The organism is Paucibacter sp. M5-1 (assembly GCF_027498415.2).
GTDB lineage: Bacteria > Pseudomonadota > Gammaproteobacteria > Burkholderiales > Burkholderiaceae_C > Roseateles_E.
Window position 1 is genome coordinate 2,417,871 of the sequence record NZ_JAPZLM020000001.1, and the last position, 110,826, is coordinate 2,528,696.

Consider the following 110,826-nt stretch of genomic DNA (forward strand, 5'->3'; position numbering starts at 1 on the left):
CAGCTCCAGGCCCGAGGCCTTGGACAGCGTGCGCGAACCCACGGGCTGGCCGTCCGCGATATAGCGTTCGACCAGGGTTTTCAGCAGTGATTTGGAGCGCTCGTCGAGCATGGTTTTCATTGTACGGACTACCGCGCCCGAGTCAGCGGGTGTTCACATCGCTGTGGTGTAATTCTGCGCATGGCCAAGCGTTTTCAACATGTCGCGATCGTGGGCAAGCATCAGGCCCGGGGTATACGCCCGGTACTCGAGGAAATTGCCGACTTCGTGACCGGCCTGGGGCTGGATGTCTCGCTGGAGCGCGACACCGCGCTGAACACCGGCATTACCGACTTCGAAGCCCTGTCCAACGAGGAGATGGGCGCGCGCTGCGACCTGGCCATCGTGGTCGGCGGTGACGGCACGATGCTGGGCTTTGCCCGCGAGATGGCCCGCTATGGCACGCCGCTGGTGGGCATCAACCAGGGCCGGCTGGGCTTCATCACCGACATCTCGGTGGAAAAATTCCGCGAGGCGCTGGCGCCAATACTGGCCGGCGACTTCGAGATGGAGCAGCGCGCGATGCTGGAAGGCGCGGTCTGGCGCGATGGCGAGGTGATCTTCTCGGGCCTGGCGCTCAACGATGTGGTGGTCAGCCGGGGCGCGACGGCCAGCATGGTGGAGATCAAGGTCGACGTGGGCGACGAGTTCGTTGCCAATATGCGGGCCGACGGCGTGATCGTCGCCTCGCCCACCGGCTCGACCGCCTACTCGCTCTCATCGGGCGGGCCCATCCTGCACCCCAGCATCGCCGGCTGGGTCTTGGTGCCGATTGCCTCGCATGCCTTGTCCAACCGTCCCATCGTGCTGCCCGATACCGGCGAGGTCAGGCTGGAGATCGTGGCCGGCCGCGATGCCAGCGTCAATTTCGATATGCAAAGCCTGGCCAGCCTGCTGCACGGCGACCGCATCACGGTGCGGCGCTCGGCCCACAAGGTCTGCTTTCTGCATCCGCAGGGCTGGAGTTATTACGCGACCTTGCGCCGCAAGCTGCGCTGGTACGAGGGAGTGTCCTGATGCTGCGCCGACTGAGCCTGCGCGATTTCGTCATCGTGCCGGAGCTGGAGCTCGACTTCGCCGGCGGCTTCGCCGTGCTGACCGGCGAAACCGGGGCCGGCAAGTCCATCCTGGTCGATGCCTTGCAGCTGGCGCTGGGCAGCCGTGGTGACGCCGGCGTCGTGCGCGAAGGCGCGGCGCGGGCCGAGATCAGTGCCGAATTCGACTGCCCGGCACGGCTGAACAACTGGCTGGACGAGGCCGGCTTCGACAAGGGCGACAGCCTGCTGCTGCGCCGCGTCATCGACGCCCAGGGCAAGAGCCGCGCCTGGATCAATGGCAGCGCCGCCACCGTGGCCCAGCTGCGCGAGACGGCCGACAGCCTGCTCGACATCCATGGCCAGCATGCCTGGCAAGGCCTGACCCGCCCGGCCTCGGTGCGCGCGCTGCTGGACGCTTTCGCCGGCCTCGACAGCGCGCCGCTGGGCCAGGCCTATGCGCAATGGAAGCAGCTCAGCGAACGACTGGAGGCCGCGCAGACCCGCTCGGGCGAGCTGGGCCGCGAGCGCGAACGCCTGGCCTGGCAGATCGACGAGCTGGCCAAGCTCTCGCCCGGCGCCGACGAGTGGGACGAGCTCAATAGCGAGCACCAGCGTCTCTCGCATGCCGCCGCGCTGATGGAGGGCGCGCGAGCCGCGCTGGAGGCCATCGAAGGCGGCTCCGGCGAGGCCGAACAGAGTGCCGAGAGCCTGACCGAGCAGGCGCTGGACAAGCTGCAGCAGGTGCTGGACTACGACAGCACGCGCCTGGCACCGGCGGTCGAGGCGCTGCAGGGCGCGCAGGCCCAGCTGCGCGATGCGGCACACACCCTGTCCACCTATCTGCACGGCGCCGATCTGGAGCCCGAGCGGCTGCAGGAGCTGGACGAGCGCCTGTCGGCCTGGATGAGCCTGGCGCGGCGCTACCGCCGCCCACCGGCCGAGCTGCCGGCCCTGCTCTCGCAATGGCGGGCCGAGCTGGCGGCGCTGGACGAGGCCAGCGATCTGGCCGCGCTGGAGAAAAGCCTGGCTGCGGCCCGCAGTGCCTTCGAGCGCGAGGCCAGGCGCGTCAGCCAGGAACGCGGCAAGGCCGCGCCCCAGCTGGCCGCAGCCGTCACGCAGGCGATGCAGCAGCTGGGCATGGCCGGCGGCGCCTTCGAGGTGGCCTTGCTGGCGCAGGACCAGCCGCAGAGCTTCGGCCTTGAATCGGTGGAATTCATGGTGGCCGGCCATGCCGGCAGCACGCCGCGGCCGCTGGCCAAGGTGGCCTCGGGCGGCGAGCTCTCACGCATCGCGCTGGCGATCGCGGTGACGACCAGCCAGCTTGAGCAGGACGGCGCGGGCACGCTGATCTTCGACGAGATCGACGCCGGCGTCGGCGGCGCGGTGGCCGAGACCGTGGGCCGGCTGATGAAGCAGCTGGGCCGCGAGCGGCAGGTGCTGGCCGTCACCCACCTGCCCCAGGTGGCCGCCTGCGCCGACCATCACTACCTGGTCTCCAAGGCCTTGCGCGCCGGCACCACCGCCAGCGAGGTGCAGGCCATTGCCGGCGAGACCCGGGTGCAGGAGATCGCCCGCATGCTGGGCGGCGAACGCCTGTCCTCGGCCAGCCTGGCCCATGCGCAGGAGATGCTGGCGCTGTCGGCGACGGGCGCACCGCGCGGCCAGCAAGATATCAAGAACAGGACGACGAAATCATGAGTGGCGCAGTTCCGCAAAGCGATGTGGTGCTGGTCACCGGCATGGCCGGTGGCGGCAAGTCGGTGGCCATGCATGCGCTGGAGGACGCGGGCTTCTTCTGCGTCGACAACCTGCCGCCCGAGCTGCTGACCCCTTTCCTGGCGGTCGAGAAGCAGCGCGGTGAGCGCCGGGTCGCGATCGCCGTCGATGTGCGCAGCGAGGGCTCGCTGCCGCATCTGCTGCCGCTGATCAAGCAGCTGCGCGGCGAAGGCGTCGCGGTGCGCTCGATCTTTCTGGACGCCAATGACGAGACCCTGGTGCGGCGCTTCTCCGAGACCCGCCGCCCTCACCCGCTGCGCAGCGGGCAGCGCGACGCGGGCAGCGATGGCGGGGATGCGCACCGCGCCCTGCTCGACGCGATCTCGCTGGAGCGCGAGCTGCTGGCCGCGCTGCGGGTCGAGTCCACCGTGATCGACACCAGCCTCTTGCGCGCGGCCCAGCTGCGCGCCTGGGTGCGCGATCTGGTCTCGGTCAAGGGCGAGTCACTGACCCTGGTGTTCGAGTCCTTCGCCTTCAAGCATGGCGTGCCCAGCGATGCAGACTTCGTCTTCGACGTGCGGGTGCTGCCCAACCCCTATTACGACCGCGAGCTGCGTCCGCTGACCGGCCGCGATGCGCCGGTCGCCGACTATCTGCAGGCCCAGCCCGAGGTCAATCTGATGCTGGGCCAGATCAGCGGCTTTCTGCGCCAGTGGCTGCCCAATTTCGCCGCCGACCAGCGCAGCTATCTGACCGTTGCGATCGGCTGCACCGGTGGCCAGCACCGCTCGGTCTATCTGGTCGAGACCCTGGCCCGGCAGTTCGCCAGCCACGGCCATGTGCTGAAGCGCCACCGCGAGCTGGACGCCAAGTAGTCGCTCAGACGGCCCGGGATTCCTCGTCGCGGGCCGACATCAGCACCAGGGCGACGACGGTGACGACCGGGAACAGCAGCACCATGCCCACCATCCAGCCCAGCAGCGGCCGGCCGTCGCGCTTGAGCGCCAGCGCCATATAGGTCCAGTGCGCGATCAGGCTGGCCGCCAAGCCCAGGGCCAGCAAGGTCATCTTGGCGCCGTTGACATCGTCTTCGGAGGCGCCGGCCGAGATCAGGAACCAGAGGCAGCAAGCCGCCACCAGCAGGGCGATCAGGGCGGATTCGACAGCGCTTTTGACCAGGGGCTTCATGCTTCGATGGATAATGGAATGCGGTGGCGCAGCATACGCCTAGACGATCAGCTTTTTCAACGGTGCCGGCAGCGCATAGTCAGCCAGCTTCTCACGCGCCACCCAGCGTCCCGAGCCGACGACGGCCGCGCTGTCGAGCACGGCGCGGCGCGGATGCAGCACCCAGTCGAAATGCGTCAGCGCATGCTCGACCCTGGGCATCACCTCCAGCTCGGCACCGACCAGCCGGGCCTGGCTCAGCATCGCCTGCTCGTCGTCGAACATCGGCAGCGTCCACAGGCCGGCCCACACGCCGGTGTCAGGGCGCTGCTGCAGCAAGACCTGACCCTCATGCTCCAGCCACAGCCACCAATTCTCGCGCCGGCCGCGCTTGAGCTTTCTGGTCTTGACCGGATAGCGCGTCGGTTCGCCCTCGGCGCGGCCACGGCACAGCTCGCTGACCGGGCATAGCAGGCACTGCGGCGCGCGCGCGGCGCACAGACTGGCGCCCAGATCCATCAGGCCCTGGGTATAGGCGCCGATATCGGCAGCTGCGGTCGGCAGCAGATCCGTCGCATGCCGCCACAGCAGCTTCTCCTGCGCGCTGCTGGCCATATCACCGTCGAAGGCCAGCAGCCGGCTCAGCACCCGCTTGACATTGCCGTCCAGGATCGCGACCCGCTCGCCGAAGCAGAAGGCCGCGATCGCCGCAGCGGTCGAGCGGCCGATGCCGGGCAGCTCCTGCAGCTGCGCCGCACTGGGCGGGAACAGGCCGCCATGCTGCTGAGCCACAGCCACCGCGCAGCGATGCAGATTGCGTGCGCGGCTGTAATAGCCCAGGCCGGCCCACATCGCCAGCACCTCGTCCAGACTGGCCCCCGCCAGATCGACGACGCTGGGAAAGCGTTCGAGAAAGCGCTGGTAATAGCCCAGCACCGTGCTCACCTGGGTCTGCTGCAGCATGATCTCCGACAGCCAGACTCGGTAGGGGTCGCGGGTGTTCTGCCAGGGCAGGGCATGGCGGCCGTGCTGGCGCTGCCAGGCCACCAGCACAGCGGCGAAGTCGGCGGGCAGGACTATTTCTTTTGGCATGAGGGACAGAAAAAGGTCGAACGCTGGCCCTGGACGATGCGGCGTATCGGCGTGCGGCAGACCCGGCAGGGCTCGCCCTCGCGGCCATAGACCTGGGCCTGCATCTGGAAGCTGCCGGCCACGCCGTGGGCGTCCTTGAAGTCGCGCAGGGTTGTTCCCCCCGCCTCCAGTGCGGCACCCAACACCTGGCGCACGGCGGCCGCGAGGCGTGCGCAGCGCGGGCCGCTGAGGCGGCCGGCCTGGGCGCGCGGGTCGATGCCGGCCAGGAACAAGGCCTCGCAGGCGTAGATATTGCCGGCGCCGACGACGATGTCGCCGGCCAGCAGGGCCTGCTTGACCGCGACACGGCGGCCCGACAGGCCCACTTTCAGATGCGGGCCGTCGAAGCGCGGGTCGAAGGGCTCCAGCCCGAGGCCGGCCAGCAGCTTGGCCGCCGGCCCCTGCTCCAGCGATTCGGACCAGACCACGGCGCCAAAGCGCCGCGGGTCATTCAGCCGCAGCAGGCCCTGGCTGGTGCGCAGATCGAAATGGTCGTGCGGCCCCGGTTCGGCCGGCCGGGTCTGGAAGGCCAGCGAGCCCGACATGCCCAGGTGCAGCAGCAGGCCGCCTCCCTGAGAGCCTGCGCCTTCGCCGCCGCCATGCAAGGGCAGCCACAGGTATTTGCCGCGCCGTGTCACCGCGCCGACCTCGCGGCCCAGCAGCGCCTGCTCGGCCACGCCCAGCGGCCAGCGCAGCGGCTTGCCCAGGCGCACCCCTTGCACGCGCGCGCCAGCGATCGCATCGGCAAAGCTACGGCGGGTGACTTCGACTTCGGGCAGTTCGGGCATGGCGCGGATGATAAGTGGCCGCCGGCATGGCCCTGGTCCGAGGGCGCACTTCTAGAATCAACAACAATCCAGCAATGTGGCGCTTGCATAGTGGGCGCAACACGAACGCTGTTCTCAGGAGCTGTCATGCCCAAGTTCTTCCCTCGCCCGAGCGGCCCGGCCCGGCTGCTGGCGGCCTCCGGCCTTGTTGTGCTGGCCTTGCTGAGCCCGCTGGCCCAGGCCAGCACGGCGGCCAGTGCGCCCACGCCCAGCAACTCCGATCTGGACGCGCCGCTGTTCTACCAGCTGCTGGTCGGCGAGATGGAGCTGCGCTCGGGCCAGCCCGGCGTGGCCTTCCAGGTGCTGCTCGATGCGGCGCGCCGCACCAGCGACGGCGAGCTCTACCGCCGCGTCGTCAATATCGCGCTGCAGGCCCGCGCCGGCGACCAGGCCCTGATCGCGGCCCGCGCCTGGCGCGAAGCCATCCCCGACTCGGTCGAGGCGCACCAGATGGTGATACAGCTGCTGGTGGCGCTGAACAAGCCGGAGGAAGTGGTGGCGCCGCTGCGCAGCATGCTGGCGATCACGCCCGAGCCGCAGCGCAATGTGGTGCTGGCCTCGATCCCGCGCCTGTTCCAGCGCGCACCCGAGCCCAAGCGGGTCTACACCGCGCTGGCCCCGGTGCTGGAGGCGGCGTCCGCACAGCCGGCCACCCGCATGATGGCCTTGCTGGTGCAGGGCCGGCTGGCGCTGAGCGCCGAGCAGGCGGACAAGGCCCTGAGCCTGACCCAGACTGCCGCCAAGGACTTCCCCGAGGCCGATGAGCCGCTGCTGCTGGCGCTGGATCTGCTGCCCAGCAGGTCCGAGGCCGAGAGCCTGATCGCCGCCCGCCTGCAGGCCAAGCCCGATCACTACGATCTGCGCCTGGCCTACGGCCGCGCGCTGGCACGCGCCCAGCGCGCCGCCGACGCGGCCCGCGAGTTCCGCATCGTCACCCAGGCCAGGCCGGACGACAGCCAGCCCTGGTATGTGCTGGGTGCGCTGGAGCTGGACCTGCGCCATCCCGAGGCGGCCGAGAAGGCCTTGCAGGCCTTTCTGGAGCGGCTTGACGACAAGGACGGCAACAAGGACTCCCGCCAGCAGGCCTGGCTGCTGCTGGCCCAGGCGGCCGAGATGCGCGGCGACCTGAAGGCGGCCGAAGCCTGGCTGGCGCGCATCGACAACCCGCAGCGCGCGCTGGAGGTCACTTATCGCCGCGCCTCGCTGCTGGCGCGCCAGGGCCAGTTGGCCAAGGGCCGTGCGCTGCTGCAGGCCCTGCCGACCGAGCGCGACGAGGATGCACGCGCCACGCTGATGGCCGAGTCCCAGCTGCTGCGCGATGCGCGCCAATGGGAGGCCGCTCACCAGGTGCTGGCCCAGGCCAATACCCGCTTCCCGGCCGATGCCGACCTGATCTACGAGCAGGCCATGATGTCCGAGAAGCTCGGACGCATGGACGAGATGGAGCAGTTGCTGCGCCGTGTGATGGAGATCAAGCCCGAGCACTACCACGCCTACAACGCGCTGGGCTACTCGCTGGCCGAGCGCAACGAGCGCCTGCCCGAGGCCAAGACCCTGATCGCCAAGGCGCTGGAGTACGCGCCCAGCGAGCCCTTCATCGTCGACAGCCTGGGCTGGGTCGAATACCGCATGGGCAATCACGCGGAGGCGCTGCGCCTGCTGCGCCAGGCCTATCAGTCGCGGCCCGATGCCGAGATCGCTGCCCATCTGGGCGAGGTGCTGTGGGTCAGCGGCCAGCAGGAAGAGGCCCGCAAGGTCTGGGGCGAAGGCGCCAAGCGCGACCCCAAGAACGAGGCCCTGCGAGAGACGCGCCAGCGCCTGAAGGCCGGCCGATGAGCCGACGCTGGGCTGGCCTGGCACTGGCGGTCTTGCTCAGTGCCTGCGCCGGGCTGCAGCCGCCGCCGGTTCACATCCCCACCGAAGGCGATCTGAGCCTCAGCGGCCGGCTCTCGGTGCTGGTCGAGGGTGGCCAGGGCGGCAATGCCGCCTTCGAGCTGAGGGGCTCGCCGAGCGCCGGGCAGCTGGAGCTCAGCACGCCGCTGGGCAGCCTGCTGGCGCGCGCGTTGTGGTCACGCAGCGAGGTGTGGCTGCAGACGCCCAAGGAAGAACGCCGCTTCGATGATCTGGACTCGCTGAGCCGCGAACTGCTGGGCGAGGCGATCCCGGTGGCCGCACTGTTCGATTGGCTGCGCGGCCGGCCCTGGCCCGGCGCAGCCAGCGAAACCCTGGCCGGCGGCGGCTTCTCGCAGCTCGGCTGGCAGGTCGATCTGTCCCGGTTCGATACCGGCCTGGTGCTGGCCAAGCGCCAGGCCGCGCCTGCCGTCACCCTGCGCGCCCGCCTGGAGCGCTGATTTCTTTTTGTACCTATGCCTCTCGCTCTCTACGATGTGCCGGCCCCGGCCAAGCTGAATCTGTTCCTGCATGTGGTCGGCAAGCGGCCCGACGGCTACCACCTGCTGCAGTCGATCTTTGCGCTGATCGACTGGGCCGACACCCTACACTTCGAACGCCGCAGCGACGGCCGGCTGGCCCGCCATGATGGCGACCATGCAGCGGCCACCCTGCCCGCCGACGATCTCTGCCTGCGCGCCGCGCGCCTGCTGCAGACCGAGAGCGGCTGCGGCCTCGGGGCCGACATCCATCTGGCGAAACGCCTGCCGGCCGGCGCCGGCATGGGCGGCGGCTCCTCGGATGCCGCCTCCACCCTGCTGGCGCTGAACCGGCTCTGGGGCCTGAACTGGCCGCGCTCGCGTCTGCTGGCGCTGGGCCTGAAGCTGGGCGCCGATGTGCCCTTCTTCATCGGCGGGCGCAATGCCTTTGTCGAGGGCATCGGCGAGATCCTGCACCCGATCACCCTGCCGCCGCTGGGCTTTGCCGTGCTCAAACCGCCCACCGGCATCTCGACACAGCAAATATTTTCGAGCCCCCTCTTGGCAAGATCGAAATCCGTGGCTATAGTAGCGGGCTTTCCTGCACACAACAGCAGCGAAGACAAAAACGAAACATCGAGTGCAACAGCAAGTAGTTCGCAAAATGTTTTGTCAGCGTCGCAAGCGGCTGATGTGGTGAGATTGGATGCGCAAGGTGTGGCGCTGCTGGCGAATGGTTTTGGTCGAAACGACCTGCAAAAACCGGCCGAGGCAAGCTGCCCCGAAGTGGTCCAGGCTCTGCAACTGCTAGAAGAACGATTCGGCAATAGCCGGATGACGGGCTCGGGCAGCGCGGTATTCGCGAGAGTGGATACGGCAGCGGGCGGGAAAGATGGCATGTCTGATCTGCCCACCGGATGGGTTGCTAAGATATGCCGCAGTTTGGACGTTCACCCGCTGTGCGGATGGGCCGAAGACTGAGCAAGGTTATAGGGTGCTGCAGCTCTGCAGTGTCCTGTGTAGGGGCGTCGCCAAGTTGGTTAAGGCATCGGATTTTGATTCCGACATGCGCAGGTTCGAATCCTTCCGCCCCTGCCAAATTTCTTTAGTTGTTCACCTCCGGGACCCGCTGGGCTGGCCACGGGGCCATTGATTCAAAGGATGGCCCGCTCGTGCTGCTCAATACCGTCCTCTTCACCGGTAACGCCAATCCGGTTCTCTCCCAGGAAATCGCCACCCATTTGGGCCTAGAGCTCGGACGCGCCGTGGTCGGTCGCTTTTCCGATGGCGAAGTCACCGTCGAGATCCAGCAGAACGTGCGTGCTCGCGACGTGTTCGTGATCCAGCCGACCTGCGCGCCGACCAACGAGAACCTGATGGAACTGCTGATCATGGTCGATGCCCTGAAGCGCGCCAGCGCTCGCCGCATCACGGCCGTGATCCCCTACTACGGTTACGCCCGCCAGGACCGCCGCCCTCGCAGCACCCGTGTGCCGATCTCGGCCAAGGTGGTGGCCGATCTGCTGGAGACCGTCGGCGTCGAGCGTCTGCTGACGATGGACCTGCACGCCGACCAGATCCAGGGCTTCTTCGACATCCCGGTCGACAATATCTACGCCAGCCCGGTGCTGCTGTCGGACCTGAAGGCCCGCAACTACTCGAACCTGGTCGTGGTCAGCCCCGATGTCGGCGGCGTGGTGCGCGCCCGCGCGCTGGCCAAGCAGCTGGGCTGCGATTTGGCCATCATCGACAAACGTCGTCCGGCCGCCAATGTCTCCGAAGTGATGCATGTGATCGGCGAGATCGACGGCCGCAACTGCGTGATCATGGACGACATGATCGACACCGCCGGCACCCTGGTGAAAGCCGCCGAGGTGCTGAAGGACCGCGGCGCCAAGAGCGTCTTCGCCTATTGCACCCACCCCATCCTGTCGGGCCCGGCGATCGAGCGCATCTCGGGCTCGCAGCTCGACGAAGTCGTGATCAGCAACACCATTCCGCTGTCCGACGCCGCCAAGGCCTGCGGCAAGATCCGCCAGCTGTCGGTGGCATTCCTGTTCGCCGAGACGATTCGCCGCATCTCGGACGGCGAGTCGGTCACCTCGCTGTTCAGCGAGCAGAACAACAATTTCTGATCGCCTGCCCTCGGGCAAGCGTCAAAGCCGCAGCCGCTACAGGCTGCATCACCGAGCAGCCTGGTCGCGGGCGCTCATCCATATTGGAGTACGTTATGAAATTCGTCGCTTTTGAGCGCACATTGCAGGGGACCGGAGCGAGCCGCCGCCTGCGCATTGCAGGCAAGGTGCCTGGCATCGTCTTCGGTGCCGGCGAGCCCGCAATGATCGAGCTGGACCACAACGCGCTGTTCCACGCCATGAAGAAGGAAGCCTTCCACAGCACCATCCTCGAGATGGAACTGAATGGCGCCGTCTCGCAAGTGCTGCTGCGTGACTACCAGATGCACCCGTACAAGCCGCAAGTGCTGCACGCTGACTTCCAGCGCGTGGACGGCAGCACCAAGATCACCAAGAAGATCCCGCTGCACTTCATCGGCGAAGAGAACTCGGTGGCCGTGAAGACCGACAAGTGCACGGTCAACCACATCATCACCGAGCTGGCCATCACCTGCCTGGCCCAGCAACTGCCCGAGTTCATCGAGGTGGACCTGAGCGGCCTGACCCTGGGCCACTCGCTGCACGTCAATGACCTGAAGCTGCCCGCCGGCGTCAAGGTCGTGACCCACGGCAAGCCGAACCCCGCCGTGGCCACCGCCGTGGCACCGGTCGCCGAAGAGGTGATCGTGGCTGCTGCTGCCCCGGCCGACGACGGCAAGGGCAAGAAGAAGGGCAAGAAGTAAGCCCTGCGCTGCTTTTTTGTTCACCAAGGGCCCTGCGGGGCCCTTTTTCTTTTTCCGGGCCAGAACGCACAGGACGGCTGGACTACTGCCATGCTGATGTCAGTAGGCATGACCTTAGGGAGTGGGCGGATTAGGGGCTAGCCCCTACAGTCGCGCCTGGTCCGCCGACGGTCCGCCCTCAGGCGGACGGGCGCGTCGCAGGAGGGTATCCATGACTGATAGCGTGAACAAAAAGAAGGGCCGGAATCCGGCCACGGCCATCCCAGCAACAATAAGCCTGCTCGGCGCGATGATCGCGGCCCTGGTCAGCGGCTGCGGCCAGAGCACGGCGGAGCAGCAGCAGCATGCCGGCGGCCCGCCGGCGGTGTCGGTGGCGCCGGCCGTGCAGCGCGAGGTGCAGGAATTCGACGAATTCACCGCGCGGCTGGAAGCGCCCGACACCGTGGAGATCCGCTCCCGCGTGGCCGGTACGCTGGACAAGGTGCATTTCCGCGAAGGCCAGCTGGTCAAGAAAGGCGAGCCCTTGTTCAGCATAGACCCGCGGCCTTTCGCAGCCGAGGTCGCTCGCGCCGAGGCCCAGCTCGCGGCCATCCGCACCCAGACCGAACTCAGCGCCAGCGAACTGGCCCGTGCGCAAAAGCTGGTCGCGATCCAGGGCGTCAGCCAGCAGGAGATCGATCAGCTGCGCGCCGCCACCCGCAATGCCGAGGCGAACACCAAGGCCGCCGAGGCCGCCCTGGTGCAGGCCAGGCTGAATCTCGAGTTCACCCGCATCACCGCGCCGGTCGCCGGCCGCAGCTCGCGCGCCAACGTGACGCCGGGCAATCTGGTCGGCGTCGGCGACCCGGTGCTGACCACCGTGGTCTCCAGCGACAAGATCCACGCCTATTTCGACGCCAGCGAGGCCACCTACCTGAAGTACGTGCGCGCGGCCCGCAACGGCAGCATGCCTTCGCAGCGCAGCAGCGAAGGCAACAAGGTGCTGATGGGCCTGTCCAACGAGACCGGCTTCCCGCACGAGGGGCGGATGGACTTCGTCGACAACCGCCTGAACCCCGCCACCGCGTCCATCCGTGGCCGTGCGGTGTTCGACAACAAGGCTGGCCTGTTCACGCCGGGCCTGCTGGCCCGCATCAAGCTGGTCGGCTCGGGCAGCTACCAGGCCACCCTGGTGGCCGAGCGCGCGATCAGCACCGACCAGACCCGCAAGGTCGTGCTGGTGGTCGGCGCCAACAACATCGTCCAGCCGCGCGAGGTCAAACCCGGCGTGCTGATCGACGGCATGCGGGTGGTCGAGGGCGTCAAGCCCGGCGAGCTGGTCATCGTCGACGGCCTGCTGCGCGCCTTCCCCGGCGCGCCGGTGACGCCGCAGCAGCTGAAGGTGGACGACAAGGGCATGCCGATTCCCGCAGCCGCGCCGGCACCTGCCGCTGCTGCCTCCAAGTAAGACCGAGCGCGAGGCTAGCCCCATGGACATCTCACGCTTTTTCATCGACCGGCCGCGTTTCGCGACCGTGCTGTCGATCTTCATCTTCCTGGTCGGTCTGCTGGCGATCTTCCAGCTGCCGATCTCCGAGTACCCCGAGGTCGCGCCGCCGCAAATCGTCGTGCGCGCCCAGTTCCCCGGCGCCAATCCGCGCGTGATCTCCGAGACCGTGGCGACGCCGCTGGAGGAGCAGATCAACGGCCTGGAGAACCTGCTGTACTTCGACAGCCAGGCCACCGGCGACGGCGGCATGACGCTGACCGTCACCTTCAAGATCGGCACCAACCCGGAGGCCGCCGAGACCGCGGTGCAGAACCGGGTCAACCGCGCGCTGCCGCGCCTGCCCGAGATCGTGCGCCAGATCGGCGTGACGACCGAGAAGCAGTCGCCCAATCTGACCATGGTGGTGCACATGGTCAGCACCGACAACAGCCGCGACGCCCTCTATCTGCGCAACTACGCGCAGCTCAATGTGCGCGACGAGCTCTTGCGCGTGCCCGGCATGGGCTCGGTGCTGATGTTCGGCTCCGGCGACTATGCGATGCGGGTCTGGCTGGACCCGCAGAAGCTGGCCGGCCGCGGCATGACGGCCGGCGATGTGGTGGCCGCGATCCGCGAGCAGAACGCCCAGGTGGCGGCCGGCGTCGTCGGCGCCTCGCCAGCGCCCAAGGGCACCGAGTTCCAGCTCTCGGTCAACACCCAGGGCCGCCTGGCCAGCGAGGAGGAGTTCGCCAACATCATCGTGCGCGCCGAGCCCGCCACCGGCGCGCTGGTGCGCGTCAAGGATGTCGGCCGCGTCGAGATGAGCGCCAGCACCTACTCGATAGGCAGTCTGCTGAACAACAAGGAAGCCGCCGCGATCGGCATCTTCCAGGCCCCCGGCTCCAACGCGCTGGCCATCTCCAGCGATGTGCGCGCCACGATGGAGCGGCTCAAGCCCAGCTTCCCGGCCGGCGTCAGCTACTCCATCGTCTACGACCCGACGCGCTTCGTCGAGACCTCGATCAGCAAGGTCGTGCAGACCCTGATCGAGGCCGTGCTGCTGGTGGTGCTGGTGGTCATCATCTTCTTGCAGACCTGGCGCGCCTCCATCATCCCGCTGCTGGCGGTGCCGGTGTCCATCGTCGGCACCTTCGCGGTGCTGCTGGCCCTGGGCTTCTCGATCAACACGCTGACCCTGTTCGGCCTGGTGCTGGCGATCGGCATCGTCGTCGACGATGCCATCGTCGTGGTCGAGAACGTCGAGCGCAATCTGGAGGACGGGCTGACGCCGCACGAGGCCACGGTCAAGGCCATGCGCGAGGTCAGCGGCCCCATCATCGCGATCGCCCTGGTGCTGTGCGCGGTCTTCGTGCCGCTGACCTTTGTGCCGGGCCTGTCGGGTCAGTTCTACAAGCAGTTCGCCGCGACCATCGCGATCTCGACGGTGATTTCGGCCTTCAACTCGCTGACCCTGTCGCCGGCGCTGGCGGCCCTGCTGCTGCGTCCGCATGATGCGCCCAAGGACGGCGTGATGAAGCTGATGGACAAGCTGTTCGGACGCTTCTTCCACTGGTTCAACTGCTTCTTCCAGCGCCGCAGCGAGTCCTATGGTCGCGGCGTCAGCGGCATCCTGAAGCGCAAGTCGGCCGCGCTGCTGGTCTATGCGCTGCTGCTCGGTGCCACGGCCCTGCTGTTCAGCCGCATCCCCAGCGGCTTCGTGCCGGCGCCCGACAAGCAGTACCTGATCGGCGTGGCCCAGCTGCCGGCCGGCGCCTCGCTGGAGCGCACCGAGGAGGTGATACGCCGCATGAGCGATATCGCGCTGAAGGTGCCCGGCATCGTCGACTCGGTGGCCTTCCCCGGCCTGTCCTTTGCCGGCTTCTCGGCCGCGCCGAACGAGGGCATCGTGTTCTTCGGTCTGGCCGATTTCGACAAGCGCAAGAGCCCCGATCTGTCCAAGGACGCGATCCTCGGCCAGGTCAATGGCGCGATCCAGCAGATCCAGGGCGCGCGCATGTTCGTCGTGCCGCCGCCGGCGGTCGAGGGCCTGGGCAATGCCGGTGGCTTCAAGGTCCAGGTGCAGGACCGCGGCGGCCAGGGCGAGCAGGCCCTGTTCGGTGCGGTCTGGGGTGTGCTGGGCCAGGCCTATGGCAATCCCAAGTCCAGCATCAGCACGCCGTTCTCGATGTATGACATCAACGTGCCCCAGCTGTTTGCCGATGTCGACCGCAGCAAGGCCAAGCAGATGGGCGTGGGCCTGCAGGACATCTACGACACCTTGCAGATCAACCTCGGCTCGCTCTATGTCAACGACTTCAGCCGCTTCGGCAAGACCTATCAGGTGATCGTGCAGGCCGACGCGCCCTTCCGCGCCCAGGCCGACGATATCGTCGCGCTGAAGACCCGCAACGCCCGCGGCGAGATGGTGCCGCTGGGCGCGCTGATGGAGGTCTCCCCGACCTTCGGCCCCACACGGGTGACGCGCTACAACGGCTTTCCCAGCGCCGACATCAACGGCTCGCCCAACCCCGGCTTCTCCAGCGGCCAGGCCGAGGCCGAGATCGAGCAGCTGCTGAAGACCCTGCCGCGCGGCATGAGCTATGAGTGGACCGAGCTGAGCCATCAGGACCGGCTGACCCGCGATGTCACCCTGCCGGGGCTGGGCATCAAGCTGCCGACCCTGGCGGCCGTGCTGCTGCTGTCGGTAATCCTGGTGGTGCTGGTGCTGGCCGCGCAGTACGAGAGCTGGAGCCTGCCGCTGGCCATCATCCTGATCGTGCCCATGGGCATCTTCTCGGCGCTGTTCGGCATCTGGCTGTCGCACTTCCCGCCCTTCGGGCAGGCCGGCGATCTGAACCTGTTCACCCAGGTGGCCCTGGTCGTGCTGGTGGGCCTGGCCTGCAAGAACGCCATCCTGATCGTCGAGTTCGCCAAGGAGCTGGAAGAGCAGGGCAAGACCATGCTGCAGGCCGTCACCGAGGCCTGCCGGCTGCGCCTGCGGCCCATCCTGATGACCTCGATCGCCTTCTGCGCCGGCGTGATCCCGCTGATCCTGGGCTCCGGCGCCGGCAGCGAGATGCGCCGCGCGATGGGCATCGCGGTGTTCTCCGGCATGGTGGGCGTCACGCTGTTCGGCATCTTCCTGACCCCGGTGTTCTACGCCCTGCTGCGCAAGAGCACCGAGAAGAAGCGCGCCCACGCGGCCGAGCTGCGTCGTGAGATCGACGCCGCCGCCCACCCCTTCCATCCCGGCATCGACGATGCCGAGACCACGCCCCGCAAGGAGGGTGCATGATGCGCCTCGCTCTGAGTCTTCTGTGCCTGGCGGCGCTGTCCGCCTGCTCCAGCGCCCCCGAGCTGAAGCGCTATGAGCCCGCGCTGGCGGCCGAGTTCGCGAACGAGCCCGCCGAGGCTTCGACCGGCGAGCCGGTGACCCAGTTCTGGCGCGGCTTCAATGATGCCCAGCTGGACCGGCTGATCGCCCAGTCCCTGCAGGCCAACACCGATCTGCGCATCGCTGCGGCCAATCTTCAGGAGGCCCGTGCGCTGGGCCGCTTTGCCGATGCCCAGCAACTGCCGACCGTGGGCCTGGCCGCCGGTGCGGCGCGGGTGCGCGCGCAGAACGATCAGGGCCAGCCGCAGACCCGGCGCGCCTACTCGGCCGGCTTCGATGTGGCCTGGGAGGCCGATCTGTTCGGCCGCCTCAGCGGCGAGCAGCGCGCGGCCGCGGCCGGCGTGCTGGCCGGCGAGGCCGGGCTGCGTGCGGCCCAGCTGAGCCTGGCCGCCGAAGTGGCGCGCAACTACTTCGAGCTGCGCGGCCTGCAGGAGCAGTTGCGTGTGGCCCGTGCCTCGCTGGAAACCCAGGAGGCCGCGCTGAAGCTGGTGCTGGCCCGCCAGGACGCCGGACGCGGCACGGCGCTGGACAGCGAGCGCGCCCGCGCGCTGCTGCAGTCCACCGCGGCCAGCGTGCCGGCGCTGGAGACCGCCCTGCTGCGCAGCCGCTACCGCCTGGCCGTGCTGAGCGGCCAGCCGCCCACCGCGCTGGATCAGGAGTTGAGCGAGGTCAAACCGCTGCCGGGCCTGAAGACGGTGGCGCTGGGCGGCATCGGCGCGCCGCAGGACCTGCTGCGCCGCCGCCCCGATGTGCAGGCCGCAGAAGCTCAGGCCGCAGCCGCAGCGGCCCGCGCCGGCGTGGCCCGCAGCGATCTGTTCCCGCGCATCACCTTGGGCGGCACGCTGGGCCAGAACGCCTCGCGGCTGGGCGATCTGGGCGACGGCGCCTCCTACGCCTACAACCTCGGCGCCCAGCTGGTCTGGAACCTGCTGGACTTCGGCCGCATCAAGGCCCAGATCGCCGCCGCCGATGCGCGCAGCGAGGTGGCGCTGCTGAGCTATGAGCGCACCGTGCTGGGTGCGCTGGAGGAGACCGAGGGCGCGCTGGCCGGCTACAGCCGCAGCCAGCAGCAGGCGCAGCACCTGTTCGATGCGGCCCGCGCCGCCGAGCGCGCCGCAGTGATCGCGCGCGAGCGTTTCGGTGTCGGCGTCAGCGACTTCCTCGCGGTGCTCGATGCCGAGCGCGAGCTGCTGTCGGCGCGCGATCGGCTGGCGCAGTCGCAGACGGCGGCCGCCACCTCGCTGGTGGGCGTCTACAAGGCGCTGGCCGGCGGCTGGGGCGGCTGAGCGCCGCCGGGCTCGGGTCATGGGCAGGGATAATCCCGCCCATGATTCGACTCTTTGTTGGCCTCGGCAACCCAGGCCCCGAATACGAGGACACCCGCCACAACGCCGGCTTCTGGTGGGTCAATGACCTGGCCCGCAAGCTCGGCGGCACGCTGGCGGTGGACCGCAACTATCACGGCCTGGTGGCGCGCATCAATAACGCGCCAGGCGCGGCCGGGCCGATCTGGCTGCTGGAGCCGATGACCTATATGAACCTCAGCGGCAAATCGGTGGCCGCGCTGGCGCGCTTCTTCAAGATCGCGCCCGAGGAGATCCTGGCCATCCATGACGAGCTCGATATCGAGCCCGGCCAGATGAAGTTCAAGCAGGGCGGCGGCAACGGCGGCCACAACGGGCTCAAGGACATGCAGGCCTGCCTGGGCTCGGCCAATTTCTGGCGGCTGCGGCTGGGCATCGGCCATCCGGGCGTCAAGGCCGAGGTGGCCGGCTATGTCTTGCGCAAGCCGCCGCTGGCCGAGCGCCAGGCCATCGAGGACTGCATCGCCAAGTCGCTGGAATCCGTCGATCTGATGTTGAAAGGCGAGCTGGAGCGGGCCATGATGAAGATACACGCCAAGCCGCCCAGGCCCAAGCCACCCAAGCCACCAGCCCTCGATCCATCATCATGACCCGCTCGCCGCTCGCCTGCTGCGCCATCGCCCTGATGGCGCTGGGCAGCGGCTTGCAGGCGCAGACCGAAACCCGCAGCACCGGCGTCTATCGCTGCGGGCCCCAGGGCCGCGATCTGCGCGACTCGCCCTGCCCCGACGGCAAGCCCGGGACCCACCGGGCCGTCGCCTACGAGCAGCCGGCCTCGGCCGCGCAGCGCGAGGCCCTGCAGCGCCAGCGCAGCGATGCCAAGCGCGCCCGCGAACTGGAACGTGAGCGCCAGCGTTTCGAGGCCAGTGCACCTCGGGGCGGGCCTATCGGCATCGACGGTCTGGCACGGCCCGAGCCGGTGCTGGGCAAGCCGGAGGGCGACAAGCCGCTGTCCACCAAGAAGCCCAAGACCAAGAAACCCAAGCCGCCCAAGAGCAGCGCCGCCTCGGCACCACGCTAGCCGCTAGAATCCGCTGCGTTGGTGCTCGTGCAGCCGTCATGGCTGCGCAGTTAAACGGGAATCAGAAGGGCGCGCCTCGCCGAGGCAAACCTAACCTGAGCTGTCCCCGCAACGGTAAGTGGACGAAGTCGCCTGGCGCGGCTTCCGGTTCTGTACTCGCTCCACTGGCGCTTGAGGCGCTGGGAAGGACTCAGAGCTTGCATCCACCAGCCCGGATACCGGCCAACAAGTGATGTCCCGGCCTCGGCCGGGCCGTCGTTCCACAGGACCCGCGGGGAAGCTGGTGTCCTGGATGTACTGTTGTTGGTCCATAAATGAATACTTCTGTTCGGCGTCCCGCACGCACGACGAGCGCACTGCTGCGCATGACTCCCTTTGCCCTGGCGCTGCTGGCGGCCCTGCCCGAGGCCCACGCCCAGTCCGCCGGCCGCAAGGGTCTCGACCCGGTCTTCGTGACCGCCACCCGCAGCCCGCAGGCGCTGAGCCAGGTGCTGGCCGATGCCACCGTGATCACCCGCGCCGACATCGAGCGCCAGGCCTTTGGCGGCCTGGCCGATCTGCTGCGCAGCCAGGCCTGTTTCGAGATGGTGCGCAATGGCAACCCCGGCGCCAACACCAGCCTGTTCGTGCGCGGCGCCGAAACTCGTCACACCAAGGTCTTGATCGATGGGGTGCCCTACGACTCGCAGCGCACCGACGGCGCATCCTGGCAGTCGCTGCCCCTGGCGCAGATCGAGCGCATCGAGATCGTGCGTGGCGCTGCCAGCGCGATCTATGGTTCTGATGCCATCGGTGGTGTGGTGCAGATCTTCACCCGCAAGGGCGAGGGCGCACCGCTGCTGGAGCTGGGTGTGGGTGGCGGCAACAACGGCCTGGCCAAGCTGGACGCCAGCATCAGCGGCCTGAACGGCATTGTTGACTACGCGCTCTCCGTCGCCAGCGAGCGCAGCGATGGCTTCAACACCCGGCCGGTGATCGGCGATCCGGGCTACAGCCCCGATATCGACGGCTACCGCAGCCGCAGCGTCAGCCTGCGCCTGGGCGCGCAGCTGAACAAGGCCCACCGCGTCGACCTGATCGGCATCGACAGCCATATCAACAGCCAGTACGACGCCACGGCCAAGCCCAAGGTCGACGACCGCAATATCAACGCCGCCCGCGCGCTGCGCGCCGCCTGGACCGCGCAGTGGAGCCCGGCGCTGGACACCAGTTTCAGCATCGGCGAATCTACCGACAACTACGAAACCAAGCCCAGCGTCTACAAGACCGAAACCCGCACCCGCTCCATCGCGCTCAGCGCCGGCCTCAAGCTGGGTACCGGCCAGCTCAATGGCTCGCTGGAGCGCCGCGAGGACAAGCTGCTGAACACCAGTGTGGCCGGCGGCAAGGCCGACCGCCACCAAGACGCCGTGGGCCTGGGCTATCTCTGGTCCGCCGGCCCGCTGTCGCTGCAAGCCCATGCGCGCCATGACCGCGACAGCGAGTTCGGCAGCGCCAACACCGGCACGCTGGCCGCCGGCTACCAGCTGAGCCCGCAATGGCGCCTGCTCAGCTCCTACGGCACGGCCTTCAAAGCCCCCTCTCTCTACCAGCGCTTCAGCCAGTATGGCAAACCCAATTTGGAGCCCGAGAAGGGCAAGAACGCCGAGATCGGCCTGCACTTCACACAAGGCGTCCATGGCGCCAGCCTGACGGCCTACCGCAACCTGGTCGATGACCTGATCATTTTCGGCGCACCCGGTCCCTGCCGGGACGGATTCGGCTGCTACGAAAACGTCGGCCAGGCCCGCCTGCAAGGCCTGAGCCTGAAGGGCAACACCAGCCTGGGTGCGGTGCGCCTGTCCGGATCGCTGGATCTGCAGTCGCCCAAGGATGTCACCGAGCTGGCCGGCCACAAGAACTACGGCAAGGTGCTGGCCCGCCGCGCCAAGACCCATGGCAGCTTGCGCGCCGAGACCGATGTGGCCGGCTGGGCCCTGGGTGCCCAGATCCTGGCCAGCGGCAAGCGCACCGACAACCTGAACAACGGCATCCAGCTGGGCGGCTATGCCACGCTGGACCTGGATGCGCAGTACAGCCTGAATCAGCAGCTGCGCCTGCAGCTCAAGCTGGACAACGCCTTCGACCGCAAGTACGAGACCGCGCGCGGCTATGCCAATGCGCCGTTCCAGTTCTTCGTCGGCCTGCGCTACAGCCCGACGCTCTGAGCCGTGAGCGCCGCCCAGCACCACCTGATCGTCGGCGGCCAGCGCAGCGGCAAGTCGCGCCATGCCGAAAGGCTGGCGCAGGCCTGGCTGGCCGCTGCACCCGGCCACAAGGTCACGGTGCTGGCCACGGCGCTGGCTTTTGATGCGGAGATGAGCGCGCGCATCGCGCGCCATCAACAAGACCGACCGGCGGTCTTCGACACCCTCGAGGCACCGCTGGCAATGGCTCAGGGACTCTCAAGCGTCGCCGCCCCCGAGCGGCTGATCCTGGTCGACTGCCTGACCTTGTGGCTGACCAACTGGCTGATGCCCATGGACGACAAGCCCGACCTGGCCGGCTGGGAGGCGGAGCGCCAGCGCCTGCTGGACCTGCTGCCGGCGCTGCCATCGCCGGTGCTGTTTGTCTCCAACGAGGTCGGCTGGGGTGTGTCGCCGATGTCGAGTGCGGCGCGCTTTTATGTCGACGAACTGGGCCGGCTGAACCAGGCCGTGGCCAGGTGCTGTCAAGACCTGACCCTGATGGTGGCCGGCCAGGCCTGGACCCGAGCGGTGGAGAAGGAAGAGCTATGAAACGTTTGGTGGCAAGCCTGCTGATAGCGCTGGCGGGGCTGGCCCAAGCAGCGATCACCGTCAAGGACGATCGCGGCCACACCGTCACGCTGCCCGAGGTGCCCAGGCGCATCGTCAGCCTGCTGCCCTCGCTGACCGAGACGGTCTGCGAGCTGGGCGACTGCGCCCGCCTGGTCGGCACCGACCGCTTCTCCAACCACCCGGCTACCGCCCGCGCCCTGCCCAAGCTGGGCGGGCTGGACGACACCAGCATCGAGGCCCTGGTGGCGCTGAAGCCCGATGTCGTGCTCTTGGGCATGTCCTCGCGCCTGATGGACCGGCTGGAGGCGCTGGGCATCAAGGTCATCGCGCTGGAGACAAAGAGTCTGGGCGATGTGCGACGGGTGCTGGACAAGATCGCGCAGCTCTTGGGCAAGCCTGACGACGCGCGCCGCATCTGGAACCGCATCGACGGCGCCATCACCCACAGCGCGGCCAGCCTGCCGCCGGCCGCGCGCGGCCTGCGCATCTATTACGAGGTCGATGCCGCGCCCTATGCCGCCGGCACCGCCTCCTTCATGGGCGAGATCCTGAGCCGGCTGCACGGCCGCAATATCGTGCCGGCCGAGCTGGGGCCTTTCCCGAAACTGAATCCCGAGTTCGTCGTGCGCGCCGACCCGCAGGTCATCATGGTGGGCCAGCGCAGTGCGTCGGGCCTGCCACAGCGTCCCGGCTGGGGCGCGATCCAGGCGGTCAGGAACAAGAAGATCTGCGTCTGGGTGCCGGCCGAATCGGATGTGCTGGTGCGCCCCGGCCCGCGCATGGACGAGGCCGCCGCGCTGATGGCCCGCTGCCTGCGCGAGGCCGCCGCCGGCCCGGTGGCCCTGCCCATCGTGCCCTTCAATGCGCCGCCAGGGGGGATGCGCTGATGAGCGCTCGCCATGGCCTGTGGCTCTTGATGCTGCTGCTCGGCAGCGCCGCGCTGCTGGCGCTGGGCCTGGCCATAGGCAGCACCGGCTGGAGCCCCTGGGTCGACAAGGACCCGGTGATGCAGCAAATCCTCTGGGACATCCGCGCGCCCCGCTCCTTGGGCGCCTGGCTGGCCGGCGCGCTGCTGGCGCTGGCCGGCGCGGTGGCGCAAGGCCTGTTCCGCAATCCGCTGGCCGACCCTTATCTGCTGGGCTGCTCGGCCGGCGCCTCGCTGGGCGTGGCCGTGCTGCTCTTCATGGTCGGCTTCTCGCCGGCCGCCACCGCGCTGGCGCTGCGGGTGGGCATGACGGGCGCGGCCTTTGTCGGCGCGGTGGGCGCGGTGCTGCTGACCCTGCTGCTGGCGCGTGGCGTCGAGCAGACGCTGAGGCTGCTGCTGGCCGGCGTCGTCGTCGGCGTGGTGCTGGGCTCGGGCTCGGCCCTCTTGACCCTGATGAACCCCGACATCATGCGGGCCATGCAGGCCTTCATGCTGGGCAGCACCGGCTTTGTCGGCTGGAACGCGGTGCTGATCATGGCCGCAACCCTGCTGGCCTGCCTGCTGGTGGCCCTGGGCTGCAGCCGCAGCCTGGACGCGCTGAGCCTGGGCGAGGCCACCGCGCATTCGCTGGGCGTGCGCCTGGCCCTGGTGCGGGTGCTGCTGATCGCGGTGCTGGCCCTGGCCACGGCGGCGGCCGTCGCGCAATGCGGGCTGATCGCCTTTGTCGGCCTGGTCGCCCCCCATCTGGTGCGCAGCTGGGGGCCGGTCACGCATCGCAGCCTCCTGCTGCTGAGCCCGCTGGCCGGCGGCATGCTGCTGCTGGCGGCCGATATCGGCGCGCGCTGGGTGATCGCGCCGCAGGAGCTGCCGGTGGGCATCATCACCGCGCTGCTGGGCGGCAGCTACCTGCTGTATCTGATGCACCGGCGCAGCTCGGGGCTGGGGAGGCGGTCATGAGCGCTGTATCCTTGCTGAGCCTGGAGCTGCGCTCGCTGAAGCTCGGCGGCAGCAGCATCTTGCAGCCGCTGCAGTTCGCGCCGCAGGCGCGCGCCTGGACCGCCGTGGTCGGCCCCAATGGCGCCGGCAAGTCGACCATGCTGCGCGCGCTGACCGGCCTGCTGCCCTTCGACGGCGCGCTGCAGCTGCAAGGCCAGCCCTGGCACAGCTGGCCGGCGCGCGAACGCGCCCGCCAGGTCGCCTGGCTGGGCCAGAACGAGGCCAGCGCCGACGAGCTCAGCGCGCTGGACGTCGTGATGCTGGGCCGATTGCCGCACCAACCCTGGCTGGCACCGGCCAGCAGCGCCGACCACGCGGCCGTCGCGCAGGCGATGCGCATGACCCAGAGCTGGGACTGGCGCGAGCGCCCACTGGGCCAGCTCTCCGGCGGCGAGCGCCAGCGTGTGCTGCTGGCGCGTGCGCTGGCCGTGCGGGCGCAGGCCTTGCTGATGGACGAGCCGCTGGCCCATCTGGACCCGCCGCACCAGAGCGACTGGGTGCAGATCGTGCGCGGGCTCGTCGCCGAGGGCGTGACCGTGGTCTCGGTGCTGCATGAACTCAATATCGCGCTGCAGGCCGACAGCGTCGTCGTGATGGATGCCGGCCGCATCGTCCACCAAGGCCCGCCCGAGGCCGCCACCACCCACGCCGCGCTGCAGCAGGTGTTCCACCAGCGCCTGCTGATACTGCAGGTGCAGGACCGCTGGCTGGCCTTGAACGCATGAAAAGAACGATGAACAGCTGCCCCGCCCTGATGATCAGCGCCCCGTCCTCCGGCTCGGGCAAGACCAGCGTCACCGCCGCGATCGCGCGCCATGCCCGCAATGCCGGCAAGCGCGTCCGAGTTTTCAAGACCGGCCCGGACTATCTGGACCCCATGGTGCTGGAGCGCGCCAGCGGCCACCCGGTCTATCAGCTGGACCTCTTCATGGGCGGGCTCGCGCACTGCCAGGGCCTGCTGGCCCAGGCCGCGGCGGAGTCCGACCTGATCCTGGTCGAGGGCGTGATGGGTCTGTTCGATGGCGCGCCCAGCAGCGCCGACCTGGCCGCCGCCTTTGGTCTGCCGGTGCTGGCGGTGATCGACGCCTCGGCGATGGCCCAGACCTTTGCGGCGCTGGCGGTCGGGCTGCAGACCTTCCGCCGCGATATCCGCCTGTGCGGCGTGGTCGCGAACCGGGTCGGCAGCGCCGGCCATGCCCGCATGGTGGCCGAAGGCCTGCCCGAGGACCTGCCCCTGGTCGCGGCGCTGCAGCGCAGGCAAGACCTGGCCCTGCCGGAGCGGCATCTGGGCCTGGTGCAGGCGCTGGAGCTGCCGGGGCTGGACGCGCAGCTGGACCGCTGGGCCCTGGCCTGGGGCGAGGCCTCGAAGGGCTTCGAGTTCCAGCCGGTACGCTTCGATGTCGAGCCCGAGCCGGCCCTGCCGCCGCTGCTGAAGGGCCGGCGCATCGCGGTGGCCCAGGACGCCGCCTTCTCCTTCATCTACCCCGCCAACCTCGACTGCCTGCGTGCGCTGGGCGCCGAGGTCCTGACGTTCGCGCCCATCGAGGGTCAGGCCTTGCCGCCCTGCGACGCGCTGTGGCTGCCCGGTGGCTATCCCGAGCTGCATGCACCGGCGCTGCGCGCCCATACGAGCTTTTTCGCCGATCTGGCCGCTCATCTTGCGGCCGGCAAACCGCTGCTGGCCGAGTGCGGCGGCATGCTGGCGCTGGCCGAGTGCCTGACGGACGCCGAGGGCGTGGACCATGCGATGGCCGGCCTGATGCCTGGCCGCGCCCAGATGCAAGCACGCCTGGCCGCGCTGGGCATGCAGAAGATCGAGTGGCCTGAACTTGGAGACCGGGGCGAGCTGCGCGGCCACACCTTCCATTACTCCACCCTCAACACGCCGCTGGTGCCGATCGCGCACGCCAGCAACCCGAATGCGGGCAAGGCCGCCGAAGCGCTCTACGCGCAAGGCAGCCTGCGCGCCAGCTACGTGCACCACTACTTCCCCTCCAACCCCGAGGCCATCGCCGCCTTCTTCCTTGCCCACCACTCCTCATGATGCTCGAACAAGGTTTTGCCCAGATCGCCCAGGCCCTGCTGTGGCCGGTTCTCGTGCTCGTCGGCCTCGGCTTCATCTACGCGCTGTGGGTCGCCGGTGCCACGCTGATGGAGGCCGCGCAGCGCTGGCGCTCACCGAACTACCGGACCCTGCAGGCCCATGCCGACAAGCCGCTGGAAGAGATCGAGCTGCAGGTGGTGCGCCAGCTGGAGCCACTGCGCCTGCTGGGCCGCGTCAGCCCGCTGCTGGGCCTGATCGCAACGATGGTGCCGCTGGGCCCGGCGCTGCAGAGCGTGGCTGCCGGCCAGGGCCAGCAGGCACTGGCGGTGTTCAGCGGTGCTTTCGCCGGCGTCGTGCTGGCGCTGGCCGCGGCAGCCGTCGGCCTGGTCGCGTACTCGGTGCGACGTCGCTGGCTGATGAGTGAGCTGGTCGCCATCCGCACTTCGAGAGGCCTGGCATGAAACACCTTTCCATCCTCGGCGAGGAAGACGACGATCCGATGCTGTCGGCCGTCAACCTAGTCGATGTGTTCCTGGTGCTGGTCGTCGCGCTGCTGACTGCGGTGGCGCTGCAGCAGCAAAAAGACGCGAACGAGAACGTCACCATCATCAAGAAGCCGGGTGAGCCGGATATGGAAATCGTCGTGCGCGAGAACGGACGCGAGATCCGCTACAAGGGCAATGGCGGCAGCAGCGAGGGCCAGGGCGTGCGCGCCGGCGTGGCCTACAAGCTCAAGGACGGCAACATCATCTATGTGCCCGAGGGCGACAAGCCGTGATCCGAGCCTGCCTGGTCTTGATGCTGTCCCTGCTGCTGGCGCCCGCTTGGGGCCTCGGCGCCAAGCCGGGCCTGCTGCTGTGGATCACGCTGGACGTGACGCCCGCCGCGCGCAGCGCCCTGATCGAGCGGGAAGCGGCGGCCGCCGGCTTCACCGTCAAGGCGCTGGACTACCCGCTGCGCAGCACGGTGCTGGACGCCGCACAGGCGCGCGAGCTGGCGCAGGCGCTGAGCCAGGCCCAGCTGGTCTGGATCGATGCGCCCCATGCCAGTGTCGAGGCCAAGCTGCAAGCCATGCTGGGCGCGGCGCTGAAGCAGCAGACCGCAGCAACCCCGGTCTGGATCACGGCCGGCGAGCCTGCGGCCGGCGAGCGCTCGCTGCGCGCCTATCTGCAGGCCGGCGGTATCGCCAACACCCGTCACGCCCTCGCCCTGGTCAAGGCTCAGCTGGCCGGCCAGCCCGCCCCCGATCTGCCGGCGCCGACCCTGCTGCCGCAGCGCGGCCTCTATCTGCCGGGCGCGCCGGGCTTGTTCGCGAACGCGCAAGACCTGGCACGTTGGGCCGAGGCCCAAGGCGACAAGCGCCCGGCCGTCGCGCTGCTGCTGCACCGCTACCACTTCGTGCAGGGCGCCACCGCCTGGGTCGACGACTGGCTGCGCCGCTTCGACCGCCAGGGCCTGCTGGCCTATGCGGTCTTCAGCTCGCATCTGGCGGGCGACTCGCTGGCCCCGTTGATGGAACTGCCGGGCGGCAAGCTGCACGCCTCGGTGATCGTCAACCACGCGCTGCTGCCCCAGGCCGGCGGCCTGCAGCCGCTGTTCGAGCGCTGGGGCGCGCCGCTGCTGCAGACCCTGCCCTACCGCGCCGGCGGCTCGGCCGACTGGGAGGCCAGCGAGACCGGCCTCGCCATGAGCGATCTGCCCTTCTACTTCGCCCAGCCCGAGGGGGCCGGCGCGATCGACCCGCTGATGGTGGTCGCCCACGCGAACAAGGGCAGGGAGCCGCAGCTGATCGTGCGCCAGGCCGAGGCCGTGATCGCCAAGGCCAAGCGCCTGATCGCGCTGCAGACCAAGCCCGCTGCGAGCAAGCGCCTGGTCGCCTTCGTCTACAACTACCCGCCGGGCGGCGACCATTTCGGCGCCAGTTTCCTGAACGTGCCGCGCAGCCTGGAGCGCGTCTCCATGGGTCTGCGCGAGGCCGGCTACGGCGTGCAGCCGCTGCCTGAAGGCCAGTGGATCACGCAGCTCAAGCCCCTGATCGCGGCCTACTACCCCAGCGCCGATCTGCAGGCCCTGCTGGCGCGCGACCAGGCCGCCGCGCTGCCGCTGGCCGACTACGAGGCCTGGTTCAAGACCTTGCCGGCGGCGCTGCAGCAGCGCATCAACGGACAGTGGGGCGAGCCGGCCCGCAGCCGCTATATCGTGAGCCATGAAGGCCGCCCGGTCTTCGTGATTCCGCGCCTGCAGCGCGGGAGCTTGAGCGTGCTGCCGCAGCCACCACGCGAGGAGACGCTGAGACGGGGTCAGGACCCCTTCATGCACAAGAACAAGACGCCGATCTCGCACCACTACCTGGCCACCTATCTGTGGGCCCGCCAGGCGGACGCCTTGATCCACTTCGGCACCCACGGCACACAGGAATGGGCGCCCGGCAAGCTGCGCGCGCTGGACATCCATGACGAGGCCCTGCTGCCGCTGGGCGATGTGCCGGTGATCTACCCCTATATCGTCGACAACCTCGGCGAGGGCCTGACGGCCAAGCGCCGCGGCCGCGCGCTGATGGTCAGCCACCGCACACCCAGCTTCGCGCCGGCCGGCTTCAATGCCCGCATGGCCCATATGCATGAGCTGATGCACGAGTGGGAGACGGTGGACGCCGGGCCTACGCGGCAGGCGCTGGAGCGCCAGATGGTCAGCGCCTTTGTCGAGCACCAGCTGCACCGCGACCTGGGCTGGACCGCCCAGCAGATCGCCGCCGATTTCAGCGGCTTCCTGGAGCTGCTGCATCCCTGGCTAGACCGGCTGGCGCAAAGCTCCCAGCCCAAGGGCCTGGCGGTGTTCGGTCAGCTGCCGGACGAGAACGCTCGCCACACGACGATTCTGCAGATGCTGCGCCAGCCGCTGATCGAGGCGCTGGGCGAGGACATCGACGAGGCCTTTCTGATCAGCCACGAGGGCATCGCGACATCGCGGCCGGGACGCTGGCTCCATGTCGCGCTGAAGGACGCGCAGGCCGCCAGCGTTCTTGATCTGAGACCGCCGGAACCCGAGGGCTATGTCCCGAACCGCGCCGCGCGCAAGCCCATCGACACGCCGGCCTTGCTGGCGCTGGCCGAACGCGCCCAGGAGCTGGAGCGGCGCCTGGCCACCGAGGGCGAGATGCCAGGCCTGCTGGCCGCGCTGCGGGGTCGCTTCCTGCCCGCGGCCTATGGCGGCGATCCGCTGCGCAATCCCGACAGCCTGCCCACCGGCCGCAACCTGACCGGCCTGGACCCGAGCCGGCTGCCGACCAAGCAGGCCTACGAGGTGGCACGGCGCCTGTTCGAGGGCTGGTATGCCGAGCAGCTCAAGACCGGCAAGCCGCCGCAGCGTCTGGCGCTGAGTCTCTGGGCCGGCGAGACCTTGCGCCACCAGGGCCTGATGGAATCGCAGGCCTTGGCCGCTTTGGGCGTGCAACCCATCTGGGACGACAGCGGCCGGCCCACCGGCGTCAAGCTGCTGCCCTTGTCTGAGTTGAAAGGCAGGCCGCGGGTCGATGTGCTCTTGAGCATCACCGGCTCCTACCGCGACCAGTTTCCGGCGCTGATGAATCTGCTGGACCAGGCCGTCGCGGCCGCTGCGGCCGCCGAGCCCGGCAACGTCGTCGCGCGCAACACCGCCAGCGTGGCCGCCGAGCTGCGCCGCCAGGGCCTGAGCAAGACCGAGGCCCAGGCCCTGGCCCAGGCGCGCGTGTTCGGCAATAACACCGGCGACTACGGCACCGGCATCTCGGAAGCGGCCCAGGACAATGGTCTGAAGGCCGACGACGCACGGCTGGGCCAGCTCTTTCTGCAGCGCATGAGCCAGCCCTATGTCAACGGCGAGCCGCTGCGCCTGAGCCGGCCGGCCGTGGCAGCCCAGGCCCTCGGTGCGCATCTGAAGCAGACCGATGCGGCGCTGATGTCGCGCAGCTCGCATCTGTACGCGATGCTCAGCTCGGACGACCCTTTTCAGTACCTCGGCGGCCTGTCCGCCGCCGCCAAGGCGGCCGGTCGCAAGGAGGGCTTGAGCCTGCATGTCAGCCAGCTGCAGGATGCCAACGAGCTGCATACCGAGAGCGCGGCCAGCAGCCTGGCGATGGAAATGCAGTCGCGCTATCTGCACCCAGGCTGGCTGAAGGCCCAGCAGGCCGAGGGCTGGGCCGGCACCTTGCAGGTGCTCAAGGCCGTGCAATACACCTTCGGCTGGCAGGCCATCGCGCCGGGCACCGTGCGGCCCGACCATTGGCAAAGCCTGTACGACACCCTGGTGCGCGACAAGCAGCAGCTCGGCCTGCCCGAGTGGCTGAAGCAGAACAAGCAGGCTTACGCGCAGGCGCTGGAGCGGATGATCCAGGCCCAGCGCCTGGGCTACTGGAAGCCCGATGCCGCGACCCGCGAGCAGCTGGCCGCCAGCTACCAGAGCCTGAGCCGCGAGGCCGGCCTGCACCAGGAGCTGGCGGCGGTGCGGCAGTGGGCCGCCGACCAGCTGCACACGCCGGTGTCCCAGGGCGCCGCACCGCCCGCCGCGCCGGCCCCTGCCGAGGCCGCGCCACCACCCAGCACGCGTGGCCTGCTGCTCGAACAACAGCCGCCGCAACAGCAAGACCTGGCCCCGCCCCGGCTGCAGAACCAGCTCTCGCAGGCCCTGGCCTGGGTCGCGATGGCCCTGCTGATGAGTCTGGGCGCGGTCTGGCAGGCGCGCCGATCCAATACTCACTTCCCTGCTCGCTCCGCCTTATGAAACAGACAGCCATTGCCCTGGCCGCCATGCTGGCCACCGCAGCCCATGCCCAGCAGGCCACCCAGCAGCTCGACACCGTGCAGGTGCACGGCCGCGCCGCCTTGGGCGCCGCCGGCAGCGCCTCCGAGGGCGAGCTGGGCGTCGAGCGCCTGGCGCTGCGCCCGCTCTTGCGGCCGGCCGAGCTGCTGGAGGCCATGCCCGGCATGACCGTGACGCAGCACAGCGGCGACGGCAAGGCCAACCAGTATTTCCTGCGCGGCTTCAATCTGGACCATGGCAGCGATTTCGCCGGCTTCGTGCTGGGCATGCCGGTCAATATGCCCAGCCATGGCCATGGCCAGGGCTATATGGACCTGAACTTTTTGATCCCCGAGCTGGTCGACAGCCTGCGCTACCGCAAGGGCGCCTTCGATGCCGAGGACGGCGATTTCGCCACCACCGGCGCCGCCCGCATCGGCTATATGAATATGGTCGAGCGCCCCTATGCGCTGCTGAGTGCCGGCCCGCATGGCTACCGGCGCGGGCTCGCCGCCGGCTCGACGAAGATCGGCGGCGACTGGACCCTGCTGGGCGCCGCCGAGGGTTCGCGCTACGACGGCCCCTGGGAACAGCCCGAGGACATCAGCCGCCGCAATCTGGTGCTGCGCCTGAGCCGGGGCGATGAGCGCAACGGCATCAATCTCAATGCGCTGAGCTACAGCGCCGACTGGCTGGCCACCGACCATGTGCCCGAGCGCGCGATCATCGGCGGCGAGAACGGCCCCGAAATTGGAAGGTATGGTGCGCTGCAAGCTGGCGACGGCGGCCACACCCACCGCCGCAGCCTCAGCGCCGGCTGGGCCTACAAGCAGGGCGATAGCGGCCAGTGGCGCGGGCACCTGTGGGCCATCGACTACCGGCTGAACCTGTTCTCCAATTTCTCCGGCTTCATCAGCGGGCCCGAAGGCGACCAGATGGAGCAACAGGACCATCGCCGTGTCTATGGCGGCGACATCCGCCAGCAATTGCCGGCGAACTGGTTGCCTGCCGACCAAGCGCTGAGCTGGGGCCTTCAATGGCGCCATGACCGCATCGCCGGTGTCGGCCTGTACCAGACGGTGGAGCGCCAGCGCGTCAACACGGTGCGCGAGGACCGCGTCAAGCAGAGCAGCCTCGGCGCCTTCGCGCAGCTGGAGAGCCGCTGGGGCGAGCGCCTGCGCAGCGTGGCCGGCCTGCGCTGGGACACGCTGCGCGCGCGCGTCACGCCCACTGGTGGCGAGTTCAATATCGACAACGGCGGCCGCGCAACTCAGTCCCAATTCAGCCCCAAGCTGGGCCTGATCGCGCGTGCCAGCGCCGACACCGAACTTTATGCCCATTGGGCCCGCGCCTTCCGCTCCAACGATGTGCGCGGCGCCACCACCACCATCAACCCGGCCGACGGCAGCGCCAACGAGCGCCTGCCGCTGCTGGCGCGCACCACCAGCACCGAGCTGGGCCTGCGCACCAAGCTCGCCCCCCAATGGACCAGCAGCCTGGCGCTGTGGCAGGCCAATCTGGCCTCCGAGCTGGTCTTCGTCGGCGACGCCGGCGTCACCGAGGCGCGCGGCGCGTCGCGCCGCGTCGGCCTGGAATGGTCCAACGATGTGCAGATCGGCCGCGACTGGCTGATCGACGCCGACATCGCCTGGTCGCGCGCGCGCTTTGTGCAGCCGGTGGAGAACGAGTTCGGCAGCGGCCGCGAGGTGCCGAACGCGGTGCCGGTGTCGGCCTCGATGTCGCTGAACTGGCAGCCCGGTGGCCCCTGGTCCAGCGGGCTGAAACTGCGCTATCTGGGCGCCTATGCGCTGGAGGAGACCGGCTCGCGCAAGTCCAGGGCCGTGTTCACCGCCAACTGGCGTCTGGGCTACCAGGTCAACCAGCACTGGCAGCTGGGGCTGGATGTGCTGAACCTGTTCGACACCAAGTCCAATGACATCGAGTACTGGGGTGCCGCCTGCACCCGGGCCGAGGGGCCGGGCTGCGGTGACGGTGGCGAGGGCATCAACGGCCGCCTGGTGCACCCGATGGAGCCGCGCGCGCTACGCCTCAGCCTGCGCGGCAGCTTCTGAACCCATGAGCGCCGACGCCCAGCACCCGTTTGATGAGACCGAGCGCGACGCGGTCTACCGCGCCATCGCGCTGCGCCGCGACACCCGGCATTTCAAGCCGGGTCAGATGGTGCCCGAGGCCCAATTGCTGCGCCTGCTGCAGGCCATGCACCAGGCGCCCTCGGTCGGGCTGATGCAGCCCTGGCGGCTGCTGCGCATCCGCGCTGCGGGCTTGCGCGCGCAGATCGTCAGCGTGGTCGAGGCCGAGCGCCAGGCCACGGCCGCAGCGCTGGGCGAGCGCAGCGACGAGTTCCTGCGCCTGAAGGTCGAGGGCCTGCGCGAATGCGCCGAGCTGCTGGCCATCGTGCTGCCGCCGGATGACGGCACCGTCTTCGGCCGGCGCAGCATGCCGCGCGAGATGGCCATCGCCTCGCTGGGCTGCGCGGTGCAGAACCTCTGGCTGGCTGCGCGCGCCGAGAATCTGGGCCTGGGCTGGGTCTCGATGTTCGAGCCGCGCCAGCTGGCCGCGCTGCTGCGCCTGCCCGAGGGCGCGCAGCCCCTGGGCCTGCTATGCCTGGGACCGGTCGACAGCTTTTACGAGGCGCCGATGCTGGAGCTCGAAGACTGGCGCCAGCGCCGGCCGCTGGACGAGTTGCTGATGAACGATGTTTGGAGTGCCCAAGATGGAAATTGAGAAGCCCCCGGTCGACCGCGAACGCATCATCCCCACGGCCGAGCGCCGTGGCCTGATCCTGGTCCACACCGGCCCCGGCAAGGGCAAGAGCACGGCCGCCTTCGGCCTGGCGCTGCGCGCCCATGGCCGCGGCAAGACGGTCAAGATCTACCAGTTCATGAAGGTGCCCAGCGCCCGCTTCGGCGAACACCGGGTGTTCGAACAATTGGGCGTGCCCATCATCGGCCTGGGCGACGGCTTCTCGTGGAAGAGCAAGGACCTGGACCACAGCGCCGAGCTGGCCCGTCATGGCTGGACCCAGGCCGAGGCGACGATACGCGCCGGCGAGACCTTTCTGGTCGTGCTCGACGAGATCATGTATCCGCTGCGCTATGGCTGGGTCGCGCTGGAGCCGGTACTGCAGTGCTTGCGCGAGCGGCCGGCCCATGTGCATGTGGTGCTGACCGGACGTGGTGCGCCGCAGGAGCTGATCGATCTGGCCGACACCGTGACCGAGATGGCCATGGTCAAGCACCATTTCAAGGCCGGCGTGCCGGCCCAGCGCGGCATCGAAGATTGATGATCTCGCTGCTGCTGCCGCTGGCGATGGGGATCGCGCTGCTGGTGGACCGCCTGCTGGGCGAGCCACCGGCCTGGGCGCATCCGGTCGTTGGCATCGGCCGCTACCTGAACGCCTTCGGCGCGCGGCTGAGCGCGCTGCCGCCAGCCCCTGCCTTTGTCGGCGGCGCCCTGGTCTGGTTGCTGGGCGCGCTGCTCGTCGCGGCGCTGGCACTGGGGTTGGAGATCGCGCTGATGCAGGCCCTGCAGCCCTGGACCTCCTGGCCGGCGCTGCTGGGCGGCGCGCTGGTGCTGGGCCTGCTGCTGAAGCCGCTGCTGGCCTGGGCCATGCTGGTCGACGAGGTGCTGGCGGTGGAGCGCGCGCTCGGTGAATCGCTGCTGGCCGGGCGGGCCCAGCTGGCGCGCCTGGTCAGCCGCGACACCGCCGCGCTCGATGCGGTCGAGGTGCGCGAGGCCGCGATCGAGACCCTGGCCGAGAACCTCAACGACTCGGTCGTCGCGCCGCTGTTCTGGTTCGTGATCGCCGGCCTGCCCGGCGCTGCGGTCTACCGCTTTGCCAACACCGCCGATGCGATGTGGGGCTATCGCGATCATCGCGAATGGTCGGGCAAGTGGGCCGCGCGCGCCGACGATGTGCTGAGCTGGATACCGGCCCGCCTCACCGCGCTGGCGCTGATGGGCCTGCGCCCGGCGCTGTTGCTGCGTCTGGCCGGCGAGGCGCGGCGCACGCCCTCGCCCAATAGCGGCTGGCCGATGGCGGCGATGGCGCTGCGCTTGAATCTGCGCCTGGCCAAGCCGGGCGTCTACAGCCTCAACGACGCCGGCGCCGCGCCGCAGGGCGCCGATCTGCAGCGTGCGGCCGGCCTGGCCCGGCGCGCGATGCTGGCCTGTGCGCTGCTGCTTGCCTTCGCGGCCCTGAGCCTGAGGTTGCCGACATGACCCACGGTGGCAGTGACAGCGGCCCGCCCCTGCTGCACGACTTCTCGACCAATGCGAACCCGCTGCCGGCACCGGCTTCGCTGAGAGCGGCCTTGCAAGCGGCCGACCGGTGCCGCTACCCGGACCCGCATTACCTGGCGCTGCGCGAGCAGCTGGGCCGCGCCCATGGTGTACCGCCCGAGCGCATCCTGCCGGCCTCCGGCGGCGCCGAGGCGATACGCCGGCTGAGCTTGGCCGCGCTGCTGCAGGGGCTGCGCGAGGTCTGGGTGCCCTCGCCCGGCTTCGGCGACTATGCGGCAGCGGCCCAGGCACTGGGCCTGCGCGTGCGGCCCTATGCGAATGTCACGCAGCTGCTGCAAGAGCTCGGCAGCGAGGCCATGGTCTGGATCTGCGAGCCCTGCAACCCGACCGGCGAGAGCCTGGCCAGCGCGCAGATCGCGGCCGTCGCCGCGCGCGCGGCGCTGACCGTGCTGGACCGCGCCTACGAGCCGCTGCGCCTGGCCGGCATGGCGCCGGCGCTGCCATCGAACTGCTGGGCCTTGCACTGCCCCAACAAGGCCCTAGGCCACACCGGCGTGCGCGCCGCCTACCAGATTGCGCCCGACGAAGGTGCTCTGACGCAAAGCATGGGGCAGCTGGCGGCCAGCTGGGTGCTGTCGGCCGAGGGCCAGGTCTTGCTGATGCAGCTGCACCGCCCCGAGATCCAGGCCTGGCTGGCCGACTCGCGCGCCCAGCTGCGGCGCTGGAGCGTGCAGCAGCGCGAGATGCTGGCGCGCTTGAGCTGGCAGCAGCGCGAGAGCTGCACGCCCTTCTGGCTGGCCCGGCCGGCCGCGCCGCTGGACCACGAGGCCCTGCGCGCCCATGGCATCAAGCTGCGTGACGCCAGCTCCTTCGGCCTGCCGGGCTGGGTGCGCGTCGCGACCCTGCCGCCACAATCGCAGCTGGCATTGAAGAAAGTGATCACGCAATGACGGCCAAGGCTGTGATGGTTCTGGGCACGACCAGTGGCGCCGGCAAGAGCTGGCTGGCCACCGCGCTGTGTCGCTGGTATGCCCGCCAGGGGCTCAAGGTGGCGCCCTACAAGGCGCAGAACATGAGCAATAACGCGCGGGTCGTGCCCGGCCTGAACGGGCGCATGGGCGAGATCGGCAGCGCCCAGTACTTTCAGGCCCTGGCTGCGCGTCGCACGCCCGAGGTGCGGATGAACCCAGTGCTTTTGAAGCCCGAGGCCGATACCCGCAGCCAGGTGGTGCTGATGGGCGAGGTCAGCGCCGAGCTGGGCGCGATGCCCTGGCGCGGCCGCAGCGAGAAGATCTGGCCCACCGCACGAGCAGCGCTGCACGAATTGCTGGCCGAGAACGATGTGCTCGTGATCGAGGGCGCCGGCTCGCCGGCCGAGATCAATCTGCATGCCAGCGACTATGTGAATATGCGCACCGCGCTGGAGGCCAAGGCCGCCTGCCTGCTGGTCACCGACATCGACCGCGGCGGCGCCTTTGCCCACCTGTACGGCACCCATCAGCTGCTGCCGGCCCACGAGCGCGCGCTGATCAAGGGCTTTGTGCTGAACCGCTTCCGCGGCGATGCCGCGCTGCTGGCGCCGGGGCCCGAGCAGCTGCAGGCGCTGACCGGCGTGCCCACCGTCGCGGTGCTGCCGATGTGGCGCGGCCATGGGCTGCCGGAAGAGGACGGCGTATTCGACGACACGCCCTCGGGCTCGGGTCTGAAGATCGCCGTCGTCGCCTACCCGCGCCTGTCCAACCTCGACGAGTTCCAGCCGCTGCGCAGCCTGCCCGGCGTGCGCCTGGTCTGGGCCCGCACGCCGGCCGAGCTGGACGGCGCCGACTGGATCATCCTGCCGGGATCGAAGGCCGTGGCCGCCGATCTGGCCTGGTTGCGCGCCCAGAAGCTCGATGAAGTGGTCGCCCGCCATGCTGCCGCGAACAAGCCAGTGCTGGGCATCTGCGGCGGCCTGCAGATGCTGGGCGAAGCCTTGCTGGATCCGCACGGCCTGGACGGCAATGGACCGGGACTGGGCCTGCTGCCCTTGGTGACGCAGTTCGAGCGCGAAAAGCTGCTGCGCCCGGCCGAGCTGCGCTTCGAGGCAGAACTCGACGGGGCTTGGCAGACCCTGAGCGGCATCCAGGCCCAGGGCTACGAGATCCACCACGGCCGCACGGCCCAGCATCCCTCGCTGCCGACGGCGCGCGTGGCGGTGCGCAGCGACACCGGCGAAGCGATCGGCTGGCAGCAGGGCTCGGTGCTGGGCTGCTATGCCCACGGCCTGTTCGAACAGCCGGCCGTGATGGCCGCGCTGTTCGGTCTGGGCCTGCCGACGCTGGACAGCGTGTTCGACGGCCTGGCCGACTACATCGACACGCATTTCGAGCCGGGCCGGCTGATGGCGCTGATCCGATGAGCGGCCCGATCCCACAGCGCATCGCCTGCCTGTCCACCGAGGCCGTGGAGGTGCTGTACCGCCTCGGCGCCCAGGACCATATAGCTGGCATCTCCGGCTACACCGTCCACCCGCCCGAGGCGCGCGCCGAGAAGCCCAAGATCAGCGGCTTTTCCAGCATGAAGCTCGAACGCCTGCTGGCGGTGCAGCCGGATCTGGTGATCGGCTTCTCGGACCTGCAGCGCCCGCTGCTCGATGAATGCGAGCGCGCCGGACTGGCCACGCTGTGGTTCGACCAGCGCAGCATTGCCGGCATCCATGCCATGGTGCTGCGCCTGGGCGAGCTGGTCGGCCGCCCTCAGCAGGCGCTGACGCTGAACCGGCAGTTGCAGTCCTGCCAGGACGAGATCGCCGCCGTTGCGGCCGCCCTGCCCTGCCGGCCGCGCGTGTATTTCGAGGAATGGGACGAGCCCATGATCTGCGGCATCGGCTGGGTCAGCGAGCTGATCGCGCTGTCCGGCGGCGAGGATGTGTTCGCCGAACGCTCGCGCGCCGGCTTCGCGCGGCAACGCATCGTCGATGCCGACACGGTGCTGGCCGCCGCGCCCCAGCTGATCCTGGGCTCCTGGTGCGGCAAGCGCTTCGTGCCCGACAAGGTGCTGGCCCGCCCTGGCTTTGCCGCGCTGAATGCCCGGCTCGCCGAAATCAAGTCCGCCGACATCCTGGCCCCAGGACCGGCCGCCATCGAACGCGGCGCCCGCCAACTGCAGGCCGCCATCCAGACCACCGCCGAGGCCCTCGCATGCAAGACCTGATCCCCACCATCGCCCCGCTGCACGACGCCGCCCTCGCCGCCGCCCTGCAGCGCCGCATCGACATCAAGACCAAGCCGCTGGGCGCCCTGGGCCGGCTGGAGACGCTGATGCTACGCCTCGGCCTGATCCTCGGCAGCGAGACACCGCAACTGCGCGAGCCGCAGCTGATGGTGTTCGCCGGCGACCACGGCCTGGCGGCGCGCGGCGTGTCGGCCTATCCCAGCGATGTCAGCTGGCAGATGGTCGAGAACTTCCTGGCCGGCGGCGCGGCGGTCAGCGTGCTGGCGCGCCAGCACGGCCTGGCCCTGAGCGTGGTGGATGCCGGCGTGGCCCACGACTTCGCACCGCGCGAGGGTCTGATCATCGCCAAGATCGCGCCCGGCACGGCCGATGCGCTGGCCGGCCCGGCGATGAGCGCCGACCAGTGCGCCACCGCGATTGCCGCCGGCAAGAACCTCTTGCACAAGCAGCCGGGCAATGTGCTGCTGCTGGGCGAGATGGGCATAGGCAACAGCTCGGCGGCGGCCCTGCTGCTGGCGCGGCTGCAAGGCCTGCCGATTGCCGACTGCACCGGCCGGGGGACAGGTCTTGACGATGCACAGCTGCAGCACAAGACCGACATCCTGCGCCAGGTGCTGCAGCGCCATGGCGAGGCGGCCACGCCGCTGGCGGCGCTGGCGGCCTTCGGCGGTTTCGAGATCGCGATGATGGTGGGCGCGGTGCTGCAGGCGGCGCTGGAGCGGCGCGTCATCGTCGTCGACGGCTTCATCTGCGGCGCGGCGGTGCTGGTGGCGGCCAAGCTGCAGCCGGCCGTGCTGGAACGCTGCGTGTTCGCCCATGCCTCGCAGGAGGCCGGCCATGGGCTGATGCTGCAAGCGCTGGGCGCCGAGCCGCTGATCGACCTGGGCCTGCGCCTGGGCGAGGGCTCGGGCGCGGCGCTGGCCTGGCCGCTGCTGGAGTCGGCCTGCCGCATCCTGACCGAGATGGCCAGCTTCGAATCGGCCGGGGTCAGCGAGAAAAAACACTGAAGCCGGTGATTGTTCTGTCTTTTTAGCTGGACAGCCGGCTGGCGACAAAACTAATAATGGTCCGACCTGAGATGGAGGGTCGCCATGACGGATTTGGTGTTCGCGGACGAATCACCGCCGCTGCAGCCGACGGGCCGGGCCAGCAAGACGCTGGAGCCCTGGATCGTGATGATCGTCGACGACGACCCGGCCGTCCACGAGGTCACCCAGCTGGTGATGGCCGACTTCGAGTTTGCCGGCCGGCGCCTGCAGTTCCTCGATGCCTACAGCGGCGTCGAGGCGCGCGAGCTGCTGGCGCATCGCCAGGACATCGCACTGATACTGCTGGACGTCGTGATGGAGAGCGAGCATGCCGGGCTGGATCTGGCCCGCCATATCCGCGAGGTGCAGCAGAACCACCATGTGCGCATCGTGCTGCGCACCGGCCAGCCGGGCCAGGCGCCCGAAGAGCATGTCATCAAGACTTATGACATCAATGACTACAAGGAAAAGACCGAGCTGACCAAGCGCAAGCTGATCACGGTCTTCTACTCGGCGCTGCGCAGCTATCGCGACATCATGATCATCGAGGCCTCGCGCCAGGCGCTGCGCCGCTCCATCGATGCGATCACCAAGGTCTATGACTCGCAGAACCTGCGCCGCTTCGCCTCGGCGGTGCTGGAGCAGGTCTCGCATCTGCTGGGCCTGGACGCCCAGGGCTTCAGCGCCAGCCGGGTGTCGGCCTATGCGGCCTCGCATGTCGAGGGCAGGCTCAAGGTGCTGGCGGCCACCGCCGAGTATTCACGCCTGCTGGTCGAGGAGGAACTGGACGCCCTGCCCACCGAGGTGCGTGACGCGCTGAACCGGGCGCTGAGTTCACAGCAAAGCCATTTCGACGACTATCACTTCGTCGGCTACTACCGCAGCAGCACCGGCAACGAGAGCCTGCTCTATATGGTGTTTTCCGAACCGGTCGACGAGACGGCTCGCGAGCTGCTGGAAATCTTCTGCGCCAATGTCGCGATCACCTACGAGACCCTGCTGCTGCGCGAGGAGATCCAGGAAACCCAGCGCTCCACCGTCTTCATCCTCGGCGAAGCGGTCGAGAAGCGCTCCAAGGAAACCGGCTCGCATGTGCGCCGTGTCGCCGAGCTGTCGGCGCTGCTGGGCGATGCGGTGGGCCTGGCGGCTTCGGATGTGGAGTTTCTGCGCCAGGCCGCGCCGCTGCACGATGTCGGCAAGATCGGCATCCCGGACCGGGTGCTGAACAAGCCGGGCAAGCTCGACGAGGAGGAATGGGAGGTCATGAAGACCCATGCCCGCATCGGCTACGAGCTGCTCAGCAAAAGCGACAAGCGCATCCTGCAGCTGGGCGCGACCATCGCCCACGAGCACCATGAGCGCTGGGACGGCCAGGGCTATCCGCGCGGCCTGGCCGGCGAGCAGATCCATATCGTCGGCCGCATCGTCGCGCTGGCCGATGTGATGGACGCGCTGGTCAGCACCCGCTGCTACAAGCAGCGCTGGCCTTTCGAGCAGGCCATCGACTATCTGCGCGCCGAGTCCGGCCGCCAGTTCGACCCCAAGCTGGTGAGCCTGCTGCTGGAGCGCCTGCCCGAGCTGCGCAGCATCTACGAGCGCTACCCCGATGCCTGAGACGCCACGCTTCAGCGAAGCCGAGAAGCGCCGGCTGGCCGAGGCCGCGCTGCGCTCGATCACCTTGTCGACCTCGCGCGTGCAGGGCGAGGCCTTCTTCCGGGTGCTGGTCAAGGATCTGGCCGCCGCGCTGGATGTGGCCTATGTGATCGCCGGCCGGCTGATCCCGTTCGAGGATGGCGAGGGTGTGCAGACCCTGGCGGTCTGGGGTGGTGCCGACTGGCTGCCGAATATGAGCTACTCGCTGAAGGGCACGCCCTGCAGCAATGTCGCCGACCAGAGCATGTGCTTCTACGCCTGCGGCGTGCAGCAGGCCTATCCGGACGACCATCTGCTCGGCGAGATGGGGGCCCAAAGCTATGTGGGCATGCCCATGGTGGGCACCACGGGCGCCAGCCTGGGCATTCTGGTGGCGCTGGACAAACGCGAGATCGATGCCGACAAGCATCTGCTGGCCCTGTCCCTGCTGTCGATCTTTGCGGCCCGCGGCGCCGCCGAGCTGCAGCACCAGGACCGCGAAGCCGAGCTGGAGGGCCTGGTGCTGGCGCGCACCGAGGAGCTGCGCCATGCCACGGCCACGCTGGTGGAGCGCGAGAAGCTGGCCGCGCTGGGCGGCCTGGTGGCCGGGGTCGCGCACGAGGTCAACACGCCGATCGGCATCGCGGTGACGGCGGCCTCGGGCATGGAGGAGTTCGCGCGCGAGATGCTGGCCATGCTGGCGCGCGACAAGGTCAGCCGCAGCGAGCTGCAGGGCCTGGCACGGCGCATCGAGAGCGCGGCGGGTCTGGTGTGCAGCAATCTGGCCCGGGCCGCCACGCTGGTGGGCAATTTCAAGACCCTGGCGGTGGACCAGAGCAGCGAGCTGGCCCTGCCACTGGACCTGGTCGACTATCTGCGCGCCATCATCCGCACCCATCAACCGGTGCTGCGCAAGGCCGAGGTCGAGGTGCTGCTGGACGCGCCGGAGCGGCTGCCGGTGCGCATGGCGGGCGGCATGCTGTCGCAAATCATCTCGAACCTGCTGCTCAATGCGATCACCCATGCCTTCGAGGGCCGGTCCGAGCGCCGCATCGCGATACGGCTGCGCGAGGCGGGCAAGGACGATGTCGAGCTGCGCCTGCGCGACAACGGCAACGGCGTGCCCGACGAGATACGGCCACGCCTGTTCGAGCCCTTCTTCAGCACCAAGCGCGGCGACGGCGGCTCGGGCCTGGGCCTGCACATCGTGCAGACCCTCAGCCAGCGCCTGGGCGGCTCGGTGCAGCTGGATACGGAACCCGGCGCGGGCCTGGGCTTGGTGATCAGGCTGCCGCGCAACAGCGTCTGAGCGCGGCCTCAGGCGTCCTTGGCCGGCACATTGCCCAGAATCATCGCCCGGCCGGCGAAGATGCCGCCGACCGCCTCCAGCTCGAAACGCTCGGTATCACGCCGGCGCACCTCGCTCATCACCTCGTCGGCCTCGTCCGGCGTTGCGCCGGTGGCCAGGGCCGCCTCGCGGCCCAAGGCCATGGCCGACTCGAAGGTCTCGCGGATCTGGTAGTCGACATCGGCCTTCAGCAGCTCGTGCGCATGCTCGCGGTCATAGGCCCGTACCAGCAGCTTGGCCTGGGCGCAGCTCATGCGCGCCTGCTCGACGATGCGGCTGACCGCCGCCTTGTCGTTGATGCAGACCAGGATCACGCGCGCATGGTGGGCGCCGGCCGCATGCAGCACATCGGCGCGGTCGCCGTCGCCGTAGTAGACCTTGAAGCCGAACTCGGCGGCGTCGCGTATCACCTCGGTGTCGTTGTCGATGATGGTGATCTGGGCACCGCGCGCCAGCACCGCCTGGCTGGCCACCTGGCCGAAACGGCCGAAGCCGATGATCAGCACGCTGGCGGCCAGGTTCTCGGGCCGCTCTATGCCCTCCATCGAGGGCTTGATCTTGGGCGTCAGGCGGCGCAGCGCCAGCACGGTCAGCGGGGTCAGCGCCATCGACAGCACGACGATGGCCGTCATGTTCGCATTGACCTCGGCATCGATGACGCCGGCCGCCAGCGCCGCCGCATAGAGCACGAAGGCGAACTCGCCGCCCTGGGCCATCAGCACCGCGCGGTCGATCGCATCGGCGTGCGAGGCCCGCGCCAGGCGCGCCACCGCATAGATGCACAGGGTCTTGACCACCATCATCGCCAGCACGCCGGCGATGATCAGCTGCCAGTTCTGAGCCACCGCCGCCAGGTCCAGCGCCATGCCGACGCCGATGAAGAACAGCCCCAGCAGCAGACCGCGGAAGGGTTCGATATCGGCCTCCAGCTGATGGCGAAAGCTCGACTCCGACAGCAGCACCCCGGCCAGGAAGGCACCCAGCGCCATCGACAAGCCACCGAGCTGCATCAGCAGGGCCGCGCCCAGCACCACCAGCAGGGCCGCGGCCGTCATCACCTCGCGCGCCTTGGCGCGCGCCAGCACCCGGAACAGCGGGTTCAGCAGCCACAGGCCGACGGCCACCAGGGCCGCCAGCGCACCCAGGCCCAGCAGCACCGCGCCCCAGCGCGAGCCGGCCGCCGCCGGCGCAGCGGCCGAGGTCGGCGCGATAAAGGCCACCAGGGCCAGCAGCGGCACGATCAGCAGGTCCTCGAACAGCAGGATGGCGACGATCTTCTGCCCGCGCGGTGCGGCGCTGTCACCGCGCTCGCCGAGCAGCTGCATCACGATGGCGGTCGAGGTCAGCACAAAGCCCATCGCGCTGACAAAGGACACGTCCAGCGGGAAACCAAAGGCCAGGCCGACCCCGGTCAGCAAGGCGCCGCAGACCACCACCTGCAGGCTGCCCAGGCCAAAGATGGCGCGGCGCAAGGCCCACAGATGCGAGGGCCGCATCTCCAGGCCGATGACGAACAGAAACATCACGACGCCCAGCTCGGCGATGTGCAGAATCGTCTGCGCATCGCTGAACAGGCCCAGGCCGAAGGGCCCGATGACCAGGCCGGCCGCCAGATAGCCCAGCACCGAGCCCAGACCCAATCGCTTGAACAACGGCACCGCCACCACCGCCGCACCCAGCAGTGTCACGACCTTGATCAGGTCCCCTGCACTTCCCTCTGCCGCCATCTCTTCCCTTTCGAACGTCAAGCCGATCACGCCGGATCAGCCTGCGCATTCTCCCTGCAGCCGCGATGGCGGGATATCAGTGCTTAGTCAGGCGCAGGCTCAGCAGCAAGGTCTGGATCTCGTCAAGCCGGTTCGCCTCGCTGGTCTGAGCCAGCAGGGTCAGCCGGATCGGACCCATCGGCGTCACGCGCAGCTCCGGCAGGTGCAGGCCGATGAAGTAGCGCGTCGAGTCTTGCTGCCGCCAGCGCACCAGCCGTGCCGGCCGGCCGTCCACCAGCACCGGCTTCTCCTCGTAGCCGCTGACGCCGTCGCGGTTCAGCAGGGGATCGCTGTACAGGCCGAGGTCGTAGTCGATCAGCAAACCATCGCCATGCAGCCGGCCCGCTTTCGAGTCGATGCCGCCGGCCTGCTGCACCACGGTCGCCGGCAGCTGCAGCGAGAAACCGCCCAGATCGCGGCGCGGCAGCGGCTCAGCGGTGGCCAGGGTGACGCCCCACAGCAGCGACAGCCAGCTCAGCCAGCGGGCCAGCCACATCAGGCCTGGCCCAGGCCGCGCCCGCGTGTCGCGCCGACCAGCAGCACACCGCCCAGCAGCAGCATGGCCCAGCTGGCGGGCTCGGGCACCGGCGCGGTAGCCAGCACGGCGATCGGCTGGATCGTGATGAACTTGCCCTGCGCATCGCTTTGCACCAGGGCGCTGCCCAGGATAGTGGTGATCTGGGCGGCGGTCAGCGCAAAGCTGGCCGACAGCGTGGGGTTCATCAGATTGCTGCCATTGTTCGGCAGCACATGACCCAGCCCCAGGTTGTGGGCCAGTTCATGAGCGAGCAGATTGCCGCCGAGGCTCGCATGGGCCGCCCAGCTGGAGTCGAGCGCCATCAGGTTGCCGGGCGTGTCCGCGCAGCCGACGATATTGCTGCCCGGATCGCCGCACCAGCGCACCTTGTCGACAAAGAACATATTGACGACGGGCGCATCGAGGTTGACCGCCAGCCCGGCCATCTTGTTCCAATCGGCAAAGCTGTCGATCGAGGTCAGGCTGGCATCGATGACGCTTGTCTGGCTGTTGAAACGAATGTCTATCCTGTCGGCAGCGGCAAAACCTGCCTGCGAGAAGATCGCATCCAGCTTGGCCTCGTTGGTCGTCACAAAGCCGTCCGCGGCCCAGCTGGCGGCCTGCGCCACAGCGAGCGCGGCGGCGGCGGCCAGACGGAGGCTTGATTTGAGAATGGGCGGCTTCATAGGGTTCTCCGGCATGAGGATGCAGATGGACAGGGCTTGATCACGGCCGCACCTTATCCAAGAGCCCGACCGGCATCAATCCCGAGAAACGAAGCCGCTGCGGCTCGCCAGGCGCCCCGACGATAATCGGCCGGCCCCCCGCTCTCACCCGCGCATGCGCCTCGTCCTCCACGAACTCCGTCTGTTCTTCATCGCCCTGCAATTCTTCACCCGGGTGCCGATTCCGCGCTGGGTGGGTTTCGAGCCGCTGTGGCTGCAGCATTGCGCGCGCCATTTCCCGCTGGTGGGCCTCTTGGTCGGGACCTTCAGCGCGCTGGTGCTGTGGGCCGCGCTATGGCTGTGGCCGGCCGGCGTGGCGGTAGGCCTGGCGATGGCGGCCGGCGTCTGGCTGACCGGCGGCTTCCACGAGGACGGCTGGGCCGATACCTGCGACGGCCTGGGGGGCGCGGTCAGCCGCGACAAGGCCTTGCTGATCATGAAGGACTCGCGCATCGGCAGCTATGGCGCGCTGGGGCTGATCCTGATGCTGGGGCTTAAGGCGGCCGTGCTGGTCTCTCTCGTGGAGCAGGACTGGCTGCTGGCGATGACGGCCCTGGTCTGGGCCCACTGCGCCTCGCGGGCCGCGCCGGTCTGGCTGATACGCGCCCTGCCCTATGCCGGCGATGCGGATCATGCCAAAGCCAAGCCGCTGGCCACCCAGGCCAGCATCGCGACGCTGCTGACCGCCTTGCTCTGGGTGCTGCTGCTGAGCCTGGGGATCGCCTGGCAGCAGCCGCAGTGGCTGTCACAGCTGGGCCTGGCCGTGCTGGCGGCCGCCGTCGCGACCCGGGCCATGCAGGCCTGGCTGAACCGGCGCCTGGGCGGCTATACCGGCGACAACCTGGGCGCCACGCAACAGGTGGTGGAACTGGCCGCGCTGCTGGCCTGGCTGGCCCATGTCTGAAGACCAGCAGGTCTGGGCCTGGCGCCATCCGAGGCCAGAAGGGGCCGCCGGACGCTGCATCGGCGCCGGCACCGATCTGCCGGTGCATTGGCGCCGCGCCAAGCGCCTGGCCCGCCGCATCCAGGCCACGGCCCGGCGCGAGCGCCTGCCGCATTGCATCCACAGCTCGCCGCTGCGGCGCTGCCGCGAGGTCGGCGCCTGGCTGCGGCGCTGGGGCTGGACCCACCGGGTCGATGCGGCCCTGCTGGAACTGGACTTCGGCCGCTGGGAGGGCAAGACCTGGCAGGCCATCGGCCAGGCCGAAGTCGATGCCTGGTGTGCGGACTTCGGTGCTTATGCGCCGGGCGGCGGCGAGGCGCTGAATGCGCTGCTGGCCAGGGCCGGTGCGTGGTCGGTGCAGACACCGGCGCTGGTGGTCAGCCACGGCGGCTGGATGCTGGCCAGACGCTGGGTGTCGGAGGGCAGGCCGCCGCCGGCATCGGCCGCCGACTGGCCGGCCGCACCGCGCTACGGCCAGCTCTGGCGGCTTGTCTGATCAGGCGGCCTGGGCCGTCAGCCGCAGATACTTCTGCATCAGAGTCTCGCGGCTTTCGATATGGGCCGGGTTGACCGGGATGCAGGCCACCGGGCACAGCGCCACGCACTGCGGCTCTTCATGATGGCCGACGCATTCGGTGCACTTGTCATGAGCGATTTGGTAGAACTCCTCGCCCATCGAGATCGCCTGGTTAGGGCACTCGGGCTCGCAGACATCGCAGTTGATGCATTCGTCCGTGATCATCAGCGCCATAAAACTACCACTCAACCTTTCTTGATGCGCTCTTCCAAACGCGCGCGCACCGAGGGTGACACGAATTTGGAAACATCACCGCCCAAGGTGGCAATCTCGCGCACAAAGGTGCTGGAGATGAACTGGTAATGGTCCGAGGGGGTCAGGAAGACGGTCTCGACATCGGGCATCAGCTGGCGGTTCATGCCGGCCATCTGGAATTCGTACTCGAAGTCGCTGACGGCGCGCAGGCCGCGCACCACCACCTTGCCGCCGTTCTCGATGACGAAGTCGCGCAGCAGGCCGCGGAAGGGGATCACCTCGATATTCGGGTACTTGGACGACAGCTCCTGGGCCATCGCCAGGCGCTCCTCGATCGTGAACATCGTGCGCTTGTGATGGCCGGCCGCCACCGCGATGATCAGCCGCTCGAACAAGCGGCTGGCACGGCGGATCAGATCCTCATGACCCAGCGTCATCGGATCGAAGGTGCCGGGATAGACGGCGGTGAGAACAGTCACAGAGGTCAAACGGCGCTCCTGGTTAGACGCCCGGATTATCCCCGCGCCGCAGCAACTGGTAGTGAACAGCCCCCGCCCGGCCCGATTTCCAGACTTCGAGCCCCAGTTCGGGTGGCGCCGCGATCAGATCCGGCGCTTCCAGATAGATGAGGCCACCGTCCACCAGCAGCGGCGTGGCGGCACGCAAGGCGGCCTCGAACAAGTCCTGGCCGAATGGCGGGTCGAGCAACACGAGCTCGAAACGGGCCGGCGCCGAGCGTGTCATCCAGCCCAGTGCATCGGTGCATTCGACGCGCAGTTGCTCGGCCTTCAGCCGCAGGGCGCTGGCCTTCAGACTGCGCACCAGCTCGGCGTCACGCTCGAGCAGCATCACCTCGTCGGCACCGCGCGATGCCGCCTCGAAGCCCAGCGCGCCGCTGCCGGCAAAGGCATCGAGCACCCGCCAGCCAACGAGGTCCTGGCCCAGCCAGTTGAACAGGGTTTCGCGCACGCGGTCGGAGGTCGGACGCAAGCCCGGTTTGGTGGCCACTGGAAGCTTCGAGCGCTTCCACTGGCCGCCAATGATGCGAACCTCACTCATTGACGAACAGGAATCCCACGCGCCGCCATCAAGGCCTTGGCCTCGCCGACCGTGTGCTGTCCGTAGTGAAAGATGCTGGCGGCCAGCACCGCATCGGCGCCGCCTTGCTGCACGCCGTCGGCCAGATCGTCCAGCGAGCCGACACCGCCGGAGGCGATCACCGGCACATTGATCGCGTCGCTGACGGCGCGGGTCAGCGCCAGGTCGAAGCCGCTCTTGGTGCCGTCACGGTCCATGCTGGTCAAGAGGATCTCGCCGGCGCCATGCTCGGCCATCTGCCTGGCCCAGCTCACGACATCCAGGCCGGTGTTCTTGCGGCCGCCATGGCTGTAGACATCCCAGCCCTGGCCACGTGAATCACCATCAGCGCGACGCTTGGCATCGATCGCGACGACGATGCACTGGGCGCCGTACTTCTCGGACGCATCGCGGATGACTTGCGGATTGGCGATCGCGGCCGAGTTGAAGCTGACCTTGTCGGCCCCGGCGTTCAGCAGGCGCCGCACATCGGCCACCTCGCGCACGCCACCACCCACCGTCAGCGGGATGAAGACCTGGCTGGCGACGGCCTCGATGATGTGCAGGATCAGGTCGCGGCCATCGCTGGTCGCGGTGATGTCCAGAAAGGTCAGCTCGTCGGCACCCTGCCCGTTGTAGCGGGCGGCGATCTCGACCGGATCACCGGCGTCGCGCAGCTCCAGGAAGTTGATGCCCTTGACGACGCGACCGCCGGTCACATCCAGGCAGGGGATGATGCGCTTGGCCAGCATCGCCCGCTCAGCCCCGGCTCAGCTCGTCGGCGCGCACCTGGGCAGCGGCCAGGTCGAGCGCGCCGGTGTAGATGGCACGGCCGCAGATCACGCCCTCGACGCCCTCGTCCTCGACCGCGCACAGCGCCTCGATATCGGCCATATTCGACAGGCCGCCGGAAGCGATCACCGGGATGGTCAGCGCCCGCGCCAGCTTGACGGTGGCCTCGATATTGATGCCGGTCAGCATGCCGTCGCGGCCGATATCGGTGTAGATCACACCCTCGATACCGTAGTCCTGGAACTTCTTGGCCAGATCGATCACCTCGTGGCCGGTCAGCTTGCTCCAGCCGTCGGTCGCGACCTTGCCGTCCTTGGCATCGAGGCCGACGATGATGTGGCCGCCGAACGCGGTGGCCGCGTCCTGCAGAAAGCCGGGGTTCTTGACCGCAGCCGTGCCGATGATGATGTAGCTCAGGCCGTCATCGAGGTAGCGCTCGATGGTGTCGAGGTCGCGGATGCCGCCACCCAGCTGCACCGGGATCTCGCTGCCGACCTCGCGCAGGATGGCCTTGATGGCCGGTTCATTGACCGGTTTGCCGGCGAAGGCCCCGTTGAGGTCCACCAGATGCAGGCGGCGCGCGCCGGCGTCCACCCATCTTCGGGCCATCGCGGCGGGGTCCTCGCCAAAGGTGGTGGAGACATTCATGTCGCCTTGTTCAAGGCGAACACACTTGCCGTCTTTCAGGTCAATCGCAGGGATCAGCAGCATGGCCGAGGCAGGGGTGGTGAGAAATGGGAGAAGAGGGACGAGACCAAGTGCAGGGGAAGAAGACGTGGATGTCCTCAAGGCTTCCAAAGCAGGAAGTTGCGATACAGGGCAAGCCCGAGCGCGGCACTTTTCTCAGGGTGGAATTGGGTAGCAAAAATATTATCCCGGGCCACCGCACAGGTAAAGCGCAGGCCGTACTCGGTTTCCCCCGCGCTGTGGTGCGCATCTAACGGCTGCGCATAAAAACTGTGCACGAAATAAAACCAGGATTCGTCGGGCACGCCGGCCCAGATCGGGTGGGGCCGGCTCTGGCGCACACGATTCCAGCCCATCTGCGGCACCTTGTAGCGGCTGCCGTCGGGCTGGATCTGGCCTTCGAGCCTGAAACGCCTGACCTGGCCCGGGATCAGACCCAGGCCCGGCGTGTCCTGTTCCTCGCTGTGGTCCAGGAGCATCTGCATGCCGACGCAGACGCCCATCAGCGGCTTGTTCGCGGCGGCGTCGAGCACGGCCTCCTTCAGACCGGAGTCGGCCAGCTCGCGCATGCAGTCACGCATCGCGCCCTGACCTGGCAGCACGACCCGCTCGGCGGCATAGACCTCCTCGGGCCTGGCGGTGATCACCACGTCCAGGCCCGAGTCCTGCGCCACATGCAGCACGGCCTGCGACACCGAGCGCAGATTGCCCATGCCGTAATCGACAACCGCAACGGTACGGCTCATCTCAGAGACTTCCCTTGGTCGAGGGGATCACGCCCGCGCTGCGCGGATCCAGGGTCATCGCCATGAGCAGCGCGCGACCGAAAGCCTTGAACATGGTCTCGGCCTGGTGGTGGGCGTTGTGGCCCTTCAGGTTGTCGACATGCAGGCTGACCAGCGCGTGGTTGACAAAGCCCTGGAAGAACTCGAAGGTCAGCTGGGTGTCGAAAGCACCGATGCTGCCGGCGGTGAATTTGCAGTCCATCTGCAGGCCCGGGCGGCCGGAGAAATCAACCACCACGCGCGACAGCGCCTCGTCCAGCGGCACATAGCTGTGGCCGTAGCGGGTGATGCCCTTCTTGTCGCCGATGGCCTGGGCCACGGCCAGCCCCAAGGTGATGCCCACATCCTCGACCGTGTGGTGGCCATCGATGTGCAGGTCGCCCTTGGCCTCGATGTCCAGATCGATCAGGCCGTGGCGGGCGATCTGGTCCAGCATGTGGTCGAAGAAACCGATGCCGGTGTTGAGCTTGGCCTCGCCCGTGCCGTCCAGATTGACGCGCACCCTGATCTGGGTTTCCTTGGTGTTGCGGCTGACTTCGGCAATGCGTGGGGCGCTCATGACAGACTCTCTTTCAGTGCGGCCAGCATCGCCGCGTTTTCCTCGGGCGTGCCCACCGTGATGCGCAGGCAGTTGGCCAGCAGCGGGTGCATGGCCGAGACATTCTTGATCAGCACACCCCGGGCCTTCATCGCGTCGAAGCTGCGTGCCGCGTCGGCCACCCTGGCCAGAATCATATTGCCCTGGCTCGGATAAGGCCGGATGCCGGGCATTTGCGCCAGCTCGGCCAGCAGGCGCTCGCGTTCGGCGCGCAGGATCTCGGCCTGCTGCGCATAGACCTCGGCATGCTCCAGCGCGAACAGCCCGGCCTCGGCGTTCAGCACGCCGATATTGAAGGGCGGGCGGACCTTGTCGATTTCCTGGATCAGCGCCTGCTGCCCGATCAGGTAGCCGATGCGCACGCCGGCCAGGCCGAACTTGCTCATCGTGCGCATCACCAGCACATGCGGATACCTGGCCAACAGGCCCATCGCATCGCGCTCGGCAAAGGGCTGGTAGGCCTCGTCCATCACGACCAGGCCTGGTGCCGCCTCGATGATGCGCTCGATAACGCCGGCATCCCACAGATTGGCGGTCGGGTTGTTCGGATAGGCCAGATAGATCAGGGCCGGCTGCTGCTCCGCGATCGCGGCCAGCATCGCCGCCTCGTCGAGCTCGAAATCGGCCGTCAGCGGCACGCCGACAAAGCCCAGGCCCTGGTAACGGGCCGAGATCTCGTACATCACGAAACTGGGCAGCGGCGACAGGATCTTCGCGCCGGGGCGGCTGATCGCCATGGCCAGCATGGTGATGATCTCGTCCGAACCATTGCCCAGCGTGATGGCGCAGCCCGCCGGCATGCCGGCATGTGCGGCCAGCGCGGCGGCCAGCACGCCGGTGCGCGCCGCAGGGTAGCGGTTGATCGCGACCCGGCCCAGGCGTTCGCCCAGCTCGCGCTGCAGCGCCTCGGGCAGCCGGAACGGGTTCTCCATCGTGTCCAGCTTGATCAGGCCGGCGGCGCTTTGCACCGGATAGGCCTGGGTGGCGCGCACATCGTCACGGATGCGAGCCAGGCTTTGTTGCGTCAGACGGTCCATGCGCTGGGCTCGCTCTGCAAGGGGTTGAGGATTCGCACGCTATCGAGCTGCTGCTCATGCGGCAGTTCCAGGCTCAGGAGCAGCTCGCAGCCCTGGGCCTTGGCGGCCGCGACGATCAGCGCGTCGGCATAGGCCAGGCCGAAGCGGCTCTCGATCGACCAGGCGCTCTCGACCGTCGCATGGTCGATCGCCCAGGGATTCCAGCGCTGGTAGCGCCGCACCTCGGCGCGGGCATCGCCATTGGGCATGGACGGCTGGATGCGGGTCGTGACCAGGCGGTAGAAGTCGTTGAGCACCTGGGTCGAGACCCGGCCGGCGCGCTGCTGCCACAGCAGCATCAGCCAGGCCAGGGCCTTGGCCCGGGCCTCGGGATCGGCGCCGTCCTCGCTAAGTATCAGCACCGAGGTGTCGACAAACACGGGCTTCATTTTTCAGCGCTCCGCGCCGGATAGGCCGCACCGTCCGAAACCCAGGAACGCTCGCGGTGCAGCCAGTCCTGCAGCGCCCGCTGATAGGCGTCGTCATGCCGCATCTTCTCGGCCAGCATCTCGCCGACCAGGCGGGACACGCTGGTATTGCGTCGCGCGGCCTCCAGCCGGGCCCATTCGGCGACGCTGTCCTCCATGCTGACGGTCACGTTCTTCATGGCTTGAAATTTAACACGAAATTCGTGTTACACGAACTTCGTGTTCATTTCATCTCAGTTTTTCAAGCGCATCTCCGCCGCCCGTGCATGCCCTTGCAGGCCTTCGCCATAAGCCAGTTCGGCAGCAATCGGCCCCAGCTTCTGGGCCCCGGCCTCGCTGACCTCGATCAGGCTCGAACGCTTCTGGAAGTCATACACCCCCAGCGGCGAGGAGAAGCGCGCGGTGCCCGAGGTCGGCAGCACATGGTTGGGGCCGGCGCAGTAGTCGCCCAGCGACTCGCTGGTGTAGGCGCCGAGGAAGATCGCACCGGCGTGGCGCAGCAGCGGTTCCCAGCGGTGCGGATCGGCGCTGGACACTTCCAGATGCTCGGGCGCGATGCGGTTGGAAATTTCGCAGGCCTCGTCCATAGAGCGGGTCTGGATCAAGGCGCCACGGCCTTCCAACGAAGCGCGGATCACCGCCTCGCGCGGCATCGTCGGCAGCAGGCGCTCGATAGCCTCGCGCACCTGCTCGATATAGGCCGCGTCCGGGCACAGCAAGATGCTCTGCGCCAGTTCGTCGTGCTCAGCCTGGCTGAACAGGTCCATCGCCACCCAGTCCGGCGGCGTCGTGCCATCGGCCAGCACCAGGATCTCGCTGGGACCGGCAATCATGTCGATGCCGACCTGGCCGAACACATGCTTCTTCGCACTGGCCACATAGGCATTGCCGGGGCCGGTGATCTTGTCGACGCGCGGCACCGTCGCCGTGCCATAGGCCAGCGCCGCGACGGCCTGGGCGCCGCCTATCGTGAAGGCGCGGTGCACGCCCGCCACATAGGCGGCGGCCAGCACCAGCGGGTTCTTCTCCCCCTTGGGCGTCGGCACCACCATGATGATCTCGGGCACGCCGGCCACCTGGGCAGGAATCGCATTCATCAGCACGCTGCTCGGGTAGGCGGCCTTGCCACCGGGCACATAGATGCCGACACGGTCCAGCGGGGTCACTTTTTGCCCCAGCAGGCTGCCGTCCTCGTCGCGATAGCTCCAGCTCAGGCCGCAGGCCTGCTTCTGGCGCTCGTGATAGCTGCGCACGCGCTCGGCAGCGGCCTGCAGCGCGCCGCGCTGGGCCGGGCTGATGGCCTCGAAGGCAGCCTTCAGTTCCTCGCGCGTCAGTTCCAGCGCGGCCACCGTGTCGGCCTGCAGGCCGTCAAAGCGGGCCGTGTACGCCAGCACGGCCGCATCGCCGCGGGCACGCACATCGGCCAGGATCTCGGCCACGCGGGTTTCGATGGCCGAATCGGTCTCGGCCGACCAGTGCAGCACACGCTGGAACTCGGCTTCGAAGTCGGGGCTGGCGGTATTCAGTTGGCGGAGCTTCAAGGACATCATGCGGCTCACTTCGGGATGGCAGAGGCGAAAGCGTCGATCAGACGGCGCAGCGGTTCGCGCTTGAGCTTCAGCGCGGCCTGGTTGACAACCAGGCGGGCCGAGATGTCCATGATGAACTCGACCTCGCTCAAGTGGTTGGCGCGCAGGGTGTTGCCGGTGGAGACCATATCGACGATGGCGTCGGCCAGGCCCGTCAGCGGCGCCAGCTCCATCGAGCCGTAGAGCTTGATCAGATCGACGTGCACGCCTTTCTCGGCGAAATGCTGGCGCGCGATCTCGGTGTACTTGGTGGCCACGCGGATGCGCGAGCCCTGCCGGACGGCGCCCGCGTAATCAAAACCCTGGCGCACCGCCACGCTGACGCGGCACTTCGCGATGTTCAGGTCCAGCGGCTGGTAGAGGCCCGCGCCGCCATGCTCGATCAGGATGTCCTTGCCGGCCACGCCCAGATCGGCGCCGCCATGCTGGACATAGGTGGGCACGTCGGAGGCACGCACCATCACGATGCGGACCTCGGGATTGCTGGTCGCCAGAATCAGCTTGCGCGAGGTCTCGGGGTCTTCCAGCACCTCGATGCCGGCGGCGCGCAGCAGCGGCAGGGTGTCGTCGAAGATGCGGCCTTTGGAGAGAGCCAGGGTGATCATGGTGCGTCTGTCGTCCTTGTGAATCGGGTTCAGCGGGACGGCAGCGGGTTCACCTAGCGGCGCCTCGCCGCCACCCGCTTGCAGAAAAGCGGATGGCGCTCAGGAATGATGGTGCTCGGCCGGGGAAGCAGCGTGCTCGGCCGGCGTCAGTGTTTTCATCGACAGCGCGTGGATCTGCTCGCGCATGCGGTCACCCAGGGCCTGGTACACGCGCTGATGGCGGCGCACACGGGACAGGCCTTCGAACTCGGTGGAGACGATGGTGGCGAAGAAATGCCGGCCGTCGCCCTCGACCTGCAGCGCTTGGCAGGGCAGGCCGTTGGCGATGAATTGCTGAACTTCTTGGGGAGTGGGATCGGCCATGGTGAGCAGGATTCTACTAAGAGCGGATCTTGTAGCCGCGGCGCAGCAGTTCCAGCGCCAGGGCCGCGAGCGCCAGGAAGCTCACGCCGACCAGGCCCAGGCTGATCCAGGGCGAGACATCGCTGACACCGAAGAAGCCGCGCCGGAAGCCGTCGATCATGTAAAAGAAAGGGTTCAAATGGCTGACGCCCTGCCAGAACGGCGGCAGCGATTTGATCGAATAGAACACGCCGGACAGAAAGGTCATCGGCATGATGATGAAGTTCTGGAAAGCAGCGATCTGGTCGAACTTCTCCGCCCACAGCCCCGCGATCAGGCCCAAGCTGCCCATGATGGCGGCGCCCAGCACGGCGAAGGTGACGATCCACAAGGGATTGGCCAGGCCCGGAGGCGCAAACCAGAAGGTCACGACGATCACGCCCAGCCCGACCACCAGGCCGCGCACGATGGACGCGCCGACATAGGCAACGAACCAGGCCCAGTGCGACAGCGGCGTCACCAGCAGGAAGACCAGATTGCCGGTGATCTTGCTCTGTATCAAGGACGAGGAGCTGTTGGCAAAGCTGTTCTGCAGCACGCTCATCATCACCAGGCCCGGGATCAGGAAGCTGGTGTAGCCGACCGAGTCATAGACCTTCACATGATCCTCCAGCACATGGCCGAAGATCAGCAGATAGAGCACGGCGGTCAGCACCGGCGCGGCGACGGTCTGGAAACTGACCTTCCAGAAGCGCAGCACTTCCTTGTAGAACAGCGTCCGAGCGCCTTGCAAACGGATGGCGCTCATTGATGGGCTCCTTGCATGATTTCCAGAAACACGTCTTCCAGATCGGCGCGGCCGATCTCCAGGTCTTCGACCGGGCAGCCCGCCGCGCGCAAGGTCGACAAAATGGTCTCGACCTCAGCCGCGTCATGGGCCTTGATCTGCACGATGCGCCCGGTGACGCGCGACTGGTCGAGCAGCGCGGCCGGCAGCGCCGCATCGGTCTTGAAGCGCAGCATCGTCGAGGCCTTGCCCTTGAGCAGCTCGGAGGTGCTGTCCAGCGCGACGATGCGGCCCTGCTTGAGCATCGCGATGCGCTGGCACAGGGCCTCGGCTTCCTCCAGATAGTGCGTGGTCAGCAGCACCGTGTGGCCCTCACGATTCAGGCGCGCGATGAAGGCCCACAGCGTCTGGCGCAGCTCGACGTCGACGCCGGCGGTGGGCTCGTCCAGCACGATGACCGGCGGGCGGTGCACCAGGGCCTGGGCTACCAGCACGCGGCGCTTCATGCCACCGCTGAGCTGGCGCATATTGGCGTTGGCCTTGTCGGCCAGGCCGAGGTTCTCCAGCAGCTCGTCGATCCAGGCCTCGTTGCCCTTCACACCGAAATAGCCGCTCTGGATCTTCAACGACTCCCGGACGCTGAAGAAGGGATCGAACACCAGCTCCTGCGGCACGATGCCCAGGGCCTTGCGCGCCGCCGCATAGTCGCTCACCACATCGTGGCCGAGCACCTTGACCGCGCCGCCGCTGGCCTGCGATAGCCCGGCCAGGATGCTGATCAGGCTGGTCTTGCCGGCACCGTTAGGACCCAGCAGGCCGAAGAACTCGCCGGGCTGGATGTCGAAGGACACGCCGTCAAGAGCCCGGACCTGCCCTCCCCGGTATGTTTTGCTGACGTTCTGGAAACTGATGGCGGGCTGGTCGGCCGGCAGGGGCTGGATAGGCATGGGCGGGCATTGTAGGGAGCGCCCACCAATCCCGCTCGGCAAAGGGTTTGCCCGGGGCCAGGCTGCGCAAAGCGCACAAGCCTTGATGCCAGAATTGACGCCATGGTCACCAAGAAACCGCGCCGTACCGCGGAACGCATCCTCGAAGTCACGCTGGACTTGTTCAACCGCTTCGGCGAGCCCAATGTCTCGACCACGCTGATCTCGGCCGAGCTCAATATCAGCCCTGGCAATCTCTACTACCACTACCCGGCCAAGGACGAGCTGATCAACTCGCTGTTCGGCAACTACGAACGCGAGCTCGGCGAGTTGCTGGGCGCGGCCGACAATGTGCGCCATGTCGAAGACGCCTGGCTGTTCTTCCATATGCTGATCGAGCTGATCTGGAAGCACCGCTTTCTTTATCGTGACCTGAACGATCTGCTGAGCAAGAATCGCAAGCTGGAGACGCATTTCCAGAGCGTGCTGGAGCGCAAGGCCCGGGCCATGCGTGCGGTGCTGGCCGGGCTGCAGTTCGGCGGCGCGCTGAAGATGGAGGCCCGCGAGGCCCCGCCGGTGGCCAACTCGATGGTGGTGCTGATGAGTTACTGGCTGAGCTACGAATATGTGCGCAACCCGCGCAACGCGCTGGAACCGGCCCAGGCCGGTGCGGCGCTGATGCGCGGCGCCTTCCATGTGCTGAGCCTGTTGCTGCCCTATCTGGAGAGCAACTCGCGCGAGCATCTGTTTGCCCTGGCGGGCAAGTATCAAGAGATGGATAGCTAGGAGCTGATGATGGCCAAGTGGACCGCCTTCCCCTATGACAACACCGCCTACCAGTACGACGCGGCGGCGCTGAAGAAGCACTGGGCGCGTCTGCATGCCGGCGATGCCGAGCCCTGGCCCAAGGAGGCGGCCGTGGTCCAGGCCTGGATCCATTTCCATGCCGGCGAATTCCAGAAGGCCTATGAAGCCGGGCTGGCCGCAGGCGCCGCCGGCACCACGGTCGCCAACAAGGCCCAGGCCATCTACGCCAACTACCTGGAGAAGAAGGAACAGACCAAGCTGGAGATGTTCCTGGAGGTGGCGGGCCGGGCCGAGGCCCAGCAGGCCGACGAACCCAAGAATCCCAACGCCTGGTACTGGCAGGCCTACGCGCTGGGTCGCTATGGCCAGGGCATCAGCGTCACCAAGGCCCTGGCCCAGGGCCTGGGCGGCAAGGTCAAGGGCGCGCTGGAGACCACCATCAAGCTCGCGCCCAAGCATGCCGATGCCCATATCGCCTTGGGCGCCTTCCATGCCGAGGTGATCGACAAGGTCGGCAAGCTGCTGGGCAAGACCCAGGGCGCCGATGCTGCGACCGGCCTGGCGATGTTCGCCCAGGCCGTCAAGCTCAATCCCAGCAGCGCGATCGCGATGATCGAGCGGGCCAACGGCCTGGTGATGCTGGAGGGCGACAAGCGCATGAAGGAGGCCGAGACGCTCTATGCCGACGCGGCGGCCTGCGAGCCGCTGGATGCGATGGAGTGTCTGGACGTGGAGCTGGCGCGGGAAGAGCTGGACGAGTGAAAACTCCGGGCTTTCCCGCCCCGCAAGCAGGGTGAGGCCGGCGCGAAAGCCTGACGCTAAGCTCCGCTCCGTCACCAACACCCCAACGCAAAATGAAGAACACCCTGCTCGCCCTGCTGCTGGCCCCGCTGGCCGTCACCGCATCCTGGGCCTCCTCCAGCCCAGAGATCCAGGCCTTGCGCGCCGACTGCGCCAGCAGCTACAGCGCCAAGCTCGGCACCCCGGCCGCCGACGAGCACCACTTCGTCTACGCCAAGGGCCAGTACAAGGGCGAGCACCGTGCCGGCCAGAGCCTGGCCTGCACCGAATCGCAGTACGCCGCTTATCTGGACAAGGCCGACCCGGGCCGCGTGATGGCGGCCTACCCCAGCGCCGCCGGCCGCCCCAAGGCCAAGTAAGCCTCAGTCGCAGTCGCCCCAAGGCAGCATCAGCGCAAGCAGCAAGAGCTTGTTGAACTCGGGCGCAAAGCGCTCGACGATGGCCTCGGGGTCGGGGCACAGGGTGCTGTCGGTGATCAGGCCGAACTGCACCTGGCCGGCATAGGTCAGGATGCTGACCCCCATGCCGACATCGCCGGACTGCGGCACCCAGAACATCACCCGCGTCACCGTCGAGCCGCAAAAGCTCAGAGCCTGGGCCGGCCCCGGCACATTGGTGACGACGGCAGTGGTCTTCTTCGCGAAGATGTTCAGCATCGCGTGCTGGACCGGCTTGATCAGCAGCCCGGCGACCGACAGCAGGCCGAAGGCCAGCACCGGCTGGAAGCTGCCCTTGAGCTCCTGCATCCGCGCCTTCACCGCGTAGAGCCTTTCGACCGGATTGGCGATGCCGATCGGCAGCACCAGCGGCACCAGGCCGAAGCGGTTGCCCAGCTGATAAGCCTTCTCCAGCGGCCGCAGATTGACCGGCACCATGGTGCGGATCTCCTTGCCCGCCGGGTCTTCCCCGCGCTCGGCCAGATAGCTGCCGATTGCACCGGCCACGCAGGACAAGAGCACATCATTGATCGAGGCATTCATCGCCTTGCCGACCGCCTTGACCGCGTCCAGCGGCAGGCCATCGGCCCAGGACACCCGCTTGGCACCGCCGGGCTTGCCCTTGAGCCGGGTCGGCGAATCGTCCGGCATCAGCGCAAAGGCCGCGATATCGCTGACCGCCTGATAGCCGATGCGCGCCATCTCCATCGAGCTGTCGACCGGGTGCGGCGGGTCTATCCAGGCATCGACGCCCTTGGCCGCGCCGGCGCCGGCCATGCGGATCGCCTTGATGCTCATATCGCTGAGCGGGCGCAGCAAGGTGTCGGTCAGCCAGTCCTGGTCGTCACGCGGCTGCTGCTGTCGCTTGGGCGGCGCCTTGCCGCCATCGGTGATCGACAGCATCACCGCGATCAGCGCAATGCCGTCGGCAATGCAGTGGTGTATGCGCGCCAGCAACACGCTCTGCCCGTCCTCGAAATCCTCGATCAGCTGGAACTGCCACAGCGGCCGGGCGGCGTCCAGAGGCGTGGCCGCCAGCTCGCCGACCCGGGCCTGCAGCGCGGCCTCGGCACTCTGGCCGCGCAGCGGCAAGAGGATCTCGGCCTGCACATGGTTGGCGATGTCGAAGTCCTCATCCTCCACCCACTGCGCCCCCAGCGCGTCCTCGACCACCTTCTGGCGAAAGCGCGTGTACTGCAGCAGCCTGGCCTCGACGCGCTCGCGCAGCGCCGCCAGCGTGATGCCGGGCCGGATGTACCAGACGCCGACAATCATCATCAGATTGGCGTCGGTATCCATGCGCAGCCAGGCGGTATCCACCCGCGACATGCGTTCATGCAGCTGTGCCAAGTCCGTCTCCTTGATGTTCTAGAGTTCTGTGCCCAGACAATGCTGGTTAACATCGCCAGCGTCCATCCCGATCAACACCAAGCAGGAGACATTCAAGATGAGCCTGAAAGACCAGTTCGAAGCCGCCGTGGCCGGATCCAAGAGCCTGCCCGAGCGCCCCGACAACATGACCCTGCTGAAGCTCTACGCGCTCTACAAGCAGGGCAGCAGCGGCGATGTCGAAGGCTCCCGCCCCGGCTTCACCGACATGGTCGGCCGCGCCAAATGGGACGCCTGGAACGAGCTGAAGGGCACGGCCAGCGAAGAGGCCATGCAGCAGTACATCGACTTGATCGAATCGCTGAAATAAGGCCCCGACCCGGGACTTCGATTGCCAAGCGACCGCTCAGGTCGCTTTTTTCTTTTTGGCTGCTGTCTTTGCCGCAGCACCGGCGGCCAGCAGGCCGTCCAGCTCCTTCTGGATCTCGCCCTCGATGGTGGACTTGAAGGCCCCCAGCAGCAGGCCCAGCTTGGCATGCAGATCGAAATGGTCGGCCGCGACGATCAGCTCGCCCTTGACGCCCGAGCGTGTGAAGGTGACCGTGTCGCTGGTCTTGCCCTCCAGCACCGCGCATTCCATATCAAACTTGGCCTCGACCTGCTCGGCCCAGGCCCAGGCGATCTCGCGGGCTTTTTTCAGGCCCAGTTCATGATCGCGGTGGATGCGGATATCGGCCATCGGGGTCTCCTAGGGATTCATCAATAGTTGCTGGCGCCGCTGCGCCTTCGGCAAGTCTGCCAGACGCCGAACCTCGGCATGGAAAGCCTGCCAGTCGCGGCCCAGCCTTTCGAACAGCGCCTCGAAGGCCGGGCTCAGCTGGTTGTAGGTGGCCAGCAGGGCCAGGCTGGCGTTGTTGGCGCGCGCATACCAGGCCTCGTAGCCGAGCAGCGGCGCGGCCCGCATCTGCTGCAGCAGCTCGGCCTTGGCGGCGCGCTTGGCCGCCTCGTCGAGCGGGCCGGCATACAGGGCCTCCAGCTTCTGTCGCCAGGCCATCGCTTCGGCTTGGAAGCGCCGGCGCCGCTCGTCGCCCTGCAGATACTGCTCGCGGGCCGCCGCCCGCTCGGGGCCGGCCAGCCAGGCCAGCACGCCCAGGCGCTCCACCGTGGTGGCAAACGACTCGTTGAACTCGGTATCGTCGGCCGCATAAGCGACCTGATGCGCCAGCTCGTGAAAGATCATGCGCGCCAGCTCGCCCTCGGGATAGGCGATGAAGGTGTTCAGCAGCGGATCGCCGCCGAACAGCCGGCTCCAGCCCAGCGTCGAATAGGCCGGCACGCCATAGACCAGCACCTCCAACCCTTCGTCGGCGCGCAGCCGCTGCGCATAGGTCTCGGCCTCGGCCCGGTCGAAGAAGCCGCGATAGCCGGCGCAGCCCATCACCGGGTAGCACCAGGTCTTCAGGCGCAGGCTCAGCTCCGGCGTCGCGACCACATTCCAGACCGCCGCGCCGCGCCGCAGATCGGCGTAGCGGCGGTAGCTGGCGTTATCGGGCAGGCCCAGCTCGCGGCTGGCGAAATCGCGGATGCGCTGGCTTAACTCCAGGCGCTCGCGCAGCGAAGCGTCGAGCGCCGGATCCGCCACCAGCTCGGGCACCGGCCTGGCGGCCCCGACCAGGCGCAGATGACCGCCGACCGCCTGACCCAGATAGCCGATCTGCGCGCAGCCGCTCAGCAGCGCTGCGGCCATCAAGCCCAGGCAGGCCGCCGCCCTCACCGCGCCGCTTCCACCTCGACCAGGCAGTCGTAAAAACTCGGTGCCCGGCCCAGATCGGTCAGGCGCTGGTGCGTCACTTCGTTGACATTGCTGCCGCGCAGACCCAGCTTGCGCCACCAGACGCCCAGGCCATTGACGACACCGGGGCGCGCCCGCGTGCTGATGCGGGCGATGCAGTGGTAGCTGCCGCGCTCGTTGAACACCCGTACCTCGGTGCCGTCGGCCAGGCCGCGTGCGGCCGCATCGTCGGCATGGATCTCCAGCAGCGGTTCGCCCTCGACATCGCGCAGGCTCTTGACGTTGACGAAGCTGCTGTTTAGGAAGTTGCGCGCCGGCGGCGAGATCATCGCCAGCGGGAAGCGCGCGGCCAGCTCGGGTGTCGACGCCGCGCTCTCGTAATTGGGTAGATAGTCGGCACCGCCGGCCTGGGCGCGGCCGCTGGGGGTCAGGAACTGACCCTGCGCAAACGGCGCCTCGGCCAGCGGCAGCGATTGCCAGCCCTGCGCGCGCAGGGCCTCGAAGTCGATCGCATCGGTGAAGGCCTGGCGGGCCAGGTCCTCGTCGCTGTCCAGGAAGCAGGCCTCGGTGTAGCCCATCGCCGCTGCCAGCTCGCGGAAGATCTGCGTGTTCGGCTTGGCCTGGCCCAGCGGCGCGACGGCCGGCTCATTGATCAGCACATCGGTGTGGCCGTAGCTGGTGTGCACATCCAGATGCTCGAGCTGGGTGGTGGCTGGCAAGACATAGTCGGCCAGATCGGCCGTGTCGGTCATGAAGTGCTCCAGCACCACGGTGAACAGATCGGCGCGCTGAAAACCCGCCACCACCTTGGGCGACTCGGGCGCCACCGCGACCGGATTGCTGTTGTAGACGATCAGGGCCTGGATCTTCGGGCCGAACTCGTCGGAGCCCTCGCGCAGCAGATCGTCGCCGATGGTGCTCATATTGATCAGCCGCGCCGGCGCGCTGCCGCGCAGCTCGGGGCATTCGAGCGCCGGGTTCTTGAAGGGCGCGAACCAGCCCGAGCTCGACAGCAGCAGGCCACCGGCGCGGTGCCGCCAGGCCCCGGTCAGGCAGGGCAGCAAGGCGATCAGCCGCACCGCATTGCCGCCGCCGCGCACGCGCTGCATGCCGTAGTTCAACCGGATCGCGGCAGGCGCCTCGACCATGTTTCGGTGCCCGTAGTCGCGCGCCAGGCCGCGCACCTCGTCCGCGCCGATGCCGCAGACCTCGGCCGTGCGCTCGGGCGGCCAGGCCAGGGCCTTGGCGCGCAACTCGTCCCAGCCCTCGACATGGGCGCTCAGATAGTCATGGTCCAGCCAGTCATGGGCGATCAGCTCATGCATCAGCCCCAGCGCCAGCGCACCGTCGGTGCCGGGCAGCAAGGCGATGTGCTGGTGGCATTTGTCGGCCGTCTCGGTCTTGCGCGGGTCGATGCAGATCAGCTTCGCGCCCTCGCGCTTAGCCTTCATCGCATAGGTCCAGAAATGCAGATTCGATGCGATCGAGTTGCTGCCCCAGATCAGGATCAGGCGGCTCTCGGCGAAATAGGGCAGGTGCATGCCCAGCTTGTGGCCATAGGTCGCGCTCAGCGCGGCAGCGCCGGCCGAGGCGCAGATGGTGCGGTCCAGGCAGGAGGCGCCCAGCTTGTTGAAGAAGCGCCCCGCCATCGCCTCGCCCTGCAACAGGCCCATGGTGCCGGCATAGCTGTAGGGCAGCACGGCCTGCGGGGGCAGGGCCTTGAGCCGCGCGGCAATGTCGGTCAAGGCCTGACCCCACTCGACCGGCTCGAAGCGCGGCGCCTCATGCTTGGCGCTGACCCGCTTCAGCGGCCGCAGCACCCGCTCGGCGTGATAGGTGCGCTCCGGATAGCGCGAGACCTTGGTGCACAGCGCACCATGGGTGCTGGGATGGTCGGCCTGGCCCTGCACCTTGATGACGCGGCCGGCCTCGACCGTGATGCGCAGCGCGCAGGTGTCCGGGCAGTCGTGAGGGCAGGCACCTTTCACGGTAGTCGTATCTGATGGTGACAAGGCAGCGGCAATCGAGTTCATCCGCGAACTATTGCACAGAGCCGATAGCCCCATGGGCGCTACCCTTGAGCCCTGCCATTTTTGACCCCTTCATCCCCCTCAGGAGAGCCGATTTGCAACGACGTCACTGCCTCACCGGCCTGGCCGCACTGACCCTGCCGGCCTGGCTGCAAGCCCAGGAGCGCCGCCGCATCGTGCTCGGCCAGTCGGCCCCGCTGACCGGCCCCGCCGCCCAGCTGGGCCTGCAGATGCAGGCCGGCGCCAAGCTTCATTTCGACGCCGTCAATGCGGCCGGCGGCATCAACGGCCTGCCCATCGAACTGCGCACGCTGGACGACGGCTACGAGCCCGAGCGCTGCAAGGCCAATACCGAGAAGTTCATCGCCGAGGACGTGTTCGCGCTGTTCGGCTATGTCGGCACACCGACCTCGCTGGCGGCGCTGCCGCTGGTCAATCAGCACAAGATCCCCTTCTTCGCGCCCTTCACCGGTGCCGAGGCGCTGCGCGAGCCGGCCAGCCGCTGGGTTTTCCATGTGCGCGCCTCCTATTTCGACGAGACCGCACTGATCGTCAAGCAGCTGACCCAGCTGAGCCTGAACAAGATCGCCGTGTTCCACCAGAACGACGCCTATGGCCGGGCCGGCCTGGAGGGCGTGCAGCGGGCGATGCAGTCCCGCTCGCTGAAGCCGCAGGCCATCGGCACGGTGGAGCGCAACAGCGTCGATGTGGCCGCCGCCGTCAAGGCCCTGGTGCCGGGCGCGCCCGAGGCCATCGTGATGATCAGCGCCTACAAGAGCTGCGCCGCCTTCATCCGCGAGGCCCGCAAGGCCGGCTATGGCGGCGTGTTCTACAACGTCTCCTTCGTCGGCACCCAGTCGCTGTCCGACGAGCTGGGCAAGCAGGCGCTGGGCGTGGTCGTCAGCCAGGTCATGCCCTACCCCTTCGGTTCCGCCATCGGCATCGTCGAGGAATACCAGGAAGCGGTGCAACGCGCCGGGGGCGATCTGCGCCCCAACTACACCGGCATGGAGGGCTTTCTGGCCGCCAAGGTCTTCAGCGAAGGCCTGCGCCGCATGGGGCGGCCCAGCCGTGAGGGCCTGGTGGCCGCGCTGGAGGGCATGCAGAACTACAACGCCGGCGGCTTCACCGTGAAGTTCGGTCCCGGCAAGCATGTGGGGTCCAGCTTTGTCGAGCTGTCGATGCTGACCGGGGACGGCAAGGTCAGGCGCTGAGCCCCCCGCTGCAGACGGCGCCACCCCCGGGTAAACTGACCCGACATCGGCGCCGGCCTGCCGCCGCGCGCCTCCCATCCTACGGAGTGCCGCCATGAAGTTGATCGACTCAATCCTGGCCGATGCGCCAAGCATCGCGACCCTGCGACGAGATATTCACGCCCACCCAGAGCTCTGTTTTCAGGAAGAACGCACCGCCGATGTGATCGCGCGTGCGCTGACCGAATGGGGTATTCCCGTGCATCGTGGCCTGGGCAAGACCGGCGTGGTCGGCATCGTCAAGAACGGCACGAGCGACCGCGCGGTGGGCCTGCGCGCCGACATCGACGCGCTGCCGATGACCGAGCACAACCAGTTCGCCCACGCCAGCAAGCACCCCGGCAAGATGCACGCCTGCGGCCATGACGGCCACACCGCGATGCTTTTGGCCGCCGCCAAGCATCTGGCCAAGCACCGCAATTTCGATGGCACCGTCTATCTGGTCTTCCAGCCCGCCGAAGAGGGCGGCGGCGGCGCCCGCGAGATGATCAAGGACGGCCTGTTCGACAAGTTCCCGATGGAGGCGATGTTCGGCGCGCACAACTGGCCCGGCATGGCGGCCGGCCAGTTCGCCGTCAGGAGCGGCCCGGTGTTCGCGTCCAGCAATGAATTCAAGATCGTGATACGCGGCAAGGGCTCGCACGCGGCGCTGCCGCACAACGGCATCGATCCGGTGCCGGTGGCCTGCCAGATGGTGCAGGCCTTCCAGACCATCATCACCCGCAACAAGCGGCCGATCGACGCCGGCGTGATCTCGGTGACGATGATTCACACCGGCGAGGCCACCAATGTCGTGCCCGACAGCTGCGAGATCCAGGGCACGGTGCGCACCTTCACGCTGGAGGTACTGGACCTGATCGAGCGCCGCATGAAGGCCATCGCCGAAGCCACCTGCCAGGCCTTCGAGGCCACTTGCGAATTCAGCTTCCACCGCAACTACCCGCCGACGATCAACCACGCAAAGGAAACCGACTTCGTGCGCGCGGTGCTGGGCGATGTGGTCGGCCCGCAGAACGTGCAGGAGTTCGAGCCGACCATGGGCGCCGAGGACTTCAGCTTCTTCCTGCTCGAAAAACCCGGCTGCTATTTCCTGATCGGCAATGGCGACGGCACGCACCGCGAGGGCGGCCATGGCCTGGGCCCCTGCATGCTGCACAACCCCAGCTATGACTTCAACGACGAGCTGATCCCGCTGGGCGGTTCGATGTGGGTGCGCATGGCCGAAACCTGGTTGAACTCGCCCAAGCCCTGATGTCCGCTGCCCTCTTCTTTTCTCAGAGCTACGCCGAGGCGCGCAGCAAGTTCCTGGCCGCCGTCGAGGCCGCCGGGCTGGACAATGAGCCGCACTGGCATCCGCTGCTGGGTCGCGACGGTGAGCGCCTGGCCATGGATGTGGTGCGCCAGGGCCCGCGCGATGCGAAGCGGCTGCTGATCATCAGCAGCGCCTGCCACGGCGTCGAGGGCTTTTGCGGCTCGGGTGTGCAGACCGGCCTGCTGTCCGATCCGGACTGGCATGAAGCCGTCAAGACCAGCGGCGTGGCCGTGCTTTATATCCACGCGCTGAACCCGCATGGCTTCTCCTGGTGGCGCCGCGTCACGCAGGAGGGGGTAGACCTGAACCGCAACTTCCACGACTTCCACCAGCCGCTACCGCACAACGCCGGCTACGACGAGATCGCCGCTGCGCTGATCCCGGCGCACTGGCCGCCGACGCCGGCCGACGAGGCGGTACTGTCCGACTATGCCGCCCGGCACGGCGAGCGCGGGCTGCAGACCGCGATCACCAGCGGCCAGTACGCTCATGAGCTGGGCCTGTTCTACGGCGGCCATGCGCCGACCTGGAGCAATGTCACCCTGCGCCACGTGCTCGAAGAACAGGGCCAGGCTGCCGAGGCGATCGCCTGGATCGATCTGCACACCGGCCTGGGCCCCAGCGGCCATGGCGAGCGCATCTTTGCCTGCAAGAACGATGCGGCCGCGCTGGCGCGCGCACGCGCTTGGTGGGGCCCCGAGGTGACCTCGATCTACGACGGCAGTTCCAGCTCTGCGCCGCTGGTGGGCCTGATGTGGACCGCCGTCGCCGATGCCTGCCCCGATGCCGCCTACACCGGCATCGCGCTGGAATACGGCACCCTGCCGCTGGATCAGATGATCGGTGCGCTGCGCGCCGACCATTGGCTGGAAGCCCATCCCGAGGCGCCGGCCGAGCAGGCCGCCCAGATCAAGCGCCAGATCCGCGACGCCTTCTATATCGATAGCTACGAGTGGAAACAACAGATCCTGGACCAGGCCCAGCAAGCCGCCCGCCAGGCGATCCGGGGCCTGAGCGCATGACGACCGCCGCACAGATCGAAGCCGACACCCGCGCCTGGCTGGAGAAGGCCGTGATCGGCCTCAACCTCTGCCCCTTCGCCAAGAGCGTGCATGTCAATAATCGGCTGCGCTATGTGGTTAGCGACGCGACCACACCCGAGGAACTGCTGAAGGAGCTGGCCAAGGAGCTGCTGCTGCTGCGCCGCAGCGACCCCGACGAGATAGAGACCACGCTGGTGATACACCCGCAGGTGCTGCAGGATTTCCTCGACTTCAACGACTTCATCGGCGCCGCCGATGCCCTGGTCGAGGACCTGGAGCTGGACGGCGAGTTGCAGATCGCCAGCTTCCATCCCCAGTACCAGTTCGACGGCACCGCGCCAGACGACATCAGCAACTACAGCAATCGCTCACCCTACCCGACCCTGCACATCCTGCGCGAAAGCAGCATTGAGCGTGCCGTCGAGACCATGACCGACACCGACGCGATCTACGAAGCCAATATGGCGACCTTGGAGAAGCTCGGCCTGGACGGCTGGAAGGCGCTCGGGCTGAAGCCCTGATCATGATGTCCTGATTTGACCGCAGGCGGTCCGGACCCGGCGCGACGCGGTGGGCTCCCGAAGGCAAGATCGACGCACTCAAACCCATCGGAGTGCCCGTCATGAAAACCGCCCTGCTGCTGATCGACATCCAGGAATCCTTTCGCCACCGCCCCTACTGGAGCGCGGCCGATCTGCCCGACTTCCTGGCCGCCAACGCCCGCCTGATAGAAGGCGCGCAGGCCCTGGGCCTGCCCATCGTCCGCATCCTGCACAGCGACGGCCCGGAGCACGCCGACAACGCCTTCGCGCTGGCCTCGGGCCTGGTCACGCCGTTGGAGGAACTGCCGCGCTACGAGGCGGCCGCCGAGTTCATCAAGCACCGGCATAGCGCCCTGGTCGGCACCGGCCTGGCGGTCTGGCTGCACCAGCACGGCATCCAGCGTCTGATCGTCAGCGGCATCCGCAGCGAGCAATGCTGCGAGACCACCACCCGCCATGCCAGCGACGAGGGCTGGCTGGTCGACTATGTGAGCGAGGCGACGCTGACTTTCGCGATGACACACGCCAGTGGCGCCACGCTCAGCGCGGCCGAGCTGAAGCTGCGCACCGAGACCGTGCTGCAGGACCGCTTCGCCCAGGTCTGCACGGCCGAGCAAGCGCTGCAGCGGGCCCGGCAGGCGCTCGGGCGTTAAGCTGGCGGCCATGTCCGCAATTGATGTCTTGATGCTGGTGCAGCCGCGCGCGCTGCTGCTGGACCTGGCCGGGCCGGCCGAGGCCTTCCGGCTGGCCAACCAGGCCCTGGCCGGGCGCGGCCGGCCGCCGGCCTTTCGGCTGCGCTTCATCGCGGCACAGCCGCAATGCCTCAGCTCGGTGGGTCTCGCGGTCGCCGGGCTGGAGCCGCTGCCGGCGGCGCTGGCCAGCGACAGCTGGCTGGTGCTGGTCGGCTGCCGCAGCGAGCTGCCCGGCGAGCCGCCGCCCGACAGCGCCGGGCTGGCGGCCGAACTCGCGGGCCTGCGCTGGCTCGCGCAGCAGGGTCAGGTCTTGCTGAGTGGCGGCGGACGGCTGTTGACGGTCTGCTCCGGCGCGCTGCTGGCGGCCGAGGCCGGCCTGCTGGCCGGGCGGCGCTGCACCACTCATCACGAGCTGCTGGACGCGCTGCGCCAGGCCGAGCCGCGCGCCCAGGTGGTCGACAACCGCGTCTTCGTGCTCGACGGTCCGCTGGCCAGCAGCGCCGGCATCACCGCCGGCATCGATCTGGCCCTGCACCTGATCGCCCAGCTGTGCGGCGCGGCGCTGGCCGCGACGGTCGCGCAGACCATGGTGGTCTATCTGCGCCGCGGTACGGCCGACCCCGAGCTGTCACCCATGCTGGCGCACCGCCACCATCTGCACCCGGCCCTGCACCGCGTGCAGGACGCGATCTGCACCGACCCGACCGAGGACTGGAGCCTGGCCCGCATGGCCGAGGCCGCCCATGTGACGCCGCGCCATCTGAGCCGGCTGTTCGCCGCCCATGCCGGCGTGACGCCGCTGCACTATCTGCAGGCGATACGGCTTGAACGTGCCCGCCAGGCGCAGGCCGCCGGCCTCGCGGCCAGCCAGGCAGCGCTGCAAGCCGGCTTCAGCTCGGACCAGCAGCTGCGCCGGGCCCGCCGCGCCGCCGCCCGCTGCTGAGCGGCCGGCAAAAGCCCTGAACCCGACAAGGCGCTTGACGCGGCCGCTGGGCGCAGTCTAATATGACGATCATCATATTTTCAAACAAAGCCCAGTGACCGCCAGCACACCCAGCCGCAAGGAACTGACCCACGAGCGCATCCTCGAGACGGCGGCGCGCGAGATCCGGCGCGTCGGCTATGGCGGCATCGGCGTGGCCGATCTGATGAAGCAGGCCGGCCTGACCCATGGCGGCTTTTATGCCCACTTCTCCTCCCGCGACGCGATGCTGGCCGAGGCCATGGAATGGGCGGGCCGTGACAGTGAGCGCAGGCTCACTTCGCGTTTGGCCAAGGCCGGGCAACAGGGCAGCGACCCCTTCGTCGCGCTGGTCGAGGGCTATCTGTCGCCCACGCATCTGGCCGCCCCCGAGGCCGGCTGCCCGGTGGCGGCGCTGGCCTCGGAGATGCCGCGCCAGTCGGCCGAGGTGCTGGAGGCCGGGCGCAGCCGGGTCCAGGCCCTGATGACGCGGGTGCAGCAGGTGCTGCCCACGGCCGACGCCGACGAGGCTCGCGTCATCGTCAGCAGCCTGGTCGGCGCGCTGCAACTGGCCCGCGCGCTGGGCGACAACGCCGACGGCCATGCGCTGCTGGCCGCCAATCGCCAGGCCTTGCTGGCCCGTCACGGGCAGAAGGCCCGGTCCGCCCTCTCCCCTTAGGAACAGCGCAAGCCCCGGCATCCGAGACTTGCTTTCGCCTCAATTTATGACGATCGTCATATTTCCACTCAACCCACTTGCCTGAAAGACCCACCATGAAGTTCGAAAACTCCGTTGTTTTGATCACCGGCGCCAATCGCGGCCTCGGCCTGGCCTTTGCCCGCGAAGCCCTGGCCCGCGGCGCGCGCAAGGTCTACGCAGCCGCCCGCGACCCGGGCAGCATCAGCCTGCCCGGCGTCGTGCCGATACGGCTCGATGTCAGCAATGCCGAGAACATCGCGGCGGTCGCGGCGCAGTGCAGCGATGTCAGCATCCTGATCAACAACGCCGGCATCGCCACGCTGGGCGGCTTCCTCGCGCCCGATGCAATCGAGGCCGCGCAGCGCCAGATGGACACCAACTACTTCGGTCCGCTGCGCATGGCTCGCGCCTTCGCGCCGGTGCTGGCCGCCAATGGCGGCGGCGCCTTGCTGAACGTGCTGTCGATCGCCAGCTGGATCAATGGGCCCCTGCTGGCCACCTATGGTGCGACCAAGTCGGCAGCCTGGGCGCTGACCAATGGCCTGCGCCAGGAACTCAGCGGCCAGGGCACCCTGGTGACCGGCCTGCATATGGGCTTTGTCGACACCGACCTGACCCAGGGCCTCGATGTGCCCAAGACCACGCCCGAGGCCGTGGTTGCCCAGGCCTTCGACGGCCTGGCCGCCGGCGCCACCGAGGTGCTGGCCGACGAAGTCACGCGCCAGGTCAAGCAGGGCCTGGCGGCCGGCGTCTATCTGCAGGCGCTGTCGCACTGAACGCGGCCCCGAGCCATGAGCAGCCTCGCCGCCACCGCCACCCCGCCCGCTGACGCCGGCGGCACCCGCTCACCCTGGCCGGTGTTCTGGATTGCCAGCGTCGCCGTCTTCCTGGTCTCGCTGGACAGCACCCTGCTGTTCGCCGCTTTCGGCAGCTTGCGAGCCGCCTTTCCGGCGGCGACGGCGGCCGATATGTCCTGGGTGCTGAATGCCTACACGGTGGTCTATGCGGCGATGCTGATCCCGTCCGGCGGCCTGGCCGATGCGCACGGCCGCAAGCGCGTCTTCATGATCGGTGTCGTGCTGTTCCTGGCGGCCTCGGCGGCCTGCGGTCTGGCCGGCAGCGTCGGCTGGCTGATCGCGGCGCGGGTGCTGCAGGCCATCGGCGCGGCGCTGCTGACGCCCGCCTCGCTGTCGCTGGTGCTGGCGGCGTTTCCGGCCTCGCGGCGCGCGGTGGCGGTGAGCTTGTGGGGGGCGGTCGGCGCCCTGGCGGCGGCGGTCGGGCCCAGCCTCGGTTCGCTGGTGGTCGACAGCATCGGCTGGCCCTGGGCCTTCTACCTGAACCTGCCGCTGGGCGCGCTGTCGCTGTGGTTCGGCGCGCGGCTGCTGGGCGAGGTGCGCCGGCCCGAGGTGCGGCGACCGCTGGATCTGGTGGGCATGAGCCTGCTGATCGTCGGCGTCGGCGCGATCACCTTGGCCATCGTGCAGTCGGAGTCGCCGAGCTGGCGGCGCGACGAGCTGCTGATGGCCGGCGCGCTGGGCCTGGTCGCGCTGATCGGCTTCGTGCTGTGGGCCCGCCATGCGCCGGCGCCGCTGCTGGACCTGGCACTGTTCCGCAGCCGGACCTACCGCTATGTGAACCTGGCGACGCTGGCCTTTGGCACCGCGTTCGCGATGATGTTCTTCACCTTCTTCTTCTACATGGCGCAGATCTGGCATTACAGCCTGCCGCAGGCCGGCCTAGCCGTGACCCCGGGCCCGCTGCTGGTGATGCCCTCGGCCATCCTGACCGGCCGGCTCGCGGCCCGGCATGGCCACCGGCCCTTTCTGGTCGGCGGTGCGCTGGTCTATGCCTGCAGCGGCCTGTGGTTCTTGCTGGTGCCGGGCGTCGAGCCGGCCTATCTGACGCAATGGCTGCCGGGCCTGCTGCTCAGCGGCATCGGTGTCGGCATGGTGCTGCCCTCGCTGTCGGGTGCGGCGGTGATGGGGCTGCCGGCCCAGCACTACGCGGTCGGCAGCGCCGTCAACCAGGCCACCCGCCAGATCGGCGCGGTGCTGGGCGTGGCGCTGACCGTGCTGCTGCTCGGCCATGCGCAGCTGCAGCGCGCCGACTTCGACGCGGTCTACGCCCTGCATGTGGGCCTGGCCCTGCTGACCGGCCTGCTGTGCCTGGCGGTCAATACCAAGCCGGCGGCGAAGGCCTGAGCAGGGCCTAGATCCGTCCCAGCAGCAGCAGGACGATCAGGATCACGACGATCAGTCCCAGGCCGCCGCTGGGGCCATAGCCCCAGTTGCGGCTGTGCGGCCAGGAGGGCAGCGCGCCGATCAGGAACAGGACGAGGACGATGAGCAGGATGGTGCTGAGTGCCATGAAGGTCTCCTTATGAAGACCTCGACAGTAGGGCCGCCCCGGCCGACCGACGGTAGTCCGGATACGCCATCGGGCGTAGTCGGGTAGCGGGTCGCGGCCGGGTTGGCGTCCTACACAGGCTGGAAATACCCTTGTCTGCCTCTTACGGCCGAGCCGGTGGCAGGCCACACGACGGATCCAAAGAAGGCGAAACTGGGGCATGGTCAGCCCACGGCAACCCAAGCTCGGCGCTGAACCTCATCGCCTCGAGGAGAACCCCATGTTCGGATTGACGACGCTCGGCTTCATCCACACCCTGATCAGCCTGGTGGCGCTGGCCGCCGCCCTGGTCGCCCTGCTGCGCGACGGGGCCATCCTGCCGGACCGGCCGGTCGGCAAGCTCTATATCTGGGCTACGGTGCTGACCTGCCTGACCGGCTTCGGCATCTTCGAGCACGGCGGCTTCGGCAAGCCCCATGTGCTGGGCATCGTGACCCTGCTGGTGCTGGGCCTGGCCACCGTGGCCGGCCACAGCCGGCTGCTGGGCCACGCCGCGCCCTATGTCGAGACGGTCAGCTACTCGCTGACGGTGTTCTTCCACATGATCCCCGGCGTCACCGAGACCTTCACCCGCCTGCCCAGCGGCGCACCGCTGTTCAGCAGCCCGGAGGACCCGAAACTCGAGAAGGTGGTCGGCGTGATCTTCCTGCTGTTTCTGATCGGCGCCACGCTGCAGGTGCGTCGGCTGCGAGCGGCGCGCCGCTCGGCCAGCCGGCCGATCAGCGCCTGAACGATCGAAGCCGGCCGCCGGGCGCGAGCGCTCAGGTCCCAGCTTGGGGGACCGACGACCCGGCACGCTTGAGCGCCGCCAGCGCCAACGCATGCGCTTGCACCAATTCCGGTGCCGCATCGAAATGCCAGAGATAGCGCGTCGTGAAGAGCTCGCTGCTGTGCCGGTCCAGGCTCAACAGCTCGCGGGCGCGCTGGGCCACGGCCGCCGGGGCCGAGAGGGCGTCGCCGTCACCGTCCAGCGCTTCGTCCAGCATCACGATCAGACGGCTCAGCGGTTCGAGCCAACGCATCTCATCGGCATAGGCCATCACCTGCAGGAAGTCGCCGGACGATTGCCGGCCGTGCTGTTTCTCGTACTGGCGCCGCTCCAACTCGACCAGCACGCGATGCAGGTCGAGGAGCGCGATGCGCAGGGCTTGGCAGGGATCTTTTTGCATGGCTGGTGTCGGGAGGGTTTGCTCCATTTTCATATCCATCCATACTGGGCCTGTCGCGAAGCATGGATTTCCGAGGAGCTTGCATCATGAGTGGACGCAGACAGCAGGACTTTCCGCCCGGCCTGCAGGGCGGGCTCGAACACGACAACGAAGACCATCGTCTCGGCGAGACGGGGCAGACCGGCCCGGAGGCGCCGGGCGACCTCAATCGCAGCCATCCGGAGCTGGGCAATACCGGGGCGGATGGGCCGGTCGACAAGCCCGCCACGCCGAAGAGCTAGCGGCAGGGCCCCGGCCCCTGTTGCGACGGCCGGGAGGGGCGCTATTTGATGTCGAGGATCTTCATCGCCTTGGCCAGCGTGTCGACCGACTCCTGGTGCTTGCCGGCCTTGTGCAAGGCTTCGCCGTCGGCGCGCAGCTTCTTCACATCACCGATCTGCTCGGCCGTGAGCTTGGGGCTCTTGGCCAGCGCCTCGTCGATCTTTTTCATGTCGGCGGGGCAGTGGAAGGCGAACGTCGCGCTGGAGGCCATCAAGGCGGCCGCAGCAAGGTAGGAACGTAGCGTCATGCTGATCTCCAGTCGGTTGCAGGGAGTGGATGAGGCAGCGGGCCTACATCCCACGACCGAGTCTAGCCCCGGCCGCGGCCACTGTTTCGGCAGATTCCTGCCCGCCCCTCTTGAAAGCCCTCGGCACAACCCTATAATCCGTCTGCTAGCACTCACCAAGATAGAGTGCTAACGATCCGAAACGGCTTCGCCATGACGGGTCTTCGCATGTGAATGGGTGCTCGATTCACAGTGCACCCATTGATCTAGCACCACTCTCAAGGAGATGAAATGAAACTGCGTCCTCTGCACGATCGTGTGATCGTCAAGCGTCTGGAACAAGAAACCAAGACCGCCTCTGGCATCGTCATCCCCGACAACGCCGCAGAGAAGCCCGATCAGGGCGAAGTCCTGGCCGTGGGCCCGGGCAAGCGCAATGAGAAGGGCGACTTCATCGCCCTGAACGTGGCCGTCGGCGACCGCGTGCTGTTCGGCAAGTACAGCGGCCAGACCGTCAAGGTCGACGGCGACGAACTGCTGGTGATGCGCGAAGAAGATCTGTTTGCTGTTGTCGCCAAGTAAGTCGGCGCACCCCAAGATCTGACACCTTAAAGAATTCGGAGAAATACACATGGCAGCAAAAGACGTAATCTTTGGCGGCGAAGCTCGTGCTCGCATGGTTGAAGGCGTGAACATCCTGGCCAACGCGGTCAAGGTGACCCTGGGCCCCAAGGGCCGCAACGTGGTGCTCGAGCGCTCCTTCGGCGCCCCCACCGTGACCAAGGACGGTGTGTCCGTGGCCAAGGAAATCGAGCTGAAGGACAAGCTGCAGAACATGGGCGCCCAGATGGTCAAGGAAGTCGCTTCCAAGACTTCTGACAACGCCGGTGACGGCACCACCACCGCCACCGTGCTGGCCCAGGCCATCGTGCGCGAAGGCATGAAGTACGTGGCCGCCGGCATGAACCCGATGGACCTGAAGCGCGGTATCGACAAGGCCGTCACGGCCCTGGTCGCCCAGCTGAAGGCCGCCTCGAAGGCCACCACCACCTCCAAGGAAATCGCTCAGGTTGGCACGATCTCGGCCAATAGCGATGTGGAAGTGGGCCGCATCATCGCCGAGGCGATGGACAAGGTCGGCAAGGAAGGCGTCATCACCGTCGAAGACGGCAAGAGCCTGGACAGCGAGCTGGACGTCGTCGAAGGCATGCAGTTCGACCGCGGCTACCTGTCGCCCTACTTCATCAACAACCCCGAGAAGCAAGCCGCGCTGCTGGACAACCCCTTCGTCCTGCTGTTCGACAAGAAGATCTCGAACATCCGCGACCTGCTGCCCACGCTGGAGCAAGTGGCCAAGGCCGGCCGTCCGCTGCTGATCATCGCTGAAGAAGTCGAAGGCGAAGCGCTGGCGACCCTGGTGGTCAACACCATCCGCGGCATCCTGAAGGTCGTGGCCGTCAAGGCTCCGGGCTTCGGCGACCGTCGCAAGGCCATGCTGGAAGACATCGCCATCCTGACCGGCGGCAAGGTCATCGCCGAAGAAGTCGGCCTGACGCTGGAGAAGGTCACGCTGGCCGATCTGGGCCAGGCCAAGCGCGTCGAAGTGGGCAAGGAAAACACCACCATCATCGACGGTGCTGGCGCCGCTGCCGACATCGAGGCTCGTGTGAAGCAAGTGCGCATCCAGATCGAGGAAGCCACCAGCGACTACGACCGTGAGAAGCTGCAAGAGCGCGTGGCCAAGCTGGCCGGCGGTGTTGCCGTGATCAAGGTTGGCGCCGCCACCGAAGTCGAAATGAAGGAAAAGAAGGCCCGTGTCGAAGACGCGCTGCACGCAACCCGTGCCGCCGTTGAAGAAGGCATCGTGGCCGGTGGTGGCGTGGCCCTGCTGCGCGCCAAGCAAGCCGCTGGCGAGATCAAGGGCGACAACGCCGATCAAGACGCCGGCATCAAGCTGGTGCTGAAGGCCATCGAAGCCCCGCTGCGCGAGATCGTCTACAACGCCGGTGGCGAAGCCTCCGTCGTCGTGAACGCCGTGCTGGCCGGCAAGGGCAACTACGGCTTCAACGCCGCCAACGACACCTATGGCGACATGATCGAAATGGGCATCCTGGACCCGACCAAGGTGACGCGCACTGCCCTGCAGAACGCCGCATCGGTCGCTTCGCTGATGCTGACCACCGAAGCCATGGTGGCCGAGTCCCCGAAGGACGAGGCTCCGGCCGGCGGCATGCCTGGCGGCATGGGCGGCATGGGCGGCATGGGCATGGACATGTAAGACCACGCCGGGTGCCTGCGGCACCCGTGCAACAAGTCTGACCGTCTCGAAAGGGGCCGCGAATGCGGCCCCTTTTTTCGTCCGGGCCCAGCCGCATAATCCGGGCAAGAATCGGTCCGCCCTCTCCATGCCCGCACCCACCCTTGCCGCCCTCGTCCAAGACGCCCAAGCCCAGCTGGGCCTGCTCAGCCGCCATCTGCTGGACCGGATACCGGACGAGCTCGGCGGCCGCCCGCAACAGCATCTGCTGCTGGACGCCTGGCAGCGCCAGCGTCTGCGCTTCGCCGAGCGTTTCGAGCAAGCCCTGACCCCCTTGCTGGAGGCCGCCGCCCGGGGTGAAGACCCGCTGCACCGCAAGGCGGTCAGCCTCGACACGCTGAGCCTGGTGGACGAGCAGCAGGCGCTGCAGGACGTGGCCGTCGCCCATGTGATCCAGGCGGTCGAAGACCACTGCCGCGCCGAGCTGCACCAGCTCGGCAATTTCTTTGCCGCGCTGCGCGGCACGGCCCGCCCGCGCAAGAACGACAACCCCCTCCGGCCCGCGCTGTTTGCCCAGGGCCTGCTGCAGGCCTTGCAGCCCGTGCAGCTTGACCCCGAGGGACAGTACGCGCTGATGCGCGCGGCCGCCCAGCCGCTGGCCCAGGGCCTGAGCCGGCTGTACGGCCAGTTGTGCGCCGAGCTGCGAGCGGCCGAGCTGACCCCCTTGATCGCCGGCAGCACGGCGATGCAGCAAAGCGACCAGCAGCGCCTGCGCCACGCCGGCAGCATTTTTCAGGAGACCGTCGAGCCCGCCACGCTGGACAGCCTGGCGCGCCGTGTCGACGCCTACAACTCGCGGCCGCAGCGCCTCGGACCCGCAGTGGCCAGCGGCGCAGGCGGCAAGGACATGCTGTCGCGCCTGTACGACCAGATCCTGGCCGACCCGGAGCTGCTGCCGCCGGTCAAGGCCTTGCTGGCGCGCCTGCAGGTCGCGGTGGCCCGCCTGGCGATGAGCGACATCAGCCTCCTGCGCCGCCAGGACCATCCGACCTGGCAGCTGCTGAACCGGGTCGCCGCCCATGGCGCGGCCTTCGAGCGCGCCGACGATGCCGGGCTGCAGCACTTCCTGCAGTTCATGGATCAGCACATCGGCTCGCTGCTGAGCCAGCCCCAGCCCAGCGCCGCGCAATTCCTGCAGCTGCTCGGCGAGGTCGACGCGCATATCGGTGCCCAGGCCCGTCGGCGCAGCGAAAGCAGCGCCAGCGCGCTGGCCCTGCTGGAGCGCGAGCAGCAGCGCCAGCCCTGGCTGGCCCTGCTGCGCGAGCAGGTCCAGGCCCAGCTCGACGATGCACCGGACGCCCAGACCACTCCGCTGCTGCGCCAGTTCCTGCACAAGGTCTGGGCCCGCGTCATCGTCCAGGCCATGGTCGAGCATGGGCAGGACGCCCCGCAGGCCCATGCCCAGATCGCGCTGGTCGATCAGTTGCTGGACAGCCTGCGCCTGCCGGTCGACGAGGCCCAGCGCCTGCGTCGCCGCGCCGAGCTGCCGGCGCTGATCCAGAAGCTGCAGGCCGGCTGCGACAGCGTGGCCCTGCCGGCCCCGCAGCGCCAGAGCCTGTTCGACGAGCTGATGCGCCTGCATGGCCGGCTGTTGCTGGGCCAGCAGGTGGCCGCGCCGCAGCCCGACCAAGGCCCCAAGCCCGACGCCGATCCCGAGGCGCGGCTGCGCCAGCTGCTCAGCGAGCGCGAATCGCAGATGCCCTCGCGCTGGGCCCATGAGGCGGTCGACCGCGGCCGCCTGCCCACCGTGCCGGTGACCTTGTACGACCAGCAGCTGGGCGCCGATCCCAAGCTGGCCTTGCAGACCTGGATCGAGGCCCTGCGCATCGGCGCCTGGTACCACATGTTTGTGCAGAGCCAGTGGCTGACCGCCCAGCTCGCCTGGGTCAGCGAAAGCCGGCAGTTCTTCCTCTTCGTCGGGCAGGACGCCGAGGACCGCCACTCGCTGACCCGCGGCGCGCTGGAGCAGCTGCTGGCCCATGGCCTGATCGCGGTACTCGAAGAGGACGATCTGGTGCAGCGCGCCGTCGCCACGCTGATGCAAGATCTGAGCGACGAGGCCTGATGAGAAGACCCGCCCTGACCCTGGCCCTGCTGCTAATCTGCGGCGGCAGCAGCTGGGCGCAAGACCCGACCCCGGCAAGCCCCTCGACCACGGCCGTCCGCCCCAAGCTGGGCCTGGTGCTGTCGGGCGGCGGCGCCCGCGGCCTGGCCCATGTGGGCGTGCTCAAGGTGCTGGAGCGCGAGCGCATCCCGGTCGATCTGATCACCGGCACCTCGATGGGCGCCATCATCGGCGGGCTCTATGCCAGCGGCATGAGCGCCGCCGACCTGGAGCGCGAACTGCTGCCGCTGGCCTGGGACCGGGTGTTCGCCAGCCGGGTCGAGCGCCAGAACCTGTCGCAGCGCCGCAAGGAAGAGGACTTCGAGTTCTCCGCCGTGCTGGAGCTGGGCATGCGCGACGGCGAGTTCCGCGCGCCGCAGGGCACGCTGTCCAGCCGCGGCCTGGAGATCCTGCTGCGCCGCTACACCCAGCCGGTGCGCAATATCGAGCAGTTCGACGCGCTGCCGACCCCGTTTCGCGCCATCTCCACCGATATGGAAAGCGGCAGCCAGGTGGTGTCGGACCAGGGCGATCTGGCCCTGGCGATGCGCTCCAGCATGAGCGTGCCGGGCGTGTTCGCGCCGGTCGAGAGCAAGGGCCGCATCCTCGGCGATGGCGGTCTGGTCAACAACCTGCCGGTCGATGTGGCGCGCCGCCAGGGCGCCGAGCGCCTGATCGCGGTCAATGTCGGCACGCCGCTGGCCGCGCGCGAGGCCCTGTCCTCGCTGGTCGGCGTGACCGCGCAAATGATCAATATCCTGACCGAGCAGAACGTGCAGCGCAGCATCGCCAGCCTGTGGGCCGAGGATGTGCTGATCACGCCCGAGCTGGGCAAGCTGGGTTCGGGCGACTTCGACCGCGCCCGCGACCTGATACAGCAGGGCGAACGCGCCGCCGAAGCGATGCTGGCCCAGCTGCGGCCGCTGGCGGTCAGCCCCGAGACCTATGCGCAATGGCGGCTGGCCCGCACGCCCGCGAGCACACCCCATGCGCGGCTCGCTGCCATCGAGTTCGAGGGCAGCGAGCGCAGCCATCCCGAGCGCTTTGCCGCCCAGCTGGCCAGCCAGCCCGGCCAGGCCTTCGACGCCGCGCGGGCCGAGCGCGATGCGCAGCTGCTCGCCTCCTCGGGCGACTACGAGCGGGTCGATTTCCATATCGCGGCCCGCTCCGAGGGCGATGCACTGGTGTTCGCGATGGAGGACAAATCCTGGGGCCCCAACTACTTCCGCATCGGCCTGGACCTCAGCACCGACTTCTCCGGCGAGAGCGCCTTCAATATCCGCATCAGCCACAACCGCCACTGGCTGACGCCCCAGGGCACCGAGTGGCGCAACCAGCTGACCCTGGGCCAGACGCCGCGCCTCTACAGCGAGCTCTACCACCCGTTGATCGCCAAGCTGGGCACCTCGAACGACTGGTTCGTCTCCGGCTGGGGTGAGCTGGAGCGGCGCTCGATCACGCTCTACGACGCGGACAGCGGCCAGGGCCGCGCCCGCCTGGGCAGGCGCAGCGCCACCTTGGGACTGGACATCGGCCAGCCCTGGGGCCGGCTCGGCGAGCTGCGCCTGGGGCTGATGCAGCAGAACTGGCGCATCAGCCCCGACCTGTTGACGATCGATGTGCCCGACGGCATCCTGAACCAGACCTGGCGCGAACGCGGCCTGCGTGTGAAGGCGGTGGTCGACCAGCTGGACTTCGCCAACTTTCCGCAGAACGGCTACCGCCTGCTGGCCGAGCTGGCCGGTGGCCGCCAGTCGGGGCCGGATGTCAGGCGCGCCCATTTCCAGCGCCTGGAGCTGCAGGCCACCGGCGTCAAGAGCTGGGGCGCCCACACGCTGAACCTGCACACCCGCCTCTTCGACGCCAAGCAGCGCGAGGACTCGACCCAGGGGCCTTATGCGCTGGGCGGTTTCCAGCAGCTCTCCGGCTATCAGCCCGATCAGTTGGTAGGCCAAAGTCTGGTGTTCGGCCGCGCTAGCTACTACATGCGTTTGCGCGAGACCCCGCTGCTGACCCGGGGCTTCTTCGTCGGCGGTTCGCTGGAGCTCGGCAATGCCTGGGGCAGCCGCCACGAAGCCTCGCTGCGAGATCTGCGCAAGGCCATGAGCGTCTTCGTCGGCGCCGACACCGGCCTGGGCCCGCTCTACCTGGCCCTGGGCCATGCGCCGCGCGGCAGCACGGCCGTCTACCTCTTCATCGGCAGACCCTGAGGATGGCCTCGGCCAGCAGCGCCGGCCGCTCGTGGACGATCCAGTGGCCGGCCCCGGCCACCCGCTGCAAGTCCAGCTGCGGCACGAACTGCGCCAGCCCGTCCAGCATGCCGGGCGGCAGCGCGCGGTCCTCCTCGCCCCAGATCACCAGGGTCGGCAGCCTGACGGTGACGAACTCGGGCGCAAAGCTCAGCGCCATCGCGCCGGGGTCCTCGGGCGTCGGCGGGCGCATCGGCGAGGCGCGGTAGTAGTTCAGCGGCCCGCTCAGGCCCTGATCCCAGACCTCGCGGTAGCGCTGGCGCAGCGCATCGCTGAGCCAGGCCGCGCCGCCCATCTCGGTGAAGAAGGGCCACATCCGCGCGTAGTCGTCCGCGGCCAGCAGCGCCTCGGCATCGGGCCGGCACAGCCAGTTCATATAGGCGCTGGCCTCGCGCTGTGCCGGATTGAGCTGCAGCTCGCGCAGAAAGGTGCCCGGATGCGGCGAGTTGATGATGACCAGCTGGCGCATCAGCGCCGGCGCCTGCACCGCCAGATTCCAGGCCACCGCCCCGCCCCAGTCATGCGCGACCAGGGCCGCCAGCGGGCCGTCGCCGGTGGCCGCGATCAAGGCCTTGATATCGGCCATCAGGTGCTTGGCCCGGTAGGCCTCGACCTCGGCCGGGCTGCTGGAGCGCTCGTAGCCGCGCAGATTCGGCGCGACGCAGCGAAAGCGCGGCGCGAGCATCTGCATCAGCTCGTCCCAGACAAAGGCCGCCTCGGGAAAGCCATGCAGGAACACCAGCCGCGGTGCATCGGTGGGACCGCAGGCCCGGCACGACAAGGTGATGCCGTGCGGCAGCGGCAGCTCGAAGGTCTCGATCATGGGCATCTCCCGAAGCCGGCCAGTATCGGCCGGGCCGGCCGGAACGCCCTGTCAATCGGGCGACAGCGCCGCTTCGGGGTTTTCGCTGATCTTGGGTGCGGCCTGCACCCATTCGTAGAGGATGCGGGCGACATCGGCCACGCCCTGCTTCTTCAGCGCCGAGAACAGCGTCACCGCCACATCCGACTCCTCGGTCGCCAGCTCGCCCAGAAAGGCCTGGCAGGCGGCCAGCGCGGCGTTGGCCTCCTTGCGATTGAGCTTGTCGGACTTGGTCAGGAGCACCAGCAGCTTGACCTCGCCGTTGCCGACGCGCGGCGCAACAAACTCCAGCAACTGCTTGTCCAGGTCGGTCAGGCCCAGGCGCGAATCCACCATCAGCACGACGCCCGACAGACTGCGCCGCACCTCCAGATAGTCGGCCATCACCTTCTGCCAGCGCAGCTTGGCCGAGCGGGCCACCGCCGCATAGCCATAGCCGGGCAGATCGGCGAACCAGGCATTGGCCGCATCCTTGGGACCGAGCTCGAACAGATTGATGTGCTGTGTGCGCCCAGGCGTCTTGGACGCGAAAGCCAGCCGTTTCTGCTGGGCCAGCGTATTGATCGCGGTCGACTTGCCGGCATTGGAGCGGCCGACGAAGGCGATCTCCGGCAGCTCATTGGGCGGCAGGTGCACCAGCTCGCTGGCGGTGGTCAGAAAACGGGCGGTGTGGGTCCAGCCCAACACCATCTTGTCAGTGAGCAAACCCGCCTCGGCGGCGTTGGTTTGCGGTGGGTTCGGGGTGGTGTTGGTCATGAAGATACCGGGCTTGTTGGATTGCCATTGTAAAATCCCGCAGTTGCGCTTACCGAACCTCGATAAAACTCATGAAGACTGCCGCTATCCTGTTGTCTGGTTTGACGTTTGCTGCCGCAGCCTTTGCGAGCGGTGCCCCGGTGCAAGCCAAGCCTGATCTGGCCAAGGGTCAGGCCATCGCCACCCAGGTCTGTGCCGCCTGCCACACGGCCGACGGTTCGCGCGGCAGCCCCGCCAACCCCATCCTGCAGGGCCAGCACCCGGACTACCTGTCCAAGCAGCTGCTGGAGTTCAAGGAAGGCAAGCGCAATAACGCCATCATGAAGGGCTTCGCCGCCACCCTGAGCGACGCAGACATGAAGAATGTCGCCGCCTTCTACGCCAGCAAGCAGGCCAAGCCCGGCTTCGCGAAGAACAAGGAACTGGTGAGCCTGGGCGAGAAGATCTATCGCGGCGGCATCGCCGACCGCCAGATCCCCGCCTGCGCCGGCTGTCACAGCCCCAACGGCGCCGGCATCCCGGCCCAGTACCCACGCCTCTCGGGCCAGCACAGCGACTACACCGAGCTGCAGCTGACCAACTTCCGCGTCAACACCCGCGCCAACAGCGCCCAGATGACGGCCATCGCGGCCAAGATGAACGACCGCGAGATCAAGGCCGTCTCCGACTACATCGCCGGCCTGCGCTGAACGCCCGGCGCCGCATCAGTTACCCCGCTTCCCGAAAGCAAAGGCCGGCGCCCAGCTCCGGCCTTTTTTCATGGCGAGTCCCGTAGCCGGGGTCAGCCGCCACAATGCCAGCCATGTCCGAGTCCACGCCCACCGCCCCCACGCCGAGTTCCCGCCTGGGTCGCGATCTCTTCGATCTGCTGTCCTCGATGCGTTTCGCGATCGCGCTGCTGACGGTGATCTGCATCGCCTCGGTGATAGGCACGGTGGTCAAGCAGCGCGAGCCGCTGACCAACTATGTCAACCAGTTCGGGCCCTTCTGGTCCGAGGTGTTTGCCAAGCTGGACATCTACACGGTCTACAGCGCCTGGTGGTTTCTGCTGATCCTGGCCTTTCTGGTGCTGTCGACCAGCCTGTGCATCGCCCGCAACACGCCCAAGATCATTGCCGACCTGCGCAGCTACAAGGAGCACATCCGCGAGCAGTCGCTGCAGGCCTTCCCGCACAAGGCCATCGGCAGCCTGCCGGTGCCGGCCGAGCAGGCCTATGCCCAGGTCTCGGCCCTGCTGGACGCCGAGGGCTGGAAGGCCCGCGCCCAGATCCGCGACAAGGGCACGATGGTGGCGGCGCGCAAGGGCGCGGCCAACAAGATCGGCTATCTGGCCGCGCACAGCGCCATCGTGCTGATCTGCCTGGGCGGCTTGTTCGACGGCGACCTGATCGTGCGGGCCATGATGTGGGCCCAGGGCAAGACCATCTACCAGGGCGGCGGCCTGATCATGAATGTCGAGCCGCAGCACCGCCTGGCCAGCAGCAACCCGAGCTTTCGCGGCAATCTGATGGTGCCCGAGGGCGGCCGCGCCACCACGGCCATCCTGTCCATGCCCAATGGCGTGGTGCTGCAGGACCTGCCCTTCGACGTGGAGCTGAAGAAGTTCATCGTCGAGTACTACGCCACCGGCATGCCCAAGCTGTTCGCCAGCGAGATCACGATACGCGACCATGAGACCGGCGCCACCCATGAGGCCCTGGTCAAGGTCAACGAGCCGGCCTACCACCGCGGCGTGGCCATCTACCAGAGCAGCTTCGACGACGGGGGCTCGCACCTGACCCTGCGCGCCCAGCCGCTGAGCGGCGCGGCCGCCCCCTTCGAGATCGAAGGCACGGTGGGCAGCAGCACCTCGCTGAGCAATGGCGACGACAAGCTGGGGCTGGAGTTCAGCGGCCTGCGCGTCATCAATGTCGAGAACATGAGCGCGCCCAGCCAGGGCAGCACCGATGTGCGCAAGGTCGATCTGGTCAGCTCGGTCCAGGCCCATCTGGGCAGCGGCGCCAAGGTCAAGACCGAGAAGGCCTTGCAGAACGTCGGCCCCTCGTTCAGCTACAAGCTGCGCGATGCCGCCGGCCAGGCCCGCGAGTACAACAACTACATGCTGCCGGTCGATCTGGACGGCCACAAGGTCTACCTGGCGGGCGTGCGCGACACGCCGGCCGAGGCCTTCCGCTATCTGCGCATCCCGGTCGACGAGCAGGGCGAGATGGCCGGCTGGCTGGCGCTGCGCCGCGGCCTGGCCGATGCGGGCCTGCGCGAGCGCGCCGCCCGCCGCTATGCCGAGGGCGCTACGCCCAATGACAAACCGCAGATGACCCCGCAGCTGGAGGCCACCGCGCGGCGCGCGCTGGCGCTGTTTGCCGGCGCCGAGGGCATCAAGCCGGGCGCCGCAGCCGGCCCGGCGGTCGGCGGCCTGCCGGCGCTGTCGGCCTTCATCGACAGCGAGGTGCCCGAGGCCGAGCGCGGCCGCGTCTCCGAGGTGCTGCTGCGCATCCTCAACGGCAGCCTGTTCGAGCTCTACAAGATCGTCCGCAGCCAGGCCGGCCAGCCCACGCCCGAGGCCGGCGACAACACCCAGGCCTTCATGACGCAGGCGGTGCTGGCGCTGTCCGACAGCATGTTCTACCCGGCCCCGGTGCTGCTGCAGCTGGCCGACTTCAAGCAGGTGCAGGCCAGCGTGTTCCAGGTGGCGCGCGCGCCGGGCCAGAAGCTGGTCTATCTCGGCGCTATCCTGCTGATCATCGGTGTGTTTGCGATGCTCTACATCAAGGAACGCCGGCTTTGGATCTGGCTGGAGCCGGTTCAGAATGGCACGACACGGGTGCGCATGGCGCTGTCCTGCACGCGCAACTCGCCCGATACCGATAGCGAATTTGAGGCCCTGAGACAGGCCTTGTTGAAGGAGCAAGCATGAATACTGCCAGCGCATCACTGCCCCTGGGACGACGCGGCCTGATCGCCAGGCGCGACTGGCAGGACTGGGTCTTCGCCCTGCTGGTACTGGCCGGCGGGGCCTTCGCCTTCCTGCGCTACGGCGCCTCGATGGATGGCTACGAGAAAGGCATCCTGGCCTTCGCGATCCCCTCGCTGATCGCGCTGGGTTGGTTCTGGAAGCCTTTGCGCCTGCTGTGTGTGCTGGTCGGCACGGCCGCCCTGCTGGCGATCAGCCTCTACAACCGCACGCCCGACAGCTTCGGCGCCGACCTGGCCGCCGCCGAGCAGGTCTTCCTGCTGAAGTACATGCTGTCCAGCCAGAGCGCGATCCTGTGGATGAGCCTGCTGTTCTTCATGGCCACCCTGTTCTACTGGGGCGGTTTCTTCACGAAGAGCGGCCAGACCAGCGCCGCCGAGGCCATAGGCACCCGGCTGACCTGGGGCGCCGTCTTCATGGCCCTGGTCGGCACCATGGTGCGCTGGTTCGAGAGCCACCAGATCGCCCCGGACATCGGCCACATTCCGGTCAGCAATCTCTACGAAGTCTTCGTGCTGTTCTGCTGGATGACGGCGCTGTTCTATCTCTACTACGAGGCCCGCTTCAAGACCCGCGCGCTGGGCGCCTATGTGCTGCTGGTGATCAGCGCGGCGGTCAGCTTCCTGCTCTGGTACACGGTCAGCCGCGAGGCGCACGAGATCCAGCCGCTGGTGCCGGCGCTGCAGAGCTGGTGGATGAAGATCCATGTGCCGGCCAATTTCGTCGGCTACGGCACCTTCGCGCTGGCCGCGATGGTGGCCCTGGCCTATCTGCTGAAGACCGCGACCCAGCGCGCGCTGATCATCGGCCTGATCGGCGTGCCGGCCGCGCTGATCGCGCTGATACTGGCGGTGCGCTTCGGCGCCGCGCTGCCGGCCGAGACCATCAGCGGCCTGGACGGCTGGGCCCGCAAGATGGGCGGCGTGCTGGGCTTCTTCGTGGTCTGCGTGCTGCTGCGCGACAAGCTGACCGCCCGCCTGCCCTCGCTGACCCTGCTCGACGACCTGATGTACAAGGCCATCGCGCTGGGCTTTGCCTTCTTCACGATCGCCACCATCCTGGGCGCCTTCTGGGCCGCCGAGGCCTGGGGCGGCTACTGGAGCTGGGACCCCAAGGAAACCTGGGCCCTGATCGTCTGGCTCAATTACGCGGCCTGGCTGCATATGCGGCTGATGAAAGGCCTGCGCGGCGTGGTCGCCTCCTGGTGGGCCCTGGTCGGCCTGGTGGTCACGACCTTCGCCTTCCTGGGCGTCAATATGTTCCTGTCGGGCCTGCACTCCTACGGCGAGCTCTGAGCCAGGGTCATGAAGTCCTGGCTGCTGTCGGCGCTGTGGATCAGCGGGGCGGCTGCAGCCCAGCCTGCGGCGCTGCGCATCGCCACCGGCGAGCTGCCGCCCTACGCCACCACCGGCCGGCCCGATCAGGGCGTGGCGCTGCAGATCGTCCGGCGCGCTTTCGAGCTGGGGGGGCATCGGGTCAGCTATCACTTCCTGCCCTGGTCGCGTGCGCAACAGGAGACCAAGGCCGGCCTGTGGGACGCCTCGGCTTACTGGGGCGCTTCGGATCAACGCCGGCGCGACTTTCTGCTCAGCGACACGGTGCTGGTGGAGCAATGGGTGATGGTGCATCGCCGCGAGCTCGACTTCGACTGGCAGCAGCTTGAGGACCTGAAGCCCTGGCGCATCGGCGTGATCCGCGACTACACCTACACGCCCGCCTTCTGGAAGCTGGTGAACCAGGGCGAGCTGCGGGCCGATGCCACGCCGGACGACCTGACCGGCCTGCGCAAGCTGCTGCTGGACCGCATCGATGTGCTGCCCATCGAGCTCAATGTGGCCTGCGACCTGCTGTCCAAGCACTTCAGCCCCGCCCAGGCCGCCCAGCTGGCCGCCCATCCGCGACGCCTGACCGACAGCTTCACCACCCATTTGCTGCTGCCCCCTCAGGCGGCGCGCAGCCCCGCCCTGCTGAGCGACTTCAACCGCGGCCTGGCCCTGCTGCGCAGCTCCGGCGAATACGCCCGCATCCTGGCCAGCGTCCAATGCCCGCGCAACTGGATACAGGCGCCTCGCAGCGCTGCTCAGATACCCGAGTCGCGCCCCTGATTTAGCGTTATCGCGTAAGGTTCGCCAGCGCTCGCCCGACAGTGAGCCACAGCCCCAGGAGAGATGCATGCCCCGAGTCCGCCCCATTCCGTTCGATCAGCCGATCGCGTCCGAGATCACGCCCCAGCATATTTACGAGGCGCGGCGCGACTGGCTGCGCCTGATGGCAGGCGGCGCGGCCGGCGCTGCGCTGGCCGGCTGGGCCGGGCGTGAGGCATTGGCACAGAGCGCCGCCAAGCTGCCCGGCGCCAAGAGCGCCCTCCCCGGCGCGCTGACGATGGAGAAGCCGACCAGCTTCAAGGACGCCAGCACGTATAACAACTTCTACGAGTTCGGCACCGACAAGGCAGATCCGGCGCGCAGTGCCGGCACGCTGAAGACCCGGCCCTGGACCGTGGCAGTCGAGGGCGAGGTCGGCAAGCCCGGCCTGTTTGATCTCGACGCGCTGCTCAAGCTCAGCGCCATGGAGGAGCGCATCTACCGGCTGCGCTGCGTCGAGGGCTGGTCCATGGTGATCCCCTGGGTCGGCTATTCGCTGGCCGAGCTGATCAAGAAAGTGGAGCCCACCTCCAAGGCCAAGTACCTCGAGTTCATCACCCTGGCCGACAAGGCCCAGATGCCGGGCCTGCGCTCGGGCGTGCTGGACTGGCCCTATACCGAGGGCCTGCGCATCGACGAGGCCATGCATCCGCTGGCGATGCTGGCCTTCGGCATGTATGGCGAGGTCTTGCCGAACCAGAACGGCGCGCCGGTGCGCCTGGTCGTGCCCTGGAAATACGGCTTCAAGTCCGCCAAGTCCATCGTCAAGATCCGCTTCGTCGAGAAGCAGCCGGTGTCCAGCTGGACCCGCGCGGCAGCCCAGGAGTACGGCTTCTTCTCGAATGTGAACCCCAAGGTCGACCACCCGCGCTGGAGCCAGGCCACCGAACGCCGCATCGGCGAGGACGGCCTGTTCGCGAAGAAGCGCCCGACGCTGATGTTCAACGGCTACGAGGCCCAGGTCGGCCAACTCTATGCGGGCATGGATCTGAAGAAGTTCTACTGACGTGGCGCGACGTTCCCGGTGGCTGCACCCTGCAGCCAAGCCCCTGCTGTTCCTGCTGTGCCTGCTGCCCTTCGCCGACCTGCTGTGGGGCGCCATCGCCAACACCCTGGGCGCGAACCCAGCCGAGGCGCTGATACGCGGCCTGGGCGACTGGGCGCTGCGCTTCATCTGCATCACACTGGCGATCACGCCGCTGCGGGTAATCAGCGGCCAGCCGGCGCTGGCGCGCTTTCGGCGCATGCTGGGCCTGTTCGCCTTCTTCTATGCCAGCCTGCATCTGCTGGCCTACGGCTGGCTGGACCAGGGCCTGGATCTGGGCGAGATCGCCCGCGACATCGCCAAGAGGCCCTTCATACTGCTGGGTTTCACGACCTGGCTGCTGATGCTGCCGCTGGCGTTGACCTCGTTCAACCGCGCGATCAAGGCGCTGGGCGCCAAGCGCTGGCAGCTGCTGCACAAGGCCATCTATTTGCTGAGCCTGGTGGCGGTCGCGCACTTTCTGTGGCTGCGCGCCGGCAAGAACAATTTCACCGAACCGCTGATCTATCTGGCCGTGCTGGCCCTGCTGCTGGGCTGGCGGGCCTGGCGGCGTTGGCGCAGCTGAGATAATCGCGGGCTGGCCGCCCTGGCCACAAATCCGCCTGCATGTCTCTATGAGCACCTCCCCTGTCGTCCTGATCACCGGCGGCGCCCGCCGTCTCGGGCGCGCGATGGCCCTGGAACTGGCCGGCGCCGGCTATGGCGTGGCCGTGCACTACCGCAGCTCGGCCGAGGAGGCCATGGCCCTGGTGGGCGAGCTGCGCGGACGCGGCGTTCGGGCTCAGGCCTTTGCCGCCGACCTGGCCGTCGAGCATGAATGCGAGGCCTTGCTGCCGGCCGTCGTCGCCCACTTCGGCCGGCTCGATGCCGTCGTCAACAACGCCTCGCTGTTCGAGTATGACGACGTCGAGAGCTTCGGCTATGCCCGCATGGACGCGCACTGGCGCGCCAATACCGCGCCGGCCATCGTGCTGGCACGCGCGCTGCATCGCCAGGCCGCCGCCCAGCAAAGCCAGGCCTGCGTCGTCAATGTGCTGGACCAGAAGCTCTGGAATCCGAATCCGGACTATCTGTCCTACACCCTGTCCAAGGCCGCGCTGGAGGCCTGCAACACCTTGCTGGCCCAGGCGCTGGCGCCGCGGCTGCGGGTCTGCGGCATCGCGCCCGGCGTGACGCTGGCCTCGGGGCCGATGAACGAGGCCGAGTTCAGCGCCGCCCACCGGCTGACGCCGCTGCACTACTCCTCCACCCCCACCGACATCGCGCGCAGCGTGCGCTTTCTGCTGGAATCGCCGGCCATCACCGGCACCACCTTGCTGGTCGATGGCGGCCAGCATCTGGCGGCCCAGGCCCGCGACGTGATGTTCCTGACCCCCAAGACCGAACAAGGCCTTTGATATGCACAGCCCTCTTGCCCACCCGGCCCTGCTCGACTGCCGCCGCCTGTTCCTGCGCGACTACGAGGTCTGGATCAATATCGGCGTGCACGACTTCGAGAAGAAGGGCGAGCAGCGCGTGCTGATCAATGTCGACCTCTACATCCCGCTGGCCCAGTCGACACCGACCGCCGACGAGCTGCACGAGGTGGTCGACTATGACTTCATGCGCCGCACCATCGCGGAGCGCGTCGGCCGCGGCCATATCCATCTGCAGGAAACGCTGTGCGACGACATCCTGGCCCTGATGCTGGCGCATCCGCGCGTCAAGGCGGCCCGCGTCTCCACCGAGAAGCCCGATGTCTACCCCGACTGCGATGCGGTCGGCGTCGAGGTCTTCGGCCTCAAGCAATCGTAAGGAACAAGCCATGAGCGACACCCTGTTCGCCCCCGCCGAGGCGCTGGCCACCGACACCACGGCGGTCGACAAGAAAGCGGCGCTGGAGATCAACAAGCTCTCCAAGCGCCTGCACCGCCAGGTCGGCCAGGCCATCACCGACTTCAATATGATCGAAGACGGCGACAAGGTCATGGTCTGCGTGTCCGGTGGCAAGGACAGCTATTCGCTGCTGGACATCCTGATCAACCTCAAACAGCGCGCGCCGATCAAGTTCGACATCGTCGCGGTCAACCTCGACCAGAAGCAGCCGGGCTTCCCGGAAGAGATCCTGCCCGCCTATCTGAAGAGCCGCGGCGTCGACTTCCATATCGAGGAGCAGGACACCTACTCCATCGTCAAGCGCCTGATCCCCGAAGGCAAGACCACCTGCAGCCTGTGCTCGCGGCTGCGACGCGGCATCCTCTACCGCGTCGCCGAGGAAATCGGCGCGACCAAGATCGCGCTGGGCCACCACCGCGACGACATCGTCACGACCCTGTTCCTGAATATGTTCTTCGGCAGCCGCATGAAGGGCATGCCGCCCAAGCTGGTCAGCGATGACGGCAGGAATGTCGTGATCCGTCCGCTGGCCTATGTGCGCGAGCCGGACCTGGTGCGCTGGGCCGAGCACCGTGAGTTCCCCATCATTCCCTGCAATCTCTGCGGCAGCCAGGAGAACTTGCAGCGCGTGCAGGTCAAGGCCATGCTCAATGACTGGGACCGCCGCTTCCCGGGCCGGGTCGAGAACATGTTCACCGCGATGAGCAATATCGTGCCCTCGCACATGATGGACCGCAAACTCTTCCCCTTCGAAACCATCAAGGCCAGCGGCACGCCGGAGCCCGACGGCGATATCGCCTTCGACGAGGACGAGGCCTGCGGCAGCCCGGCCACGCCGGCCTCGGTGATCAAGCTTCACCGCGACGAAGACTGAGCTTTACACGCGGCTAACAAGAGCGGTTCAGAATAGGCGCTTACCAAGGAGGCAAGAATCATCATGCAAAGACGTCACCTCTTGTTGAGCGCTGTTGCGTTGGCGGCTCTGAGCGCCTGCAGCGGCCCCTACACGATACGCTCCGAGGTCAGCAGCTTCGGCACCTGGCCGGCCGGCCGAGCGCCCGGCAGCTATGCCTTCGAGCGCCTGCCCTCGCAGCAGCAGGAAGGCTCGCGCCAGACCGAGCTTGAGGATGCCGCCCGCGTGGCGCTGGAGAAGGCCGGCTTCAAGCCCGCCGCCGATGCCAAGAGCGCCGATGTGCTGGTGGCACTGGGCGTGCGCGTCAGCGCGCAGGAGCGCGCGCCCTGGGACGACCCGCTGTGGTGGCGCTGGCACGGCAATATCAATGCCTGGCGCTATGGTCGCATGGGTCGCTCCTATTACTACCCGCTGCACTATCCGGTGGACCGCCGCTATGACCGCGAGGTGGCCCTGCTGCTGCGCGACCGCGGCAGCAGCGAGCCGCTGTACGAGGCCCGCGCCAGCAATGACGGCCTGACCCAGGGCGATGCCGAGCTGATCAGCGCGATGTTCGAGGCCGCGCTGAGCGACTTCCCGAACACCCGCCCCGAGCCCCACGCAATCGCGGTGCAAAGAATCCGGTAACAAGCGTCGTCGATAATCGCGGCTTCTGAAACGGAAGACGCGCTGATCGCTATGACGTTGAACCTGGTCATCATGGCCGCGGGCAAGGGCACCCGCATGAAGTCCACCCTGCCCAAGGTCCTGCACAAGCTGGCGGGTCGCTCGCTGCTGCGGCATGTGCTGGACACGACGGCCGAGCTGGGCGCCGCCCAGCGCCTGGTGATCACCGGCCATGGCGCCGAGGAGGTCGAGGCGGCGGTGGCCGGCCCCGCCGGATCTGGTATCGCCTTTGTGCGCCAGATGCCCCAGCTCGGCACCGGCCATGCGATCCAGCAGGTCGTGCCGCATCTGCCCGACAGCGGCAGCACCCTGATACTCAACGGCGACACGCCGCTGATCAGCGCCGCGACGACGCGCCAGCTGGTCGAGGCCTGCGGCGGCGAGAAGCTGGTGCTGCTGACCATCGAATACAGCGACCCGACGGGCTACGGCCGCATCGTGCGCGAGGGTCAACTCGTCAAAGCCATCGTCGAGCACAAGGACGCCACGCCCGAGCAACGCCAGATCCGCGAGTGCTACACCGGCATGATGGCCGCACCGACGGTGGCGCTGAAGCGCTGGGTCGCGGCCTTGAAAAACGACAATGTCCAGGGCGAGTACTACCTGACCGACATCGTCGCGATGGCCGTGGCCGAGGGCGTGCCGGTGGTCAGCGTCAAGACCGGCAGCGAGACCGAAGTGCTGGGCGTCAACAGCCCCTTGCAGCTGGCCGATCTGGAGCGCCGCTTCCAGCATCTGCAGGCCGGCGCGCTGCTGGAGGCCGGCGTGCGCCTGGCCGACCCGGCGCGTTTCGATCTGCGCGGCTCGCTGAGCTGCGGCCAGGATGTCGAGATCGACGTCAACTGCGTCTTCGAGGGTCAGGTCGTGCTGGGCGACGGTGTGCGCATCGGCGCCAACTGCGTGATCCGCAATGCCCGCATCGCGGCCGGCGCGCGCATCCATGAGTTCACCCATATCGATGGCGAGGCCCAGGGCGTCACGGTCGGCGAAGGCGCGCTGATCGGCCCGTTCGCGCGGCTGCGGCCCGGCGCCGAGCTGGGCGCCGAGGTCCATATCGGCAACTTTGTCGAGGTCAAGAATTCGACCCTGGCCAAGGGCGCCAAGGCCAATCACCTGGCCTATCTGGGCGACGCCACGGTGGGTGAGCGGGTCAACTATGGCGCCGGCTCCATCACCGCCAATTACGACGGCGCCAACAAGCACCGCACCGTGATCGGCGCCGATGTGCATGTGGGCAGCAACTGCGTGCTGGTGGCCCCGGTCGAGATCGGCGCTGGCGCGACGATAGGCGGCGGCTCCACGATCACCAAGCCGGTGGCGGCCGGCGAGCTGGCTGTGGCACGCGGTAAACAGGCCGGCATCGCCGGCTGGACCCGCCCGAGCAAAAAGCGCTGAGCCGTGACAAATGCACGAGAATCCGGGGCCATGGCCGCCAATAACCCTCAACAACCATGAACAAGGGACAGCTGCGGGACAGCCCGATGCCTAGCATTGTCAGCAGTTTCTTCTTCGAGGCCTGCAGTCATGGCGATCCTTATCAAGCAGCGAGCCGGCACCTCCGTGCAGCCTGAGCACGACTCCGCCTGGCAAGGCCTGGATGAGTGCCGGGCCGAGGTCGATGAGGAGGCAGCCGAGCGCAGCGCGGCGCTTGAGCAGCTGGCGCTGGAGCATGCCCGCTGCGACGACGCCGCCAGCGCCTGCTGGTATCTGTGCCGCAGCCTCGGCGCGGCGCGCCAGCTGGAGCCCGGTGGCGAGCCGGGCCTGGAACTGCTGTTCGAGCTGCTGGGCGCGCTGGCAGATCTGCCGGCGCTGGCCACCGTCGCGACGCCGGAAGCGGTGGCCGGCGAGGCCGATGGCCTGGGCGTGTTCGAGCTGTGCCAGCAGCTGCAGGCCGCCCGCGAGCAGACCCAGGAAGCCTGGCGCGAGCGCTCCGATCCGGATCGCCCCGCCTCACTGCTTCACTGAAGCGTCCTCAAAAGCCCCGCACCGGCAGCTGCGGCCCGCGCTGCAGCCAGTTGCGTGGCGAATAGGCGCTGGCCGCATCGGTCACATGCAAGGTGTAGGCATGGCGTGAGTGCGCCGAGCGGTTCGGCGCGCTGTAGTGCGGCAGCAGGCCATGAAAGATCACCAGCGCGCCGGCCTCGACCTCCAGCGGCTCGGCCAGCGCATCGACCGAGGGCCAGGGCGTTTCGTCCAGCGTCTCCATCCAGGCTCGCCGGCCCTCGCGCACAAAGCGCTCGCGCAACACGCCACGAGGCCCGCGATGGCCCCCCGGCTCGGCCCACAGGCAGCCGTTGTCGCGCGTCGCATCCTCCAGCGCGAACCAGAAAGTCGTCACGGTGATGGGATCGCTGTCGAAGAAGCTGGCGTCCTGGTGCCAGCGCACCTCGCCGCCTATGCCCGGCTGCTTGAAGATATACATGGACTGCCAGACCTGCGGCCGGCTCAGGCCCACATCGCGGGCCACGGCCGCCAGCTCGGGCCCGCTGGAGAACTCGCGGAACACCGGGTCCAGGTCATGCATCGCATGGCCGATCTTGTTGATCGACAAGGCCTTGGCCTGGCGCAGCCGGCCCTGGGCGTCGAAGGCCTCCTCCTCGAAGAAGCAGCGCATCTTGTCGTCGGAGTCGAGGAAGTAGTCGTCGACGTTGCGCTCCTGCTCCTGGGTCGTGAAGATGGCACGCTGCTCGCCGGGGTCGAAGGCCTCGACCAGGGCCTCGGCGCGCGCGCGCAGCGCGGCGATCTGGGCGGCGTTCTTGAAATGGGGCAGTATCAGGAAGCCCTGTTCGTCAAAGCTGGATTTCTGTTCTTGGCTCAGCATGCATCACTCCTGGTGGCCTGCAGTTTAGGGCCTGCCCCCATTGCGAGGGGCCGGGCACGGCGGCAAGCTGAGCGGCCTGGAGATCGCCATGAAACTGCTGAAGACACTCGCTGTGCTGATTCTCGGACTGGTCGCGGTGCTGCTGCTGGGTGGCCTGCTGCTGTCGTCCAAGTTCACCGTGACGCGCACGGCGCAGATCCAGGCCGCACCGGACAAGGTCTATGCGCTGTTGGCCAACCCGCGCCACTGGAAGCAATGGTCGGTCTGGAACCAGCGTGACCCGGCGATGCAGATCGAGTACAGCGGCCCCGAATCAGGCAGCGGCGCCGTCTGGGCCTGGAAGAGCAAGAGCGAGGGCGACGGCCGCATGACCTTCACCACCGCCGAGCCCGGCCAGCGCCTGGGCTACGAGCTGTTCTTCCCCGATTTCGGCACCACCTCGCAGGGCGAGCTGCGCCTGGAGCCCAGCGGCTCGGGCACGAAGATCAGCTGGGTGATGAACGGCGATATGGGCAGCAACCCGCTGTTCCGCTGGCTGGCCCTGTTCGGCGACCGCATGGTCGGCCCCGACTTCGAGGCCGGCCTGGCCAATCTGAAGGCGCTGGCCGAGCAACCCTGACCTGCCTCATATTGCAGCAGGCCAAGCAAACCCCTTAGGAATCAATCACTTGGCGCCACTGTGGGCAGCTTGCCCACGAACTTGTCCACAGCGGGCGGGGACAGTTCAGCGCAGCTGGCTTCGCACATGGGCAGCCACCGCCGCCAGCGTCGCCGTCAGGCATTGCCGCAGCGGCTCGAAGCCGGCATTGCGCTCGCGACTGAGCTCGTCCATATAGAGCGGGCGGCGGATCTCGATCTGCAGGCTGTGGCGGCGCTCGGCCGGCCGGCCGATGCGGCCGATCAGGGCCACGCCCTTGTAGGGATCGTTGCGCGCGACGCTATAGCCGTGGCCGCGCAGGCTGGCCTCAATCACGTCCAGCAGGGCCGGCTCGCAGGTCGTGCCGTCGCGGTCGCCCAACACGAAATCGGCCAGCGCATCGCTGCGCGTCAGGCCCAGGCGCTCGAAGGCATTGTTGGGCATCGAGTGCAGGTTCAGATGCCAGACCGCGCCGAAGCGGGCATGGGCACGCTCGACCGCCGCATCGAGCGCCGCGTGATAGGGCTTCCAGCAGTTGCCGATGCGGGCCTGCACCTCGGCCACCGAAAGCTTGCGCGCGTAGATCGGCTGGTCCTTGGCCACCTGGCGCCAGATCAGGCCATAGCCCAGCCGGGTCTTCTCGCCGGGCGCCAGCGGTTCGGGCCAGGGCTCGGCCAGCAGCGCCGGATCGAGGTCGGCCAGTTCACGGTTCGGGTCGATATAGCTGCGCGGGAAGCGCGCCGCCAGCAGCGTCGCGCCCTGGGCCGGCGCGGCCTGCCAGAGCGCGTCCACATGGGTGTCCTCGCCGCGCCGCAATGTCAGCGGCGGCAGGCAGCTGCCGAAGTCGTCCGGGTACTCGATGCCGCTGTGCGGCGAGTCGCAGATCAAGGGAATCTCAGGGGGCAGGTCTTGCCCCCCGGGCAGCTGCAGGCGGAACGCGGTGTCGGGCGTGAAGCGCATCGTGGTCAGTCCAGGCGGATCTTGGCCTTGGTGACGATACGCTGATATTTGTCCAGCGCGGCGCGGATCTGCAGGGCGAACTGCTCGGGGCTGTTGGCCATCGCGATGCCGGAGATGGACGCGGCCTTCTCCTTGAACTCCGGCGTCTGCATCGCCTTGTGGGCCGCCTCGTGCAGCTTCTTCAGCACCGCCGGCGGCGTGCCGGCCGGTGCCACCAGGCCGAACCAGCCGCCCTCGGCCATCTCGGCAAAGCCCAGCTCCTTGTAGGTCGGCACCTCGGGCAGCACCGCCGCCCGCTGCGGCGCCAGCACGGCCAGCGCGCGCAGCCTGCCGGCCTTGATATGGGGCAGGGTCGAGGGCAGGTTGTCGGTCATCGCATTGACGACGCCGGCCAGCGCATCGGTCGAGGCCTGGCCCGCGCCCTTGTAGGGGATGTGCAGCAGCTCGATGCCGGCCAGGTCCATGAACTGCTCAATGTTCACATGGCCCAGCGAGCCATTGCCCGGCGAGGCGAAGCTGTACTTGCCCGGCGCGGCCTTGGCCAGCGCAATGAATTCCTTCATGGTCTTGGCCGGCACGCTGGGGTGGACGACGAAGACGCTGGGCACGGCCAGCACATTGCTGATCGGCGCGAAGTCCTTCACCGCGTCATAGGGCAGCTTGGTGTAGACGGCCGGGTTGGCGCCATGGGTGCTTTGTGTCGCCATGCCGATGGTGTAGCCGTCCGGCGCGGCCTTGGCCACCGCATCGGTGCCCAGGGTGCCGCCGCCGCCGCCGCGGTTCTCGACCACCACGGTCTTGCCCAGGAAAGGCCCCATCTTCTCGGCCAGCAGGCGCGCCACCATATCGGTGGAGCCACCCGCCGCGAAGGGCACGATCAGCTTGACCGGCTTGTCCGGATACTCGGCCAGGGCCGATAGCGGCAAGGCAAGCAGCAAGGCGGCGGTCAGCAGAGGACGGCGGTGAAGGCGCATGGCGAGGGGCTCAGGTGTTGAACAGGATGGCGCGATTCTGTGACCTGCGCTCGGCGCATGAGTCGACAAGTTCTCAAGCAGTCATGCGCCGCACTCATAGCAAAATCGGCCCATGCGCATCCGATCCCCCTCTTTGCATGAGCTGCATGCCTTTGCCGCGACCGCCCGGCTGGGCAGTTTCTCGAAGGCGGCCGAGCTACTGTGCGTGACCCAGGGGGCGGTCAGCCGCGCCGTCGCCCGACTTGAAGAGCATCTGGGCCAAAGCCTGCTGCTGCGTCAGCCGCGCGGCAATGAGCTGACGCCGGTGGGCCGCAGCTATCTGGAGCTGATCGAGCCGGCACTGCAGACGCTGGAGTCGGCGGCGGTGGCGCAGCGCACGGCCGAGGGGCCGACGCGGCTGCGCATCTCGGTGGCCCCCACGCTGGCGACCAAATGGCTGATCCCGCGCCTGCCCGACTGGCAGGCCCTGCATCCGCAAATCGCCTTGAGCCTGGCGCCCTACCGGCGCGACGAGGACTTCGGCGACCCCGAGGTCGACGCCTGGCTGCGCCCCGGCGAGGACCTGTGGCCGGCCGGCATCACGGCCGACTACATCGTCGGCCGCGACATCGTGCCGATCTGCCGCCCGCAGGAGCTGCGCGGCCGCCAGGCGCTGCGCGAGCCGGCCGATCTGCTGAGCCGCCCCCTGCTCTATCACAGCAACTATCCGGACAACTGGCGGCAATGGCTGGAGGCGGTCGGCGTGCACGACGCGCAGCTCAAGCCCAGCGCCGATTTCGAGCAGGTGGCGATGCTGGTGCAGGCCGTCGTCTCCGGCCTGGGCGTGGCCGTCGTGCAGCGCTGCCTGATCGCCGACGAGCTGGCCGCCGGCCGCATCGTCATCCCCTTTGATCAGCCGGTGCAGATCAGCCGCGGCTATATGCTGTGCACCCGCCGCGCCAGCCAGACGCAGCGGGCGCTGCGCAGCCTGCGCCAATGGCTGCTGGCGCAAGCGGGCTAATCGAGGCTATCGAGGCCAAACAAGGTCGCACCGTTGCCCCAGGCGATCTTGCGCGCGGCCTCGCTCGGCAGCTCGCCCAGCCATTGGCGGGCCTCGCTCATCAGCGCCTCGTAATACTGCCAGCGCTGGTTGACCCAGGTGTCCGAGCCGATCAGGAAACGCTCGGGTTGCTCGCTCAGCAGGGCCTGCCAGTCCGCGCTGAGGCGGCCGTTCTCGGTCAGGCCGGGGCGGTAGGACAGCTCGCCCAGCAGGCTCGGGTAACGCTTCAGCAGTTCGCGGACCCGCGTGATCGGCACGCCGCCGATGCCGGTATGGGCCCAGATCAGCCGCGCCTTCGGTGCGTGGGCCATCAGCTTGTCAATCGCCACATCGTCGACATGGGCCAGCACCACCAGCCCCCGCTCGGCCGCCAGCTGCATCAGCTGGCGCGCCACCGGGCCATCGGCATTGGCGCTGTCGTAGAGATGGAACTCGCCCAGGCCGCGATAGGGGCCGGACGGTGTGCCGCGCTTGAGCTCGTCCAGCACCATCTGGTAGATCGTCGGGTCGGCGAACCAGCCGCTGTAGTCGGCGCGGTTGCGGTACAGGCGCACAAAGGGCACGACCCGCAGGCCGGCCGCGCGCGTCGCCTCGCCAGCCCCGGCCAGGCTCAGCGTGCCGGCGTTGGGCCGGCTGTTCGCGACGATGGCGCGCACGCCGCTGCGCTGCATCCGGCCCAGCACATCGGGCAGCGGATGCGGCCCCTGGGCCTCGTCGTTGTAGTGCAGATGGGCGTCGAACAGCGGGCCCTCGTAAGGCGCGGCCTGCGCGGCGCAGGCCCCAAAGGCCAGCAGAGCCAGCAGGGTCAGCACCCAGGCGCAGTAGCGCATCGCGCTCAAGACAGGCTCACGATGCACTGAGGCTGCGCTCGTGGCCGGCGATCAGCCGGCTGATGCGCGAGACCGACAGGCCCAGTTCTCCGGCCAGCACCGTCATCGACAGACCACCCTCGGTATGGGCGCGGTACAGGGCCTGCTCGCGCGAGGCGCTGTCACGCCGCCACTGGGCAAAGGCCTTGGGCGCCGCAGCCCTGCGCGCCGACCTGGCTACCCGGCCGGCACCAGCGCCGGCCTGGGCCAGCATGCGCTGGGCAAAGGCCTCGTCGCCCAGAAAGATCTGGTGGCGCAGATGGACCCAGATGTCCAGCCCGGGCTCGGCGGCCAGCAGCTTGGCGTAGCGCTCGGCGGCCCGCTTGCGGTCGGCCGCAACCCGGGCCTCGCGGCCCAGCACATGGCTGAACAGGCCTTGCACATCGAGCCAGTCCGGCGCCGGCTGCTGGCCCAGGTGCGCGCCCAGGCTGTGCCAGGGCCAGTCGGCCCCGCGCCGCACCAGCCCCTGGCGCTCGGCGCTCAGATCGACATAGCGGCAGGCATCGAGCAGTAGCCGCTCCCGGTCCACCAGCACTGCCTTGAAGCGGCCCTGGAACAAGGGGCCGGTGCCGCCGTGGCGGCGGTTGAAGCTCTGCGTGTAGACGCCGTTGAGATGACGCATCAGGCGAGAGAGATTGGCCTGGCGGGTGTAGATCAGCAGCTGGTAGGCATCGCCCGCGAAGCTGTAGGCCAGCACCTGGGCGTCGAAGCGCTGGGCCGCCTGGGCCATCACCGCCAGCAAGGTGCTGCGGTCGGCGTCGTCGCGAAAGATCGCCGCGCCCTGCTCGCCATGCGAGCTCAGCAGGTAGACGGCGCCGGCGAATTCGATGCGTGGGGGTCTGGCCATGAAGCAACTTAGGCCATCGAACCCCAAAAGGCAAGGCCTGACCCCGCCGGCCAGGCCCGCCGCCGGCCGGCGCGTCCGTTGTTTGAGGTACAAACTCGGCCTGACCACCACGACCGAACCCACTTATGGCCTCCAGTCTGCTTGCCCTGCTCGATGACATCACCACGGTGCTCGACGATGTGGCCGTGCTCAGCAAGCTCGCTGCCAAGAAGACCAGCGGCGTGCTGGGCGACGATCTGGCGCTGAATGCCCAGCAGGTGACAGGTGTTGCCGCCGAGCGCGAGTTGCCGGTGGTCTGGGCCGTCGCCAAGGGCAGCTTCATCAACAAGCTGATCCTGGTGCCGGCGGCGCTGGCCATCAGCGCCTGGGCACCCTGGGCCGTGACGCCGCTCTTGATGCTGGGCGGCGCCTTTCTGTGCTTCGAGGGGGTCGAGAAACTGGCCCATAAATTCCTGCACAGCGCCGAGGATGCCGCTCACGAGCAGGCGCTCAGCGAGGCGGTCAAGAACCCGGCGATCGATCTGGTTGCGCTGGAGCGCGACAAGATCAAGGGGGCAGTGCGCACCGACTTCATCCTGTCGGCCGAGATCATCGCGATCACGCTGGGCACGGTCGCGGCCAGCGACTTCACGACCCGGGTGCTGGTACTCAGCACCATCGCCGTGCTGATGACGGTGGGCGTCTACGGCCTGGTGGCCGGCATCGTCAAGCTCGATGACGCCGGGCTCTATCTGAGCCGTCAGGCCGGTACCTTGCAGCAGCGCCTGGGCGCGCTGATCCTGGCGGCCGCGCCCTGGCTGATGAAGGCCTTGTCGGTGGCCGGCACGGCGGCGATGTTCCTGGTCGGCGGCGGCATCCTGACCCATGGCATCCCGGGCGCCCATGAGCTGATCCATCATGCGGTGCAGGGCATCAGCGGCAATGGTTTCGTCCAGGGCCTGCTGGGTCTGCTGGCCGACGCCGTGGTCGGCATCGTGGCCGGCCTGATCTCGCTGGGCCTGGTCAGCGGCGTTCAGAAGGTCTGGCGCGGGGTCAAGTCTTGAGTTCGCTGCCGCCCGGCACATCGCGCTGGTAGGGCGGCAGCTCGGCGCCGCAGTCGCGGCAAAAGCGCGCCTCGGGCAGATGGCCCTCGCTGAGGCAGTCATGGCAGCTGCGCGTCGTCGTCGGCCGGCCGTGGCGCTGGGCCGTCATTTCGGCGGTGACGATGCCGGTCGGCACGGCCAGCACGCCCCAGCCCAACAGCATCATCAGCGAGGCGATCGCGCGGCCCAGATCGGTCTTGGGCGTGATGTCGCCGAAGCCCACCGTCGTGATGGTGGAGATGGCCCAGTAGAGGCTGGTCGGAATGCTGGTGAAGCCGTTGCCCGGGCCCTCGACCACATACATCACCGTGCCCAGAATCAGCACCACCATCAACACCACCGACAGGAACACCAGGATCTTGCGCGCACTGGCGCGCAGCGCATGGGCCAGCATCGCGTACTCGGCCACATAGGCGCCCAGCTTGAAGATGCGGAACACCCGCAGCAGGCGCAGCACCCGCACATCGACCAGGAAGTACAGCTCCGGCGCAAACAGCGCCAGATAGGTGGGCAGCACGGCCAGCAGATCGACGATGCCGTAGAAGCTGCGCGCATAGCGCCAGGGATGGCGCACGCAGGCCAGGCGCAGCAGATACTCGATCGTGAACAGCGCGGTGAAGACGAACTCCAGCACACGGAACAACCCGCCCCAGCGCGCCTTGATCGGGGCGACGCTCTCCAGCATCACCACCGCGATGCTGGCCAGCACCAGCGCGATCAGCACCATGTCGAAGGCCCGGCCGGCGCGCGTGTCGGCCTCGAAGATGACGGTGTAGACCTTCAGGCGCCAGCCGGACAGCGGCCGGCCCAGGCGGTCCGCCTGTATTTGCTGAAGCGGGGGTCGCAGGCTGTTGTTATCGGTTCGCATAGCTGTTGGAATGTAGCGGCAAGCGCTGAGGTCTAATACCGGTCCGCGTTTTTGCAGATTCACGAGGATGGCCGCATGAAAATCCACAATGTCGAGATCCAGAAGTTCAAAGCCGCCTCCAACACGATCAACGGCCTGATGGTGTTCAAGGTCGATGCCCTGGTCACGCCCAAGGCCCCGGTCGAGGGGATAGAGCCCAGCACCCTGATCAGCATGACCGAGGCCAATGCCCGGGTGCTGATGGCCTTGCTGAAGGCCCAACTGGCCGAATTCGACGGCAAGAAGGCCAAGAGCCGTTTCTGAACCGGACCGGCGACAATCGCGCGATGGAATACCCCCAATACAACCCCCAGTCCGACAACCTCCCGCTCTCCGACGAGGAGTTGTCGACGCTGGATGACATGCTGGCCCGGCTGCCCAGCGACGGCGCGATGAATATCGAGGCGCTGGACGGCTATCTGTCCGGCCTGCTCCTGAGCCCGCAGCCGCTGGCCGAGCTGCCCGGCTCGGACTGGCTGCCCCTGGTCTGGGGCGGCGACGGCGAGGAAGGCCAGCCCGACACCTGGCCCTTCGTCAGCGGCAAGCAGAAAAAGCGCGTGATGCTGCTGGTGCTGCGCCATCTGCGCGCCATCGCCCATCAGTGGGAGCTGGCCGCCGTCCGACCCGAGGCCTGGGAGCCGATCTTCAGCATCGCCGAAGTGGACGAGCAGGATCTGACCGATGCCGGCGACTGGTCGCTGGGCTTTCTCAGCGCGGTGGACCTGGCGCCTGGCGCCTGGAAGCCGCTGTTCGAGAACGCCGAAACCGCCGCGCTGCTGGAGCCCATCACGCTGCTGGGCAGCGAGGAGTCGCAGCTCAGCGAGCTCGACGCCGCCCGCCTGGCCGACCCGCTGCAGCGCGACGCGCTGAGCCGCGCGGTGCCGGACAACATCCTGCAGTTGCTGGCCTCGCGACAGGCCTCCTGAGCCCTGCTCAGGGCTGGGCGCGGCCCAGCTGCTGCAGCCAGAAGGCCTCGTACTTGCGGTGCCAGCCGACGGTCTTGACCGCGCCGCCCATCGCGTGCTCGCCATCGGGGTCGAGGAAGAGATCGACCAGGGGCTGCTTGCCGGCCTCCATCAGCGCGCGGTAGACATTGACCGTGTCCTGGTACAGCACATTCGGGTCCAGCATGCCGTGCACCAGCAGCAGCGGCTTTTTCAGGCCCTTGGCCAGCGGCAGCAGCGAATACTTGCGCAGCACCGGCTTCTTGCGGTCCACCGGGCCGATGGTGCGGCCGCTGTACCAGCTGTTGTAGTTCTCCCATTCCGTCGGGCCGGCGCCGGCAATGCCGGCGGCGAACAGATCGGGCTTCGTATACATCGTGTACTGGGTCTGGAAGCCGCCAAAGCTCCAGCCGTTCAGGCCCACGCGCGCCGGATCGACGCCCAGGGTCGCGACCATGTAGCGGTGCAGGTCCTCCAGATCCTCGCTCTGCGGCTGGCCCGGTCGCTCCCAGTTGGCGCCGGCGAAGCGGCGGCCGTAGTTGGAATGGCCGCGCGGGTCCACCGTCACCATCACATAGCCGTGGCGCACCGCCATATACATCGCGAACAGATAGCCGGTCGGCTGGAAGCTGTCGGTCTCGACCGAATGGCGATCGTTCAGCGGGCCTCCATAGGTGTAGACCACGGCCGGGCGGCGGTCGCTGGCCTGCCAGCCGGACGGCTTGAACACATAGGCCGGAATATTGTCGCCATGGCGGTTCCTGAAGCTGAATCGCTCGGGCCGCAGCCGGTCCACCTCGGCCCAGGCCGGGTCATGGCTCTGGGTCAGCACGCGTGCCGGCTGGCCGGGCGCTGAGGAGATCAGCTTCAGCTCGGGGCGCTGGGCCCAGTGACCGGCATTGGCGGCCAGCCAGCGGCCGTCCTCCGAGACCACCGCATTGCGGTGATAGTCGGGCGCGCTTCCCAGCGCCTGCATCGCGCCGTCGGCCAGCTCGACCTTGTAGAGATTCATCGCTGCCGTATCGTCGCGGTTGGCCGCGACAAACATCGCGCGGCTGTCCGGCGTGAAGCCCAGCAACTGATGCGCCTCGAACTCGCCCTGGAGCAAGGGCTTGAGCTGGCGCGCTGCGATGTCCCAGGCCCAGGGCTGGCGGAAGTCGTTGTCGGACAGCAGCGCGATCAGCCGCTTGCCATCCGGCGTGAAGCGCGGCGCGAACACATTGACCAGCTCATGGTGCACATCGCCGCGCCGCTCGATCACGACCTCCGGCTTGGCCATTTCGTCGGCACGGCCCAGGTAGACGCGCAGCAGCTCCTTCTCGCGCTCCCAGGTCGCGAAGGCGTAGTGGCTGCCGTCGCGGGCCCAGGCCACCGGGCTGATCTCGAACCAGCCGTCGCCGCCGGCCTGGGTGAAGACCGGCGCCGGCTGGCGGGCCGGCGCACCGTCAAGACCCGGCACCCGGCGGATATACAGCGCCAGCGGCTGCTGCATGCGCTTGTCGTCCGAGACCTCGCGGTCGACCGTCTTGGCCGTCGCGAAGCGCTCGCCGTAATTCATGATCTCGACCTGGCGGCCGGGCTTGGGCGCCGGGCCGCTGGCACCGTTGGGCGGCACCAGCGGCGCGCGCGCCAGCAGCGACATCCAGCGGCCGTCCTCGCTGAGCACGGTGGACTCGATGCGGTACTTCTTCGCCGCCTCGTCCTCGTCGGCATGGATCAGCTCGCGGTTGATCACCTGCACCGCCATGCCGGCAAAGCGCGCGCGCAGCACACGGCTCTCGTCCATATAGACAAAGCCCTGGTCGTCGGGCGTGTAGGCCACGATGCGCAGCTGGCGCTGCGTGCCCAGCAAGGGCGTGAGGCGGTTGCCATCGGCTTGCCAGCGGAACAGACCGCCGCGGTACTGGAAGATCAGCTCATCGCGCTGGCGCGCCCAGACGATCTGGCTGACGCCGGGATAGAGGTCGGTCGGCTTGAGCTTGTCCTTGGCCAGCTTCTTCCTCAGCTCGTCGCGCCATTCCCAGAGCTCCTTGTCCTTCTCAGGCAGCGAGGCCGCGGCACTGGCCGCTGCGGCGGCCGAGGCAGCGGCGCTGGCCGGCTTGCCGGCACGCCGCGCGGCCAGGGCGTCGGCAGCGCGTTTCTCGGCCTCGGCCTCGGCCTTGTCGGCGGCATTCTGCGCCTCCTCGCGCTTTTTCTTCTCGGCGAATTCCAGCTTCAGGGCCGCAATCTCGGCCAACTCCCACTGCGCCAGATCGACCGTCTCGCCGCGCAGATAGGCGGCCTGCGCCTCCTCGCGGGCCTGGCGCTCGGCCTGCTCACGCTCGCGCTGCAGGCGCTTCTTCTCGAAACGCTCCAGATCCTCCGGCGCGTCATGGGCCTGCATCAGGGCCGGCGATGTCAGGCGCAGCGTCTTGCCGCTGCGCGTGTCATGCACATAGAGATCGCTGCCGGGCTCGCCATGCGGGTTCCACAGATAGGCCAGATAGCGGCCGCTGCGGCTGAAGGCGGGCTCGCGGGCCGGCTCGCCCCGGTAGGGCTTGTCGCGAAACAGCGACTCCAAGGTCAGCGGCGAGGGGTTCTGGGCCAGCACCGGCTGCAGGCCGGCGCCAAGGGACAGGGCGGCCAGCAGGGCGGCGGCCACAGAGACGGATTTCCAACGTGCCAAATCGATAACTCCCGAGCAGCCCGCGCTTCGGGCGGAGGGATTCTAGGGTTGCCCGGCCCGGCGGCCGCCGCAAGGCATAGCCAAATCGCACGCGGCCGCAGGTCTCTCAGTTAATATCCGCCCTACCCGTCTTGGGTCCATCCGCCCGCCCCATGCTCGTCAAGATCTTTGCCAGCCTCGGCCTCGCGATCTGCCTCGTGCTGGCCCTGCATATGTGCTTGAGCCGGCGCCATCAGCTGCGCATGGAAGCCTGGTGGGCGACGGGCTGGCGCTGGATCTCCAAACGAGCCATCAGCCCTTTCGATGCCCGCGAGCGCCGCCGCGCCGCGCACGAAGCCGCGATGGAAGCCATCAACCGCGCCAAGCGCAGCGCCCCCGACACCGACCGGGGCCAGTGGGACGGCAACGTCTACCGCCCCAAGCAGTTCGACAAGCCGCGCAAGCCGCATTAGCGCTTCAGGCGGCTTGCCCCCGCAGCAAGACCGGCGCCAGCGCCCGTCCCGAATGCGAACCCGAGGCCACCACCTGCTCCGGCGTGCCGGCCACGACGATGCGTCCGCCGGCCGTACCGCCCTCGGGGCCCAGATCGATGACCCAGTCGGCCTCGGCGATCACATCGAGATCGTGCTCGATCACGACCACCGAATGCCCGCCCGCCACCAGGCGGTGCAGCACGCGTATCAGCTTCTCGACATCGGCCATATGCAGGCCCACGGTCGGCTCGTCCAGCACATAGAGCGTGTGCGGCGCCTTCTGGCCGCGGCGCGTGACGTCGTCGCGCACCTTGACCAGCTCGGACACCAGCTTGATGCGCTGCGCCTCGCCGCCCGACAGCGTCGGTGAGGGCTGGCCCAGGGTCAGATAGCCCAGGCCCACATCCTTCAAGAGCTGCAGTGGGTGCGCGATATTGGGCATGGCCGCGAAGAACTCGACCGCCTCGTCGACCTCCATCGCCAGCACATCGCCGATGCTCTTGCCGCGCCAGCTGACGCCCAGGGTCTCGGGATTGAAGCGCTGGCCATGGCACTGATCGCACAGCACCTTCACGTCCGGCAGAAAGCTCATCTCTATGGTGCGCATGCCCTGGCCCTCGCAGCCGGGGCAGCGGCCCTCGCCGGTGTTGAAGGAAAAACGCGCCGGCGCATAGCCGCGCGCCTTGGCTTCCAGCGTCTCGGCGAAGAGCTTGCGGATTGCGTCCCAGAAACCGATATAGGTGGCCGGGCAGGAACGCGGCGTCTTGCCGATCGGCGTCTGATCGACCTCCAGCACCCGGTCCACCTGCTCGTGACCCTCAATGCCCGCGCAACCGATCCAGGGGTTGGGCGCGCGGCGCAGCGGCACGGCCTGGGCCATATTGGCCAGCAGCACATCGCGCGCCAAGGTGCTCTTGCCCGAGCCTGAGACGCCGGTGATCGCGACCAGGCGGTGCAGCGGCACATCGATGCTGACCTGTTGCAGATTGTGCAGGGTCGCGTCGAGCACGCGCAGCTTCGGTGCGCCATCCAGCATCTCGCGCCGCGCCTGCAGCGGGTGCAGCAAGGGGTTGGCGAGGAAGCGGCCGGTGACCGAGTCCGGCTGCAGCGCCAGATCGGCCGCCGTGCCCTCGGCGACGACCCGGCCACCGCGCTTGCCGGCGCCGGGGCCGATGTCGATGATGTGGTCGGCCCGGCGTATCGTGTCCTCGTCGTGCTCGACGACCACCAGGGTATTGCCCTTGTCGCCCAGTGTGCCCAGCGCCTTCAAGAGGATCTGGTTGTCGCGCGGGTGCAAGCCTATGGTGGGCTCGTCGAGGATGTAGCAGACGCCCTGCAGATTGCTGCCCAGTTGGGCGGCCAGGCGGATACGCTGGGCCTCGCCGCCGGAGAGGGTCGGCGCAGCGCGGTCCAGGGTCAGATAGCCCAGGCCCACCTCTTCGAGGAACTCCAGCCGGCCCTTGATCTCGACCACCACGTCGCGGGCGATGTCGGCGTCGCGGCCGGTCAACTCCAGCGCATCGACCCAGGCCCGGGCATCCTTGACGCTCCAGCCGGCCACCGTGCTGATGGCCTGGTCCTCGAAGGTCACGGCGCGGGCCGACGGGTTCAGGCGGGAACCGCAGCAATCGGGGCAAGGCTGGTCCACCAGGCCCTCGACTTCGGCCTCCTCGGACGGGAAACTCTGCTCGCGGCCCTTGTTGTCCTTGTCCTGAACCGAATCGTCCAAGGCCTTGCGCTGCTCGCGGGTCAGCGCAAGACCTGTCCCCACGCAGCTGGTGCACCAGCCATGCTTGCTGTTGTAGCTGAACATGCGCGGGTCCAGCTCGCCATAGCTGGTGCCGCAAGTCGGGCAGGCGCGCTTGGTCGAGAACACCTTGACGCTGCCGATCCGGGCCGTGCTCTGGCCGTCGGCGATCGCCGCGTGCAGGCCATCCAGCGGGCTCAAGAGGTGCAACACGCCCTTGCCCAGGTCCAGGGCCTTGGCCAGCAGCTCGCGCAGCTGCGCCTCGTTATCGGGACGAATCACCAGATCGCCGACCGGCAGCTCCAAGGTGTGTTCCTTGAAGCGGTCCAGCCGCGGCCAGGGCGCGGTCGGCAGGAATTCGCCATCGACGCGCAGATGCGTGTGGCCGCGCGCCTTGGCCCATTTGGCGAGGTCGGTATAGAGACCCTTGCGATTGACGACCAGCGGCGCCAACAGGCCCACATGCTGGCCCTTGTGGTCGCGCAAGAGCTGGGCGGCGATCGACTCGACGCTTTGCGGCTTGACCGGCGTGCCGTCGTGGATGCAATGCTGCACGCCCAGCTTCACATAGAGCAGGCGCAGGAAATGCCAGACCTCGGTGGTGGTCGCGACCGTGCTCTTGCGGCCGCCGCGCGAGAGGCGCTGCTCGATGGCCACCGTCGGTGGAATGCCCCAGACCGCGTCGACCTCGGGCCGGCCGGCCGGCTGCACGATCGATCGCGCATAGGCGTTCAGCGACTCCAGATAGCGGCGCTGGCCCTCATTGAACAGGATGTCGAAGGCCAGGGTCGACTTGCCCGAGCCGGACACGCCGGTGATCACATTGAACTTGCCGCGCGGGATGGACACGTCCACCGACTTCAGGTTGTGCTCGCGCGCATTGACGATGCGAATCGATTCGTCCTGCGCCTTGCGGCGCGCCCGCACCAGGGTCTGCAGCGGCACGCCCTCCTCCACCGCCAGCGCCGGCCGGTCCATATGGGCGGCGTACTCGCGCAGCGCCAGCGCGGTGTGCGAGCTCGGGTGCTCCTTGACCTCCTCGGGCGTGCCCTGGCAGACCAGCTCACCGCCCTGCTCACCGCCCTCGGGGCCGAGGTCGATCAACCAGTCGGCCGCGCGTATCACGTCAAGGTTGTGCTCGATCAGTATCAGCGAATGGCCGGCGCCCAGCAGCTTGCGCATCGCGCGCATCAGCTTGGCGATGTCGTCGAAATGCAGGCCGGTGGTCGGCTCGTCGAACAGGAAGAGCGTGCCCTTCTTCGCGACGGCCTGGCGCGTCTTGCTGGCCGTGCTGGCGGCCTCGGCCAGGAAGCCGGCCAGCTTCAGGCGCTGGGCCTCGCCGCCCGACAAGGTCGGCACCGGCTGGCCCAGCTTGATGTACTCCAGGCCCACATCGACGATGGGCTGCAGCTTCGCGACCACCTCGCGGTCGTCCTTGAACAGGCTGACCGCCTCGCTGACGGTCAGGTCCAGCACATCGGCCACGCTCAGCTCGCGCGGGCCGCGCAAGAGCTTCACATCCAGCATCTCGCCGCGGTAGCGGCGGCCATCGCAGTCCGGGCAGCGTAGATAGACGTCGGACAGGAACTGCATCTCCACATGCTCGAAGCCCGAGCCGCCACAGGTCGGGCAGCGGCCGTCACCGGCATTGAAGCTGAACATGCCGGCCGTGTAGCTGCGCTCGCGCGCCATCGGCGCATCGGCGAACAGCTTGCGCAGCTCGTCAAAGGCGCCGACATAGGAAGCCGGATTCGAGCGCGCGGTCTTGCCGATCGGCGACTGGTCGACGAAGACCGCGCTGGACAGCCAGTCGGCACCCAGCAGGCGCTCATGCGCGCCGGGCGTCTCGGTGGCCTGGCCGAAATGGCGGGCCAGCGCCGGGTACAGCACATCCTGCATCAGGGTGCTCTTGCCCGAGCCCGAGACGCCGGTGACCACCACCATGCGCTGCAGCGGGAACTCGACCGTGACATTGCGCAGATTGTGTTCGCGCGCGCCCTCGAGGATCAGCCGCGGCGTGCTGGCCTCGACCAGGCGCTTCAGCCCCATGCCCACATGCTTGCGGCCGCCCAGATAGGCGCCGGTCAAGGTGTCGGCGGCGCGGATAGCTTCCGGCGTGCCGTCGAAGACGATCTCACCGCCCTTCTCGCCGGGGCCGGGGCCCATATCGATCAGGCGGTCGGCCGCCAGCATCACGGCCGGGTCATGCTCGACCACCACCAGCGTGTTGCCGGCATCGCGCAGCCGGTGCATGGCCTGCACGATGCGGTTCATATCGCGCGGGTGCAGGCCGATGCTGGGTTCGTCCAGCACGAACAAGGTGTTGACCAGCGAGGTGCCCAGGGCCGTCGTCAGGTTGATGCGCTGCACCTCGCCGCCGCTCAGGGTGCGGCTCTGGCGGTCCAAGGTCAGGTAGCCGATGCCGACATCGACCAGGTATTTGAGCCGGTTGCGGATCTCGTCGAGCAATAACTTCAGCGCATCGTCCAGCAGGGTGCTGGGCAGCTGCAGCTCATCCATGAAGGCGCGCAGCCGGTGGATCGGCAGCTGCATCAGATCGTGCAGGTTCAGGCCCGGCAGGGCTTCGAGCTGGGCACGGTTCCAGGCCACGCCCATCGGCATGATGCGCTGCGCCGCCGGCAGCACCGCATCGGCCAGGGCCTTGGAGCCGACACGCCACAGCAGCGCCTCGGTCTTCAGCCGCGCGCCGCCGCAGGTGCCGCAGGGCGTGTAGCTGCGGTACTTGGACAAGAGCACGCGGATGTGCATCTTGTAGGCCTTGCTCTCCAGGTATTCGAAGAAGCGCTTGACCCCGTACCACTGCTTGTTCCAGTTGCCGCTCCAGTTCGGCGAGCCCTCGACGACCCAGTCGCGCTGGGCTGCACTGAGCTGCATCCAGGCGGTGTCGCGCGGGATGCCGGCCTCGCCGGCGTACTTCATCAGGTCGGCCTGGCAGCTCTCCCAGGCCGGCGTCTGCATCGGCTTGATCGCGCCGCCGCGCAGCGTCTTCTTCTCGTCCGGGATCACCAGGCCCATATCGACGCCGATCACGCGGCCGAAGCCGCGGCAGGTCTCGCAGGCGCCCATCGCCGAGTTGAAGGAGAACAGCGGGGGCTGCGGGTCCTGGTAGCGCAGATCGCTGTCGGGGCAATGCAGACCGGTCGAATAGCGCCACAGCTCGGGCTCGGCCTCGCCCTCGGCCGGCATGGCATAGATGTTCATGCGGCCGCTGCCGCGCTTCAGGCTCAGCTCGATGGCCTCCATCGCCCGCTGCTTGTCGGCGCCCTGGATGCGGAAGCGGTCGGCCACC

110 protein-coding genes, 1 tRNA gene and 1 riboswitch (2 of these 112 running past the window's edge) are annotated in these 110,826 nt (G+C 68.2%); of the genes, 72 read left to right on the forward strand and 39 right to left on the reverse strand.

Annotation, left to right across the window (positions count from 1 at the left end; translation table 11 throughout):
* On the reverse strand, positions 1-111 hold the beginning of the coding sequence (gene hrcA / locus O5M90_RS11300; protein ID WP_137943771.1) for a heat-inducible transcriptional repressor HrcA. It extends 915 nt beyond the left edge of the window; only the first 111 of its 1,026 coding nucleotides appear in the window; it begins with the start codon at positions 109-111; its stop codon lies beyond the left edge, outside the window.
* Positions 112-180: 69 nt separating this feature from the next.
* On the opposite strand from hrcA, the gene O5M90_RS11305 reads away from it, so the two are divergent.
* The 3 genes from O5M90_RS11305 to rapZ are packed head-to-tail and all read left to right on the forward strand — an operon-like array spanning position 181 to position 3,667.
* Positions 181-1,056, forward strand: a complete 876-nt coding sequence (locus O5M90_RS11305) for an NAD kinase (protein ID WP_137943761.1) — start codon at positions 181-183, stop codon at positions 1,054-1,056.
* Positions 1,056-2,774: a DNA repair protein RecN gene (gene recN, locus O5M90_RS11310; RefSeq protein WP_269841132.1), complete on the forward strand. Its 1,719-nt coding sequence runs from the start codon at positions 1,056-1,058 to the stop codon at positions 2,772-2,774. The genes O5M90_RS11305 and recN overlap by 1 nt, the downstream gene beginning before the upstream one ends.
* Complete coding sequence (rapZ, locus tag O5M90_RS11315; RefSeq protein ID WP_137943759.1) at positions 2,771-3,667, forward strand: RNase adapter RapZ; 897 nt, start codon at positions 2,771-2,773, stop codon at positions 3,665-3,667. The genes recN and rapZ overlap by 4 nt, the downstream gene beginning before the upstream one ends.
* Positions 3,668-3,671: 4 nt before the next feature.
* Here the strand turns inward: rapZ and O5M90_RS11320 are convergent, their stop codons facing one another.
* The 3 genes from O5M90_RS11320 to mutM are packed head-to-tail and all read right to left on the reverse strand — an operon-like array spanning position 3,672 to position 5,878.
* Positions 3,672-3,980: a hypothetical protein gene (locus O5M90_RS11320; RefSeq protein WP_137943758.1), complete on the reverse strand. Its 309-nt coding sequence runs from the start codon at positions 3,978-3,980 to the stop codon at positions 3,672-3,674.
* A gap of 39 nt (positions 3,981-4,019) precedes the next feature.
* Positions 4,020-5,051 carry an A/G-specific adenine glycosylase gene (gene mutY, locus O5M90_RS11325; protein WP_262970116.1) on the reverse strand — a complete coding sequence of 344 codons (1,032 nt, stop codon included), beginning with the start codon at positions 5,049-5,051 and terminating at the stop codon, positions 4,020-4,022.
* Positions 5,036-5,878 (reverse strand): bifunctional DNA-formamidopyrimidine glycosylase/DNA-(apurinic or apyrimidinic site) lyase, encoded by an 843-nt coding sequence (gene mutM / locus O5M90_RS11330; protein ID WP_269841133.1) that lies wholly within the window; start codon positions 5,876-5,878, stop codon positions 5,036-5,038. The genes mutY and mutM overlap by 16 nt, the downstream gene beginning before the upstream one ends.
* Positions 5,879-6,004: 126 nt before the next feature.
* Here mutM and O5M90_RS11335 point away from each other — a divergent pair, with 126 nt between their 5' ends.
* The 30 genes from O5M90_RS11335 to O5M90_RS11480 all read left to right on the forward strand — a co-directional run bounded on the left by O5M90_RS11335 (position 6,005) and on the right by O5M90_RS11480 (position 41,374).
* A complete protein-coding gene (locus tag O5M90_RS11335; RefSeq protein ID WP_269841134.1) occupies positions 6,005-7,753 on the forward strand; it encodes a tetratricopeptide repeat protein in 1,749 nt (582 codons plus the stop codon).
* On the forward strand, positions 7,750-8,268 hold the full coding sequence (locus tag O5M90_RS11340; protein WP_269841135.1) for an outer membrane lipoprotein LolB: 519 nt from the start codon (positions 7,750-7,752) through the stop codon (positions 8,266-8,268). Before O5M90_RS11335 ends, O5M90_RS11340 begins: the two co-directional genes overlap by 4 nt.
* Positions 8,269-8,283: 15 nt before the next feature.
* Positions 8,284-9,267: a 4-(cytidine 5'-diphospho)-2-C-methyl-D-erythritol kinase gene (ispE, locus tag O5M90_RS11345; RefSeq protein WP_269841136.1), complete on the forward strand. Its 984-nt coding sequence runs from the start codon at positions 8,284-8,286 to the stop codon at positions 9,265-9,267.
* Positions 9,268-9,307: 40 nt separating this feature from the next.
* Positions 9,308-9,384, forward strand: a tRNA-Gln gene (locus O5M90_RS11350).
* 74 nt (positions 9,385-9,458) lie between these two features.
* Positions 9,459-10,421, forward strand: a complete 963-nt coding sequence (locus O5M90_RS11355) for a ribose-phosphate pyrophosphokinase (protein WP_137943751.1) — start codon at positions 9,459-9,461, stop codon at positions 10,419-10,421.
* Between the two features lie 95 nt (positions 10,422-10,516).
* Complete coding sequence (locus O5M90_RS11360) at positions 10,517-11,143, forward strand: 50S ribosomal protein L25/general stress protein Ctc (protein ID WP_262970120.1); 627 nt, start codon at positions 10,517-10,519, stop codon at positions 11,141-11,143.
* A 211-nt stretch (positions 11,144-11,354) separates the two neighbouring features.
* Complete coding sequence (locus O5M90_RS11365; protein WP_269841137.1) at positions 11,355-12,590, forward strand: efflux RND transporter periplasmic adaptor subunit; 1,236 nt, start codon at positions 11,355-11,357, stop codon at positions 12,588-12,590.
* 22 nt (positions 12,591-12,612) lie between these two features.
* Positions 12,613-15,906, forward strand: coding sequence for an efflux RND transporter permease subunit (locus tag O5M90_RS11370; protein WP_262970122.1), 3,294 nt, complete (start codon positions 12,613-12,615; stop codon positions 15,904-15,906).
* Complete coding sequence (locus O5M90_RS11375; protein WP_269841138.1) at positions 15,903-17,291, forward strand: efflux transporter outer membrane subunit; 1,389 nt, start codon at positions 15,903-15,905, stop codon at positions 17,289-17,291. The genes O5M90_RS11370 and O5M90_RS11375 overlap by 4 nt, the downstream gene beginning before the upstream one ends.
* A gap of 41 nt (positions 17,292-17,332) precedes the next feature.
* The gene (gene pth / locus O5M90_RS11380) at positions 17,333-17,959 is read left to right on the forward strand and encodes an aminoacyl-tRNA hydrolase (RefSeq protein WP_269841139.1); all 627 of its coding nucleotides are present in this window, start codon (positions 17,333-17,335) and stop codon (positions 17,957-17,959) included.
* A complete protein-coding gene (locus O5M90_RS11385; protein WP_269841140.1) occupies positions 17,956-18,390 on the forward strand; it encodes a hypothetical protein in 435 nt (144 codons plus the stop codon). The genes pth and O5M90_RS11385 overlap by 4 nt, the downstream gene beginning before the upstream one ends.
* A gap of 2 nt (positions 18,391-18,392) precedes the next feature.
* Positions 18,393-18,631: riboswitch (cobalamin riboswitch) on the forward strand.
* Positions 18,632-18,755: 124 nt separating this feature from the next.
* Positions 18,756-20,597, forward strand: coding sequence for a TonB-dependent receptor domain-containing protein (locus O5M90_RS11390; RefSeq protein ID WP_269841141.1), 1,842 nt, complete (start codon positions 18,756-18,758; stop codon positions 20,595-20,597).
* 3 nt (positions 20,598-20,600) lie between these two features.
* Entirely contained in the window at positions 20,601-21,167 is a 567-nt protein-coding gene (gene cobU / locus O5M90_RS11395) for a bifunctional adenosylcobinamide kinase/adenosylcobinamide-phosphate guanylyltransferase (protein ID WP_269841142.1), read from the forward strand.
* Positions 21,164-22,075, forward strand: a complete 912-nt coding sequence (locus O5M90_RS11400; protein ID WP_269841143.1) for an ABC transporter substrate-binding protein — start codon at positions 21,164-21,166, stop codon at positions 22,073-22,075. The genes cobU and O5M90_RS11400 overlap by 4 nt, the downstream gene beginning before the upstream one ends.
* Positions 22,075-23,070, forward strand: a complete 996-nt coding sequence (locus O5M90_RS11405; protein ID WP_137943741.1) for a FecCD family ABC transporter permease — start codon at positions 22,075-22,077, stop codon at positions 23,068-23,070. Before O5M90_RS11400 ends, O5M90_RS11405 begins: the two co-directional genes overlap by 1 nt.
* The gene (locus O5M90_RS11410) at positions 23,067-23,834 is read left to right on the forward strand and encodes an ABC transporter ATP-binding protein (RefSeq protein WP_269841144.1); all 768 of its coding nucleotides are present in this window, start codon (positions 23,067-23,069) and stop codon (positions 23,832-23,834) included. Before O5M90_RS11405 ends, O5M90_RS11410 begins: the two co-directional genes overlap by 4 nt.
* 8 nt (positions 23,835-23,842) lie before the next feature.
* Entirely contained in the window at positions 23,843-25,153 is a 1,311-nt protein-coding gene (locus O5M90_RS11415; RefSeq protein WP_269841145.1) for a cobyrinate a,c-diamide synthase, read from the forward strand.
* Positions 25,150-25,614, forward strand: a complete 465-nt coding sequence (locus O5M90_RS11420) for a MotA/TolQ/ExbB proton channel family protein (protein WP_269841146.1) — start codon at positions 25,150-25,152, stop codon at positions 25,612-25,614. The genes O5M90_RS11415 and O5M90_RS11420 overlap by 4 nt, the downstream gene beginning before the upstream one ends.
* Positions 25,611-25,931, forward strand: coding sequence for a DUF2149 domain-containing protein (locus O5M90_RS11425; protein WP_262970133.1), 321 nt, complete (start codon positions 25,611-25,613; stop codon positions 25,929-25,931). Before O5M90_RS11420 ends, O5M90_RS11425 begins: the two co-directional genes overlap by 4 nt.
* Positions 25,928-29,911 (forward strand): cobaltochelatase subunit CobN, encoded by a 3,984-nt coding sequence (gene cobN / locus O5M90_RS11430; RefSeq protein WP_269841147.1) that lies wholly within the window; start codon positions 25,928-25,930, stop codon positions 29,909-29,911. The genes O5M90_RS11425 and cobN overlap by 4 nt, the downstream gene beginning before the upstream one ends.
* Positions 29,908-32,001, forward strand: coding sequence for a TonB-dependent receptor (locus O5M90_RS11435; RefSeq protein ID WP_269841148.1), 2,094 nt, complete (start codon positions 29,908-29,910; stop codon positions 31,999-32,001). The genes cobN and O5M90_RS11435 overlap by 4 nt, the downstream gene beginning before the upstream one ends.
* Before the next feature lie 4 nt (positions 32,002-32,005).
* Positions 32,006-32,674, forward strand: coding sequence for a 5,6-dimethylbenzimidazole synthase (gene bluB, locus O5M90_RS11440; protein ID WP_269841149.1), 669 nt, complete (start codon positions 32,006-32,008; stop codon positions 32,672-32,674).
* Positions 32,664-33,233 carry a cob(I)yrinic acid a,c-diamide adenosyltransferase gene (cobO, locus tag O5M90_RS11445; RefSeq protein WP_269841150.1) on the forward strand — a complete coding sequence of 190 codons (570 nt, stop codon included), beginning with the start codon at positions 32,664-32,666 and terminating at the stop codon, positions 33,231-33,233. The genes bluB and cobO overlap by 11 nt, the downstream gene beginning before the upstream one ends.
* Positions 33,233-34,171, forward strand: a complete 939-nt coding sequence (gene cbiB / locus O5M90_RS11450) for an adenosylcobinamide-phosphate synthase CbiB (protein WP_269841151.1) — start codon at positions 33,233-33,235, stop codon at positions 34,169-34,171. Before cobO ends, cbiB begins: the two co-directional genes overlap by 1 nt.
* Positions 34,168-35,142: an aminotransferase class I/II-fold pyridoxal phosphate-dependent enzyme gene (locus O5M90_RS11455; RefSeq protein WP_269841152.1), complete on the forward strand. Its 975-nt coding sequence runs from the start codon at positions 34,168-34,170 to the stop codon at positions 35,140-35,142. The genes cbiB and O5M90_RS11455 overlap by 4 nt, the downstream gene beginning before the upstream one ends.
* The gene (locus tag O5M90_RS11460) at positions 35,139-36,590 is read left to right on the forward strand and encodes a cobyric acid synthase (protein WP_269841153.1); all 1,452 of its coding nucleotides are present in this window, start codon (positions 35,139-35,141) and stop codon (positions 36,588-36,590) included. Before O5M90_RS11455 ends, O5M90_RS11460 begins: the two co-directional genes overlap by 4 nt.
* Positions 36,587-37,384 carry an ABC transporter substrate-binding protein gene (locus tag O5M90_RS11465; protein WP_269841154.1) on the forward strand — a complete coding sequence of 266 codons (798 nt, stop codon included), beginning with the start codon at positions 36,587-36,589 and terminating at the stop codon, positions 37,382-37,384. Before O5M90_RS11460 ends, O5M90_RS11465 begins: the two co-directional genes overlap by 4 nt.
* Complete coding sequence (cobT, locus tag O5M90_RS11470) at positions 37,372-38,412, forward strand: nicotinate-nucleotide--dimethylbenzimidazole phosphoribosyltransferase (protein WP_440402031.1); 1,041 nt, start codon at positions 37,372-37,374, stop codon at positions 38,410-38,412. Before O5M90_RS11465 ends, cobT begins: the two co-directional genes overlap by 13 nt.
* A gap of 84 nt (positions 38,413-38,496) precedes the next feature.
* On the forward strand, positions 38,497-40,047 hold the full coding sequence (locus tag O5M90_RS11475) for a DUF3369 domain-containing protein (RefSeq protein ID WP_137943727.1): 1,551 nt from the start codon (positions 38,497-38,499) through the stop codon (positions 40,045-40,047).
* Entirely contained in the window at positions 40,040-41,374 is a 1,335-nt protein-coding gene (locus tag O5M90_RS11480; protein ID WP_269841156.1) for a sensor histidine kinase, read from the forward strand. Before O5M90_RS11475 ends, O5M90_RS11480 begins: the two co-directional genes overlap by 8 nt.
* An 8-nt stretch (positions 41,375-41,382) precedes the next feature.
* On the opposite strand, the gene O5M90_RS11485 is transcribed toward O5M90_RS11480, so the two are convergent.
* The 3 genes from O5M90_RS11485 to O5M90_RS11495 all read right to left on the reverse strand — a co-directional run bounded on the left by O5M90_RS11485 (position 41,383) and on the right by O5M90_RS11495 (position 44,382).
* Complete coding sequence (locus O5M90_RS11485; RefSeq protein ID WP_137943725.1) at positions 41,383-43,140, reverse strand: monovalent cation:proton antiporter-2 (CPA2) family protein; 1,758 nt, start codon at positions 43,138-43,140, stop codon at positions 41,383-41,385.
* A 76-nt stretch (positions 43,141-43,216) separates the two neighbouring features.
* Positions 43,217-43,675: a hypothetical protein gene (locus tag O5M90_RS11490; protein ID WP_269841157.1), complete on the reverse strand. Its 459-nt coding sequence runs from the start codon at positions 43,673-43,675 to the stop codon at positions 43,217-43,219.
* On the reverse strand, positions 43,675-44,382 hold the full coding sequence (locus O5M90_RS11495) for a PEP-CTERM sorting domain-containing protein (protein WP_269841158.1): 708 nt from the start codon (positions 44,380-44,382) through the stop codon (positions 43,675-43,677). Before O5M90_RS11495 ends, O5M90_RS11490 begins: the two co-directional genes overlap by 1 nt.
* A gap of 154 nt (positions 44,383-44,536) precedes the next feature.
* Here O5M90_RS11495 and O5M90_RS11500 point away from each other — a divergent pair, with 154 nt between their 5' ends.
* Positions 44,537-45,325, forward strand: coding sequence for an adenosylcobinamide-GDP ribazoletransferase (locus O5M90_RS11500; protein WP_269841159.1), 789 nt, complete (start codon positions 44,537-44,539; stop codon positions 45,323-45,325).
* Positions 45,318-45,860, forward strand: coding sequence for a histidine phosphatase family protein (locus O5M90_RS11505; protein ID WP_269841160.1), 543 nt, complete (start codon positions 45,318-45,320; stop codon positions 45,858-45,860). Before O5M90_RS11500 ends, O5M90_RS11505 begins: the two co-directional genes overlap by 8 nt.
* Here the strand turns inward: O5M90_RS11505 and O5M90_RS11510 are convergent, their stop codons facing one another.
* The 15 genes from O5M90_RS11510 to O5M90_RS11580 form a co-directional block, all read right to left on the reverse strand.
* Entirely contained in the window at positions 45,861-46,115 is a 255-nt protein-coding gene (locus O5M90_RS11510) for a YfhL family 4Fe-4S dicluster ferredoxin (RefSeq protein ID WP_269841161.1), read from the reverse strand.
* A gap of 11 nt (positions 46,116-46,126) precedes the next feature.
* On the reverse strand, positions 46,127-46,624 hold the full coding sequence (gene coaD / locus O5M90_RS11515; protein ID WP_262970149.1) for a pantetheine-phosphate adenylyltransferase: 498 nt from the start codon (positions 46,622-46,624) through the stop codon (positions 46,127-46,129).
* Between the two features lie 13 nt (positions 46,625-46,637).
* Positions 46,638-47,195, reverse strand: a complete 558-nt coding sequence (gene rsmD, locus O5M90_RS11520) for a 16S rRNA (guanine(966)-N(2))-methyltransferase RsmD (protein WP_269841162.1) — start codon at positions 47,193-47,195, stop codon at positions 46,638-46,640.
* Positions 47,192-47,965, reverse strand: coding sequence for an imidazole glycerol phosphate synthase subunit HisF (gene hisF, locus O5M90_RS11525; RefSeq protein ID WP_269841163.1), 774 nt, complete (start codon positions 47,963-47,965; stop codon positions 47,192-47,194). Before hisF ends, rsmD begins: the two co-directional genes overlap by 4 nt.
* A 7-nt stretch (positions 47,966-47,972) precedes the next feature.
* Complete coding sequence (gene hisA, locus O5M90_RS11530) at positions 47,973-48,716, reverse strand: 1-(5-phosphoribosyl)-5-[(5-phosphoribosylamino)methylideneamino]imidazole-4-carboxamide isomerase (protein WP_137943716.1); 744 nt, start codon at positions 48,714-48,716, stop codon at positions 47,973-47,975.
* Between the two features lie 74 nt (positions 48,717-48,790).
* Positions 48,791-49,438 (reverse strand): imidazole glycerol phosphate synthase subunit HisH, encoded by a 648-nt coding sequence (gene hisH / locus O5M90_RS11535; RefSeq protein WP_269841164.1) that lies wholly within the window; start codon positions 49,436-49,438, stop codon positions 48,791-48,793.
* A 1-nt stretch (position 49,439) separates the two neighbouring features.
* Positions 49,440-50,036: an imidazoleglycerol-phosphate dehydratase HisB gene (gene hisB / locus O5M90_RS11540; RefSeq protein WP_269841165.1), complete on the reverse strand. Its 597-nt coding sequence runs from the start codon at positions 50,034-50,036 to the stop codon at positions 49,440-49,442.
* On the reverse strand, positions 50,033-51,112 hold the full coding sequence (gene hisC, locus O5M90_RS11545) for a histidinol-phosphate transaminase (protein ID WP_269841166.1): 1,080 nt from the start codon (positions 51,110-51,112) through the stop codon (positions 50,033-50,035). The genes hisB and hisC overlap by 4 nt, the downstream gene beginning before the upstream one ends.
* Entirely contained in the window at positions 51,100-51,540 is a 441-nt protein-coding gene (locus O5M90_RS11550) for a PIN domain-containing protein (protein WP_269841167.1), read from the reverse strand. Before O5M90_RS11550 ends, hisC begins: the two co-directional genes overlap by 13 nt.
* Positions 51,537-51,758, reverse strand: a complete 222-nt coding sequence (locus O5M90_RS11555) for a CopG family transcriptional regulator (RefSeq protein ID WP_269841168.1) — start codon at positions 51,756-51,758, stop codon at positions 51,537-51,539. Before O5M90_RS11555 ends, O5M90_RS11550 begins: the two co-directional genes overlap by 4 nt.
* A gap of 54 nt (positions 51,759-51,812) precedes the next feature.
* Positions 51,813-53,126 carry a histidinol dehydrogenase gene (hisD, locus tag O5M90_RS11560; protein WP_440402032.1) on the reverse strand — a complete coding sequence of 438 codons (1,314 nt, stop codon included), beginning with the start codon at positions 53,124-53,126 and terminating at the stop codon, positions 51,813-51,815.
* 8 nt (positions 53,127-53,134) lie between these two features.
* Positions 53,135-53,773 (reverse strand): ATP phosphoribosyltransferase, encoded by a 639-nt coding sequence (hisG, locus tag O5M90_RS11565; protein WP_262970157.1) that lies wholly within the window; start codon positions 53,771-53,773, stop codon positions 53,135-53,137.
* Between the two features lie 99 nt (positions 53,774-53,872).
* Positions 53,873-54,136, reverse strand: a complete 264-nt coding sequence (locus O5M90_RS11570) for a BolA family protein (protein ID WP_137943710.1) — start codon at positions 54,134-54,136, stop codon at positions 53,873-53,875.
* Between the two features lie 16 nt (positions 54,137-54,152).
* A complete protein-coding gene (locus O5M90_RS11575; protein ID WP_137943770.1) occupies positions 54,153-54,908 on the reverse strand; it encodes an ABC transporter permease in 756 nt (251 codons plus the stop codon).
* Between the two features lie 11 nt (positions 54,909-54,919).
* On the reverse strand, positions 54,920-55,849 hold the full coding sequence (locus O5M90_RS11580) for an ABC transporter ATP-binding protein (protein WP_269841170.1): 930 nt from the start codon (positions 55,847-55,849) through the stop codon (positions 54,920-54,922).
* A 102-nt stretch (positions 55,850-55,951) separates the two neighbouring features.
* On the opposite strand from O5M90_RS11580, the gene O5M90_RS11585 reads away from it, so the two are divergent.
* The 3 genes from O5M90_RS11585 (at position 55,952) to O5M90_RS11595 (ending at position 57,795) form a co-directional block, all read left to right on the forward strand.
* The gene (locus O5M90_RS11585; protein ID WP_269841171.1) at positions 55,952-56,614 is read left to right on the forward strand and encodes a TetR/AcrR family transcriptional regulator; all 663 of its coding nucleotides are present in this window, start codon (positions 55,952-55,954) and stop codon (positions 56,612-56,614) included.
* Between the two features lie 9 nt (positions 56,615-56,623).
* Positions 56,624-57,397 (forward strand): hypothetical protein, encoded by a 774-nt coding sequence (locus O5M90_RS11590; protein ID WP_137943707.1) that lies wholly within the window; start codon positions 56,624-56,626, stop codon positions 57,395-57,397.
* Positions 57,398-57,489: 92 nt separating this feature from the next.
* Complete coding sequence (locus tag O5M90_RS11595) at positions 57,490-57,795, forward strand: hypothetical protein (RefSeq protein ID WP_137943706.1); 306 nt, start codon at positions 57,490-57,492, stop codon at positions 57,793-57,795.
* Between the two features lie 3 nt (positions 57,796-57,798).
* Here O5M90_RS11595 and O5M90_RS11600 read toward each other — a convergent pair whose 3' ends face one another.
* Positions 57,799-59,202 (reverse strand): wax ester/triacylglycerol synthase family O-acyltransferase, encoded by a 1,404-nt coding sequence (locus tag O5M90_RS11600; RefSeq protein ID WP_137943769.1) that lies wholly within the window; start codon positions 59,200-59,202, stop codon positions 57,799-57,801.
* Positions 59,203-59,320: 118 nt separating this feature from the next.
* Here O5M90_RS11600 and O5M90_RS11605 point away from each other — a divergent pair, with 118 nt between their 5' ends.
* Positions 59,321-59,572, forward strand: coding sequence for an acyl-CoA-binding protein (locus O5M90_RS11605; RefSeq protein WP_137943705.1), 252 nt, complete (start codon positions 59,321-59,323; stop codon positions 59,570-59,572).
* 36 nt (positions 59,573-59,608) lie between these two features.
* Here the strand turns inward: O5M90_RS11605 and O5M90_RS11610 are convergent, their stop codons facing one another.
* Genes O5M90_RS11610 through O5M90_RS11620 form a run of 3 tightly spaced genes read right to left on the reverse strand, consistent with a single transcriptional unit; the run spans position 59,609 to position 63,027 of the window.
* A complete protein-coding gene (locus O5M90_RS11610) occupies positions 59,609-59,941 on the reverse strand; it encodes a polyhydroxyalkanoic acid system family protein (RefSeq protein WP_137943704.1) in 333 nt (110 codons plus the stop codon).
* 9 nt (positions 59,942-59,950) lie between these two features.
* Positions 59,951-60,949 (reverse strand): aminopeptidase, encoded by a 999-nt coding sequence (locus tag O5M90_RS11615; RefSeq protein WP_269841357.1) that lies wholly within the window; start codon positions 60,947-60,949, stop codon positions 59,951-59,953.
* 23 nt (positions 60,950-60,972) lie between these two features.
* Positions 60,973-63,027 carry a molybdopterin-containing oxidoreductase family protein gene (locus tag O5M90_RS11620; protein WP_269841172.1) on the reverse strand — a complete coding sequence of 685 codons (2,055 nt, stop codon included), beginning with the start codon at positions 63,025-63,027 and terminating at the stop codon, positions 60,973-60,975.
* A gap of 92 nt (positions 63,028-63,119) precedes the next feature.
* Here O5M90_RS11620 and O5M90_RS11625 point away from each other — a divergent pair, with 92 nt between their 5' ends.
* From O5M90_RS11625 to O5M90_RS11665, 9 genes are all read left to right on the forward strand, one after another.
* Positions 63,120-64,238 (forward strand): ABC transporter substrate-binding protein, encoded by a 1,119-nt coding sequence (locus O5M90_RS11625; protein WP_262970163.1) that lies wholly within the window; start codon positions 63,120-63,122, stop codon positions 64,236-64,238.
* Between the two features lie 94 nt (positions 64,239-64,332).
* Positions 64,333-65,529 (forward strand): M20 aminoacylase family protein, encoded by a 1,197-nt coding sequence (locus tag O5M90_RS11630; RefSeq protein ID WP_137943700.1) that lies wholly within the window; start codon positions 64,333-64,335, stop codon positions 65,527-65,529.
* The gene (locus O5M90_RS11635) at positions 65,529-66,611 is read left to right on the forward strand and encodes a M14 family metallopeptidase (protein WP_269841173.1); all 1,083 of its coding nucleotides are present in this window, start codon (positions 65,529-65,531) and stop codon (positions 66,609-66,611) included. Before O5M90_RS11630 ends, O5M90_RS11635 begins: the two co-directional genes overlap by 1 nt.
* Complete coding sequence (locus O5M90_RS11640; RefSeq protein ID WP_269841174.1) at positions 66,608-67,153, forward strand: DUF1415 domain-containing protein; 546 nt, start codon at positions 66,608-66,610, stop codon at positions 67,151-67,153. Before O5M90_RS11635 ends, O5M90_RS11640 begins: the two co-directional genes overlap by 4 nt.
* 101 nt (positions 67,154-67,254) lie before the next feature.
* Positions 67,255-67,827 (forward strand): cysteine hydrolase family protein, encoded by a 573-nt coding sequence (locus O5M90_RS11645; protein WP_269841175.1) that lies wholly within the window; start codon positions 67,255-67,257, stop codon positions 67,825-67,827.
* A 10-nt stretch (positions 67,828-67,837) separates the two neighbouring features.
* Entirely contained in the window at positions 67,838-68,809 is a 972-nt protein-coding gene (locus tag O5M90_RS11650) for a GlxA family transcriptional regulator (protein WP_269841176.1), read from the forward strand.
* Positions 68,810-68,903: 94 nt separating this feature from the next.
* Positions 68,904-69,506 (forward strand): TetR/AcrR family transcriptional regulator, encoded by a 603-nt coding sequence (locus tag O5M90_RS11655; protein WP_269841177.1) that lies wholly within the window; start codon positions 68,904-68,906, stop codon positions 69,504-69,506.
* A 95-nt stretch (positions 69,507-69,601) separates the two neighbouring features.
* Complete coding sequence (locus O5M90_RS11660) at positions 69,602-70,303, forward strand: SDR family oxidoreductase (protein ID WP_269841178.1); 702 nt, start codon at positions 69,602-69,604, stop codon at positions 70,301-70,303.
* A gap of 15 nt (positions 70,304-70,318) precedes the next feature.
* Positions 70,319-71,728 carry a DHA2 family efflux MFS transporter permease subunit gene (locus tag O5M90_RS11665; protein ID WP_269841179.1) on the forward strand — a complete coding sequence of 470 codons (1,410 nt, stop codon included), beginning with the start codon at positions 70,319-70,321 and terminating at the stop codon, positions 71,726-71,728.
* Between the two features lie 7 nt (positions 71,729-71,735).
* Here the strand turns inward: O5M90_RS11665 and O5M90_RS11670 are convergent, their stop codons facing one another.
* Positions 71,736-71,894 carry a DUF3309 family protein gene (locus O5M90_RS11670; protein ID WP_269841180.1) on the reverse strand — a complete coding sequence of 53 codons (159 nt, stop codon included), beginning with the start codon at positions 71,892-71,894 and terminating at the stop codon, positions 71,736-71,738.
* A 259-nt stretch (positions 71,895-72,153) separates the two neighbouring features.
* Between O5M90_RS11670 and O5M90_RS11675 the strand changes: the two genes are divergently transcribed.
* Positions 72,154-72,663, forward strand: coding sequence for a hypothetical protein (locus O5M90_RS11675; protein WP_269841181.1), 510 nt, complete (start codon positions 72,154-72,156; stop codon positions 72,661-72,663).
* A 31-nt stretch (positions 72,664-72,694) separates the two neighbouring features.
* Here O5M90_RS11675 and O5M90_RS11680 read toward each other — a convergent pair whose 3' ends face one another.
* The gene (locus O5M90_RS11680; protein ID WP_269841182.1) at positions 72,695-73,102 is read right to left on the reverse strand and encodes a hypothetical protein; all 408 of its coding nucleotides are present in this window, start codon (positions 73,100-73,102) and stop codon (positions 72,695-72,697) included.
* 86 nt (positions 73,103-73,188) lie between these two features.
* Between O5M90_RS11680 and O5M90_RS11685 the strand changes: the two genes are divergently transcribed.
* The gene (locus O5M90_RS11685) at positions 73,189-73,383 is read left to right on the forward strand and encodes a hypothetical protein (protein ID WP_269841183.1); all 195 of its coding nucleotides are present in this window, start codon (positions 73,189-73,191) and stop codon (positions 73,381-73,383) included.
* 41 nt (positions 73,384-73,424) lie between these two features.
* Here O5M90_RS11685 and O5M90_RS11690 read toward each other — a convergent pair whose 3' ends face one another.
* Complete coding sequence (locus O5M90_RS11690) at positions 73,425-73,670, reverse strand: hypothetical protein (protein ID WP_269841184.1); 246 nt, start codon at positions 73,668-73,670, stop codon at positions 73,425-73,427.
* A 270-nt stretch (positions 73,671-73,940) separates the two neighbouring features.
* On the opposite strand from O5M90_RS11690, the gene groES reads away from it, so the two are divergent.
* From groES to O5M90_RS11710, 4 genes are all read left to right on the forward strand, one after another.
* Positions 73,941-74,231 carry a co-chaperone GroES gene (groES, locus tag O5M90_RS11695; protein WP_137943681.1) on the forward strand — a complete coding sequence of 97 codons (291 nt, stop codon included), beginning with the start codon at positions 73,941-73,943 and terminating at the stop codon, positions 74,229-74,231.
* A 49-nt stretch (positions 74,232-74,280) separates the two neighbouring features.
* Positions 74,281-75,927: a chaperonin GroEL gene (gene groL / locus O5M90_RS11700; protein ID WP_262970176.1), complete on the forward strand. Its 1,647-nt coding sequence runs from the start codon at positions 74,281-74,283 to the stop codon at positions 75,925-75,927.
* Between the two features lie 127 nt (positions 75,928-76,054).
* Positions 76,055-78,031, forward strand: a complete 1,977-nt coding sequence (locus tag O5M90_RS11705) for a DUF1631 family protein (RefSeq protein WP_269841185.1) — start codon at positions 76,055-76,057, stop codon at positions 78,029-78,031.
* Positions 78,031-80,280 (forward strand): patatin-like phospholipase family protein, encoded by a 2,250-nt coding sequence (locus tag O5M90_RS11710; protein ID WP_269841186.1) that lies wholly within the window; start codon positions 78,031-78,033, stop codon positions 80,278-80,280. The genes O5M90_RS11705 and O5M90_RS11710 overlap by 1 nt, the downstream gene beginning before the upstream one ends.
* Here the strand turns inward: O5M90_RS11710 and O5M90_RS11715 are convergent.
* Together O5M90_RS11715 and yihA are read right to left on the reverse strand one after the other, a co-directional pair.
* On the reverse strand, positions 80,264-81,142 hold the full coding sequence (locus tag O5M90_RS11715) for an alpha/beta fold hydrolase (protein WP_269841187.1): 879 nt from the start codon (positions 81,140-81,142) through the stop codon (positions 80,264-80,266). The genes O5M90_RS11710 and O5M90_RS11715 overlap by 17 nt on opposite strands.
* Positions 81,143-81,193: 51 nt before the next feature.
* The gene (gene yihA, locus O5M90_RS11720; RefSeq protein WP_440402034.1) at positions 81,194-81,937 is read right to left on the reverse strand and encodes a ribosome biogenesis GTP-binding protein YihA/YsxC; all 744 of its coding nucleotides are present in this window, start codon (positions 81,935-81,937) and stop codon (positions 81,194-81,196) included.
* Positions 81,938-82,008: 71 nt separating this feature from the next.
* On the opposite strand from yihA, the gene O5M90_RS11725 reads away from it, so the two are divergent.
* The 12 genes from O5M90_RS11725 to O5M90_RS11780 all read left to right on the forward strand — a co-directional run bounded on the left by O5M90_RS11725 (position 82,009) and on the right by O5M90_RS11780 (position 93,516).
* On the forward strand, positions 82,009-82,626 hold the full coding sequence (locus O5M90_RS11725) for a c-type cytochrome (RefSeq protein WP_137943675.1): 618 nt from the start codon (positions 82,009-82,011) through the stop codon (positions 82,624-82,626).
* Between the two features lie 113 nt (positions 82,627-82,739).
* Entirely contained in the window at positions 82,740-84,851 is a 2,112-nt protein-coding gene (locus O5M90_RS11730) for a cytochrome c biogenesis protein ResB (protein WP_269841188.1), read from the forward strand.
* Positions 84,848-86,203 (forward strand): c-type cytochrome biogenesis protein CcsB, encoded by a 1,356-nt coding sequence (gene ccsB, locus O5M90_RS11735; protein ID WP_269841189.1) that lies wholly within the window; start codon positions 84,848-84,850, stop codon positions 86,201-86,203. Before O5M90_RS11730 ends, ccsB begins: the two co-directional genes overlap by 4 nt.
* A 9-nt stretch (positions 86,204-86,212) precedes the next feature.
* On the forward strand, positions 86,213-87,013 hold the full coding sequence (locus O5M90_RS11740; protein WP_137943672.1) for a substrate-binding periplasmic protein: 801 nt from the start codon (positions 86,213-86,215) through the stop codon (positions 87,011-87,013).
* Between the two features lie 67 nt (positions 87,014-87,080).
* The gene (gene msrP / locus O5M90_RS11745; RefSeq protein ID WP_269841190.1) at positions 87,081-88,058 is read left to right on the forward strand and encodes a protein-methionine-sulfoxide reductase catalytic subunit MsrP; all 978 of its coding nucleotides are present in this window, start codon (positions 87,081-87,083) and stop codon (positions 88,056-88,058) included.
* Position 88,059: 1 nt separating this feature from the next.
* Positions 88,060-88,662, forward strand: coding sequence for a sulfite oxidase heme-binding subunit YedZ (locus tag O5M90_RS11750; RefSeq protein ID WP_269841191.1), 603 nt, complete (start codon positions 88,060-88,062; stop codon positions 88,660-88,662).
* Positions 88,663-88,711: 49 nt separating this feature from the next.
* Positions 88,712-89,494 carry an SDR family oxidoreductase gene (locus O5M90_RS11755; protein WP_262970183.1) on the forward strand — a complete coding sequence of 261 codons (783 nt, stop codon included), beginning with the start codon at positions 88,712-88,714 and terminating at the stop codon, positions 89,492-89,494.
* Between the two features lies 1 nt (position 89,495).
* A complete protein-coding gene (locus O5M90_RS11760) occupies positions 89,496-89,891 on the forward strand; it encodes a dihydroneopterin aldolase (RefSeq protein WP_137943669.1) in 396 nt (131 codons plus the stop codon).
* A gap of 10 nt (positions 89,892-89,901) precedes the next feature.
* Positions 89,902-90,846: a tRNA 2-thiocytidine(32) synthetase TtcA gene (ttcA, locus tag O5M90_RS11765; RefSeq protein ID WP_269841192.1), complete on the forward strand. Its 945-nt coding sequence runs from the start codon at positions 89,902-89,904 to the stop codon at positions 90,844-90,846.
* 63 nt (positions 90,847-90,909) lie between these two features.
* Positions 90,910-91,512, forward strand: a complete 603-nt coding sequence (locus tag O5M90_RS11770; protein ID WP_269841193.1) for a DUF4136 domain-containing protein — start codon at positions 90,910-90,912, stop codon at positions 91,510-91,512.
* 51 nt (positions 91,513-91,563) lie between these two features.
* Positions 91,564-92,946, forward strand: coding sequence for a bifunctional UDP-N-acetylglucosamine diphosphorylase/glucosamine-1-phosphate N-acetyltransferase GlmU (glmU, locus tag O5M90_RS11775; protein ID WP_269841194.1), 1,383 nt, complete (start codon positions 91,564-91,566; stop codon positions 92,944-92,946).
* Positions 92,947-93,075: 129 nt separating this feature from the next.
* Positions 93,076-93,516 carry a hypothetical protein gene (locus tag O5M90_RS11780; protein ID WP_269841195.1) on the forward strand — a complete coding sequence of 147 codons (441 nt, stop codon included), beginning with the start codon at positions 93,076-93,078 and terminating at the stop codon, positions 93,514-93,516.
* Between the two features lie 7 nt (positions 93,517-93,523).
* Here O5M90_RS11780 and O5M90_RS11785 read toward each other — a convergent pair whose 3' ends face one another.
* Positions 93,524-94,372, reverse strand: coding sequence for a phytanoyl-CoA dioxygenase family protein (locus O5M90_RS11785; protein ID WP_440402036.1), 849 nt, complete (start codon positions 94,370-94,372; stop codon positions 93,524-93,526).
* An 88-nt stretch (positions 94,373-94,460) separates the two neighbouring features.
* Between O5M90_RS11785 and O5M90_RS11790 the strand changes: the two genes are divergently transcribed.
* A complete protein-coding gene (locus O5M90_RS11790) occupies positions 94,461-94,991 on the forward strand; it encodes an SRPBCC family protein (protein WP_269841198.1) in 531 nt (176 codons plus the stop codon).
* A gap of 105 nt (positions 94,992-95,096) precedes the next feature.
* Here the strand turns inward: O5M90_RS11790 and O5M90_RS11795 are convergent, their stop codons facing one another.
* The gene (locus O5M90_RS11795) at positions 95,097-95,969 is read right to left on the reverse strand and encodes an N-formylglutamate amidohydrolase (protein WP_269841199.1); all 873 of its coding nucleotides are present in this window, start codon (positions 95,967-95,969) and stop codon (positions 95,097-95,099) included.
* A 5-nt stretch (positions 95,970-95,974) separates the two neighbouring features.
* Positions 95,975-96,943 carry a tripartite tricarboxylate transporter substrate binding protein BugE gene (locus O5M90_RS11800; RefSeq protein ID WP_269841200.1) on the reverse strand — a complete coding sequence of 323 codons (969 nt, stop codon included), beginning with the start codon at positions 96,941-96,943 and terminating at the stop codon, positions 95,975-95,977.
* A gap of 112 nt (positions 96,944-97,055) precedes the next feature.
* Here O5M90_RS11800 and O5M90_RS11805 point away from each other — a divergent pair, with 112 nt between their 5' ends.
* Positions 97,056-97,943: a LysR substrate-binding domain-containing protein gene (locus O5M90_RS11805; RefSeq protein WP_269841201.1), complete on the forward strand. Its 888-nt coding sequence runs from the start codon at positions 97,056-97,058 to the stop codon at positions 97,941-97,943.
* Here O5M90_RS11805 and O5M90_RS11810 read toward each other — a convergent pair.
* Together O5M90_RS11810 and O5M90_RS11815 are read right to left on the reverse strand one after the other, a co-directional pair.
* Positions 97,940-98,812 carry an amidohydrolase family protein gene (locus O5M90_RS11810; protein ID WP_269841358.1) on the reverse strand — a complete coding sequence of 291 codons (873 nt, stop codon included), beginning with the start codon at positions 98,810-98,812 and terminating at the stop codon, positions 97,940-97,942. The genes O5M90_RS11805 and O5M90_RS11810 overlap by 4 nt on opposite strands.
* Before the next feature lie 16 nt (positions 98,813-98,828).
* Positions 98,829-99,698, reverse strand: a complete 870-nt coding sequence (locus tag O5M90_RS11815) for a transposase (protein WP_269841202.1) — start codon at positions 99,696-99,698, stop codon at positions 98,829-98,831.
* 125 nt (positions 99,699-99,823) lie between these two features.
* Here O5M90_RS11815 and O5M90_RS11820 point away from each other — a divergent pair, with 125 nt between their 5' ends.
* On the forward strand, positions 99,824-100,741 hold the full coding sequence (locus O5M90_RS11820) for a DUF808 domain-containing protein (protein WP_269841203.1): 918 nt from the start codon (positions 99,824-99,826) through the stop codon (positions 100,739-100,741).
* On the opposite strand, the gene O5M90_RS11825 is transcribed toward O5M90_RS11820, so the two are convergent.
* Positions 100,731-101,648, reverse strand: coding sequence for an ion transporter (locus tag O5M90_RS11825; RefSeq protein WP_269841204.1), 918 nt, complete (start codon positions 101,646-101,648; stop codon positions 100,731-100,733). The genes O5M90_RS11820 and O5M90_RS11825 overlap by 11 nt on opposite strands.
* A 75-nt stretch (positions 101,649-101,723) precedes the next feature.
* Here O5M90_RS11825 and O5M90_RS11830 point away from each other — a divergent pair, with 75 nt between their 5' ends.
* Positions 101,724-101,951, forward strand: coding sequence for a hypothetical protein (locus O5M90_RS11830; protein ID WP_262970195.1), 228 nt, complete (start codon positions 101,724-101,726; stop codon positions 101,949-101,951).
* Positions 101,952-101,974: 23 nt separating this feature from the next.
* Positions 101,975-102,613 (forward strand): UPF0149 family protein, encoded by a 639-nt coding sequence (locus tag O5M90_RS11835; RefSeq protein ID WP_269841205.1) that lies wholly within the window; start codon positions 101,975-101,977, stop codon positions 102,611-102,613.
* 7 nt (positions 102,614-102,620) lie between these two features.
* Here the strand turns inward: O5M90_RS11835 and O5M90_RS11840 are convergent, their stop codons facing one another.
* Positions 102,621-105,272 carry a S9 family peptidase gene (locus tag O5M90_RS11840; RefSeq protein WP_269841206.1) on the reverse strand — a complete coding sequence of 884 codons (2,652 nt, stop codon included), beginning with the start codon at positions 105,270-105,272 and terminating at the stop codon, positions 102,621-102,623.
* 176 nt (positions 105,273-105,448) lie between these two features.
* Here O5M90_RS11840 and O5M90_RS11845 point away from each other — a divergent pair, with 176 nt between their 5' ends.
* Complete coding sequence (locus O5M90_RS11845) at positions 105,449-105,748, forward strand: hypothetical protein (RefSeq protein WP_137943653.1); 300 nt, start codon at positions 105,449-105,451, stop codon at positions 105,746-105,748.
* 4 nt (positions 105,749-105,752) lie between these two features.
* On the opposite strand, the gene uvrA is transcribed toward O5M90_RS11845, so the two are convergent.
* A protein-coding gene (gene uvrA / locus O5M90_RS11850; protein WP_269841207.1) for an excinuclease ABC subunit UvrA crosses the window boundary here: on the reverse strand, positions 105,753-110,826 show its 3' portion. Its footprint extends 596 nt past the window's final position; 5,074 of the gene's 5,670 nt are visible here — the last part of the coding sequence; its start codon lies off the right edge, out of view — the gene reads right to left on this strand; it ends in the stop codon at positions 105,753-105,755.

Coding starts and splice junctions, on each gene's coding strand:
- O5M90_RS11305 (WP_137943761.1), top strand. CDS start 181: ATGGCCAAGCGTTTTCAACATGTCGCGATCGTGGGCAAGCATCAGGCC.
- recN (WP_269841132.1), top strand. CDS start 1,056: ATGCTGCGCCGACTGAGCCTGCGCGATTTCGTCATCGTGCCGGAGCTG.
- rapZ (WP_137943759.1), top strand. CDS start 2,771: ATGAGTGGCGCAGTTCCGCAAAGCGATGTGGTGCTGGTCACCGGCATG.
- O5M90_RS11320 (WP_137943758.1), bottom strand. CDS start 3,980: ATGAAGCCCCTGGTCAAAAGCGCTGTCGAATCCGCCCTGATCGCCCTG.
- mutY (WP_262970116.1), bottom strand. CDS start 5,051: ATGCCAAAAGAAATAGTCCTGCCCGCCGACTTCGCCGCTGTGCTGGTG.
- mutM (WP_269841133.1), bottom strand. CDS start 5,878: ATGCCCGAACTGCCCGAAGTCGAAGTCACCCGCCGTAGCTTTGCCGAT.
- O5M90_RS11335 (WP_269841134.1), top strand. CDS start 6,005: ATGCCCAAGTTCTTCCCTCGCCCGAGCGGCCCGGCCCGGCTGCTGGCG.
- O5M90_RS11340 (WP_269841135.1), top strand. CDS start 7,750: ATGAGCCGACGCTGGGCTGGCCTGGCACTGGCGGTCTTGCTCAGTGCC.
- ispE (WP_269841136.1), top strand. CDS start 8,284: ATGCCTCTCGCTCTCTACGATGTGCCGGCCCCGGCCAAGCTGAATCTG.
- O5M90_RS11360 (WP_262970120.1), top strand. CDS start 10,517: ATGAAATTCGTCGCTTTTGAGCGCACATTGCAGGGGACCGGAGCGAGC.
- O5M90_RS11365 (WP_269841137.1), top strand. CDS start 11,355: ATGACTGATAGCGTGAACAAAAAGAAGGGCCGGAATCCGGCCACGGCC.
- O5M90_RS11370 (WP_262970122.1), top strand. CDS start 12,613: ATGGACATCTCACGCTTTTTCATCGACCGGCCGCGTTTCGCGACCGTG.
- O5M90_RS11375 (WP_269841138.1), top strand. CDS start 15,903: ATGATGCGCCTCGCTCTGAGTCTTCTGTGCCTGGCGGCGCTGTCCGCC.
- pth (WP_269841139.1), top strand. CDS start 17,333: ATGATTCGACTCTTTGTTGGCCTCGGCAACCCAGGCCCCGAATACGAG.
- O5M90_RS11385 (WP_269841140.1), top strand. CDS start 17,956: ATGACCCGCTCGCCGCTCGCCTGCTGCGCCATCGCCCTGATGGCGCTG.
- O5M90_RS11390 (WP_269841141.1), top strand. CDS start 18,756: ATGACTCCCTTTGCCCTGGCGCTGCTGGCGGCCCTGCCCGAGGCCCAC.
- O5M90_RS11400 (WP_269841143.1), top strand. CDS start 21,164: ATGAAACGTTTGGTGGCAAGCCTGCTGATAGCGCTGGCGGGGCTGGCC.
- O5M90_RS11405 (WP_137943741.1), top strand. CDS start 22,075: ATGAGCGCTCGCCATGGCCTGTGGCTCTTGATGCTGCTGCTCGGCAGC.
- O5M90_RS11410 (WP_269841144.1), top strand. CDS start 23,067: ATGAGCGCTGTATCCTTGCTGAGCCTGGAGCTGCGCTCGCTGAAGCTC.
- O5M90_RS11415 (WP_269841145.1), top strand. CDS start 23,843: ATGAACAGCTGCCCCGCCCTGATGATCAGCGCCCCGTCCTCCGGCTCG.
- O5M90_RS11420 (WP_269841146.1), top strand. CDS start 25,150: ATGATGCTCGAACAAGGTTTTGCCCAGATCGCCCAGGCCCTGCTGTGG.
- O5M90_RS11425 (WP_262970133.1), top strand. CDS start 25,611: ATGAAACACCTTTCCATCCTCGGCGAGGAAGACGACGATCCGATGCTG.
- O5M90_RS11435 (WP_269841148.1), top strand. CDS start 29,908: ATGAAACAGACAGCCATTGCCCTGGCCGCCATGCTGGCCACCGCAGCC.
- bluB (WP_269841149.1), top strand. CDS start 32,006: ATGAGCGCCGACGCCCAGCACCCGTTTGATGAGACCGAGCGCGACGCG.
- cobO (WP_269841150.1), top strand. CDS start 32,664: ATGGAAATTGAGAAGCCCCCGGTCGACCGCGAACGCATCATCCCCACG.
- cbiB (WP_269841151.1), top strand. CDS start 33,233: ATGATCTCGCTGCTGCTGCCGCTGGCGATGGGGATCGCGCTGCTGGTG.
- O5M90_RS11455 (WP_269841152.1), top strand. CDS start 34,168: ATGACCCACGGTGGCAGTGACAGCGGCCCGCCCCTGCTGCACGACTTC.
- O5M90_RS11460 (WP_269841153.1), top strand. CDS start 35,139: ATGACGGCCAAGGCTGTGATGGTTCTGGGCACGACCAGTGGCGCCGGC.
- O5M90_RS11465 (WP_269841154.1), top strand. CDS start 36,587: ATGAGCGGCCCGATCCCACAGCGCATCGCCTGCCTGTCCACCGAGGCC.
- cobT (WP_440402031.1), top strand. CDS start 37,372: ATGCAAGACCTGATCCCCACCATCGCCCCGCTGCACGACGCCGCCCTC.
- O5M90_RS11475 (WP_137943727.1), top strand. CDS start 38,497: ATGACGGATTTGGTGTTCGCGGACGAATCACCGCCGCTGCAGCCGACG.
- O5M90_RS11480 (WP_269841156.1), top strand. CDS start 40,040: ATGCCTGAGACGCCACGCTTCAGCGAAGCCGAGAAGCGCCGGCTGGCC.
- O5M90_RS11485 (WP_137943725.1), bottom strand. CDS start 43,140: ATGGCGGCAGAGGGAAGTGCAGGGGACCTGATCAAGGTCGTGACACTG.
- O5M90_RS11490 (WP_269841157.1), bottom strand. CDS start 43,675: ATGTGGCTGGCCCGCTGGCTGAGCTGGCTGTCGCTGCTGTGGGGCGTC.
- O5M90_RS11495 (WP_269841158.1), bottom strand. CDS start 44,382: ATGAAGCCGCCCATTCTCAAATCAAGCCTCCGTCTGGCCGCCGCCGCC.
- O5M90_RS11500 (WP_269841159.1), top strand. CDS start 44,537: ATGCGCCTCGTCCTCCACGAACTCCGTCTGTTCTTCATCGCCCTGCAA.
- O5M90_RS11505 (WP_269841160.1), top strand. CDS start 45,318: ATGTCTGAAGACCAGCAGGTCTGGGCCTGGCGCCATCCGAGGCCAGAA.
- O5M90_RS11510 (WP_269841161.1), bottom strand. CDS start 46,115: ATGGCGCTGATGATCACGGACGAATGCATCAACTGCGATGTCTGCGAG.
- rsmD (WP_269841162.1), bottom strand. CDS start 47,195: ATGAGTGAGGTTCGCATCATTGGCGGCCAGTGGAAGCGCTCGAAGCTT.
- hisF (WP_269841163.1), bottom strand. CDS start 47,965: ATGCTGGCCAAGCGCATCATCCCCTGCCTGGATGTGACCGGCGGTCGC.
- hisA (WP_137943716.1), bottom strand. CDS start 48,716: ATGCTGCTGATCCCTGCGATTGACCTGAAAGACGGCAAGTGTGTTCGC.
- hisH (WP_269841164.1), bottom strand. CDS start 49,438: ATGAGCCGTACCGTTGCGGTTGTCGATTACGGCATGGGCAATCTGCGC.
- hisB (WP_269841165.1), bottom strand. CDS start 50,036: ATGAGCGCCCCACGCATTGCCGAAGTCAGCCGCAACACCAAGGAAACC.
- hisC (WP_269841166.1), bottom strand. CDS start 51,112: ATGGACCGTCTGACGCAACAAAGCCTGGCTCGCATCCGTGACGATGTG.
- O5M90_RS11550 (WP_269841167.1), bottom strand. CDS start 51,540: ATGAAGCCCGTGTTTGTCGACACCTCGGTGCTGATACTTAGCGAGGAC.
- O5M90_RS11555 (WP_269841168.1), bottom strand. CDS start 51,758: ATGAAGAACGTGACCGTCAGCATGGAGGACAGCGTCGCCGAATGGGCC.
- hisD (WP_440402032.1), bottom strand. CDS start 53,126: ATGTCCTTGAAGCTCCGCCAACTGAATACCGCCAGCCCCGACTTCGAA.
- hisG (WP_262970157.1), bottom strand. CDS start 53,773: ATGATCACCCTGGCTCTCTCCAAAGGCCGCATCTTCGACGACACCCTG.
- O5M90_RS11570 (WP_137943710.1), bottom strand. CDS start 54,136: ATGGCCGATCCCACTCCCCAAGAAGTTCAGCAATTCATCGCCAACGGC.
- O5M90_RS11580 (WP_269841170.1), bottom strand. CDS start 55,849: ATGCCTATCCAGCCCCTGCCGGCCGACCAGCCCGCCATCAGTTTCCAG.
- O5M90_RS11585 (WP_269841171.1), top strand. CDS start 55,952: ATGGTCACCAAGAAACCGCGCCGTACCGCGGAACGCATCCTCGAAGTC.
- O5M90_RS11590 (WP_137943707.1), top strand. CDS start 56,624: ATGGCCAAGTGGACCGCCTTCCCCTATGACAACACCGCCTACCAGTAC.
- O5M90_RS11595 (WP_137943706.1), top strand. CDS start 57,490: ATGAAGAACACCCTGCTCGCCCTGCTGCTGGCCCCGCTGGCCGTCACC.
- O5M90_RS11600 (WP_137943769.1), bottom strand. CDS start 59,202: ATGTCGCGGGTGGATACCGCCTGGCTGCGCATGGATACCGACGCCAAT.
- O5M90_RS11605 (WP_137943705.1), top strand. CDS start 59,321: ATGAGCCTGAAAGACCAGTTCGAAGCCGCCGTGGCCGGATCCAAGAGC.
- O5M90_RS11610 (WP_137943704.1), bottom strand. CDS start 59,941: ATGGCCGATATCCGCATCCACCGCGATCATGAACTGGGCCTGAAAAAA.
- O5M90_RS11615 (WP_269841357.1), bottom strand. CDS start 60,949: ATGGCCGCAGCGCTGCTGAGCGGCTGCGCGCAGATCGGCTATCTGGGT.
- O5M90_RS11620 (WP_269841172.1), bottom strand. CDS start 63,027: ATGAACTCGATTGCCGCTGCCTTGTCACCATCAGATACGACTACCGTG.
- O5M90_RS11630 (WP_137943700.1), top strand. CDS start 64,333: ATGAAGTTGATCGACTCAATCCTGGCCGATGCGCCAAGCATCGCGACC.
- O5M90_RS11635 (WP_269841173.1), top strand. CDS start 65,529: ATGTCCGCTGCCCTCTTCTTTTCTCAGAGCTACGCCGAGGCGCGCAGC.
- O5M90_RS11640 (WP_269841174.1), top strand. CDS start 66,608: ATGACGACCGCCGCACAGATCGAAGCCGACACCCGCGCCTGGCTGGAG.
- O5M90_RS11645 (WP_269841175.1), top strand. CDS start 67,255: ATGAAAACCGCCCTGCTGCTGATCGACATCCAGGAATCCTTTCGCCAC.
- O5M90_RS11650 (WP_269841176.1), top strand. CDS start 67,838: ATGTCCGCAATTGATGTCTTGATGCTGGTGCAGCCGCGCGCGCTGCTG.
- O5M90_RS11660 (WP_269841178.1), top strand. CDS start 69,602: ATGAAGTTCGAAAACTCCGTTGTTTTGATCACCGGCGCCAATCGCGGC.
- O5M90_RS11665 (WP_269841179.1), top strand. CDS start 70,319: ATGAGCAGCCTCGCCGCCACCGCCACCCCGCCCGCTGACGCCGGCGGC.
- O5M90_RS11670 (WP_269841180.1), bottom strand. CDS start 71,894: ATGGCACTCAGCACCATCCTGCTCATCGTCCTCGTCCTGTTCCTGATC.
- O5M90_RS11675 (WP_269841181.1), top strand. CDS start 72,154: ATGTTCGGATTGACGACGCTCGGCTTCATCCACACCCTGATCAGCCTG.
- O5M90_RS11680 (WP_269841182.1), bottom strand. CDS start 73,102: ATGCAAAAAGATCCCTGCCAAGCCCTGCGCATCGCGCTCCTCGACCTG.
- O5M90_RS11685 (WP_269841183.1), top strand. CDS start 73,189: ATGAGTGGACGCAGACAGCAGGACTTTCCGCCCGGCCTGCAGGGCGGG.
- O5M90_RS11690 (WP_269841184.1), bottom strand. CDS start 73,670: ATGACGCTACGTTCCTACCTTGCTGCGGCCGCCTTGATGGCCTCCAGC.
- groES (WP_137943681.1), top strand. CDS start 73,941: ATGAAACTGCGTCCTCTGCACGATCGTGTGATCGTCAAGCGTCTGGAA.
- groL (WP_262970176.1), top strand. CDS start 74,281: ATGGCAGCAAAAGACGTAATCTTTGGCGGCGAAGCTCGTGCTCGCATG.
- O5M90_RS11705 (WP_269841185.1), top strand. CDS start 76,055: ATGCCCGCACCCACCCTTGCCGCCCTCGTCCAAGACGCCCAAGCCCAG.
- O5M90_RS11710 (WP_269841186.1), top strand. CDS start 78,031: ATGAGAAGACCCGCCCTGACCCTGGCCCTGCTGCTAATCTGCGGCGGC.
- O5M90_RS11715 (WP_269841187.1), bottom strand. CDS start 81,142: ATGATCGAGACCTTCGAGCTGCCGCTGCCGCACGGCATCACCTTGTCG.
- yihA (WP_440402034.1), bottom strand. CDS start 81,937: ATGACCAACACCACCCCGAACCCACCGCAAACCAACGCCGCCGAGGCG.
- O5M90_RS11725 (WP_137943675.1), top strand. CDS start 82,009: ATGAAGACTGCCGCTATCCTGTTGTCTGGTTTGACGTTTGCTGCCGCA.
- O5M90_RS11730 (WP_269841188.1), top strand. CDS start 82,740: ATGTCCGAGTCCACGCCCACCGCCCCCACGCCGAGTTCCCGCCTGGGT.
- ccsB (WP_269841189.1), top strand. CDS start 84,848: ATGAATACTGCCAGCGCATCACTGCCCCTGGGACGACGCGGCCTGATC.
- O5M90_RS11740 (WP_137943672.1), top strand. CDS start 86,213: ATGAAGTCCTGGCTGCTGTCGGCGCTGTGGATCAGCGGGGCGGCTGCA.
- msrP (WP_269841190.1), top strand. CDS start 87,081: ATGCCCCGAGTCCGCCCCATTCCGTTCGATCAGCCGATCGCGTCCGAG.
- O5M90_RS11755 (WP_262970183.1), top strand. CDS start 88,712: ATGAGCACCTCCCCTGTCGTCCTGATCACCGGCGGCGCCCGCCGTCTC.
- O5M90_RS11760 (WP_137943669.1), top strand. CDS start 89,496: ATGCACAGCCCTCTTGCCCACCCGGCCCTGCTCGACTGCCGCCGCCTG.
- ttcA (WP_269841192.1), top strand. CDS start 89,902: ATGAGCGACACCCTGTTCGCCCCCGCCGAGGCGCTGGCCACCGACACC.
- O5M90_RS11770 (WP_269841193.1), top strand. CDS start 90,910: ATGCAAAGACGTCACCTCTTGTTGAGCGCTGTTGCGTTGGCGGCTCTG.
- glmU (WP_269841194.1), top strand. CDS start 91,564: ATGACGTTGAACCTGGTCATCATGGCCGCGGGCAAGGGCACCCGCATG.
- O5M90_RS11780 (WP_269841195.1), top strand. CDS start 93,076: ATGGCGATCCTTATCAAGCAGCGAGCCGGCACCTCCGTGCAGCCTGAG.
- O5M90_RS11785 (WP_440402036.1), bottom strand. CDS start 94,372: ATGCTGAGCCAAGAACAGAAATCCAGCTTTGACGAACAGGGCTTCCTG.
- O5M90_RS11790 (WP_269841198.1), top strand. CDS start 94,461: ATGAAACTGCTGAAGACACTCGCTGTGCTGATTCTCGGACTGGTCGCG.
- O5M90_RS11795 (WP_269841199.1), bottom strand. CDS start 95,969: ATGCGCTTCACGCCCGACACCGCGTTCCGCCTGCAGCTGCCCGGGGGG.
- O5M90_RS11800 (WP_269841200.1), bottom strand. CDS start 96,943: ATGCGCCTTCACCGCCGTCCTCTGCTGACCGCCGCCTTGCTGCTTGCC.
- O5M90_RS11805 (WP_269841201.1), top strand. CDS start 97,056: ATGCGCATCCGATCCCCCTCTTTGCATGAGCTGCATGCCTTTGCCGCG.
- O5M90_RS11810 (WP_269841358.1), bottom strand. CDS start 98,812: ATGCGCTACTGCGCCTGGGTGCTGACCCTGCTGGCTCTGCTGGCCTTT.
- O5M90_RS11815 (WP_269841202.1), bottom strand. CDS start 99,698: ATGGCCAGACCCCCACGCATCGAATTCGCCGGCGCCGTCTACCTGCTG.
- O5M90_RS11820 (WP_269841203.1), top strand. CDS start 99,824: ATGGCCTCCAGTCTGCTTGCCCTGCTCGATGACATCACCACGGTGCTC.
- O5M90_RS11825 (WP_269841204.1), bottom strand. CDS start 101,648: ATGCGAACCGATAACAACAGCCTGCGACCCCCGCTTCAGCAAATACAG.
- O5M90_RS11830 (WP_262970195.1), top strand. CDS start 101,724: ATGAAAATCCACAATGTCGAGATCCAGAAGTTCAAAGCCGCCTCCAAC.
- O5M90_RS11835 (WP_269841205.1), top strand. CDS start 101,975: ATGGAATACCCCCAATACAACCCCCAGTCCGACAACCTCCCGCTCTCC.
- O5M90_RS11845 (WP_137943653.1), top strand. CDS start 105,449: ATGCTCGTCAAGATCTTTGCCAGCCTCGGCCTCGCGATCTGCCTCGTG.